The sequence below is a fragment of the Porphyromonas sp. COT-052 OH4946 genome, assembly GCF_000765965.1.
In the GTDB taxonomy this organism is placed as follows: domain Bacteria; phylum Bacteroidota; class Bacteroidia; order Bacteroidales; family Porphyromonadaceae; genus Porphyromonas; species Porphyromonas gulae.
The window spans coordinates 1-115,343 of record NZ_JQZY01000015.1 but is presented as its reverse complement, the minus strand read 5'-3'; the positions used below and the strand labels follow the sequence as shown (position 1 = coordinate 115,343).

The window sequence follows — 115,343 nt, the reverse complement described above, 5'->3', positions numbered from 1 at the left end:
AGGAGTGGTACAATAGGCCACAGAGGGTATGGAGTGGATGAAGTCGGAGTACATGTCTATTATCATTTAGTCGTTTATTGATAGGTATTTACAGCCTGAAGAAGGATTTTCTTCGCCGACAAATGTAAGAAAAAAGCCGAACTCGGATGAATCGTAGATCGGTATTGGATACCCGAAAACAATTCCTCCTTTTACCTTTTACAAAAACTTTTGGGAAACTATCGAAAAGGGGGCTGTTTTTCTCAGCTGCGACGTCTCCATTCGGAGCACAAAATAGCTGTGGCAATAGCTACATTGAGCGATTCGGTATGCCCCTCGACCAATGAACCGAAAGCCGGTATCGTAAGTCTGTCGGTGATCTCTGCCGCAACTTCGGGACTGATACCGCGCCCCTCACTGCCCAAGATGAGTATGGCAGGCTCGGTGAAGTTCGGTAAGGTGGCTTCGTACAGGCTTTGTCCATCCAGAAAAGCTCCGTAAACGGGTACTCCCTGCCGACGAAAAGAAGCCAGTGTATCGACCGTATTCTTTAGGGGTGTCGGCTGTACTCGTGCCAATGCTCCCATAGAGGCCTGTACGACCTTCGGAGAAAAGACGTCGGCAGAACCTGCCCCCAGCCACACATGACGGATACCGAACCAGTCGGCTGTTCGTAGGATAGTCCCCACATTGCCCGGATCTTGCACCCCATCCAAGAGCAGCGTCAGCCCTTCCACTGCCGGCTCCGGCTCTGCAGGCAGATCGAATACAGCCATTAGTGGCTGCGGAGTGGTCTGCGTACTGATGCGCTTGAAGTCGAAAGATTCGGGTAGCTCCACCGCTTCGACATCATGCGGTACGCTTACGGCTCTTAGCATGGCAGCCGTGCCGACCAGCATACGACAGCGATAGAAAGGCAGCATCTCGCCGACGAGCTTAGGCCCTTCCACTGCGAAAGCCTGCTCTCGCAAACGGTATTTTCGTTCGCGCAGGCTTCGCAAGAATTTTATCTGATTGGTAGAAAGCATGATGAAATTCATCTAATCCTCAAGAATCGGCACATGAAAAGCTGTTCGGAGTGGGCAGCATCGAGAGATCCGACAGCAGCGAAGCTTCAATCCCGATTCTCCGGCAGCACCTCGATCCAATAGCCATCCGGATCGTTCACGAAGTAGAGTCCCATCTGCTCATTCTCATAGCAGATACAGCCCATGGCGCGGTGATATTCGCGTACGGCATCGTAGTCGCCCGTAGTCCGGACACAGAGATGCACCTCATTCTCTCCCAGATTGTAAGGCTCTTTCCTGTCCCTGAGCCAAGTCAGTTCCAAAAGAAAATGTCCGCTCTCATCGCCCAGATAAACGAGGATGAACGAGCCATCGGCCGCTTCTTTACGCTTCACCTCACGAAAACCGAAAGCGCGGTCGTAGAAGGCCAGACTACGCTCGAGGTCGAGGACGTTGTAGTTATAATGATCGAAACGCGTTGTAAAAGGTCTTTTTTGATTGTCCATGCCTAAAAATCATATTGAATACTTGTCCGAATCGTCCCTGAAAGAAGAAGAAATCAGGAAAACGGACGTGCTAAGGTGACAAAAACATTCCATCCTCCCAAATAATAGCCCTGTTGGAAAGGGCTATCAGCGAACAAAAGAGGTAAATCGCATCATGGCCACGCCATACGGAAACGAGTGCGGCCGTCGGCATCGGTGGTCAAGGAGAAGGACCAGCCGTGGCGGGTCAGTACTTCGCGAATAACGACCAAGCCTATCCCCTGACCATTCGGCTTGGTGCTGAAGAATGGTGTAAAGAGACGGGCGGCGACGTCATCGCTGATAGGCTGTCCGTTATCCTCTACGAGCAGATTGTGACCATCCAGACAGAGCAGAACCGTCTTTGCCTCCGAGGCTGCCATATTTTCATACCCTGCAAAGCTCTCTACCGCATTGCGTAGCAGATTGATCACTACTTGCTCTATCTGCTCGGAATCGCAATGGACAAAGCAGGAATTTTGCTCTTTGCACATCTTCATTTCCACACCCATTTCGGCAGCTAAAGGCTGCATCAGCAGCATGCACCGCTCGCATAGAGATACCAAGTCTACGGAAGATAGGGTAGGATCGGGTAGCTTGACCACTTCGGCAAATCGTGTGATAAAGCGACTCATGGCCATACACCGATCGCGGCAGAGTGCAATGGCCTCTGATACTTCCCCTTCGGGTGTATGAGGCGTGTCGTCGAAAGCATCCCCCACGGCATTCAGCACACCGATTATACCGGCAGTGCTGTTATTGACCTCATGGGCTATCAGCCTGATCAGTTTTTCATAGGCTTCTTTCTCGGCCGAACGCAACTCCTCGGTCAGAGTTTCGATACTGAAAAAGAGACGGCTGAACGATCGATCGTAGAATCTCATCCGCGTAATCCGCCTCACCTCGGCCGTAGGCAATCGCCATGTACGGGACTCTCCTTCGCCCAGCTCGTCCGGATGGAAAGGGATCTTTGCACATACTTCCTCCAATGGTCTTTTGATAGGGATATAATCATCGGGCAAGTCCAACAGTCTGCGAGCGGCAGGATTGACGGACACAACTCGCATGTCGAAATCCAAAACGACGAAACCCACGGGCGAAACATCCATCACGAGCGAAAGGAAATTGTCTCGTTCCTCCAGTCTAAGTCTTTCCCTCTTGAGGCTGTGCATCAGCGCATTGTAAAGCTCTACCACCCGGTCTGCATCCGGCTGACCGACAGGAGCAAGGGTAGTGGCATAGTCCTGCGAACGGAGCATATCCATTCCATCGCCTACGGCTCGTATCGGCAATACCACCTTATTATATAGAAAACCGAGAAAGAAGAGGAGAGCGACCTCTATGGCCAGTATGATGAATAGCCCACTCCTCTCCACCGGAGGGTATAGGAGAGTCATCGCTATGAGCATCAAGGTGAGCGATACTCCTGTCAGGAGCAAAACGCGTAGGGATATTCTGCCCAATCGTTTCATCGTGCCGATTCTGTTTTACACGCCATCATAGTCCGTATTTCTCCATTCGCCGGTAGAGAGCTGCCCGACTCAAACCCAAGGCTCGTGCAGCACGACTGACGTTGCCGTTGTATTTAGTCAGCGTCTCTCGGATGGCAGCCTTTTCCATGTCGGTCAAAGCCCGTTCGTCGGAGCAGTCTGTTGCTGTTGCCTGCAGACCGAAGTCAGCCACATCCCGGGCACTGATTTCTCTCGCTCCCGAGAGCAATAGTGTACGCTCCACTACGTTTTTCAATTCGCGCACATTGCCCGGCAGGGGCATGGCGCAGATACGTCGTATAGCTTCTGCACTCCAACAGACAGGGGACAATCCGCCCGATTGGGCAAAAGCATTGCTGAAGGCTTCCACCAGCAGTGGTATATCCTCCTGACGCTCGCGCAGCGGAGGCAGATGCAGATGTATCAGGTTGATTCGATAATAGAGATCCTCTCGGAAACGTCCCTCGGCTACCATCTGCTCCAAGGAAGCATTCGTAGCCGATACCACACGGACGTCCACTCGGTGGGAGACGCTCTCGCCCAGCGGCTCGAATGTTTGTTCCTGTAACACTCTCAGCAGCTTCACTTGGTTACCGACAGGCAGTTCGCCTATTTCGTCCAGAAAGATAGTGCCGCCATCGGCCAGCTCGAACCGTCCTTTTCTGTCGGAAAAAGCATTGGTAAAAGCTCCTTTCTTATGTCCGAACAGCTCGCTTTCGAACAAACTATCGGGAATCCCACCCAAATTGACCTTGACGAATGGAGCTGAGGCACGTTTGCTCCCACGGTGCAAGGCCTCGGCTATCAATTCTTTGCCCGTACCACTCTCGCCCGTGATCAGCACAGAGGCATGCGTGGGAGCTATGCGGCGTATCTGTTCTTTGATCCTACAGATGGCATCGCTCCGGCCTATGATATGAGCACAGGGGTCATTCCCCTTGATCACCGTTTTCGGCTGACGGGCTGTATCTCTGTTAGACTGTTCCGATGGATCCGCCATAGCTGAGGGAGCAGCCAGATGCAAGGCTGTATCTATGGCACGAAGGAGTCGATCGTTGTCCCATGGCTTGCCGATGAAGTCGAAAGCCCCAAGCCTCATTCCCTCCACAGCCAGTGGAATCGAAGCCCAAGCCGTCATCAGTATGACCGGGCAGGAAGTGAATATCCGCATCTTCTCCAGCAGCTCCAATCCCTCCCTGCCGGAGGTCGAAAGGGAGAAATTCATGTCCATCAGGATCACAGCCGGCTCACGGCCGCCATCAGGATTCCGCACTATGGACAAAGCTTCGTCCGGGCTGTTAGCTAAGACGGGATTATAGCCGGCTCGCTTGAGCACCAGACGCAGTGCGGCACAGACAGCCACATCATCGTCCACGACCAAAATATCGATCAGTTTTTCCATTACACGGTAAAAGTACAAATTGGCATCGAAGCATGGCCTTCTTTGCTAAAGAACTCGATCGGGAAAACAGTTCTTTCCTGCATCGAACTCCACTGATATGGTGCTCTTCCGTTCCTCTCTAGATGCAGATGTCGCCTTTGCCTGGAACTTGTATTGCTTATCTGTGGAATGTGTACCCTGTGCATCCATGTGCTTCGGCAACTGTTTTATCGGAAAGTCGTTATCTTCGTTCGTCAAAGAGATGCCTGTGTATCTCTTCAATACGGTATTTATCATCGTTATGCCCATATCGAAAAGTTATCTTGGCAGACAGCTCCTATGTCTGCTCGGTCTTGCCGCCTCCATCCTTGTGGGTGTCTTGTTGCAGAGTTGCCGAGGCCGTGTGTCCGAAGGGGGGAAAGCCGATAGCATTCCATGCGACTCTTCTGTCGTGTCGGGGCTGCGCTCTGCGGATACACTGCGCGTAGCTACACTCTCGTCATCGACCACCTACTTCGTGTACAAAGATGAAGAAATGGGCTACGAGTACGAACTGGCGAAGCTCCTTGCCGACTCTCTGGGCTTGACTCTAGTCGTAGAGGTAGTGCCCAATGATGAGGCACTCTATGCTGCAGTCGATACCGGTCTGGTCGATATGGCAATTACGCCTCAGGCCGCGACCTTCAAGGGTAAGCAGAAGTATCTCTTCGTCGGCCCCGAAGAAATATCGGGACAAGTATTGGTACAGCGCACCGACGGCAATCCGCGCATAACGAACGTAACAGACCTTATTGGCAAGCCCGTCACGGTCATGGCACATACTCGCTATGCCGATCGGCTCCGGCACCTGAATGAAGAAGTGGGAGGAGGTATCGATTCGCTGATCCTCAGTGGAGATACGCTCACGACGGAGGATCTGATCACGCAGGTAGCCAAAGGGGAAATAGACTACACCTTTGCCGATGAACAGTTGGCACGACTGGCACGAACCTACTACCGCAATATAGACATCAGCATGAGAGTAGGCTTTGGCCAGAGGTTGCAATGGATCGTCCGCAAGGACAATCATTGTCTGGCACGATGGGTGAATCGGTGGGGAGAGTCCATCCCCGACAAGGAATCGTACCGAGCCATACAGAAGCGATACTTCGAGATGAGCAAGAGCAACGATGAGATCGAAGAGGAGCAGTCCGCCCCCCGACCTCGCATCAAGCTGACAAAAGGGAGTATATCACAGTACGATACCATTTTCAAGCACTATGCCGAGGAGCTTCGGCTCGGCTGGTCCTGGCATCTGCTCGCATCCATCGCCTACCACGAATCGCGCTTCAATGCCGGTATCGTAGGTTGGTCGGGTGCCAGAGGACTGATGGGCATCATGCCGAGGACAGGCCGGCGCTTCGGGGCCGACAAACAGGAGCTTTTGGATCCGGAAGTTTCGGTGCGCGTCTCCATCCGATGCCTGTTGGCGTTCAAGAACGAATTTCCCGATGTGACGGATCCGGAAGAAAGGCTCAAGTTTACGCTCGCTGCCTACAATGCCGGTTCGGGTCACGTGGCGGATGCAAGGCGTTTGGCAGCGAAGTACGGGGGCAACCCCAACGTATGGGACAATAACGTGGAAGCATACATCCGCCTCAAGAAGGATCCTAACTACTATAACGATCCTGTCTGTCGCTCCGGCTATCTGCGAGGTACGGAAACGATCAACTACGTACGCAGCGTAATGGCTCGTTATCACGCATACAAACAGAAGGATTGACACTACTGCACCTAAAAACAGCATGTTTCAAGCACAGCACTTGACCAAAAGCTTCGGCGATTTGGTTCTCTTCGAAGACCTCTCTTTCAGTATCGAACGGGGCGAAAAGGTCGGACTTATCGCACGCAACGGCAACGGGAAAACGACCCTGATGAATATCCTCACGGGAATCGACTCACCCGACTCCGGAGAAGTGATTTACCAAAACGGTATCCGCCGCGCATACCTGCCGCAGCTCCCCCAAGTACTTCCGGGCAGTACCGTACTGGAGACCTGCTTCGGACACAACGATGAGATGACCTCCCTGATAGCGCGATGGGAGGAGGCTTCGGCTCGGGGCGATGGCAAACGCATGGAGGAGTTGCTCCCCGAAATGGATGCCCTCGGTGCATGGGAGTACGAGCAGCGCGCACGGGAAATCCTTACTCGTCTGCATCTGAACGATCTGCATCGTGCCACGGACAATCTCTCCGGTGGGGAGCTTAAGCGCATCGCTCTGGCAGGCACGCTCATCGGCAATCCGGAACTGCTGTTTCTGGACGAACCGACCAATCATCTCGATCTGGATGTGATCGAATGGCTGGAGGGCTACCTCTCGCATCAGCAGATCGGACTGCTTCTGGTCACCCATGACCGCTACTTTCTGGATCGCGTATGCAACCGCATACTGGAGCTGGACAACAAACAGCTGTATGCCTACAAGGGCAACTACGAATACTACCTGAACAAACGGGAAGAGCGGCTGGAAGCTGCCGAACGCGAAACGAGCCGTGCTGCCAACCTCCTGCGCCGCGAAGCGGAATGGATGCATCGCAGACCGCAGGCACGGGGTACGAAAGCGAAGAGCCGCATCGATGCCTTCTACGAACTCAAGGAAAAAGCCCAGCCTCGCCACCGGGACGAAACGCTCCACCTCTCGGAGCAGGGCAGATACATAGGCAATAAGATATTCGAAGCTCACAAAGTCTGTAAAGCTTTCGGCGAACGCATTATCCTGAGCGACTTCGACTACACTTTCAGCCGATACGACAAGGTGGGCATCGTAGGGCCCAACGGCGTGGGCAAGACCACTTTCCTCCGGCTGCTGCTCGGCGAAGAAGAGCCGGACTCAGGGTATTTCGATGTAGGGGAGACGGTTTGCTTCGGCTACTACAGTCAGAAGGGTATGCAGTTCGACGAAAATAAACGCGTCATCGAAGCCGTGCAGGACATCGCCGAAGTGATTCGGAACGAAAAGGACGGTACCATCCTGTCGGCATCGGCCTTGCTGACGCAGTTTCTTTTTCCGCCCGAAAAGCAATATACGCCGATTCACAAGTTGAGCGGTGGCGAACAACGCAGGCTCTACCTCTGTACCGTACTGATGAAGAACCCCAATTTCCTGATTCTCGACGAACCTACGAACGACCTCGACATCCTCACGCTGAACGTACTGGAGAACTACCTGAGCGAATTCAAAGGATGCGTGCTCGTCGTCTCGCACGACCGCTTCTTCATGGACAAGGTGGTGAATCACCTCTTTACGTTCGAAGGGAACGGCATCGTGAAGGATTTCCCCGGCAACTACACGCAGTATCGCGAATACAAGCAGCAGGAAGAGGCCGAAAGACAGGCCGTCGAATCTTCCTCCACGACACGCAAGGCGGAAAATGGAAAGCCCCGAACCGACACTGCCGAGCGTCCGCGGAAGCTGACTTTCAAGGAGAAGCAAGAGCTGGAACAGCTCGAAGCCGAACTGCCAAAACTGGAAAAGGAGAAAGCCGAACTGGAATCCCGCATGAGCAGCGGCACGATGTCCACGGACGAACTCCTCACCGCCGGCGACCGCATCGCCGCCCTGATCGAAGAGATCGACAGCAAGGGGATGCGCTGGCTGGAGCTGAGCGACATCTGAACAGAGACGGCATACAGTATAAAACATCAACGATAACGATATGAAACGAACCTTATTTATCTTACTTGTATTCGTGGCCTGCTGTGCGGCTGCGGCACAAACCGGCGAAGTACGCCGCCGCGTCCTGATCGAAACATCGCGGGGCAAAATGACGGTAGAGCTTTTCAACGAGACGCCGATCCATCGCGACAACTTCATCACCCTCGTCCGCAGTGGAGCTTACCGCGGCGTGCTCTTCCACCGTGTCATCGACCAGTTCATGGTACAGTCGGGCAACCTCCTGAGCAAAAACGCCAAGCCACTCGAAGACCTCGGCAACGATACCACGACGCGTACCCTGCCGGCGGAGATCGATCCGTCCAAACACTTCCACCGACGAGGTGCACTCTGCGCGGCGCGACAAGGCGACGACGTCAATCCCGAAAAACGCTCATCGGCCACCCAATTCTACATCGTTACGGGGCGATTCTTCACCGACTTCGACCTCGAACGCATGGCAGAGGAGAAGAAATGCACCTTTTCGGAAGAGCAGAAGAAAGCCTATATGCTCCAAGGCGGCGCACCCCATCTCGATGGCGACTACACCGTCTTCGGCCAACTGATCGAAGGCGAGAAGACCCTCTCCAAGATCGAACGCCAGCATACGGACGAGCGCAATCGTCCCCTGAAAGACGTCGTAATCCTCGATATGACGCTGCTGGACTAAGCCCACTGCCAAACCCGTACAGACGAAGAGGGGGAGCCGACCACGTGCCGGCTCCCCCCTTCTTTTCTCTCTACGTTCAGTGTACCGATCGGTAGAGAGATCATGCCGTTGGGACTGAAAAAATCGCAAGAAAGCCCACTGCCCAAACCTCCAACTGTTCCAAAAGTTACACGACAGACCATTTGGGTCAGGAAAATGCAATTGTTCGTCGGGAAATCTGCATTTCGGCTCCGCAATGCAGTTTGTCCGGCGTGCAAACCTGCAAATCAGACACGAAATTCACCGCTCCAACTTGGAGGAAGACAAATCCGCACCGAAATGCCTTCCTCCAAGTTGGAGCAACCTTTTTCGACTCCACAGTGCAGTTTGTCCGGCGTGCAAACCTGCAAATCGGGCACGAAATTCGCTTCCGCAAATTGCGGGAAAGCATTTCCGAACGAAAAAACCTCGCCGCAAGTTGCGGAACGACAAATTCGCACTGAAAAAGGCCGCCGCAACTTGCGAGAAGCTTTTTCGGGTCAAAGATGTCGTCCCGCAGCTTGCGGCGACCTTTTTCGGCCATGCAATGCAGATTCCCCGTCGAACATTCCCCCTTTTGCCCAAAGCACCCCTAATCCTCTTTTCTCACTGTGAAATGTGGAAAACAATGCTACCCTCCCCGTAAGAGGGGCAGTATCCGAATTATTCTTCCTGTACAACTATCGACTTGTTCTTGAAATACTCGAAACCCAATAATCGGGTTAGCCATTCGGGAAAGTCGGCAGTCGAATATGTTTTACCGATAAGGGCCTGTATTTGTTCGCTCCAATCGGGTCGCAACCGCTTCATTTCAGGGCTTAAGTAAATCATGAAAGGAACACGGCTACGATCCGCCTCATCGATCGGTGTCCCGTCATACGGATGCGTATCGCCCTGTACTCCAAGATTGCCCATATAGATGACAATGGAAGGTGTACTGCTATAGAAATCGATGATTTTTCCAAGTATATGGTCGTGATACAGCAAGAGATTGTGGTATTGGGCTAAAACGTCTCTATCATCAGGCTGTATGTTGTCGAAGACTGTGAAATGACGACGATCAAAAGTCCAAAAGTCCCTGTTGACACGAGACCAAATACTCCCTTCTCCACCTTGTAAATGAATAACACTGAACACGGATTGGCTCCCCTGCCGATAATCGGTCAAATGTTCGAGCACAGCCTCGTCGAGAGGCGAATTGCCGTTCCAGCATTCCTCCGAGGCACGCAGATTGACATGATAGGAAGAGTCGCAATCGGCAGCAAGCTGGGGTACTACATCCAGCCAGGGAGTTGCTTTGGGCGTATTGTCGAGCCAAAAAGTTCGATAACCGGCCAGTCGCATGACTCCGGGCAAAGTGGGATAGACATCCCAGCTGCTTTCGTCTCCGGGGTCGTAATAGGACAGTGCTTGCGCCATGGCAAAGTGGGGCGTATTGTCCGCGGTGTAAGCCTTGTCTAAAATGAACAACTCCTGAGAAGCTATCAGAGAATCGATAGTCGGCGTATTCTTTATATAATGTCCATAGCAGTGCATCAGGTGCGGATAAATAAGCCGGTCATAGACTACGATCACATTGTGAGGAGTGTCGATCGTTCGCTCTCTGTGCAAGTGATTCTCATGAGGGGCTTGGGGATGGTAGTAAATATTGGACAGGGAGATCTCCTTTTGGGCCATCCTATTGCTTAGCCAAAGTCGTTCGGGTAATGACATCGCATTGTAACGAATCCAATTGCTCCGGTAGGCTGCATATATATATTTGGCATGCCATACTCCGAGAAAAATCATCAGTAAAACAAGAACGATCAGCCCCCAACGTCCTCGATGGAAACCCCTGACGGAAGTCGGCATCTTGCCCATCAATATCAATAGCAAAGAGAATCCCTTTCTGACAGACCAAGGCAGCAATCGGGCTATGACAAAAGCGACTAAGAGCAAAAGTAGTCCACGACCAAAAAGCATCGCGTTTCCACCGGACCGGAAGAACCCGATAGCCTCGGATGGATTGGTTGCCAGTATAGGCTGCGCCATGGCTCCGGAAAAAGGAAGGCGGTAAATGTTGATCAGGTAGAAATCCGTGAGGAAAGAAACACAGATATAGACCAGTTCTATACCGATTACAATATTACGTATGATTCTATTAGGGATGAAAGCCGGTACAAGGTAGCCCACCAGAGACCATGCCAGCAATGCCCTCAGCATTCTCATCTGCCCCTGGCTATCGACTCCCATAGCTTGTAGCTCAAGGAGGTTGAAAAATTGGACAAGGAAAAGAAAAATCAGCAGCCAGATCAGTTGATAGAGACGCCTGTCCAATCCTAAAAAGAATGCGCCCATTTGTTTTCGTTCCATTTTCGTCTTATTTGCTTTGATATTCAGGATGCTTGGGTGTAAACTCCGTTAAGGCATCCCAGCCTGTGATAATTCTTTTTCGAGAATAGTCATACTCGTCGCTCCAGAGCTCCAGCAGAGGATTGCTGTAGCTGTTCTTGATGCCCATAAGGGCAGCAAGGGAATTGGGCAGGAGGTCTGTCATGAACGGTTTCCTGTGCGCTGTTTTCACCTTATCGCTTATATCGGGGTTTTCGGCCATAAAGCGAGGACTCATATATACCATAAAGGGGATTTGTAGAGCAGTGGGAGCATTGGCATGCACAATGGCCTGCGAATGTTTGGGATCATCGTAGCGCACCAAACCGTGATCGGAGAGATAGATAACGATGGCAGAAGAGTTCTCATACCGTTTGATGATCTCACCGAGCACATAATCGCTATAGTAGACGGAGTTCATATACTGAGCAGAAAGCTCGTTTTCTTCCAAGGCATGCGATTCGGGGATATCTTTTCCCGAGAATTTGGCATAATCGGCGGGATACCGATCCTCGAATAAGGCATGGCTCCCCATGAGATGAATGATCTGCAGCAGATTTGTGCCACATTGTTCATGGCTCTGAAGCAGTGGTAGTATGGCTTCGTCGTAGGAGTTGTTTTGCTTTCCCCACATCCATGTCGTAGTAGAATAGTGTGTGGTGTAGAAAGTGCTATCGCAAGTTTGGGCGATGGCTGCTACCATTTCGACAAAGAAGCCGCTCTTTTCCTGATTGCTGCTCCAATGTGTGCGGTACCCGGCCGAGCTGAAAGCCCGCGAAAGGGTAGGATAGTCCAGCCAGTCGGTCTCCTGCTCGGTGTTCGTTTGGTGGTATGTAAGCACCGACTTGAGAGATGAGTTGGTATTTGCGGCACAGGTGACCACATCGTCGTAAAGAACCATATGGCCCATAGCGCAGAGAGAGTCTATAACCGGCGTATTAGGCAAAGGATAGCCATAGCAATGCATATCCAGCCTACGAAGAGATTCGCCCATGACCAATACGACGGTATGCGGCTTGCGTTGCGGAGAGATGGAAACATCCCCGAAGGAATGAGAAGTGAGCGATTCCACCATACTGCTCATCGAAGCATTATCCTGTATGGCATGCATCGTGCCCAGTACGAAGCGTTCGCTCAGAGCCAATCGATTGTATGGGGTGGATTCATCCAGCTTGTAAAACTCTTTGCGCGAAGCGACAACGGAAATGATAAAAACGACCGAAAACAAAACAACATATGCACCACGTCCAAATAAATATCGGATGCGACACAGTAGACGGAAAATCAGTCTTCTGCCAATGGATATTGCAGCTAGCAAGAGAAGGATGGCTCCTCCTTTCGCCCACGAAGCAAAGGTGATACCACCCAGGAAATAGCCCGGATTGGCTTCGGATGGATTGTTCGTGTGGAAATGTATCAGAACGCTATCCGTGATAGGTGTGTCCCAGAGCGTCAATAAATGGTATTCGTATATAAACAGGACGGAAAACGGGACAACGATCAAGGCGGTGAGTATATGCCTCAACCATTTGTTAACTGCAAGAGAGGGCAAGATCCAGATGAACGCTGTCAGGGGCAAAGCTCCGGTAAGAAAAGGCAGGAGCCAATCGGTCTTGATCGTCGTTTGATGGTAGAAAAAGGCTGCATTAACGACCTGCAACAATAATAAATAACAGAGTAAAGAGACCGAAGAGTAACTCAAGAGTTTGTTTCTTAAGGCTCGTATATATAGAGAAGATGTTCCGCTACTTTCTGTATGATAAAGTTCCGAATCCTTTTCAGTTTTCATCGTTGTTAAAGTTGGTTGTCGTGCAATACAAAAGTAGATAAAAAAGAAGTTTTATCGGACTTCCTTATCTGATATAGATGGGGCTATTTCGATTCCCTGAGAATGATCGATCTTCTTATCTTTGCCGCCGGTAAAGCTAAGGATAGCAAGCAGATTGCTCTATCCTACACTCTTTACCCGCTCAATACCAATACATTAGATAAACTGCTAATTGCTACCCGACATGTACACCGACTTCTCACATCTCCTCCATCTGCCGATATGGATGCTACGGTCGCATCCATTTCCTCCGTATTCGATGAACACCTTGGGGAATAAAGACTATATGGCTCATCCTGTATAAGGACGAAATACCCTTTCGATACTCCTCCTAAGGGACCGGGCACCTACTGAGTTTGCTGTTAAACTCGGTGGGTGCCTTTGTTTTATCACCTCCCGAATCAGCCTTTTTCAGCCTGCGATTTATATATAAATCATTTACGATCTATATATTTATTGAAATCGTTTTATATATAAATCGAAAACGATCTGTATATAAATAGAAAATGCTTTATATATAAATCGTTATTTGAACTCGTCAAAATCGAAAATCGACCTGTGAAAGTTCGTTTTCTTGTCTTTTTTACCTCGCTTGCCTTTCTTTTTCGGGTGCTTATTTAGAATCATTCCAAACTCCGCTTCGTTGTTGAAAACTTTTTTGGTGTGTAATTTTCGCGAGCAAGCAGCCTTTGTTCACGATGGCTCATATTCGAGTCGTAGTGCCTTTTTTCACCGTTGCCAGAGTCTGGTAACTTGCTTCTTTCAACGCATTTCTTTTCTTATTAGGATATATAACTGTAGGGTGTGACCTTTTTGTTACCTTTGTTTGATATAATTCAGACAGACAGAACAATGATACAAATAGGAGACCGCATTCCGGAGATTCTTGGGATGGATCAAGACGGGAACGAAATCAAAAGAGACGATTATCGCGGCCGAAAGATCGCGCTCTATTTCTATCCCAAAGACAATACTTCGGGATGTACGGCACAGGCATGCAGCTTGCGCGACAGTCATAGCGCACTTCGCGCCGCCGGCTACGAGATTATCGGTGTGAGTCGTGATTCAGCCAAGAGCCATCGCAATTTCCGAGAGAAATACGAGCTCCCTTTTCCGCTGATCGTGGATGAGGAAGTGCGTCTCAACGAACTTTTCGGTGTTTGGGTGGAAAAAAGTATGTACGGACGCAAATACATGGGGACCGAACGAACGACTTTTCTCACGGATGAGGAGGGCGTAGTCACACGCATCATCAGAGGCAAAGAGGTGAAGACCAAAGACCACGCCGGCCAGATACTAAACGGATAATACAGAACAAGAAAAGACATATGGCAGAAGAAAAGATACCCACGGTGCAAGACGAGAAGAAACTGCAAGCCCTGCGAATGGCCACGGAAAAGATAGAGAAGACATTCGGAAAAGGTGCTATCATGAATATGGGAGCCAATACGGTGGAGGATGTAAGTGTTATCCCCTCCGGCTCCATCGGTTTGGATTTGGCTCTCGGTGTGGGCGGTTATCCTCGCGGACGTATTATCGAGATATACGGACCGGAATCTTCGGGTAAGACCACTCTGGCCATCCATGCCATTGCCGAAGCGCAGAAAGCTGGTGGCTTGGCGGCCATCATCGATGCCGAGCATGCTTTCGACCGCACCTATGCCGAAAAGCTGGGCGTCAATGTGGATAATCTCTGGATAGCACAGCCGGACAACGGCGAACAGGCTTTGGAAATCGCCGAGCAACTGATTCGCTCTTCTGCTGTCGATATCATAGTCATCGACTCCGTCGCAGCCCTGACGCCCAAAGCGGAGATAGAGGGAGAAATGGGGGACAACAAGGTCGGTCTGCATGCTCGCCTGATGTCGCAAGCACTGCGTAAGATGACCGGAGCCATCAGCAAATCCAATACGACCTGTATCTTCATCAACCAGCTACGAGAGAAGATCGGTGTTTTGTTCGGCAATCCGGAGACTACCACAGGAGGGAACGCACTGAAATTCTATGCATCCATCCGCATCGACATTCGCAAGAGCACACCGATCAAGGATGGGGAAGAGATCATGGGACACCTGACCAAGGTGAAAGTGTTGAAAAACAAGGTGGCTCCTCCGTTCCGCAAAGCAGAGTTCGATATCGTATTCGGAGAAGGCATTTCGCGTTCCGGCGAGATCATCGATTTGGGTGTAGAGCTGGATATTATCAAGAAGAGCGGATCGTGGTTCAGCTATGGCGATACGAAGCTGGGACAGGGCCGTGAGGCTGCCAAGGAAATGATTCGGGACAATGAGGAATTGGCCGAAGAACTGACTGAAAAAATACGCGAAGCCATTCGCAACAAACATTCATAAAGCAATCTTGGATGAGGAGGCCGAAGGCGTTTGAGCATATCGGAGGCTTTTCGGTCTCTTCCCTTGGATAGTGATGAAGCAACGCTATCGGGAGCTATGCTGGCAAGGAGTGCTCATTCCTCTATACCTGCAGGATTGGTGGCTGGACGCTGTATGCGGTGTCGGCGAATGGATGGCTTTCGTCCTTGAGGAGGAAGGGACGGCTTCAGGCGTGATGCCATGTTATATGCCGGTACCCGGTCATATCAGCATGCCGCCCTTCACCCAGTTTTTGGGATCTTACAGTCTCATAGGCAAAAATGAAGACGGCACAACCTCCTTTCGTACCCAGCGCAGGGTACACGATATGCTGCGCTCCATGCTTCCGCCTCATAAGTCCTTTATGGTACAATACTCCAAGGATTTTACCGATTGGCTCCCCTATTACTGGCAGGGTTACTCTCAGACTACGCGATATACATACAGACTAGATCTAAGCCCGGGGATCGATGTTGTACGGACAGCTATTCGCCCCGACGCCATGAAGAAGATACGTAAGGGGGAAAGAGACGGACTCCGCTACACGTCGGCCACGGTGGACGACCTGCTGCGCCTCTGTCGTATATCCATGTCCCGACAGGAAGCAAAAGGATTTGCATCGCAGACATTGCAACGGGTGGCGGAAGTCACCATCGAAAGACAAGCAGGTGAAATAGTCGGCTGTGAAGATAGCGAAGGGCATCTGCTGGCTGCCGTCTTCCTCGTCCATGATCATGACACAGCTTATACGATTGCTTCCGGCCAGATTCGTGAAGGACAGGGGCGCAATGCCGGAGCTTTTGTCCTGTATGAGGCCATTCGGAGGGCTTGTGAGATGGAAGGCATTCATACATTTGACTTCGAAGGTTCCATGCTGGAGGGGGTAGAAGGATTCTTCCGCTCGTTCGGAGGCGTGCAAACGCCCTATTTCCGACTGTCCAAAGGTCGGATTGGCTTATGTGGCCGACTAAGACGTAAATGGCGGGCCTTTCATGATGCCGGTCAGCAAAAACAGGTATGAATACTGAAGTAATCCACTACATCATTCGCTTTCTGATCGGAGATGAAAGCGGAAGCGATCAGCTCCTCAGCCGCATCGGTTATACCTCGAAGCAGAGCGAGATGTCCCGATACAGCATTGTCATCCGTGCTTCAAACTTCTTCGATTCGGATATTTACGGTACCGATAAGGCTTTTCCCTCGTTACCACTGAAAGAATGGGAGGGCGTACCGCTCCTATTCGGAGAGCCGACCGAAGAGCTGTTGGAAGAGAGCGACACGCTGGTGCTGAATGCCGACATTGTCGCCTCTACATATTTTCTGATCTCTCGCTACGAGGAGATGTACCGGCGTAAACTTCGAGATATACACGGACGATTTCCGGGAAGAGAGTCCTTGCCTTTCAAGGCAGGATTCCTGCAGCGTCCTGTCGTAGATGAATACGGGGCCATCCTGCGTACTAAAATTCGTCAGATGGGCTGGCCGATAAAAGACCCTGTCCCCCATTTTTCCATGGTGAATCTGACGCATGACGTAGACGAACCGTTCGAGTACAGAGGATGGAGAAGCTTTGCCCGAGCATTGATCAAGGAACGCAAATCTCCCTTCAAGGCTTTCCGTCTGGCTTATGCCAATCCGGCAAGTGATCGTTTCTTCACTTTTCCCCGTTTTGTGGATTGGGACAAAACATTGCGCAGCAAAATGCAGGATCGCTGTCGGATTATCTTTTTCTTCAAAACACCCGGAAAAGCCCCACAAGATGCGCCGAACTATTCGCTGAGAAAACCGCTCTATCAACCGCTCCGATCTTTGGTCGAAAACAATGGAATAGTGATAGGACTCCACAGCAACTACTCCGCCGGACTGAACCCCGAGCTGATCGGAAAGCAGCGCAAGCGACTCATCAGTGATACGGGTGCCGCGGTGGACTGCAACAGGCATCATTACCTTGCAGCTCGTGAGCCGGAAGATATGCAAGCTCTGATATCGGCAGGTATCAGACACGATTATTCCATGGGATATGCCGATGTTGCAGGTTTCCGCCTCGGCACATCTCGTCCCGTTCGCTTCATCATGCCTTCCACAAGACGGCTGAGCGAACTGATCCTGCACCCACTTACGCTGATGGACTGTACGCTGGACAGGCGGGAATATATGGGCTTGGATGAAGCTGCAGCCACGAAGTTGTGCGAGGTGCTGCTGAAGCATACTTTCACCCACGGAGGAGAAGCCACACTTCTCTGGCACAACGAATACCTCTCTCGTGACATCCATCCTTGGCATGCCCGTTTGTATCGCGAGGTGTTGCGACTGATAGAAACCATGGAGGAAAAACAGGAGAACGAATCTCCTGACTACGAAACGGCCACCGATCAATGAAACGGGTACTCATCTTCGCTGACATCTTCCCACCGGCTTTCGCTCCGAGAGCAGCCTATCTGACCAAATACCTGCTTCGCTTCGGTTGGGAACCTTACGTAATAACGGAAAAGATGCCTGCTCCGGCATCCCAGTCACATGGCGATGTATTCGGCGGATTCTGCACCGATATTCCGGTAACGGCAATCGATCTCTCTTCACCTTCTTATGCGATCCGTTCAGCTCGTCTGTTCGGCGAATTGCTTTGGGAGCAGAAAGAAAAGCGGTTCTACGAAGAAGCGGTGAAAGCTTTTCCCGACGTCAGATTCGATGCCGTACTGTGTCTTACGTATCGTAAGTTTCCTCTTGCTGCGGCTTGTCGTTATGCACGAGCACATCGATTGCCTTGGGTGGCGGATTGCCGTGATGTGGTCGAACAGTACAGCCGTTACGATTTTCTTCCTCGTGGCAAGCGGCTGCCAAGTCTGCTGATGAGGTGGCTTCGAAGCCGCTATATTTCCCTCCGAAACCGTTATCTCCGCGAAGCCGATCATATAGTTTCGGTATCTCCCTGGCACTGCAATCTGCTAGCAGAAGTTAATCCTCGTACAGAATTGATCTACAACGGCTATGATCCCGAACTTTTTTCTCGAGGATCGCTTCCCTGTGACAAATTCATCCTCTCCTATACAGGACGATTGCTGACTTCGGAAATGCACGACCCTACCCTTTTGTTCGAGGCTTTGGCTTCTGAAGCCCTTCGGGATGTGCGCAAGGAGGGACGAATAGAACTGCACTGGTACGTGGACGATCATTCCCATTCTATCCTGCAACCGCTGATTCGGCAGTATGGCCTGACCGATATGTGCCGCTTTTTCCCGATGGTTCCGGCCCTTCAGGTACCTGAAATATTGCGTCGCAGCAGTATCCTGCTCCAGTTGGGTAATACAGAGAAGCCCGGAGGTCCTCATGGCATAGTATCGACCAAGTTATTCGAGTCGTTGGCCATGGAAAAACCCATCCTGATGGTAAGGAGCGATGAAGCTATCGTGGCAGATATTATATCGAAGGCCGAGGCCGGATTGGCTGCTCGGACGACAGAAGAGGTAGCTACGTTCCTGAACGATCAATATACGCGCTGGAAGGCAGAAGGGGATACATCCCTTCCTAATTCGAACAGAGATTTCATTTCCACTTTTTCACGAAAGGAGCAGGCAGGACAATATGCTCGTCTGCTCGAAACTATTGTCGCTAACTAATTCAGCATTGCATCATGAAGTACCGTGATTTTGCACCGTTGCTTCTTCCCTTGGAGCCTAATACGACAGTTATTGCCGGCCCTTGCAGTGCCGAAAGCGAGGAACAGATAATGACTACAGCTCGTGCACTTAGGAACGAGGCCGGCATTCGTATCTTTCGTGCCGGTCTGTGGAAACCTCGTACTCTTCCCGGTTGCTTCGAAGGAGTGGGAGAAGTCGGGCTGCCTTGGTTAGTGCGTGTACAGGACGAATTGGGTATGCTTGTGGCCACGGAAGTGGCTACTCGCGAGCATGTAGAGCAAGCCATGCAAGCCGGTATCCGAATACTTTGGTTGGGCGCACGAACTACATCCAATCCCTTTGCCGTACAGGAAATTGCCGATACGATAGGAAAGGACGAATCGGTGATTGTCCTTGTCAAGAATCCGATCAGTCCCGATTTGGATCTGTGGACCGGAGCTCTGGAGCGGCTTCGGCAGTCCGGAGTACAACGGATAGGTGCCATCCACAGAGGATTCAGCACCTATGCGACTAAGGCATTTCGCAATCCTCCCCATTGGCAGATCCCTTTCGATCTGAAAAGACGTTTCCCTTCGCTTACCATCCTTTGCGATCCCAGCCATATTACGGGACAGAGGGAGCGGATCGAATCCGTCAGCCAGCAAGCTATGGAAATGAATTTCGATGGACTGATCATCGAATCGCATTGCTCTCCTGACAAGGCTCTAAGCGATGCAGGCCAGCAGATAACGCCCGCCGTTCTTGCTCAAATACTCCGGCACCTGCGTATCCCATGCCGCCAATCCGAGAAACAGGACGAAGAGCTGATCTCTTGGCGCATGCAGATCGATCAGATAGATGAGAATATCGTGGAATTGCTTGCTCGGCGGATGCAAGTAGCATACGAGATAGGTATGTTCAAAAAAGAGCACAATCTGGCTGTCGTTCAGAACCTGCGTTACGAACAGCTCCAACGCAATTGCGCACGCACTGCTGCCCTCTTGGGTTTGGACGAAGCATTCGTATCGGAGCTCTTCAGTCGTATCCATGAGGAATCTGTCCGTCTGCAAACCCTTGCTCCCCAAAAGCCGCACACTGACGACTGCACATCATGAATACTCACCACATCGTTATCAGCATAGGCAGCAACTATGCCGCAGAGATCAATATTCCTGCGGCTATGCGTCTGCTGCGGGGGTCATATCCGACGATCTGCTTCTCCGAGCCCATCGAGAATGATCCCATTGACTTTCCATACCCGTCCGGTCGCTTTACCAACCTGACCGCCCATTTTTATTCGACGGAGGACAGGGAAGAAGTCGGGCGAAAGCTGAAAGGAATAGAATTGCAGTTGGGCAGAACGTATACCAAACCCTTCGATGGCCGCGTAGCCATCGACATCGACCTGATTGCATGGAACAATACAATACTGAAGCATGTTGATTATTCGAGGCCCTATATTCAATCCGGCCTCCAAGAACTGCGTATCAATATCCAAACACAACCCGATATGACGAAAGAATCCAGATCGGAAACATTTTTCCACAGCAAACCGAACAATTGGAACTGCGCACAAGCTGTTCAAAAAGGATTTCAAGATTTGACCGGCATGACCGACGAAGCGATCGAAGAAGAATACCGCCCCAAGGGAGGCGGAAGAGCCGAAGGGGGACTCTGCGGTGCACTCTATTCAGCCAATAGAATCCTCGAGGCTAAAGGGCTGCAACCGGTCAGTCAGGAGTTTCAAGCCCATGCCGGTGGTATTACCTGCCGCGAGCTGAAGGGGGAACTAAAATACCCCTGTAACAACTGTGTCCGTTTAGCCGAAGAGCTTGTCGAACAAAGACTATCCGAATCTCAACCACATGACTGAGTATGAGGATGCGTAAAATCAGCTCCGAGTCAGCTTTTACCTCCATCTTCATCCTTTAAGATTCGTAATTAGTCGTCCCTTAAAATTCTTTTTAATCTCTGATATTCAGCAAATTAGTTTGCGAATATCTTTGCTAAATCTGCAAGTTTTCTTATCTTCATANTCTTCTGAATTGGTACACTTTCGCAAGCGCATTGGTGAAAAGGGGATAGAGCTCATTTTTCAGGAAAGCATTCGTGTCAATAACGAAGATGATGATGACGAGCATCATGACACTGCTTTTATTGATTCGACCGTTCAAGAGAAGAATATCACCTACCCTACAGATGCCAAGTTGCATAAAAAGATTGTCCGTAAGGTTCTGAACATCGTCCACAAATTAGAGTTGCCACTTCGCCAAAGCTATACCTTTGTTCTCAAGCGCATTTATCGCGACCAACGTTTTCGCCATCATTCCAAGAATCGCCAAAAGGCACTCAGAGCGGATAGGAAATTGCGAACCATAGCCGGCCGATTAGTCCGAGAGCTCAAGCGTAATCCGGGAGAGCATTCTAGTACGAATTCGGCAATAAAGTCTGCATCATCCGCTCGGCTACGGGGCTTATTCTTGGTGCCCAATCATTTCGTAATGAGTATGATGGACACACGATAGAAGCCTCGTTGGCACAAGTGGAACGCCTCACACGGAGAAAGATCAAGATACTGGCAGGCGACAGGGGCTATCGGGGTAAGAAAGAGGTTAATGGCACTCAGATTTTAATACCGGATGTTCCCAANTTACAACTTCAAAAGAGCCATGAAGGCTCTTTTGCACCTGCTCAAAATAATAAGCGAAAAGCTAAGCGAGAGACCATCGATGAATGACTTCTCACTTGTAAATGCTTTTTAAGGGATGACTAATTAGTCGTCTCTTAAAAGTCCTTTTATCCACTGATACTCTCTGGCTAAAAGGTTTTTAAGGGACGACTAAATAAGATAAAATAACGGATTTCGACAGCCTCCTCCTTTTTCGTTTATTCATCGGCAAGGCGGGCTTCTTCGAACTTCGCTTTCATCGTGGGATTACCCCGCGTCAGCTTCTTGATGGTGAGGGCTTCGGCTTTGTCGTTCGCTAGGCGGAGGTTATACTCGCTTCCGACCAGGGCATCCTTGATTTTATTCAGGTGCTGTATGGACTTGTCGATCTCATCGATAGCCGTTTTGAATCGTTCGCTGGCAAGACGATAGTTTTTGCCGAATCTCTCCCGAAAATCTTCGAGCTGACTCTCGAAATTCGAAACGTCGATGGATTGTTTCTGTGCGATGGCAAGCTGCTGTCTGTACCCCAGACTCTTTTTAGACGTCTGCACAAGGAGGGTTATCATCGGAATGAAGAACTGCGGACGAATCACATACATCTTGTCGTATCTGTAGGACATATCCACAATACCGCCGTTATACAATTCGTTGTCCGGCTCCAGCAGAGAGACGAGTACGGCAAATTCACAACCTTTGGCCCGGCGGTCGGCATCCAGCTTCTTGAGGAAGTCTTCGTTTTTATGCTTCGTAGCAGTCTCATCGGCTTCGTTCTTCATCTCGAACATGATGGATACGTATTCGGTACCATCTTCGCCGAAATCACGAAAGATAAAGTCTCCCTTCGTGCCTCCTGATGCATCATTATCTTTTTCGAAATAGGCGTTGGGCATAACGGGGCGGAGCATCTGATTGAACTGAGTGGAGCAATGAATCTCTAAGGTCTCCCCTATCATCTTCGTGGACATACGAGCTTTCAGATCTTTGTAATAGTCCACTTCTTCCTGCTTCAACTTCAGCCGAGCTTCATACCGGTCTTTGAGTGCATTCTCCTGAATGGTCGCGTTTTGCTTGTCCAGCTCTGCTGAAGCTTTCAGTAGGGCTATCTCCGCCTCTTTAGATTTGATATCCTCTTGTGCTTTCTGTTGTTCTTTGAGAACGGCGATCTCCAAGGCACTGTCTTTGTCTCTGATTGCAGATTGCAAGTCACTGATTTCTTTCTCTTTTCCTGCTAAGGCAAGGCTTAGATCGGACTGCTTTTTCTGTTCGACGACGTTCAGTTCTGCCTGTAGGCGAACCAGCTCGGCATCTTTCTGTGCAATGGTCGCCTGCCAGTCCTTCTCCATCCGAATCTGCTCCTCGGATTTTTTGTTCAGCTCCTGTTGATACTTGTTCAGGGCATTTGCCTCTATCACCTGTTGCTCGATCTGATGTTGCTTGTGGAGATCAGCGATCCGATGTTCCATTTCGGCTTCGAATTCTGCATTTCGCACTTGACTGACGATAGAAGCATAGTCGGCTTCGTCTACGGTAAAGAAACTACCGCAATGGGGGCATTTCAGTTCTTTCATGGCTCTATCACCATTTCAGTATCAAATCTTTATATCGGTCGCTAAAGTTTTATGCCTTTGCATGTCGGGAGGATGCCAAAGCCAAGATCAGTCCGAGAGCGATGGACAAGAGCGCAGCCACAAAGACGCGGTACTCGGACGGGAGTAAGAAGGTGACCGTATGTGCCGGTATCCAGAAAAAGGGAATGGTCTTGCCAACGACAAAGGTCATAAAACGATTCCAATCCACCCGTTCAACGGCTAAGCGAATGCTTCCTCCCAGGCCTTTGGCTTTGTTCTCCAGATACGTGTCGCTGATGCGGTGAGCAGCCATGAAAGCCGGCCCGAATGTGAGATTCATGGCCGAAGAAATAAGGAAGGCTGTATAGACCGAACTGTCGATGTAGGGGAGTAGTCCTCTTGCGATGATACCGCGTATGCCGGCTTCATACAACCCAAAATTGAAGACGATGAGTATGCCGACGATGCCCCATATAGCAATACGCGCCCAGAGATAAGAGGGACAGGTATATCGTTTGGCTTTGATCCGTCCGGCCACTACTTCACCGATGGTAGCCAAGATGGCAAACTTCAGGAAACCGATATAATAAGGATAATGGCGGCTGAGGGAATTGAATGTTTCCGATGTCCAAGGGGAAAGCATAAGCCCCAGCATCAGGATAATGATCAGAAGGATGAGTAGATCTCCTTTTTTCATTGTAGCAGTTTAGTATTTGGCTTAGGGATGAAAAGAAAGAGGCTGTGCTTTCGTTTGGCTTTGGGACCTGAAAGCACAGCCTCATCTATTGCTGTATTACATGAGACCGCGGGCACGGAGCAAATCCTTGATATCAGGTTTTTGCAGACCGGTGAATGCGGTGAAGATCGTATTGAAATCCTGCGTATTGCCACGCGAAAGAATCATATCGCGAAGGCGTTGTCCATTTTGGGAAGTCATGCCACCGTTTTGTAGCATCCATTGGTAAACGTTGTTATCCAGCACTTCACTCCACAGATAAGCATAGTAACCGGAGGCATAGCCGTTGCTCCAGATATGGCGGAAATAAGAGGAGCGATAGCGAGGAGGTATCTGCAGATTGTAGAGACCGACCTTGCGCAGAGCTTCTTCTTCAAACTTGGCTACATCGGTAATGGCTTCCGCCTCTTCGACCGTGAGCGTATGCCATGCCTGATCGAGGCTTACGGCTGCAAGATTCTCTCCCAGAGAATAAGCTTGATTGAAGTCGCTCGCATCCTGAATCTTCTTCACCAGTTCGGCCGACATCGGCTCTTGCGTCTTCCAATGCTTGGCGTAGTTGGCAAAGACATCCGGATCCATAGCCCAATGCTCGTTGAGCTGAGAGGGCATCTCTACGAAGTCACGCGCGACATTCGTGCCGGAGAGCAAAGGGTACTGCTGAGCAGCAAACATACCGTGCAGGGCATGGCCGAATTCGTGGAAGAGAGTGGTCACCTCATCATAGTTGATGAAAGAGGGCTGACCGTCAACGCCCTTGGCATAGTTGCAAACGTTGTAAATCACGGGCTTTTGGTTCAGCAGGTAGCTCTGGTCTACCCAATTGCTCATCCATGCACCTCCGCTCTTGGTCGAACGACGATAGAGGTCGGTGTAGAAGAGTGCAAGCTGGTTGCCGTCGCGATCGATAACGTCGTATACACGCACGTCTTCAGCATAGACGGGCAGGTCGGTACGCTCTTTGAATGTGAGACCGTAGAGTTTGTTGGCGGCAAAGAATACTCCATTCTTGAGGACACTGTCCGTCACAAAGTACTGCTTCACTTCGTTCTCGTCAAGACCGAATTTTTCCTTGCGGAGCTTGTCGGCATAGTAGTTCCAGTCAGCAGCCGTGAGGTCTCCTTCAAAACCCTTGGAGCGGGCGTAAGCCTGGAGTTCAGCAGCGTCCTTCTGCGCTTGTGGAGCATAGGGCGTAGCTATCGACCTGACAAAAGCGAGCACCGTCTCGGGATTTTTGGCCATTTGATCCTGAAGCTTCCACGCAGCATAATTAGGGAAGCCGAGAAGGCGAGCCTTTTGTGCACGAAGCTTAGCCAGACGAAGTACGATGGACTGCGTGTCATGGGCACCGCCTTTGTCCGTACGATGGATGGAAGCCTCCAAGACGCGCTGGCGAATAGTACGATCGTTCAGCACAGAGAGATAATCCTGCTGTGTGGTATTGGTGATATTCAGCAGATATTTGCCTTCGTGTCCGGCAGCCTTAGCATCGTTTGCAGCCTTCGCTATCTCGGTCTCGCTGAGGCCATCGAGAGAGTCCTTGCTACCTACGACTACAGCTGCGGCATTGGTGGCAGCGATCAGCTTATTGCCGAATTCGGTAGTCAGCGAGGCCTCTTCCTTGTTCAGCTCCATGAGCTTGGCCTTGTCCTCGGCACTCAGGTTGGCTCCGGCACGAACAAAGGCGTCGTAATACTCTTGGATCAGCTTTTGTCCTTCGGGTTCGATGGCCGATTTGTCACTTTCGTAGACGGCTTTTACCCGTTGGAAAAGTTTGTTGTTAAGATAGATGGCATCCCTGTGTGCAGCAAAAAGAGGCGACACTTTCTCTTCGATTTTCTGCAGTTCGTCGTTCGTATTCGCACCCGTGAGACCAAAGAAGACGTTGGAAACGCGCCTAAGCGTCTGTCCCGAACGCTCCATGGCGACAAGCGTATTCTCGAAAGTGGGAGCTTCGGAGTTGTTCACGATCGAATCGATCTCGGCCAACTGTTGCTCCATACCGGCTTCGAAAGCAGGCATGAAGTGTTCTGTTTTGATTTTGTCGAATTCGGGTGCTTCCATGAAGAGAGCACTGGTCTGCAGCAGAGGATTGTCGGAGAGATTGGCATCTCCTTTACGGCTGCCACTACATGCTGTGAGCATTGCCATAATACTGATTGCAAAAACGATTTTTTTAGTCATTGATTGGGGGTTTGTGAGATGAAACATTAGTAATTCCGTTAGTTCGGGTGTAGCCTCAGTACTTCCGGAATAAGCCTGATAACTGTGTCCTCGATACCGGCCTTTAGAAGAACTGGTATGTCCGTTGTATAGGCTGCGAGAAATTCATCTTTCCCGCCCGGAGTGAGCTTCAATCCCGCAAGATAGTGGTCGATCGCATCAGGGATCCGCCCCATGGCCAGAACTGTATGCCCAGCATTGAGCCGATCTGTGAAAGTCGAGAGAGGGTCGGACTCCAATAATGTACGGTAATAATCAGCCGCGCGTTCATACTGGCCGGTGAGGAAGAGACACCAAGCGATGGGACGGCCAGCCTTCGACGCATCGTCCACGCTGAACTCATATCGGAAGAAGCATTGGAGAGCTTCGTCGTACCGGCTGCCCTCTACGAGTGCATTCCCGCGCTGTAGGAGCAAAGTCGCTTCGTGAGGATTGCGCTCGAATAGGCGTGCATATATTTCGGCTGCTTGGGCCGGACGACGTAGCTGTCGGTAGCAGTGCGCCATGCGCTTGAGTAGCCATTCGTTCTCTGTATCGATCAGTTCGGCACGCGAATATGCAGCCAGAGCTTGGGAGAAAAGCCCCTGCTGCTGGAGGGAGAAACCGAGCTTTTGGTGCAGGGTGGTATCTGTGGCTCCCTCTTCTCCTTGGGCCAAATCTGCCAACAGCTTTGCCGCTCGATCATAATGCTTGCGGCGGAAGAGAAATTCGGCCGTATGCAAAAGTGTATCACGTTTATAGAGATAGCGATCAAGCAGAGGTAGATCCGGTGCAATGGATGAGAGGAAAATATCATCGAATTCGTTCTTCCGTTCACACACCTTATAGAATCTGTACAAATCCTGTAGATAGCCCTTGATGGCTGCATCCAATTTGCCGGTCTTGCCAGTCGGCACATCCTGCTTCATCTGCTCTTTGAGTGCATCCAGCTCACCTCCTACAGCTCCCATGGCCGAACCACGAAGAGCGGCGGGGATGCTTTCCATAGAAACGATGAAAGAATAGCGGTCGGAGTTGCAGAGTTGGGGACCTATCGTCTCCACCAGCTGCTTAAGAACAGCATTTTCTTCGAGTAGCGGGGCTATCCGACTATGGGCAGCATCAAAAGGCAGAAACCAATTATGCATCTCGCGGAAAAAGCTGCTTCCCTTCAAGTTCATAAATGAGGAGTGCATGACATCTGCTCCTTCGAGCTGCAATTCGGAGAACTCTCTGATCTTATCTCCCAGACCGCTCTTCTCCAGTTCCTCCATCCACTCCGGATTACCGGTCTCCTGTATGGACTCGGTATCACCCATGCCAAATTTGCGCAGATCGGGGGCTATCTTCTGCATATCGCTGAAAAGCTCGGTCTGCAAATGCTTGGTGATGGACTCGGTTTCGCAGGCAAATAGGAAACGAATCGAAAGCATCTCAAGGGCCGACTCCAAAGGGATTTGTTCATTGACAGCCTCCAATCGAGAGGCGATCTCATTATAATAGAGTCGAGCATGGTGGGGATACGAACGGATGGTGAGGACGACTCCAACGAGCAAGCGAGCGCGATAGTCGGCCGTGATATCGGGACGTGCCAGCTCTTCGAGCAAGAAGTAGAGCTTCTTCGAGTGCCATTGCTGTTGCAGTGCCATTGTCAAGGCCGAGACAGAGACAAGGCGAATATATTCGTCTGCATGTGAAAGGGCTGCCGTCTCTTCATCCGTAAGTGCATCGGCTGTCCACAGGCTATCGAATATGAGCCGCACCAATTCATCGAACTGCTTGCGAACGGTGCTTGCCTCTGCCTGTTCCAATAGGGTGACAAGGCTTTCGAATCCGATACTGCGACGGTAACGAAGACGATCGTAGAAAAGTCCGGTACCCTGCGCCACCACGGATTCGCGATGCACTTCGGCGGCCAGGCCCATGAGCTTGCGTTTGAGATAGAGAAGCATCTCGGCCTGCTTTTCGTCCTTGACACCTTGGGCAAAGTAGGACAAGAGCTGCCGATAGACGTTCTCCAGATCGTCAATGCGTGTGAGGAAATGCGATTGCTGCGGGGATACCGATGCACGAACGAGGCCGAATGCCTCGGTCAGCAGTCCGTCCCCGACAGCCTGATATATTTTTTGTATTTGTAATTGCTGAGTCACTGTTGTTTTGTTGGGTCTATTGTTTTTGGCTCATCCGCTATCGGACAAATGTACGAATAACTCCTATGCGACAAATTTCTCGCGCCAAAACCTCTTCCCCTCTTCGATACAACAAGCCCGCAAGTTCGTTTGTTGAACCGGCCCAACCACCTGTTCAGGCCTAAATCATCTCAAATCCTTTGATTAATGCGTTCTTCTTTAAACAAATCAAGTAGGAGTTGCTGTTTGAAGAAAATGCAAAACACAGGTAACGCTCATCTCGAATCTATTGTCGATGGTATACAGAAGCTGCGGGAGCTTGTCGATTTCGAGCATAATCCTGAGCATAATGTTCATCTAAAAACTACATCGACTATATACGCCAGCGTAATTCTCCTATGAGGATGTCTTTTCTCATACAAAAGGTTTATCTGACTAATAAACGACAAAGAAAAATTGATAGCCGATTTTTCGTTACAGCAAACAAGATAATAAGGTCACTTGGGGGCGGGATGGTCATTCTCATATTGGCATAGACAGATTATATACAACAAATATGCCCTTACACATCACATATATACTTTGTTAGAAAAAAGAAAGCCGGGCTCCAGGTATTTCCTTACAGCCCGACTCTTACTTATAGAATGGCTCAGATATCTCCACGGGTCCAAGTTTGGACACAAGCAGACAGTGATATCCAATTTTTTTTATTTCACAACAACTTTCTTAATGATCTTGCCCGTATTAGCTTCGATAGAAACTACGTAGGTACCTGCTTGAAGGTTCTTGCCGGCATGCATACGACCCTGCATATCAAATACGCGGAAAGATTGGTATTCACCTTCGATAAGAATATCGCCATTGACGGCATATACCTTCATGTTCTGATCCAAGACGTCGGAAATAGTAGACGCTACAGGGAAAGGATACTCACGACTACGATAGACCGAAGGATCTGCCGTATTCGTTTTTGCATGGTGAGCAAACACGATCACTTTCATTTTGTCCGTCTTCCAATCGTTAGGAATATCATACTCCCACTCATAGGTAGCAGCAGAAGGCTCAACCTTTTGTCCATTTGCACCACCCAGCAAGCGACGAAGCACGTGGTTGTGGATGTAGTTTGATCCGGCACCTGCTTGGTTCTGTGCTTTGATATTGTCTTCTGTGAGTGCTACGTTCAGATAGAGGTCGTTGCCACCTGTGAATTCGGATGTTGTCGGAGCATTGACTTTGATCTTGAACTTACGTGTGTCTTTATCATATGAGATTTCAGATTCGATCTCAATGCCGGAAGCCAAATGCTCTTTTGCAAAATTTATCAAATTCTTTACGTTGGCAGCAGAAACACCATGTACCACCTTTCCGTTGACCTTATTCCGATTGACCATAAAGGCCGGAGCGAAAGTTCCTTGGCCTCCTCCGATTGAATACAGAGAGAGCAACTGAGTGCTTTCCGGAACGGTCAAGAAGTCTGTATAGAAGCCTGCGTGATGAGAAACCCAACTAACCTTAACTTCCTCGATCATACTGGTGATGACGTTATTAATCGTCGTAGCTCCTCCGGGGCAATAACCACACTTCTCTGTCGTAAACTGCTCCAACATCACTTCTTTCAAGGCCGGCTGAGGCTGTGGTTCCGGTTCGGGCTCCGGTTCGGGTTCTGGCTGACCAGCCACCATGTCTTTCTGCATAGCATTGATGATGCCTTTCTTGGTGCTATTTGCAAAATGCAAAATAACTACTACATGGGAGTAATCCGTGTTATAAGGAGCGAAATTAGGAGTAAAAGCTTTGGTCATACTGAATTTACCATCTGCATCCGGAGTAACTTTTTCTCCTTGGGCCGAAGTCAGCGGCTGCAAAATGGTATGGTCATGCTTAAAGTTTTTCCAAAAAGCTTGATATTCTGCAAATAATGCAGGATCTCCACCCACTTGAGAGGGAGAGGTTACATAATTGCTCTGGCTTTTCTTTGGAATGCTATCGCGAATCAAGTATGAACTAATATAAACGTCTTGACCTGCAAGAGAAGAAGCCAATTCACCCTTGATATTCATTGTGAATTCGTCCCCATTCTTCGTCAAGGTAAAATCCACCGTACCTGGAGCTTCTTGAGCCAAACGTTCTCTAATAGCTTTCAGGAGTTTCTCATCCCCATGATTAGGATTGAATGCTACAGAGTTGAATGTGGTCGTTTTTGTCCTGTCAATTACCGCATTAGGAAATCCGGTCACACCAAAAGCATTAGCCAAGGATCCTCCATATGAACCAACAAGAGGGAACTGTTGAGTAATGAAGTCACCATCGTGGACATAGCTGATAACCACACGGGCTTGTTCCTCGGGAGAAAGCTGTTTGTAAGCTTTTTCCACAAAGAATTTGCCAAGTGGACACCAACCACACCATTCGCCGGTGAAAACCTCCATAACAGCAGTACGAGGATACGCATCGGCACGTTTGCTCTGTGCTTTCTGCGCAAATGCGCTCAGCCCCAGAAACGATAATCCTACGGCGATAAGCGCTAAACGAGAAAAGATTTTCATGTTCGTATATCTTTTATTAGTGAAACAATTTGTTTGATTTTCTCTATTTCGGGCACCAAAATACGACAGATGGATGAGATATGCAAATACTTTGCTGCCATTATCTCCCTTGGCGTTTACGTTCTGTCTCGTCGAGGATGATTTTCCGCATGCGCATGCTCTTCGGCGTCACCTCCACATACTCATCATACTTGATATACTCCAAAGCATCTTCAAGGCTGAATACCACGGGCGGAGCCAATGACACCTTATCATCGCTGCCGGAAGCACGCATATTGGTGAGTTTTTTGCTCTTGCAGACATTGACGCAGAGATCGCCCTCCTTCGTGTGCTCACCCACGACCTGACCGGCATAGACTTCCTCCTGCGGAGAAATGAAGAAGCGTCCGCGGCTTTGGAGGTTATTCAGGGCATAGGCATAGGCCGTTCCGCTTTCGAGTGCAATGATCGATCCGTTGTTACGTCGCTCGATCTCTCCTTTCCACGGTTGGAATTCCAAGAAACGGTGCGCGATTACGGCCTCTCCTGCCGATGCCGTCAGTACGGCATTATTGAGCCCGATGATCCCTCGCGAAGGGATATGGAAGTCGAGGAATACCCGATCGTTCTTGTTGTCCATCATCACCATCTCCCCCTTGCGACGGGTCACGATGTCTATGATACGGCTGGAGGACTCTTCCGGCAGATTGATCGAAAGAAGCTCTATCGGTTCGCACCGCTCGCCGTCTATCTCCTTGATGATTACCTGAGGCTGCCCCACTTGAAGTTCGTATCCCTCGCGGCGCATGGTCTCGATAAGAACGGAAAGATGCAGCACACCGCGCCCGAATACGAGCCAACTGTCGGCGTTATCGGTGGTCTCTACCCGAAGAGCCAGATTCTTGTCCAATTCTCGCATCAGACGGTCGTGAATATGCCGGCTGGTGACGTACTTGCCCTCCTTGCCGTAGAACGGTGAGTTGTTGATGGTGAAGAGCATACTCATCGTCGGCTCGTCGATCGCAATCGCTTGAAGAGCTTCGGGAGCGTTGGCATCGGCAATGGTCTCCCCGATCTCGAAACTTTCCAAACCGATGATAGCGCATATATCTCCTGCATCCACATGGTCGGCCTTGGCTCGTCCCAAGCCTTCGAAGGTATTCAGCTCCTTGATTCGCTGCTTCTGCATCGTGCCATCACGTTTGCAGAGCATGATGTCCTGCCCTTCGCGGAGTGTGCCGCGATGTACTCGTCCGACGGCAATGCGCCCTACATAGGAAGTATAGTCAAGCGATGTAATGAGCATCTGCGTAGCACCCTCCGGCTGTTCGGGAGTGGGGATGTGTCGGATGATGGCATCGAGTAGCGGAGCAATGTCCTGTGTGGGATGTTTGTAATCGGTACTCATCCAACCCTGCTTGGCCGAGCCGTATATGGTGGGGAAATCAAGCTGATCCTCCGACGCATCGAGGCTGCACATGAGGTCGAACACCATATCCTGTACTTCGCTTGGGCGACAGTTGAGTTTGTCTACTTTGTTGATGACAACAATGGGCTTGAGTCCCATTTCGATGGCTTTTTGCAGCACAAACCGAGTCTGCGGCATCGGCCCCTCGAAGGCATCCACCAGCAGGAGGCATCCATCGGCCATATTGAGTACGCGCTCCACTTCACCGCCGAAGTCGGCGTGTCCCGGGGTGTCGATGATATTGATTTTACAACCCTTATAGCGAATACTGACGTTTTTGGAAAGAATGGTGATACCGCGTTCGCGTTCCAAGTCGTTGCTATCGAGGAAAGTATCCACTTCGGCAGCCTTGTCATCCCTGAAAAGCTTGCCGGCTAAGAGCATCTTGTCCACGAGCGTAGTTTTACCATGGTCCACGTGGGCAATGATGGCAATGTTCCTGATGTCCTGCATTTTCTTTTTCTAAATAATTGGGGGCAAAGGTAGTAAAACAGGCTGTTTTTCGGAACGGATGTAAAAGCTAAGACACTATAATACCACCAATAAAAAGGAGGCTGCGTCGAAAAAGAACTCGACACAGCCTCTTCTTAATAGTAGTTGTGAATAATACGAGGGCCTCCCGATCGGGATCAGCCACGTATGCGATCCTCGAAAGCTGAGAGGGCTGCTTTCGCTCCTTCGCCCATGGCAATGACGATCTGTTTGTAGGGCACAGTAGTACAGTCACCTGCAGCATATATACCGGGCGTATTGGTGCGGCAAGAAGTATCGATGAGCACTTCGCCTCGGCTGTTTGTTTCTACCAAATCCTTCACAAGGGCTGTATTGGCGGCAAGACCGATCTGTACGAATACGCCACTGAGTGCGATTTGCTTTTCCTCACCCGTATTGCGATCGGTAAGCAGTATTCCCTCCACTTTCTGTCCGTTGCCCATGATTTCTTTGGTAGCAGTACTGAGGAGGATGTCGATATTGGCCGTTTCACGTGCTTTCTTTTGAAGCACTTCATCAGCCTTGAGTACATCCAGAAACTCCACTACGGTCACATGTTCGCATATGCCGGCCAAATCGATGGCAGCTTCCAGACCGGAGTTCCCTCCACCGACCACGGCCACGCGTTTGCCTTTGAAGAAAGGCCCATCGCAGTGAGCGCAGTAAGCTACACCATTACCCGTATATTCTTTCTCCCCGGGCACACCGAGCTTGCGCCATGAAGCACCCGTAGCCATGATAAGAGCCGGAGCCGTGAAGACTTCTCCGGAAGTCACTTCCACACGGGATATACCTTCTTCTTGTGTGATGGACGACACGGTTCGCGCCTCGAAGAGGGAGATCGTATTGGCCTTGATATGAGAATTGAGGTTAGATGCGAGTTCCGATCCTGTGGTGTAAGGCACGGAAATCAGATTCTCGATTCCTACCGTTTCGTTTACTTGTCCGCCTACCCGTTCGGCTACTATGGCTACCTTCAGCCCCTTACGAGCAGAATAGATGGCTGCAGCCGATCCGGCCGGGCCACCGCCCACGACAAGGAGGTCGAAAGGCCGTGGTCTCTTATCTCCCGACTCGGCCGTGACAGAGCCATATTTGGCTTCTATCTTGTTAAGCAGGGCGGCCATGTCGCCACGCCCCACATGGATCACTTCATCTCCGGCCATAACCGTCGGAACGGAAGCGATACCCAGCGACTCCACTTCGTCTGGGAAGAAAGAACCATCGACCATGGTATGACTGATGGCCGGATTGAGAATGGCAATCATATTGAGGGTCTGCACCACATCAGGACAATTCGTGCAGGAGAGGGAGACATAGGTTTTCAGCTCTATCGGCCCATTGATACGGCGGATTCTATCCTGTACTCCTTCATCGGGGATATTCCTTCCGATACAATCATTGTTCAGAATCGCAAGAAGCAATGAGGTAAATTCATGGCCTCCCGGAATACCACGAAAGCCGATGCCGCTATCTGCTCCGTCTACGAGCAGATCGATACGAAAACCATCTGCAGCAATGTATTCCGCACGAACGTGATCCGAAACGGATGCAAGCCCATCGAGCATTTCCTTCGCCTCGTTGTAGGAAGGATGGGACGCATGAGCGTTGAGTCGTAATGTATAGGACTTTTTCAGTTGGGCAAAATAAGAACCCACTTGGGCAAGAGTATCTTTATCAAGCATAGTCGTTAGGATAATGATTAAAAAGGGATTTTTGTCAAGAGTTCCGATTCTCTCACTGTATTCAGAGGAAGAGCATAGAGAACTCTCTCGTACCTTAAAGAAAGAGGGTGTGTTGTGATCGCCTCGTTTCGCGATTCCGACACACCCTCTCTCCTCGGTTTACTGCTTAGATCTTACCAACGAGATCAATGCTCGGCTTCAGTGTCTGCTGACCTTCACGCCACTTGGCCGGACATACCTGGCCATCGTGAGCAGCTACGTACTGTGCAGCCTTGATCTTGCGGAGGATCTCTTCTGCATCACGGCCTACGCTGTTGTCGTTCAGCTCTACGATTTTGATAATGCCTTCGGGGTTGATCACGAAAGAGCCACGGTAAGCCATGTGAACATCATCGATCAGGATACCCAGATCGCGAGTGAGTGCACCGGAGGGATCGGCCAACATGGGATACTGTACCTTCTTGATCGCAGGAGAAGCATCGGCCCATGCCTTGTGTACGAAATGGGTATCGCAGCTGCAAGAGTAAACCTCTACTCCGAGTTGCTTGAATTCTTCATATTTATTGGCCAAGTCTTCCAATTCCGTCGGACACACAAATGTAAAATCGCCGGGGTAGAAAACGACCAATGACCATTTGCCTTTCAGGTCTTCGTTGGTAATTACTTTGAATTCGCCATTGTGATAGGCATTGAGTTTGAACTCGGGGAAAACTGTGTTCAGGATAGGAGTCATAATGCTTTTGTTTTTAGTTTGTTTAGTATGAATGTTTGTTTCTGGTGCAAAGCTATGTGTACTATCCTTTGTCCGCAACAGCCTCGATATATCGGATCATTGACCACATCTATATAGGCACAGTCAAAAGCAAAAAAGTCGCCTTTTTACCGGCGACTTTTTCCGTCTGCATATGATGCCCAACGCGATAAAGAGAGGGAGCGGAGTATCACTCTCCACTGCTATCGTAATAAGGTGACAGTCAAAAAGGAGATACCTCCAAAAGGAAAAATTCTGTTTTGGGGACAATTTATACGGCTCCGCGGAAAGCGGGGATACTGATATGGTATTTCACCGAGACGAATCGCACTGCCACGACAATAAAGGCTGCTATGAACTGAATGATTTCGATCGGGAGAGTCGTGTACATGAGTCCCACATAGACCGCCCCTCCGATCAGGCATGCCATGGCATATATATCCTTGCGGAAGATAAGCGGTGTCTGATTGATCAGAATATCCCGAATCATACCACCGAACGACCCTGTGATCGTACCCATCGCAATGGCCAGCCACCACGCATATCCGCATTCGAAAGTTTTGGCCACACCCACTATGGTGAACAGGCCTATCCCGACAGTATCGAAAATGAAAACCGTATGATTCAGCCGTACTACATACTTCCGAAATACAATCGTGAAGATGAGAGCGAGCATAGAGATGAAAAGGTAAGAAGGCTGGAGCATCCAAAACGGTGGGACGTTAAGCAAAATGTCGCGCACCGTACCCCCACCGACAGCCGTAACCACACCGACCACATAGGCTCCGAACCAATCGAAGCGTAGGGCTGCGGCCAAACGAATACCACTGATGGCGAATGCAAAGGTACCGAGGTAATCGCACCATGTGATAAATTCGGTAAGCCCTTCTTCTATTCCATGCATAGTCGATCACTGATAATTGTGGAGAAAACGTAAGATCCAAGGGAAGCAGGATCAGTACTGCTCGTCCTTATTGGGGAAATCCATGCTCTTCACATCGGCGATATAATGCTTGAGTGCCCGATCTATCTCGTTGGCCAGATTGGCATAACGGCGCAGAAAACGGGGACTGAACCCCTCTGTGATACCGAGCATGTCGTGCATCACCAGCACCTGACCGTCCACACCGCCTCCGGCACCGATACCGATAACCGGAATGCTCAGCTCCGAAGCCACACGTGTAGCCAGTTCGGCCGGTATTTTTTCGAGGACGAGAGCGAAGCATCCGAGTTCTTCCAAGAGGTGAGCATCCTGAAGCAACTTCTCGGCTTCGGCCTCTTCCTTAGCGCGGACATTGTAGGTGCCAAACTTATTGATGCTCTGAGGCATCAGCCCGAGGTGCCCCATGATCGGAATACCGGCCGACAGGATTCGCACAATGGACTCGCGCACTTCTTCTCCCCCTTCGAGTTTGATACAGTCGGCATGTGTCTCTTTCATCACACGGATGGCCGAGCACAAGGCTTCTTTGGAGTTGCCCTGATAGGATCCGAAAGGAAGATCTACGACCACAAGAGCACGCTTGACGGCTTTGACCACAGATTTGCCGTGGTAGATCATCTGATCGAGAGTGATAGGTAGGGTGGTGACATTGCCGGCCATAACGTTCGAAGCCGAATCACCTACAAGAATGACATCCATACCGGCCTCATCGACCAGCTTAGCCATAGAGTAGTCATAGGCTGTGAGCATGGAGATTTTCTCCCCACGGCTCTTCATCTCGATGAGGCGATGTGTAGTTACCTTACGAGTATCTTCCGGTTGGTACGTGGACATGAAAGCAGTTTTTATAATAGTGAATAGGATCGGTGGTCACTGTACAGATTTGTGTACGGGCACTGACATTATTATTCCCATTCGATCGTGCTGGGGGGTTTGGAGGAGATGTCGTAGACTACGCGGTTTACGCCACGCACTTTGTTGATTATTTCGTTCGACACCTTGGCCAGAAAATCATACGGCAAATGCACCCAATCGGCACTCATGGCATCCGTAGAAGTCACGGCACGCAGTGCCACGGTGTATTCGTAGGTACGCTCGTCGCCCATTACGCCCACGGATCGTATCGGTAGCAGGATAGCTCCGGCCTGCCATACCTGATCATACAGCCCCCACTCGTGCATAAGGCTCATATAGATGTCATCGGCGTTCTGCAAGATGGCGGCTTTCTCTTCCGTGATCTCTCCGAGAATACGGATGCCAAGACCGGGACCGGGGAAAGGATGGCGATGGATCAGGTGCGGCATCATGCCAAGCTCGAGACCCACGCGACGCACTTCGTCCTTGAAGAGGGTACGGAGCGGTTCCACGAGGCGGAGATTCATCCGCTCGGGCAGTCCTCCCACATTGTGGTGGCTCTTGATCACCATACCGGTGATACTCAGACTTTCAATGACATCGGGATAGATCGTGCCCTGAGCAAGCCATTTAATATCTTTCAGCTTTCGGGCTTCTTCGTCGAACACTTCGATGAAGGCACGACCGATAATCTTCCGTTTTTGCTCGGGATCGGTAACGCCTTTAAGGGCTGCGAAGAATTTTTCTTTTGCATTCACCCCGATTACATTGAGACCCAAGTGCTCGTAGTCCTGAAGTACGCGCTCGAATTCGCCCTTACGCAGCAAGCCGTGATCGACGAATATGCAAGTCAGGTTGCGGCCGATGGCTTTGTTCAGAAGCACTGCCACCACCGAACTGTCCACGCCTCCGGAGAGTGCCAGGATCACCTTGTCATCACCTAAGCGTTCGCGAAGGTCCTGCACAGTCGCCTCGATGAAAGAAGCCGGAGTCCAGTCGCGCTTCACGCCGCATATATCGAGGAAGTTGCCAAGCAGTTTGGTACCTTCCTCCGAGTGGTAGATCTCGGGGTGGAACTGTACGCCCCACGTTTTCTCCCCTCGGATGCGGAATGCAGCATTAGGCACATCCTCTGTACCTGCTATGACCTCGAATCCTTCAGGCAATGACGTAATCGTATCGCCGTGGGACATCCACACCGTAGTGCCGGATTGCAGGCCAGTCAGCAGTGCATCATCAGGCTGCCGGAGGGTCAGATGTGTTCGCCCGTATTCGCGACTATCGCACGGCTCTACTTTGCCACCGGCTTGATGGACAAGGCTCTGTGCTCCGTAGCAGATACCCAAGAGAGGCAATTTGCCTCGCAATTCGCTCAGTTCGACACGGAAGGCTTTGCTGTCATACACGGAATAAGGACTCCCCGACAGGATGATGCCTCGCACTCCTGAGAGGTCTTCCGGCAGTTTGTTGTAGGGATAAACCTCGCAGTAGGTGTTCAGCTCGCGAATTCGTCTGGCGATGAGCTGTGTAGTTTGAGAACCGAAGTCCAGAATAATGAGCTTTTCCAACATGGAGAAAACAGTCTTTATAATTGCATTGCAGCGCAAAGGTATATGAAACACCTTAAACCCGCCAACGACTGCTTCGAATAATTCTCATAAGACAGGCCGAAACGAGACAGATCACCCCCTCTTCGAGAAGGAGCAAACCGATCCGATCCACTCCCCTATATATTATAGGTATATGACCGAGGACTGCAACTTCATCTCCTCAATCCTCCTGACAGAAGGTTTCTGTCCAAGATTTTTTGTCTAAAAGGGAGCCTTGGGACTTTCATTGGCGAATAGAGATAGGAAACGAGACCGAAGTAAAACTTCGATTCGCCCCGTTTACGTTCGTAAAATTTTTTGTTTCATGCTCCTAAAAACGTGGCGTGAGAATTTTTTCATTTTGGCGCGGGAACAAAAAAATTCTCGAACCGCAAGGAAATAATCTACGCGCCACTTTTTAGAAATTCTCGCGCCGCAATTACAACGATCGCGGTTCGCAAAATCCGACGCACGATTCATCGGCATACACGAGTATGCCTCCCCTCCTGCTTATATCGGAAGTATGAATGTCCGACATGAATGATCGAACTCATTTTTGACTCGGCCTAACTCAAGGCAGCCGCATCGAATCTTGAGCAGCTTTTTGAGATAGTCTATGCTCAGAGCAGCTTTGAATAATCTATTTCGTAAGAATAGCCTGTCTTTGTATTCCGATACAATGGCTAAAACAAACTTTCTCAGTTATTTAGGTCGGTTACTGAATAATCCTTCCATGCTCGACAAGCATCTTCCCTAAAAGTTACATCGAGATGCCAATGCAAGTGATTCTCAGACCTTTACTATAAATTTCAAGACAAGCATAGAGAGATTCAGACTCGATGCGTTGTAGAACCCTCTCGGAGGTGTCTACACTCAGACAGGCTTTAGGGAATTCAACTACAGGACGAAGCGAAGCTCCTCACTCCAAACAAGGCTCATGAATAGACTCATAGTCCTCTCCTCCAAACAGATAACTAGCTCAAGCAATCACCAATATATCGCTTAACTTATGCTTACAACGACCCACGACGCGAAAATCTTTTACTTCAGAAAAATAATCTTTCACATGCATAACCTCAATGATACTCCCATTTTGATGCGGTTGCCTTGTCAGAAAAGTTGCTTTATATAGAAACTTTTGTTACCTTAGCAACATGAAAAGGAAGATAAAGGTCTATAAGGAATACTTTTTTGACTTCATTGAAAAGTTGAATGATGGTGAACGAAGAAAGGTGGACTACGGACTACAGCTACTAAAAACGCAGGAGCATATTTCCTCGAAATTCGTGAAATTCATTCGTGATGGTTTGTTCGAGTTGCGAACAGAATGCAATGGAAATATCTATCGTGTGTTCTTTATCTTTGACGAGGGGCAAGTTGTTGTTTTGTTCAATGGGTTCCAGAAAAAAACGCAGAAGACCCCGAACAATGAAATAGAAAAGGCTTTAAGAATAAAGGAGGAATACTATGCAGAAAAATAATCATCTTACGGATTACGATGAGGTGCTGGATGCTCGCTACGGCAAAGAGGGTAGTCCGGAACGGCAAGCATTTGAGGAGGAAGCCAAAGCGTTCTATGCCGCCCAACTACTCTTGCGAGCACGCAAAGAAGCTAAGGTTACTCAAAGTGAACTTGCCAAGCGAGTCGGTACTTCAAAGTCCTATATCTCAAAGATTGAAAACGGAGTGATAGAGCCCGGTGTTGGGCTGTTCTTCCGACTAATCACAGCCCTTGACTTACGCATTGATATCAGCAATCCGATAGGTATCTAACCGATGGTGAGTCGATGGCAGTAAGTTTGTAAGGCTGATGCATATAACAACGAAGAGAGGGGCTGTGTCAAAATTCGATTTTGGTGCAGCCCTTTTTGTTGTTGTGGATTGCCGACAGTGGTAGTAAAGTTCTTTTTTTATCTTCAAGGGATTATGGAATCTGCAGAATCTACACCTTGGCCAGCTGCTTGCCAAGTAAAATAATATCCCTACCTTTGCCGTCCGGAAATCTCTATCCAATTATAAACGAACGGTTACCAACGCAGAGTGCGTCAATAACGAACGAAAACAAGAACAAAACTAAATAGACAGCAATGAAAAAAGGTATTCATCCCGAAAATTATCGTCCGGTAGTGTTTAAGGATATGTCCAACGAAGACATCTTTATCACACGCTCTACGATGGAGGCAAAGGAGACGATCGAGATCGACGGCGTTACTTACCCCTTGATCAAAGTGGAAATCTCCAATACGTCGCATCCGTTCTTCACAGGCAAGGCCAAACTTGTCGATACGGCTGGTCGTGTGGATAAGTTCATGAGCCGTTACGGCGACCGCAACAAGAAGAAGTAAGTATTTCTTTCGCCTTTTTTGAATACTCATTCGCATCGAAAGCTCTACAGAGCCTCAAGGATGCGGAGAGGATTAGTTTGACACCCGCTCAAAGCTATTTTGCTGAGCGGGTGTTGCGCTTTCTGCTTGCAGCCCAATAAACCTGACGCCCTTACCGACGTCTATCTAAGCATAAACAACAAAACACATTAGTCAAACTTTAAGAGAACATTGTATGAACAAAGTGTGGAAATACGTGACGGGAGCCTTTGGCGTAGCAGCCGTCAGCGCAGTGGCATCGGTGGCAACAGTGGCAGCTTTGGGACATTACCGAGGCGAATCTTTCATAACCGATGGTACGGAAAACGAATTCGGATTCAAGCAGACATCTTACACAATGACATCCGGAGCCTCCGCCGCTCTGCCCAATTTGGTCGAAGCTGCAGAAGCATCGGTACACGCCGTAGTACACATCAAAGTGGAGTCCGAGCAGCGAATGGACTCACAGCAGTACTTCGATCCGTTCGAATTCTTCTTCGGAGGCGAATCCAGGAACTTCCAACGTCCCCAAACACGGCAGATAGTAGGCTACGGTTCGGGGGTAATCATCAGTACAGACGGATATATCATCACGAATAATCATGTGGTAAAGGGAGCGAAAGAAATGACGGTAACGCTCAATGACAATCGCACCTTCAAGGCCAAACTGATCGGGAGCGATGCCACGACCGACATAGCCTTGCTGAAAGTAGATGCCAAGGGACTGCCGACGATGCCTTTCGGCGATTCGGACAAGCTCCGCGTCGGGGAATGGGTATTGGCAGTGGGCAACCCCTTTAATCTCACCTCTACGGTAACAGCCGGTATCGTCAGCGCGAAGGGGCGTTCCACACAGCAAGCAGCCAGAGGTGGTTCGCTCCAGATCGAATCCTTTATCCAGACCGATGCTGCCGTCAATTCGGGCAATAGCGGTGGAGCTTTAGTAAACGATCGCGGTGAGTTGATCGGCATCAATACGATGATCTACAGCCAGACGGGCAACTATGCCGGTTATTCATTTGCCGTACCCATTTCCATAGCGGCAAAAGTGGTAGCGGACATCAAGCAGTATGGCACCGTACAGCGTGCAGTGCTGGGTATTGCCGGTGGAGATATATCGGACGAAGCCGTCAAAAAATACGATCTGAAGGTACGCGAGGGTGCTCTTGTGGCAGACTTTGCCGAGGTCAGCGCAGCCGTTTCTGCCGGTATGCAGAAAGGCGATGTGATCACTGCCGTAGAAGGCAAACAGATAAAGAGCTTCCCACAACTGCAAGAGGCCATCAGCCGCTACAGACCGGGGGACAAGGTAAGGCTGACCGTCAACCGCAAGGGGACGACCAAAGAGCTGACCGTGACCCTGAAGAACAATGAAGGAAGCACCTCAGTGATCACCGGCGAATCCTCAGAAAGCATACTCGGAGCATCGTTCAAAGATCTGAGTACTGAACAAATGCGGTCCTATGGTGTTTCTTATGGTGTAGAGGTAGCCTCTGTAAGCTCAGGAAAATTCAAGGAAGCAGGTATCAAGAAAGGATTCATCGTTCTTTCGATCAACCGCCAACCAGTAAGCTCAGGCTCGGATGTCAGCGAGATTGTCCGTGAGGCAAGACAAAACCGATCAGGTCGCTTGATTATCGTACGCGGGTTCTATCCGGACGGCAACATACGGACCTTCGAAGTAGAACTATAAGGACAGGGAATACAAGACCTTGATGTAAGTCGCGCGCACCCGACTGGGATTATTCCCGCTGCAGTCGCTCTTCTCTCTACCTTCTTCTCATACCCAGAGGAAAGATCGAGAGAGGAGCGATTGTATTTTTCCGATTACTAAGGATATTTACTACTTTTGCAGTTCAATTTAATAGTGTAAGGAGCAAGAATGAGGCAACTTAAAATTTCCAAGTCGATCACAAACCGTGAAAGCGCGTCTCTGGACAAGTATCTGCAAGAGATCGGTCGCGAGGACTTGATTTCGGTCGAAGAAGAAGTGGAGTTGGCGCAAGCCATCAAACGTGGCGATCGCAAAGCCCTTGAAAAGCTTACTCGTGCCAATCTTCGTTTCGTAGTATCCGTAGCCAAACAATACCAGAATCAGGGACTTAGCTTGCCGGACTTGATCAATGAAGGTAACCTTGGATTGATCAAGGCAGCAGAGAAATTCGACGAAACGCGCGGTTTTAAGTTTATCTCATATGCCGTATGGTGGATTCGTCAGTCCATCCTGCAAGCATTGGCCGAACAGTCCCGTATCGTCCGCCTGCCCCTGAATCAGGTGGGTACGCTTAACAAGATCATCAAGGCTCAGCAGAAATTCGAGCAGGAGAACGAGCGTCGTCCCTCATCGGCAGAGCTGGCCAAGGAGTTGGACATCGCGGAAGACAAAATCGCCGATACGATGAAGGTATCCGGACGACATATCTCCGTAGATGCTCCTTTCGTGGAGGGCGAAGACAACAGCTTGTTGGATGTACTCGTCAATGAGGACACCCCTAATACGGACAAGTCGCTGATCAATGAATCGTTGGCCGTTGAGATCGAAAGGGCTTTGTCCACACTGACGGAGCGTGAAGCAGAGATCGTGAAGCTGTTCTTCGGCATTGCCGGCTGTCAAGAGATGACACTGGAGGAAATCGGCGACAAGTTCGGTCTCACTCGCGAACGTGTCCGCCAGATAAAAGAGAAGGCTATTCGCCGTTTGCGACAGAGCAACAAGTGTAAGAATCTGAAGGGTTATCTCGGCTAACGCCCAATAACTACAAAATATTCGGGTTGCGTATTTGCACGAATGTGCGTACCTTCGCGGCCGAAATTATCGAATAATTCACTTAAAGGTTTAACAATGAACAACTACGAAACCGTTTTCATTTTGACTCCCGTTTTGTCTGATGCTCAGATGAAGGAAGCGGTAGACAAGTTCACCGGTCTCCTCAAACAGGAAGGAGCTGTGATCGTGAACGAAGAAAACTGGGGCTTGCGCAAGCTCGCCTATCCGATCCAAAAGAAATCGACCGGCTTCTATCAGCTCGTCGAGTTTCAAGCCAATCCCGATGTAATCGCCAAGTTGGAGACGAACTTCCGTCGTGACGAACGCGTGATCCGCTTCTTGACTTTCCGTCAGGATAAGTTCGCAGCAGAGTATGCAGCAAAGAGAAGAAGTCTGAAAGCAAAAACAGAAGAAGTAAAGGAGGCGTAAATCATGGCAGCTAACAATCAAGGAGAAATTCGTTACCTGACTCCGTTGTCGGTAGACACAAAGAAGAAGAAATACTGTCGGTTCAAAAAGAGCGGTATCCGCTATATCGACTATAAGGATCCCGAATTCCTGAAAAAGTTCTTGAACGAGCAAGGCAAGATCCTGCCGCGTCGCATCACCGGTACTTCGTTGAAATTCCAACGTCGTGTCGCTCAGGCTGTGAAGCGTGCTCGCCACTTGGCACTGTTGCCCTACGTAACCGATATGATGAAATAATAAAACAAGACGAGGAGACAGAATATGCAAGTTATTTTGAAAGAAGATGTAGTCAACCTTGGCTACAAAGACGATATCGTGACAGTCAAGGACGGTTACGGTCGCAACTTTCTAATCCCGCAGGGCAAAGCAGTGATCGCATCGGAATCAGCCAAGAAAGTATTGGCTGAAAACCTGAGACAACGCGCTCACAAAATCGCTCAGATCAAGAAAGAAGCTGAAGAAAAAGCTGCATCGATGCAGGGCATCAGCCTGACGATCAAAGCCAAGACAAGCAGTACGGGTACGATCTTCGGATCTGTAACGAATATCCAGATCGCTGAAGAACTGGCGAAAAAAGGTGTGGAAGTGGATCGTAAGATCATCGTCCTCAAGCCTGCCGTCAAGGAAGTAGGCAACTATACGGCCATAGTACGTCTGCACAAGGAAGTTACGGTGGAAATACCCTTCGAAGTGGTTTCTGAAAATGAAACTATCGTAGAAGCAAAGCCCCAAGAAACGCCCGCTCCCGTAGCGGAAGCACCGGCTACCGAGGCAGAACAAGCAGAAGCTGCAGCTGAATAAGCTCGCTGTGATCGTTCCTTTTGAGCCTGCCCGCCGTCGCTTGGACGGACATGGATAAGGAATAACAGCATTGTCGGCATTCAGAATAAAACGATATGAGAGGGTGGACCAAAACGCATAGTTTTGGCTCACCCTCTTCGGTTGTCTGGAACAATCGACAAATACAATCTCCGAAACAGAAGAAAAGAAGTACGAAGACGTTCCTCCCTGCTCATAGCTCAAGCACCTTTTTCTTACTTTTGTAGGAACTAACAAGGAAGCTCAACCCGCCAAGATGAAAAAACTACCGGTGAAGAGGCTCTACCTTTTCATGCTACAGACTTTTCTGCCACTCCTGCTGATGACTTTTGCCATCTGTTGGTTTGTGGTTTTGATGCAGTTTCTGTGGAAATATGTGGACGACATGGTCGGCAAAGGACTGAGTGCCATCATCTTGTCCAAGATGCTTTTCTATGCAGCCATGACCTTGGTTCCCATGGCACTCCCACTGGGTGTCCTATTGGCCTCATTGATGACCTTCGGTAATTTGGGCGAACGCTTGGAATTGCTCGCCATGAAGTCGGCCGGAGTACCGCTCTACCGCATCATGAAACCTCTTTTCTTCTCTGTGGTAGCCATTGCTTGCGGGCTTTTCATCTTTCAGAACGATCTGATGATCCAGTCCCAAGTGAAATTCTATACGATCCTATTCTCTGCGAGAAGAGCGACTCCGGAACTGGAAATTCCCGAAGGTTCTTTTTACAATGGTATTCGTGGTTACAATCTCTTTGTAGCCAAGAAAGATCGTCGCACGGGAATGCTCCATGACATGATGATCTATGACCACTCTCAAGGGTTTGCCGATGCCCGCATTATCGTGGCCGACAGCGGTAAGCTGAAGATGGATGAGGGCAAAACATTCCTTACCCTCATGCTCCACTCCGGCGAAACGTTCCAAAATCTCCGCTCGCAACAGACGGAAAGCAATGCCCCCACGCCGTACATGCGCGAACGCTTCCGTACAAAAGAGATCGTCATCCCCTTCGATGCCAACTTCAGTCTGATGGACGAAGGAGCTATGCGTGGAGAATATGTGGGCAAAAACCTGATCCAGTTGCAACGATTCATAGACACCGTTACTCTCCGTGTCGATAGTGCTTCGTTCCGAAATGCGAACAATCTATACATCCAAACCTACAATGCCCGCTATGCGACATCGCCACTTTCTCCGCTCGATACATCGGCAACTTCGATTGCCTACAAGACTAAAATAGAGCAGGCAGCCAAAGCAATCCCGACAACGCTGGACAGCATAGAGAGCAGATCGACCCTTTCGCAGCGTTTGGAAGCCCGATCCGTAATGATCAACCGATTCGACACCTACATCGGCGAATGCATGATCATGAAAGAATCCACCGCATTCGAAAGGGATAGACGCATCTCTCATATGAGGGAGTGGCATACGAAGTTTACCTATCCGGTGGCCTGCCTGATCTTTTTCTTTATCGGCGCACCGCTGGGTGCTATCATACGGAAAGGAGGACTCGGCACACCTATTGTCGCATCGGTGCTTTTCTTTGTTCTCTATTATATGGTGGATACCTTTGGAGTTAAGATGGCCAAGACCGAAGAGTGGCCTGTCTGGTTGGGGATGTGGCTGAGCACTTTTGTACTGGTGCCATTCGGTTTCTTCCTGACTTATAAAGCTACCCGGGACTCCTCTACGCTGAATGTGGACACATACGTAAACTGGATTAAACGTGTTTTCAGGCCTCAACGTCTGCGTCTGCTGGAGAGGAAAGAGCTTGTAGTGGAGGAGGCAAACTACGAATACGCATTGACCGAAATAGCCGAGGTCCGCTCCGATGCACAACGGCTGCTCGCCTCTCGGATCATGAGCCGTCCCCTCCCCCTCATCTGGCTGTTTGGCAGTGATCTATCCTTACAAAAGGAACTCAGTGCTCGCGTAGATGATATGGTAGAATACCTCCATAATACTACCGACAATCTCATTTTTGCCAAGCTGATGGATGTACCTCCGCTGCCCACTACCCTTTCGCACTGGTTGCCCAAGGACAAGCGGCACGGCATCGCTTTGGGACTGCTCTTGCCAACCTCCCTCCCGATGTTGATCTATCTGGGAAGTCGGCGCAAACTATTGAAAGAAGAACTGCATACGTTGATCAAGACGTGTGACGAATTGGAAGAAATAATCAACAAGAAAAATACAAACCAAATCATATAAAGTAATGATGGAAGAAATCAAGCTGAATACTATTGAAGAAGCCCTGGAAGACTTCAAGGAAGGTAAGTTCCTGATCGTCGTGGATGATGAAGATCGCGAAAATGAAGGCGACTTTATCATCGCAGCAGAGAAGGTGACACCGGAGAAGATAAACTTCATGATGCACCATGGTCGCGGTGTCCTCTGCGCTCCCATATCCGAAGAGCGTGCTCGCGAACTGGAACTGGAGATGCAGGTGCCGGACAATACCTCGATACACGAGACTCCCTTTACCGTTACGGTAGACCGTCTCGGCAACGGCTGTACCACAGGTGTCTCCATGTACGACCGTGCACAGACGATTCTGGCACTGGCCGACCCCAACACACGTCCGTCGGATTTGGGACGTCCGGGTCATATCTGCCCGCTACGTGCGCGTAGCCGTGGCGTTCTGCGTCGAGCTGGGCATACAGAAGCAGCAGTGGATTTGGCACGTCTATGCGGCATGCAACCGGCTGCAGCCCTCATAGAGATTATCAATGAAGACGGTACCATGGCACGTTTGCCACAGCTATGGGAGGTCTCCAAGCGTTTTGGGCTGAAGATCATCGCCATCAAAGATCTGATAGCCTACCGTCTCAAACAAGAGTCCATCGTAGAAAAGGGTGTAGAAGTGGATATGCCTACCGAATACGGACACTTCCGTCTCATACCTTTCCGCCAAAAATCCAATGGGTTAGAGCACATAGCCCTCTTCAAGGGAACATGGGAGGAAAATGAACCGATACTCGTTCGTATGCACTCATCCTGTGCCACGGGCGACATATTCGGCTCTATGCGCTGTGACTGTGGCGGCCAATTGCTCCAAGCGATGGAGAAGATCGAAAAGGAAGGCAAGGGAGCCGTTATCTATCTAAATCAGGAAGGCCGTGGCATCGGTCTGATGGAAAAGATGAAGGCATACAAGCTGCAGGAACAGGGTATGGATACGATAGAGGCTAACCTCTGTCTCGGACACAAAGCCGACGAGCGAGACTACGGTGTAGGCGCTCAGATTCTCCGCCTCTTGGGTGTGAAGAAAATGCGTTTGATGACAAACAACCCGGTAAAACGTATCGGTCTGGAAGCTTTCGGCTTGGAGATCGTAGAAAATATCCCACTAGAAACTGCCCCCAATCGCTACAACGAGTTCTACCTGCGCACCAAGAAAGAACGGATGGGACACGAGTTGCGCAATATCAAATAAGAAGCTATTCCGCCTCTTAACAGGTTCTTAAAAAGGCCGTCGGACGTTTGTCATACGTTCCGACGGCCTTTTCCTTTGACCGGCAAAAGGCGATGTACATACGGTTTCCTCTGCTTTATCCGTTATATATCCAATGATGGAAAAATGTATCTTTGTTCACTATCCACATAACCTTGTGTTCATGATTCGCAAGCATTTCGGTATCATTTTGGGATTTCTCTCTCTTGTGTTTTCGGCAGGTGCCCAACAAGAGAAGCAGGTGTTTCATTTTCTGAACCTTCCGGCCACTGCACAGGCTTTGGCTGCAGGAGGAAAAGCCATCACCATCGTAGACGACAATCCCGGACTGGCTTTTGAGAATCCGGCTCTGCTCGGATATGAATCCGGGGGCCGAGCCTTTCTTTCCTATTTATATTATATGAGTGGTTCGCATATGGGCAATGCCTGTTATGCCTCGTCCGTCGGAGAGCGCGGCATGTGGGGTGTCGGCACACGTTTCCTGAACTACGGATCTATGCAAGGATACGACCCGAATGCGATTGCCACCGGCTCTTTTAGTGCCTCGGATATAGCTGTACAGGGGTTTTACAGTCATGAGCTAAGCAATCACTTCCGCGGCGGGGTCAGCCTGAAAGCACTGTATTCTTCTATCGAGACCTATAGTTCGTTGGGGCTCGGTGTAGATGTCGGTATCAGTTATTACGACGATGACAAAGGATATTCGGCTTCTGCTCTGTTCAAGAACGTAGGAGCACAACTGAAAGGCTATAACGACGAACGGGAACCGCTCGATTGGGATTTCCAGCTTGGCTTTTCCCGCAGCTTTATCAACGCTCCGTTTCGTTTGCATATCACGCTGTTCAACCTCAATCCGCATTACTTCAAACGCCTTGCTCCACGCGATTTGACCAAGATGCAAAAGTTCCTGCGGCACTTCTCGCTGGGAGCAGAATTCACTCCTTCGGAGAAGTTTTGGGTCGGACTGGGATATACGCCGCAGATCGCACAGGACTTCGAAGTGGAAGGCGGCAACAAATGGGGAGGCCTTTCGGCCGGCGTTGGTTTCACTTCAGGTTTAGTGCGTGTAGGCGTATCTGCTGCCACCTATCATCCTGCAGCTCTTTCGTTCATGTGTTCGGTAGGTATCCGTTTGGACGATAAGAGCATCTTCTAATACACCATCAACCATCAGCTTACTTTCTTATGACTAATCCGATCATTATTGCCATCGATGGGCATAGCTCATGTGGGAAAAGTACCATGGCCAAGGATTTGGCTCGTGCCATCGGTTATATATACGTGGATACCGGTGCCATGTACCGTGCCGTAACATTGTACTCTATCCGCAGGGGGCTGTGGAAAGACGGAGTTCTCGATGCAGAGACTCTGCGAAGCGAAATGTCCGATGTACGGATTACGTTCCGGTTAAATACGGAGACAGGATTGCCGGAGACTTATTTGAACGGAGAAAATGTAGAGCAGGATATTCGCAGCATGGAAGTCTCTGCCAAAGTCAGCCCGATCGCCACGCTTGATTTCGTACGCGAGGCAATGGTGCGTGAGCAGCAGGCAATGGGAAAGAGCAAAGGCATAGTGATGGATGGCCGTGACATAGGCACTACGGTCTTCCCCGAAGCGGAAATGAAGGTATTCGTGACGGCTTTGCCGCATGTGCGAGCACAACGCCGCTTGGACGAATTGCGTGCCAAGGGCGATGTTGCCATTACTTTCGATGACGTACTGGCCAACATAGAAGAGCGCGACAGGATCGACTCCACGCGTGCCGTTTCACCTTTGAGGCAGGCTGAGGATGCCTTAGTGCTGGACAATTCTCATATGACCATCCCACAGCAGAAGGCATGGTTGCTGGAGCGTTTTCAGGAAGTGACCGGTTCATGATTCCGATAGAAATAGACAGCGGATCGGGATTTTGCTTCGGTGTGGTCAATGCTATTCGTCATGCCGAGAATCAATTGGAGAAAAGCTCCGATAAGCTGTACTGCCTGGGCGACATCGTACACAATACGCTGGAAGTCGAACGGTTAGGGAAGAAAGGATTGGAGACGATCGATTACGATGCTTTTTCCCGGCTCCGTGGGGCAAAAGTGCTGTTGCGAGCCCACGGCGAACCGCCCAAAATCTATCGGATGGCAGGAGAAAATGGGGTAACGATTATAGATGCCACCTGTCCCGTGGTACTCCGCTTGCAAAACAAAATCAAATCACGATACGAAGCTACGCGCAGCCTCGGCGCACAAGTCGTCATCTACGGCAAAAGGGGGCATGCGGAAGTAAACGGTCTGGTCGGGCAGACCGAAGGAACGGCTATTGTCATCGAGAGCGAAGAGGAGCTGGACAAAATAGACTACACACGTCCCGTCATCCTCTTTTCACAAACGACCAAGAGTCTGGAGGGATTCGGACAGATCATTGACAGCATCAGCGCACGTATGCAGCCGGGTGTAACATTCGAGCATCACGATACCATCTGCCGTCAGGTGGCCAATCGGATCCCGCATATCGGAGCTTTCGCAGCTGCACACGAATTGGTGTTCTTCGTGGCCGGAGAGAAAAGCTCCAATGGAAAAGTACTCTTCGCACATTGTCTGGCAGCCAATCCCCGCAGTATATTTATTTCCTCTCCGGAGCTTATCGTGCCGGATATGCTCGTGCCACTGCCGACCAGCATAGGCATCTGCGGAGCCACCTCCACGCCCCGATGGCAGATGGAAGAGGTGGCATCGCGTATCAAGGCTCTGTTGTAAACTCGGCCATCACGGGCAAGTGGTCGCTATACCCTCCTTTATAATGCATCCCCTGATAAGTACGGTTGGGCGCGATACGCGCTACATTGTACGGAGCGGAGTGTACCAAATAAGGCAGGACTACGTTCTTGACCGATCCGGCTCGGTAGCTGATCCGTGAATCTGACTTCAGCAAATTACCGGACACGATGATGTGATCCAACTGTTCCCACTTACCTTTATACAGAGTCGTTCCGGGAGGAATTTGAGAGAGAGGACGCCCTGAGAGGTTGTACAACTCTCCGGCTCCTACTTTGTCGGCATCGGGTAGAACGGTATACGCTCGCAGGGTTTCAGTCAGAGGTGATTCGTTCGGATTGCTGTTGAGGTCTCCCATGATCAGGATAAAAGGATTGTCCCGACGGTTTACTATTTCATCACATTTTGCCCTTAGGAGCGTGGCGGCATCGTGCCGATAAGAATCCGTCTTACGCACACCTCCCCTACGGGAAGGGAAATGACAAACGAATACATCCAGCGTGTCTCCACCGGCCAACCGTCCCTGAGCATGTAGGATATTCCTCGTTCGTCTGTCCCTCTCGCCTCGAAAGCGTACTCTATACTCTTCTTTGTGATCCAGACTGAACAGCTCCGGCCGATAGAGCAGAGCTACGTCTATTCCGCGCTTGTCCGGGCTGTTAGTCATCACATAGCGGTAGCCCTGTTCTCCGAGAGGGGTACGGCTCAGCAGATTGTTCATGACCGTATCATTTTCCACCTCTACGAGAGCCACCAGTGCCGGCCAATCGGGACCACCCACAGCTTTGATCACCGAAGCCACCTGTTTGAGCTTGCGGTTGTAACGGTTCGGCGTCCACTTCAACTCTCCTTCTGGGAGAAATTCTCTGTCGTCCTTGCCAACATCGTCATAACAGTCGAAAAGGTTCTCGACATTATAGGTCATCACACGGAAGGAAACAGGCTTCGGATGAGGGGCAAGACCTCCTGAAACGACTGCTATTCCGATGGAAGGAATGATGGTCTTTATGATCTTTTTCATCGGCCCAAAGGTAGTCACTCCCATCCATTTATCCGGCAGGTTTGGCAATGTATTGGAGCGGCTCCTGAGAGCTAAGTGTTTGATAGATTGGCTAAAACGCTTATCTTTGTCGCCGTGGTTGCTTCTACAAGCCCTTAGCGAAGGGTGGGCTGCCACCTCGAAACCCTCCGAAACACGGGGGCTCAAGCCTGCCGGATCCGTCGATCTGACGGGCGGTTGCTTGGGGATGTCTAACTATAACGGAATAGTATGAAATTAAAGAGGATACTTTCCGGCTCATTGGTCGCGGCAGCCTTGCTTTTGTCAGGCAGCTCGGCCTCCTCTCCGTCCGAAGCCATAGATGGCTTGGCAGTAGGGGCAGTGGTGCCGGAGGTAAAGTCTTTGGTCGTACAGTCGGATGGCGGCACAGAGGCTGCTTCGTACACGCTAGTCCACTTCTGGGCGGCATACGACGGAGAGAGCAGAGCCGGTAATGTCCGATGGTCTCGTTATTTTGCCAAAAGGCCCGATAGTCGGGTACGGTATGTAGGTGTTTCGATGGATAAGAACCTATCGGTATTCACGAACACCTTGGCTTTCGACCAAATAGACTTGTCTGCCCAGCGACTGGTGGAAAATAGTAAACGCGATCAAATGCTCAACGTATATGGCTTGAAGATCCGTTTCCACAGCTATCTGGTAGACGCACAAGGGATTATACGGGCAGTAGATCCGAATCCCGAACAACTGGAAACAATACTCTAAGCCGGATGAGTCCGGCCTGTGCGAACGAGGGTGCACCCGCAAGGGAGCACCCTCGTTCCATTTCCAGACGAATATATCAGAATCTCCTGCCCTGCTTACCACTGTTGCCACCTTCTCCGGAGGCATCCACAGCGAAGCCATCGGCCATCTCTCCTCGAAAAACATCTTGAAAACACTTTCGGGAATTCAAAGAGAGCACAAAAGGATAACCCCAAAAACAATAAACCGCTCAAAAATCATGCGCCAAAAAAGTTTTCAACAACGAAGACGAGTTTGGAATGATTCCAAATAAGCATCTCCGGAGACAATAAAACCGAGGCAAAAGCAGCGAGGAGATGAACTTTCACAGACTGAAAAACGAATTAAAACAAGTCGGACAACGATCTGTATATAAAACATTTTTGATTTATATATAAATCGTTTTCGTTTTGTATATAAATCGTTTTCAATAAATATATAAATCGTAAATGATTTATATATAAATCGCAGGATCAAAAAAGCCTTTTCAGCAGCTGATATAAAAGAAGCACCCGTCGAGTTCTCCGTAGAACTCCGACGGGTGCAGCCCGGATATGTATGTGGTGGGGCCTATGCCAAGATGCTATCCTTCTACATGTGATCTGAAGTGGATGTACGAATTTCCTCTGTGCAATCTCGGATCGGATCGTGGTTTGTTGCTGAGGCGAAATGCCCGAACAGGAGCTTATTCGGGCTTGATGTCAGGTGATGGGGCGTAGCTGGTATTCACAGATGTGTGGCATTTTCTTCTATAAATATTCTCTTTTTCAATTTATTGCTCGTTTCCAATACACGGGGAATCCACAGTTCGGAGCAATGCTTTTCGGCAAGACAAAATTAGCCAAATCTTTTTTTCCCACCAACGGCTATTGCCCTTCAGGGTATAATCTGCATGACACAATTTTTGAGGAAAATATTTGCACAATTTAATTTCATTTTATACATTGTAGCCGAAAATCAACTGTAGAGACACTTACTTATGAAAAACGACGATAATCCACCAAGCACAGTGGCGGCAGACTTGTAAATACTAAAGTCATGCCACACCCTCCGTGAGAAATAATCAATCAAATTCATTTGAAGACAATACGAAAATGAGAAAAACAATAATTTTCTGCTTGCTGCTCGCCCTGTTTAGCTTTTCTTGGGCACAAGAAAGAGTCGATGAAAAAGTATTCTCCGCAGGAACAAGTATTTTTAGGGGCATCCTTGAAAAGGTGAAAGCACCGCTTATGTATGGAGATCGTGAGGTATGGGGTATGGCTCGTGCGAGCGAGGATTTCTTTTTTATACTTCCCGTTACGGATGACCTCACTCCCGTGCTTTTCTATAACCGTCTTACAAACGAACCCTGCTTTGTGTCAAACCAAGGAATAACTGAGTTTTTCAAATTCGCTCAAGAAGGTGATTACATTGAAGTAGAAGGAAGCTCTGTATTCATGGGGAATCTTTTGTACTATCGTTTTTTCCCGACAAGAATTACCTCCTATAATGCTTCCATTGAAGGCGTTGTGAGCATGACGGGGAATCCTGCTTTTACAATTCCGATACTCCCCGGGGCTTCTGATTGCATAGAAATCTCAAACAACCGCAAAGTCTTTCTGACAAATCAATTAGGGGTTGTAAACATCACTGACGGGATGGAACCTCCGATTATTGCCGGAGTCTCTGCTTCCTTTGGGTCTTCTGTTCGGGTGTATGGTCATGTCTCACAGCGGTGGGACATCATAGGCCGCTGCTATTTGGATATTTATCCGACCAATTGCTACCCGCTCAGCATGAAACCCGTTGCAGGAGACGATGAGGTTTTTGTCAAACAACAAGGCAGGCAAATAGAGATCGATAGCAACAGCCCCATAGTCCAAGTGGTCGTATACGATCTTGAGGGGAAAAGTGTTTTTCGCAAAAGAATGACCGAAAACGCTTATACCCTATCCTTCAGGGCACCTATGCTCGGCTTTATGACTATCATGATCGAAACACAAAATTCGATTATCAATAAAAAACTTAATGTTACTCAGCTATGAGGCGAATAATTTTATTATTCAGTGCTCTCTGCTTCTTCGTGTCACCTTATGTACAAGCGCAGAATGAAGGTTCAGATACTTATTATCGACAAATGTTTGAGCTAATCCGCTCCGACTTCGAACGGGATATGCTCTTACCTCAAGTGACCTCCGTAATGCTTCCTTCCGTACCACTCGCTGTGGTCAAAAATTTTTATACAATTCCGGCTCTTAACTAAAAGTTTATGATTAAAAAAGCATTTGTTTTCGTACTACTGGTTTGCCTATTCTCCTCGTTCAGCAGTTTTGCCCAAACAGCTACGAACGGCAGCCGGAGTTATTTTACAGGACGAATCGAGAAGGTGAGTTTGAACTTAGGGGTCCCACCCGTAAGCACGGAGATTTGGGGAATAACCCATGATGCGAATGGTCTCCCTTTCGAAATACCTATCTCTTTCAGTCGTTTCAACAGCCTGGGAGATATAGCTACCACCTATTACATAGCGAATAGCGAGGCAACTTTGAATGAATGGTGCGACTATGCACACCCGGGCGACATCGTGACGATAGAAGGTCGTTTTATGAAAATGACTTACAACATACCAACCTACAATGCTGTCTGCACTCGGATCACATTTGAGAATTAAGAAATAGAAGGAGCGATCGTCTTGATACCCAAACCCAAAGTCTCGCTGCCTCATGTATCGGAATCGGTACCCTGTATCCGAACCGAAACAGGGAGGAAATTTATCCACGCAAAAAAATCAGGAATTTGTATCTTTCAGATAATCAATAAAATATGAATTGGATATATGGTAATTGTTATAAAAAGATGTTCCTCTTCTTTTTATTGTGTACTGTGCAGGTTTGCTACGGGCAAGGTTTTTCAATCAAAGGAACTCTTAAGGATGCCTCTACTCTTAAGCCTGTAGAAGCAGCACAAGTGGTATTATTGGCAGACAGCACTGCAATGACCAAGTATCATACATTAAGCAACCTTGACGGGAAGTTCTCCCTCAATAATATTCCCGCTTCATCATATCGCATGCAGATTTCTTGCATGGGCTATAAACAGACACACATATCTATTATAGAGCTGACAAAAAATATTGATTTAGGTGAAGTGTTTTTAGAAGAAAAGTCCATAGAACTCAGTGAGGTTACTATTTCTGCAACTGTACAATCCAAAGCAGACCGTTGGATATATTATCCTTCAGATGTTATCAAAAAACAGAGTGTCGATGCTTACGATATTCTCCAACGCATGAATTTACCCGATCTCCGATTTGATTTGATTAATCACTCCTTCTCTTCATTAAAGCAAGGCACATTACAAATCCGTATCAATGGCGTACTCTCTCAGCAATCCGATTTGATTGCCTTACAACCTCAAGATATAACCAAGATAGAGTATGTGGATAATCCCGGAATTGCTTATGGTGAAGGAGTAAGTGCCGTGATTTTAATTAAAACGAAACAACAGTACGAGGGGATTCAGGGTGGAACCAGGCTATTAAGTGCAGTTACAACGAATATGGGTAGTGCCTATGCTTACTTTAAATGGATACGGAAATCCGATTTTTTGAGCGTTAAAATTAATGGACAATATCAAAATGTCGGAGGTATTTATGCCAATAGCATTCAAAAATTCAATTATCCAACATCTGTCATGACGCTCAACTCCGTTGGAGAAGAAGGACGAAGCAAGCGTTGGAATGGAGACATACAGATGGACTACAACCGTCTTATTGACAGCCGTAATTCCTTTTTCAATACAACCGCAAAGTATAGCGGATTATGGCAACCAAAGAATAGCTCTGTTAGCAATGTTTTGAAAAATGACATCCCGACTTTCACAGAGATATTGAGTAGAAAGAATAAGACCCACAACATAATGCTTGAATTCTATATTGATAAATCGTTCTCAAATAGATCTAATCTGTTGGCAAGTTTGACAGGAACTCATATTACCAGCGATTATAACAGATGGTACAATAAAGAATATACCAATAATTCTTCGGCGAAATATGAGAGTGCATACGATGTGAACGGAAAGCACCGTTCGATTATTGGAGAAGTCATTTACAAGTATCCTTTGACAGAACGTCATTGGCTAACCGTTGGCACTTATGAGCGTTATTCTCACACAGACAATATCTATACGATGACAGAAGGTGTAAATCCAATTTCTCTCCAAAATTTCAATAGTTACAATTATTTGGAGTTCAGCGGTGCATTTGGAAAATTCTCTTACTCTTTGGGGGGAGGTTATTCTTTCTATCGAATTAAGAACGATGGTGTTCTTTTGCAATACCATTTTTTTCGCCCTTCTCTGTCTTTGTCTGTTCCTTTGGCAAAAAAAATTCGCTTGCAATACCATTTGAACATCAATCCCCAAGAGCCAACATTGGCTATGCGTTCGGATTTCAGTCAAACCATCTCAGAATATGAAATAAGTAAGGGAAACCCTCATCTCAAACCCTATCAATCATACAGCAATCAGGTGTCTCTGAGTTTTCGCAAGGCAGACTCCTTCCTGAGTTTAACGGCTTATTTACAGTACAACAAGCATCCTTTCACGAATGATCCGCCATATTACGATCCAGAGACAGATAAATTTGTATACACAATATCAAACCAAAATAGTTTTACACATGCTCAGATTCGCATGTATGCAAGTCAAAAGTTGTTCTCACAGGCATTCAACCTATCGGGCTATCTTACGCTTAATCGTTATATCAATGACGGATTGAAGTTTTCAACCTCATATACAGGTTTATTGGGAGGATTAACTATCAGCTATGATCAACCCAAATGGGGTATCCAAGCCAATTACAGAACAGCCATCAGTTACATGTTCAATGAAACCAAAACCTGCATGGCTCCAAATCTTCAATTGAGTGCTTACTATAATATTCGCAGAATACGTTGCGCTATAAGCATCAACAATCCTTTTATGAATGCTGTTAACACCACAGAAATCAACAGCAAAGCTATACAAGGACAAACATATAAATACCAAAAATACAATAACAACTTGGTAACGATTGCATTCAGCTACAATTTCAGAATTGGAAAAACTCGTAATCTGCAAAAACAAATAAACAATACAGATACTGATGCGGGGGTTATTAGGTGAGTATGAACAAAAATGCCATAAGAGAGACTTGTCATCTCAGATTACAAAGCCCAATATCTCCGAAATATTCATTATATACAAAGCCGACACGCACTAAATGGCATAAGTACTAACTAATAAATAAAGAAGGAAATGAAAAATGACAATCTAAAACTTTCACTTCTTAGTGAAATTTCTTTAACTGATGACGAATTATTGGTCGTACAAGGTGGTGACCAACAGTTGGAACCTATTAATTGTGGAGAAGGTTGCGGATTGGGTTGTGGTCGTGGATGTGGAGCAGGATGCTCCAGTTGTTCAGAGCCAATAGAAGAGCCAGACCCTTATATTCCAACATTGGAAATCTGATCCAAGACTAGTGTGATTAAAACTTCTGCATTAGCAAAAGTTTAAAAAGTAAATCAAGGTGAGGGCTTAGAAGTAGAGTACACCTAAGTCCTCACTCTTTATAAGGAATCATTAAAATCGTTCGATATGAAAGAAAGTAATTATAATATCTTCATAAAAGATTCGGGAAAAGTTCTTTGCTATAATAGTTATTCTGATAGCTATATGATAATTTCGAATAATAGTTATGCGGCTATGAAAGATTACGGTCTCTCAAAAATGAGTGAACTTTATCCTAATACATATAAGAAGATGGTTTCAAATGGATTTTTGATAGAAGATTCCACTGACGAATTAGCAATAATACGTACACAAAATAAGCGAGAAGCTTTTGCTCCAGAAATCTATTACTTAATGATATATCCGACACAAGATTGTAATCTAAAATGTTGGTACTGTTATGAAAGCCATGTTCCTCACAGTAAAATGTCAGAAAAAACATTGGCTTCTGTCAAATTGCATATTACAAACATCTGTCAATCAGGGAAATTCAAAAGGCTTCGCATTACCTTTTTTGGAGGAGAACCTTTATTATATTTCCATTCTATAGTACTCCCTCTGCTAGCACATGGGTTAAACGAGACACGATGCAAAGAAATGGAATTTACTCCTTTTTTTGTGACAAATGCAAGTCTTTTAAAAGATTCTGTTATAGATGCCATGAGGATCTATAAGCCGTTATTTCAAATTACATTAGATGGTGCTCGAGAAAAACATGATAAAGTGCGAATATGGAAGAATAAAAAAAAGAAAGGCACTTATCAACAAATCATTAATGCATTGCATTCTATATCTACCAAATGCAATTACAAACATGCCAATGTATTAAATGTTGCAACAATCCGAATAAATTATGACAACTATACATTAGATGATATAGTAGAAATCTTGAATGATTTGCAAGATTTAGATAAACCTAAATTTTTCATCCATTTGGAAAGAGTATGGCAGACGTCGGGATTAAGCTCTTCAAATGATCAATTTATGAAATTAAAGAAAGCTTTGATGTTAATTAATCAGGCGGGATTTAATGTCGGTTTTGGTATTTTTGGGAATAAGCGTGTTTCTTGTCCTGCCGAAATAGAACATTATGCTATTATAAATTGGGATGGCAATGTATATAAATGCAATGGTAGGACATTAATACCAAAAGATAGTGTTGGAATTTTGTCTGATACGGGGGAAATTATTTGGGATGAAAATAAACAAGCTCAAAGAATCGCTTCCGCAACTTTCGAAAATGCAATGTGTATTAATTGCAAGATGTTACCTAAATGTATGGGACCTTGCAGCCAAAAGCAAATTGAATTATCACAAGAAAATCTAAAAAAAGGATGTTCCCTTTCATCTATTGATATGAATTTAGATGATTATCTAAAAATCAACTTTGAGCTCCTATTATCTAATAATCAGTAATGAATATACTTATCAAACAACAAGATGCCATGGATTGCGGTCCTTCCTGTCTAGCAATGATAGCTAAACAAGAAGGACGGCAAGTTGATCGAGATCGATTACGGAAAATCTGCTCCTTAGGCAAAGATGGAGTGTCTCTTCTTGGTATCAGCAAAGCAGCAGAAACCATCGGTTTCAAGACGATTGGAGGACGTTTGAGTTTTGAAATGCTATCCCAAGAGGCTCCGATGCCTTGTATTGTCCATTGGAATCAGAACCATTTTGTTGTTGTATATAAGATAAAAAAGCACAATAAAGGAAAATATACCGTATATGTGGCAGATCCGGGCAAAGGACTTGTCTCCTATACCAAAGAGGAGTTCTGCGAACATTGGATAAGCACTAAAATCAACGGCGAGGAGAAAGGTATAGCCCTGCTCCTTGAGCCTACGGAACAGTTTTATACACAAAAGGATGCGAAAATCGTTCCCTCTCAAAACCGAGTGAAATTCCTCTGGAGCTATCTCAAGAAATACAAGCGTTTCTTTACGCAGTTGATACTCGGCTTGTTGCTCGGCTCGCTCCTGCAACTCGTCTTCCCTTTCCTCACCCAAGCCATTGTAGATACGGGTATCGGTGGAAAGGATATCGGTTTCGTATGGCTGGTTTTGTTAGCTCAGATGATGCTCCTTTTCAGCCGTACCGCCATCGACTTCATCCGGTCAAAAATACTCCTGCACATTTCCACCCGTATCAACATCTCGCTCATCTCGGACTTTTTCATCAAGCTGATGAAACTGCCGATGAAGTTCTTCGACACCAAACTGATGGGTGACCTCTTGCAGCGTATTGAAGACCACAGACGTGTGGAGCAGTTCCTCACATCGAGCAGTCTGAGCCTGCTGTTCTCGTTCTTTACTTTCCTTGTCTTTGGTGCCGTCCTTGCAGTCTATAATCTCGGCATCTTCCTTGTCTTCCTCTTGGGAACATCGCTTTATGCAGGCTGGATAATCCTCTTCCTCAAAAAGCGCAGGCAGCTTGACTATAAATACTTTGAGCAGGCAGGACGCAACCGCAACGTCACATACCAACTCATTGGCGGTATGCAAGAAATCAAGTTGCAGGGATGCGAGCAGCGCAAACGCTGGGAATGGGAGGACGTGCAAGCCGACCTCTTCAAGGTCAATCTGCAATCACTTAACCTCCAACAGGTACAGCAGGCAGGAAGCATCACCATCAACGAGGTAAAGAACATCCTGATTACCGTACTTGCAGCCACAGCCGTAATACACGGGAACATGACTCTCGGTATGATGCTGGCGGTGCAGTACATCATCGGACAGCTCAACAGCCCTGTGGAGCAGCTTATACGATTCATTTACTCTTGGCAGGACGTGAGCATCAGCCTTGACCGCATGAACGAAATCCACACCGAGACCAACGAAGAGAATGTCGAACGGACAAGTACCGCCTATACGGACGAGACCGCCGAAGGACATTCCCTCATGATAAAAGACTTATCCTTCAAATACGACATCTACAGTCCGAAAGATATTCTCTCTAACATCAACCTTTCCATTCCCAACGGCAAGGTAACGGCAATCGTGGGGGCAAGCGGAAGCGGAAAGACAACGCTCGTAAAACTCCTGTTGGGATTCTACGAGCCATTGAATGGAAGCATAGAAATAGGCAATACCAACCTGAATGAATATAACCTCGGTTGGTGGCGAAGCCAATGCGGTGCGGTGATGCAGGAGGGGTATCTGTTCTCCGATACCATTGCAAGAAATATCGCCATTTCGGACGACGAACCCGACATCGAACGTATCCGCCATGCTGCCCGTGTGGCAAACATCGCCGACTACATCGAAGCCCTGCCTTTGGCTTACAACACGATGATAGGACAGGACGGACAGGGCATCAGTCAGGGACAACGGCAACGCATTTTGATTGCAAGGGTAGTCTATAAGAATCCGATGTTCGTCTTCTTGGACGAAGCCACCAACGCCCTTGACGCCAACAACGAGCGAGCCATCACCGAAAACCTTTCGGATTTCTACAAGGGGAAAACGGTTGTCGTGGTGGCGCACCGCCTTTCCACTGTTCGCGATGCCGATCAAATCGTTGTCTTGGATGAGGGTAAAATCGCAGAGGTTGGCACACACGAGGAACTGACCGCCAAACGTGGCAAATACTTCGCCTTAGTAAAGAACCAATTAGAACTCGGCAACTGATATGGACAAACAGGAAAATAAACAGGAACGGAGTTTTGAGCTTCGCAGCGAAAAAGTACGCAGCATCGTGGGACAGATACCCTCCGTACTTATCCGCTATGGTATCACTGCCATAGGAGCGGTATTGCTTTGCCTTTTGGCTGTAGCCTATTTCCTGCCCTATAAGCAGGTGTATTCGGGAACGGCTACCATACACAAAACGGCAACCACACCAGTCACACCAGCGGACAGCACGAATATAACCATCTTGCTTAAGTTTGAGAACAAACGTCCTGACAAGACGAAGGGACAAATGATTTATCTGCAATCTCCCTATGGAACGTTTGCAGGACAGATACGAGACCTGTCTCCCGTCCGTGACACTTTGGAGCGTCAGAAAGCCATTTGCCGTTTCAAGGCAACAGAGATAAAATCTGTAGAAAACCAAACGGTGGATTTCCAAATAACACGAACATCGGGCAATCTGCTGCAAAAAATGCTTGGGGGAATCTAATTCCATCGCACATTCCTTATCTCTCCCGATAGTCAATGGTTAAACTCACCGTCTTCTCTTGCAAGGCGGTGAGTTCTTTTGTCTGCCGGATAAGTTCCTGTAACAATGCTTTTACACTTTTCTCAGCCGTATAAAGGTGCATCAGCCGTACTACTTGAGACCTTTGAAAAATGAGGTAGTTATTAATTCATCCCTATTCAGAGTCATTTTCTCATGGGTAGGAGAGTAACAGTCGAGAATGATAAAGCCCCCCTTACCCCCGGTTGGGCCTCAAATCCGAGCCCGACCGGGGAAAACTTTGCTTATTTGACACATTTGGATATAATGAGCCCCGGTGTTCGATATAGGTTAAAGGCTATGCTTTCGAGTATGTTCTGCGTATGCGTTTTGGCAAGTCCTCGATATCGGCAACGTCCGCCATTGAACCACCGGCGGATGCTGCCAAAGGTACGTTCTATGACACTGCGAACAGGACTTATGGTGCGGTTAAAGAGGTGTTGTGATGGGCTCAACGGACGGTTACGATACGCCTTGTGCATAATGCAATCCCGTAAATGATGCTTGGATAAAAAAGCACGGTTCTCTTCCGTAGAATAGCCTTTATCGGCATAGACAGCTGTGCCGGCTGGGAGTTCCTCTTGGCTCAACAGGGGGATCAATTCCTTGAGATCATTTTGATTGGCCGGGGTGGTGATGACTTTCCGGATGATCCCCTCTGTATTTGTCTTCACATGTTTCTTATAACCATATCGATAGGTCTTCTTCTTTACCTGGCGGGCTTCGCTGTCTGTCCCCTTGCGTTCCTGTAAAAGGAACTTATGGTAGGCCTCCTCTTCATTCTTTTCCTCGTCACTGCGTGTGTCCTGGCGATCATCTGCCACTGTGATGCGCAACGTCCCATCAGGGCTGTGCGGGCTATCGACAATGCTTGCATCGATCAGAACGTAGTAGCTCAATAGTAGTCTTATCAGCCATCTCTAGCTATCGACAATGCTTGCATCTATCAGAACGCCTTGCTTGATTGAAATATGATGGGCACTCAATTGCTTGTTGAATGCTTTCAGCAACTTATCCATGAGCCCCGACTCCGTCAGGGCTGTGCGAAAACGGCTGATCGTGCTGTGATCCGGAGAGACGGACTCCATACCGAGACCTAAAAATCGGGAAAAGGTCACTCTGAGTCGTTGACACGCTCTTCCAAGGCACAGTCACTCAACCCATACCATGTCTGCAAGAGAAGCATCTTGAAGAGCAGGATCACATCATAGGCCGGAGCACCTGCCGCATTTTGCCGCTTGGTGTACTTCTTATTGATCAGTGTCCGAATCGGGTGCCAATCGATAAGCCTATCGACTTGATTCAAAAATACATTCTGTGTCCTCCTGTATCTCTTCTCTAACATGACGTCTGCAAATGAGACCTCTTCGTTGGATGATTTCCCTTGTCTTGCCATGGTTTTGTGTTATTTTACACTACTAATATACGAAATAATCACTTGATACACAACAGAATAATGAACAAAAAAGTCTGTTTTATTGTGCAAAGGTCTCTATGTATATATGCAACGCTACTGCAGATGGGATGTGCAGTGGAGTTATTTTATTATTATTCTGCATTTTATCGTCCCTTTTGTGTACTTTTGCCCACGATACTAAAGAGTTATAGATTAGAAATAAAAAAGACTTATGCTTAACGTTGTAAGTAAGACTATCGATCTGGGGGACGGCCGTTCCATTAAGATCGAAACCGGCAAATTGGCCAAGCAAGCCGATGGTGCCGTGACAGTCACCATGGGCAATACGGTATTGCTCGCTACAGTTTGTGCAGCCAAAAACGCTAACCCCGGCTGCGACTTCATGCCTCTTCAGGTGGAATACAAGGAGAAATACTCCGCCATCGGACGCTTCCCCGGAGGATTCACTCGCCGTGAAGGCAAGGCTTCGGATTATGAGATCCTGACTTGCCGCCTTGTGGACCGCGCCCTTCGTCCGCTTTTCCCGGACAACTATCATGCAGAGGTATTCGTCAATGTGATCCTCTTTTCAGCCGACGGCGAGGATATGCCCGATGCCTTGGCCGGTTTGGCTGCTTCGGCAGCTCTCGCCGTCTCCGATATACCGTTCAACGGCCCTATCAGCGAAGTACGGGTAGCGCGTGTGGACGGCCGTTTTATCATCAATCCCACTTTCGAGCAGCTTGAGCGCGCCGACATAGACCTGATGGTCGGAGCCACGATGGACAACATCATGATGGTCGAAGGTGAAATGGACGAAGTACAGGAATCCGAAATGCTCGAAGGCATTCGCGTAGCACACGAAGCCATCAAGGTACAGTGCAAGGCACAGCTCGAACTGTCGGAAGCAGTAGGAAAGCTCCAAAAGCGCGAGTACTGCCACGAAGTGAACGATGAAGACCTGCGCAAGAAGGTACACGACGAATGCTACGCTCGCGCCTATGAGGTGGCGACCAGTGGCACCGGCAAACATGAACGCGGCGAAGCTTTTGAAAAGATCGTAGAAGAATTCAAAGCTCAGTATACAGAAGAAGAGCTCACTGAGAAGGGCGAAATGATAGCTCGCTACTACCATGATGTAGAAAAGGAAGCAATGCGTCGTGCCATCCTTGACGAAGGCAAACGTCTGGACGGACGCAAGACCACAGAGATCCGTCCCATATGGATCGAAACAGATTGCCTGCCCGGCCCGCATGGTTCAGCTATTTTCACTCGTGGTGAGACGCAGTCCCTCACGACCGTTACTCTCGGAACAAAGAGCGACGAAAAGCTCGTGGACGACGTACTCAACTATACGAAGGAACGCTTCCTGCTGCACTACAACTTCCCTCCTTTCTCCACCGGTGAAGCTCGCCCCCAGCGTGGTGTAGGCCGCCGCGAGATCGGTCATGGCAATTTGGCTCACCGTGCCCTCAAGCGCATGATACCGGCAGATTACCCTTACGTGGTACGCGTGATCAGCGATATATTAGAATCCAATGGTTCGTCCTCAATGGCTACTGTCTGCGCGGGAACTTTGGCTCTGCGCGATGCCGGCGTACAGATCCGCAAACCCGTATCCGGTATTGCCATGGGCTTGATCTCCGAAAATCAGGGTAAGAACTACGCCATCCTCTCGGATATACTCGGCGACGAAGACCACCTCGGCGATATGGACTTCAAGGTAACGGGTACGAAAGACGGTATCACGGCCACGCAAATGGACATCAAGGTAGACGGTCTCAGCTACGAGATTTTGGAGAATGCTCTGGAGCAAGCGAAGCAAGGACGCCTACACATCCTCGGTAAGATTATGGAAGCTCAACCCGAGACGAGAGACGACCTCAAGCCCCACGCCCCACGTATCGAGAAGATGCGCATCGGCAAGGAGTTTATCGGAGCCGTGATAGGCCCGGGCGGAAAGATCATTCAAGGTATACAAGAGAAGAGCGGCGCCACGGTGAACATCGAAGAAGTGGATGGCATGGGCGTTATCGAAATCAGCGGTACGAACAAGTCCTGCATCGATGCCGCGATCGGCATGATCAAGGGTATTGTGGCTATGCCGGAAGTTGGAGAAACCTATCCGGGCAAGATCACAAGTGTGATGCCCTATGGCTGCTTCGTCGAATTCCTCCCCGGTAAGGAAGGACTCCTGCACATCTCGGAAGTGGATTGGAAACGATTCGAGACCATCGAGGACACCAACCTGAAGGAAGGCGAATCCATCGACGTGAAGCTGCTCGACATAGATCCGAAGACCGGCAAATTCAAACTCAGCCGCAAGGTACTATTGGAAAAACCGGAAGGCTACGTGGAGCCTCAGCCGAGAGAGCGACGTGAGCGTCGCGAAGGCGGACGCGAGGGAGGTCGCAATTTCGAGCCTCGTGGAGGCGATCGTGAACATCGCGAGCCCCGCGGCTAAAACGCATCAAGTGAGACAAGCCACTGCTTCCGCAGCGTAATACGCCCCATCAGGAAAAGGGCTTATAGTCCTTAGGACAGTAATACTTTCTTATCCATCAGCGAGGCATCCCGCTTTGCTGATGGATTTGCTTTTATAAGGCATAGCCATTTCTACCTCTTGCGATGGATATACTCAGACTTCTTGTATTCGCCCAAAGCAGTATGGCCTAAGTGATGTATGTAAGTAGGAATCCAAAGCCGGATTAACGGCTGCGAGCCTCAACTCTTTTTAGTACACATTGGCAAGATCTTGGAGCTTATATCCATTTAGCCATATGGTTAGGTAGCGTATAGAATAATTTTACTTATTAATCGGTATTGCGGAGATGCATGGCTGACTATACCTTTGCCAATGTAATAGTAACACATTTGTTTAACCAAAGCCATTTGGTCTTAATGATGTAACCATTATAAAAGTGATAAATCGATCGCAGTCGGTAGGACTTCATAGAAATACCGAAAAAGAGCACTTCTCCGGGAGGAGAGGTGCTTTTTTGTTTTATATCCGCACAGAGAGAGGTGAGAATAGGAAAAGGTCAAAAATCGAAATCTATTTTCAGCGGCTCATCTCCTCCCAAAATAGAATCGGAGGACTCCGCCAAGCCCTCCACCTCTGTAGCCATATCGGAAAGTCTCTGCTCCATATCGGGCAAGCCAATGGCTTGTTCGCATCCGGGCACCTCACTCTTCTCTTCGAAAGACTTTAGCACGTCCAAAAAGGCTTCTGTGAATTTGGCAAAATCTTCACGATACAGGAAAACCTTATGCCGCGTCATTGCAGCACCTTCTTCGGCACTGTTGCTTTCGGTTATCACCAGATAGTCATTTCCTTTGGAATCGCGTTTGGCATCAATGTAGTAGAAGCGTTTGCCGGCTTTGACGCAGCGCGAATAAAGAGCGAAAGGCAATTTGTCTGTCATCGATCGATTGATTATGAAGCTGTTATACTATCTAACAATACCGTTTGTATACAGAAGGGGAATACATCGTCCGATTATATCGAGCGGCTCCACGGTTTACTCCGGACTATTATTCTACCGGAATCTTGAATATGGCGTGCATATCATCGAAACGGCGCAGACTGTCAGCCCCATAGGAGAGCATACTGCGTCTGACTGCTTCAAGTTTCTTCACACGGTGGAGTTTCGTTTTGGAAAAAAACTTATCGGCATAGCAAACGATCTTCTCCTCAATACTCATGGGGGTGTAAATACCCTCTGGGAGTGCAATCTGTCTGGCTGCAATATCCTCCGGAGTCAATCCGGACCCCGTATGGCGTTCGCAAACCAGTGCATGGCGCGGATAGCCCTCTTTGCGCAGAATATTGGCACCCAGATATCCATGCAGGATATAAGGTTCTTTCCCAAAACAGGCAATGCTCTCGGCATCGGTCAAGAATATACCGATATCATGCAGCATGGCAGCCTCTTCGACGAAGAGACGATCCGCCTGAAGTTCGGGATGGCTATCGACGACACGAAGAGCCATGACCGCCACATCGCGACTATGCTCTACTAAGATATGATATTGGTTGGTTCCCTCTGTGTAGTACTTATTGATGATACTGATCGGATTCATCATTTAGGGAAAGAGATTTAGACGGGAAGTGCCCGGAGCCGGGATCGAACCGGCACGAATTTGCATTCATTGGTGTTTGAGACCAACGCGTCTACCAATTCCGCCATCCGGGCAATTGTCTTTTCGAATACGGCGCAAAGGTAGAAAAATAATTCAATCCACAATGATTTCGCAGATAAAACCCAGGGCTTGGGAATTACAGAAATTACAGGAAGCCCGTTTGAATCTGTACGTGATCGCAAAGAAAGGCATAACTTTGCGAGCATCGAATCAACAAAAAATAAACCCGATACTATCTTATGCAACCTATCGTATCTCCATCTTTGCTGTCGGCCGACTTCCTGCATCTGGCCGACGATGTCGAAATGATCAATCGCAGCGAGGCCGACTGGCTGCATATCGACGTCATGGATGGCGTATTCGTCCCCAATCTTTCGTTCGGTTTTCCCATTCTCGAGGCTATCCGACTGATTTGTAAGAAGCCGCTCGATGTTCACCTGATGATCGTGGAGCCGATGAAGTTCGTGGACAGGCTCGCCGAACTGGGCGTTTATATGATGAACGTCCACTATGAAGCCAGTCCGCACCTGCATCGCTCACTGGCGGCGATTCGCAAGGCCGGCATGAAATCGGGCGTCACGCTCAATCCGCATACTCCCGTGGAGGTGCTGACCGACGTGCTGGAAGAGGCCGATATGGTGCTTCTGATGAGCGTAAACCCCGGATTCGGAGGACAGAAATTCATCGAAAGGACGATAGACAAGACGCAACGCCTGCGCCGAATGATCGATAGCCAAGGTCTGGATACGATTGTTCAGATCGACGGCGGTGTCAATGCCGCCACGGGAAAACGCCTGATCGAAGCAGGAGCCGATTCGCTCGTGGCCGGCAGCTATGTGTTCGGAGCAGAGAAGCCGGAAGAGGCCATCAGTCTGCTGAAGAGTTATAGCCGTTAGGCAGTTGGTATGCCGGTCTGCCCGAAGCCGTACTTTCGCCCCGGACCGTTTCTGTGGGTATTGCTTTTCCTGTCGATAGGCATAGGCCTGACGGAATACTTTCGCTCTCCTGTCGTTGCGCTTGGTGCGCTGACGACAGGATTTTTTCTTTATATCCTCAGTTTCTTTTTCCGTCCGGCTGTTGGAAAAAGGACTATTGCAGCTCTTCGTTTCGCCCCGATCGGCTTGCTTCTCGTTGCTGCGGGAGCTTTCTCTACACAGCTGACACGAGAGCGGCTGACAGCGTCTTCACGCTACAAGCTGTCTTCGTCCGACACCTTTCGGGTCATCGGGAATCCGGAGCCATGCGAAGGCAAGCTGCGGATGCAAGTGCAACTGTCCGAAGCCTCCTCCCCATCTTATATCCTGTACATCCGACACGAAGGAGAATACGAGCCGATCGTTCGTGGCGATATGCTCAAGCTCAGGAAATTCTATGCCCGATCGGCCGAAGAATGGGAGCAGCAAGCTCCTGCGATGGGGCGGTATATGGCCGGCAAGGGACTGTCCGGCAGTCTGCATGCCAAGACCGGAGATGTAGAAATCTTGCCGGCAGCCGAACGACCGTTCTCCCTCAGGCAAAAGGCTTTGGATCTGTCGGATCGCTTGGCTGCCACATTGTACGAACTCTCCCCTTGGCTACTGTCCGAATCGCAGCGTGCGATGCTCGAGACCATGTGTCTGGGGCGTGGGGGCGAAGCTCCTGATGTTCGCCGTAAGTTCGTCGCGGCAGGCGTGGCACATATCCTTGCGGTGAGTGGTTTTCACGTGGGTATCGTATTGGCTGCCCTCGGTTTTCTTATGCGCATTCTGCCGATACCGCAGCGATGGCGTCGGGCAGAGTGGTTGCTTCCGCTTGCAGGGGGATGGATATACGCATTCGTTTGCGGGCTGGGTGCTCCCGTAGTCCGAGCCATGCTGATGGCTACCTTATATATAGTCGGCAAATGCTTGGGCAGACCGGCGGATGGATTGAATATCTGGGCTGCGGCAGCTTGTATCACACTCGTGGTCGATCCTCTATCTTTCTATGATGTAGGATTTGTGCTCAGCTATGCTGCGGTAGCTTCTATCCTGATCTTCTTCAGACCGCTGGCGTCCTTGCTCCCCGATGTGCGGCAGCCTCTTCTCCGTCTGTGTCGTGATACCATGGCACTATGCCTCGCAGCACAGGCTTTCACCCTGCCGTTGGCGGCTCATTATTTCGGACATATCGGCATTATTTTCCTTTGGGCCAATCTTCCGCTTACCCTGCTGGTCGTTTTTCTGATTCCCCTTAGCCTTATCTATATGGTATTGGCAGCTGTCGGATTCCCTTTGGTGTTGCTGTCTCGAGTAGTCGGTATTTGTGCCGATGGGGCGGAGAGATTGGTCACTGCGGCAGCTGCTGTGTCGCCGAACGTGGAATACGCCTGGCAGCCTTCCTTGCCGGTCGCACTATGTATTATGGCTGTATTGCTTGCGGCAGGTATCCTTTGGCACGCAAATCGGCGACAATACGAGTGACAAGTCGCCTCTCATCCTCTTCGTCCACCAGCTTCTCTGCATTTACAATCACCTTTGCACGGCGATATATATCGCCTCGGAAAGCCATTTCTTCACGGATGTGGGAGAGCAGTTCTTCGCCGGTCTTGTCTTTCACCTTCGGCCTTGTCCGCTTGCATAACTCCAGACGAACGGCAAGAACCTCGTCCGAAACTTCCAAATATAGCGTCAGGCCGGCTTCGTTCATCAGCTCCATATTATCCGAATGACAGGACAATCCGCCCCCTGTGGCAATAATGGTATCCTCCATCCCCGATAGTTCCTCGATGACGACACGCTCTCGCCTGCGAAAAACCGCCTCGCCCTCGTCACGGAATATATCCGCCACGCACTTGCGAAATCGGTTCTCGATGAAGAAATCCGTATCAATAAAACGCCAGCCGAGCAGATCGGCCATCTTGCGCCCTACCGTACTCTTGCCGGAACCCATATAGCCAACGATAAAAATCGGAGCGTGCATCTTACCTCATCTTCTTATTGCCACCGATAGCAAAGCACCTGAAACGATCAGATGGCCCCTTGTGTCTCTTCGGTGGTGCTCTCACCTTCCGGAGCTTTCTTCTTCAACTCCGGATAGGTGATGCGTGAATGGTACATGATCTTGATCTTCTCGAAGAAAACTTCCTTGCAGATACGAATATCCTTGAATGTAAGAGGTGTATCCACGAGTAAACCGTCCTGTAAGATGCCATCGACTATCTTGTCGATAAGCTGCTTGATACCTTCTTCGGTATGGCGGCTGAGGCTTCGACTCGATGCTTCGATGGCATCTGCCATCATCAGTATACCGGTCTCCTTGCTGAATGGATTCGGCCCAGGATAGGTGAACGACTCCGGATCCACCTCTTTGTCGGGGTACTGATTGCAGTAGGAATTATAGAAGTATTTGGTCTTGCCCCGTCCGTGATGCGTCCGGATAAAGTCGATAACGGAGTCCGGCAGGCGGTGTTTCTGCGCCAAGGCAATACCGTCGGTCACATGACGAATGATAATGCGAGCACTCTCATCGAAAGGCAATTTGGAGTGCGGATTCTCTGCCCCCTGATTCTCTGTGAAATAGGATGGGTTCTTCATTTTTCCTATATCATGATAGAGAGCACCGGTGCGTACAAGCTGCACGTCTGCTCCGATCTTGGTGGCTGCCTCCGTAGCGAGGATGGACACTTGGATCGAATGCTGAAAGGTGCCCGGTGCAACCTCCGAGAGCTGACTGAGCAGTGGCGTATTGACGTCGCTCAGCTCTACCAAACTGATATTGGAAACGTAGCCGAAAGCACGCTCCATCAGATAGACGAGCAGGTAGCTGAACATGAGGAAGATCAGATTCACACCGAAATAGAGAATGTTCAGCCCGTCTTCCATCTCCACCCGACCGTCCTGCATCAGTGAGAACGAAAGCTGTACGATGGAATAAGTGAGGAAAACCAAAAAGGTCGTCCGAACCAACTGCAGGCGTGATGTCAGACGGCGCATACTGGTCACCGATACGATACCGGCCAGTACTTGCAAGAGGATAAACTCGTAAATGTCCGGTACGAACATGGCAACGATCAGGACATTGATCACATGGGCAAAAAATGCCGTGCGCGAATCATGAAACGTACGCACCAGAATGGGCAGAATGATAAAAGGAATGATATAGATATTGAACCATCCGAAGCTGATAGCCAACTCTGTAATCAGATTGATCACCAGAATCAGTGAGAGCACAAAGAAGGAATTGTGCAGCCGATCGAAAAAGGCAGGGCGGAACGAGAGCATATAAGTCCAAAGAGCCAGCAGCAGGAAGAAGATAATCAGAAAGATGCCGAGATTGCGTGTAAATCTGAGGGTCGTACCTCCCGAACGCTCTTCATAGGTCTTCTTGAACGACTGAAGGACATTATAAGTATAGGTGTCTACAATCTCGCCCGTACCGATTATACGTTCGCCGGCCTGTATCATTCCGGTCGATACCGATAGATTCTGTAGCTCTTCCTGTACCACCTGTCTGTGCATTTCGGGGCTTTCGGTGAGATTCACTCGCAAGTAGTTGGTCAGGTTCAGTCCGCGAAGAACTTCCCGATCCAACCCGGACGGAGCCTCTTCCACGAACATCTCATAAGCCTCCTTGAGCGTGTAGAAACGCGTAAGGGGTTCGCGATTCGAGTTTCGATTGGCTTGTAAGAGGTTGATCTCCATCACGTCATCGTCATGGAGAGCTTTGCTATCTTCATTGCTGATGAGGCCCTGTCTGTATATATTGCGCAGGAAGCCCACTACGTACTGGTCGTACATGGGCGACAATCTGCCCTTGTGATTTTTGTCATAGTCGCTGCGCCAAGCCAGTTGCATCTTCGCCCCGATCGTATCGTCCATCGTAAAATACGGCTTGATGGTATTGCGCAGACTGTCGCGCTCGGCATCGAGTATCACTTGAGGCTTGTATATCAGGAAATCATAAGGAGCCGTGAGCAGTTCATATTGCCATGGTTTGCCACGATAGAACTGGTATTTGAACTTCAGTTCCTGTGGGGCGAAAAGCGTGAGCATCATTGCCGTCAGGAAAAAGAAGATCAGCGATTTGTACTGAATTTTCATCTTCGTCTTCATTGCGAGAAAGTTAAATTATAGCTCTTGGTGTAGGGCGATACGAACGCTACCGGCATGCAACACGTTCGCTCACAGACTATAATTTGATTACCGCCAGTCCCACAAAGATAAAAGCAAAAAGGGTAAGTCCATGTGAGAGACTGAGCCATGTAAATAAAACGAGACCGCTCCAATGCGATATTGAAACGGTCTCTCGGAATGATTGGGGTGGACGATGGGACTCGAACCCACGACAGACGGAACCACAATCCGTTGCTCTACCACTGAACTACGCCCACCATCATAAATGGATGCTCCTGCGAGCAGCGGTGCAAAGGTACACATATCTTTCAATTGTGCAAGCCTCTTACCTGCCAATTCTACTCAATTATCCATCGGCTACGGCTGCCGAATCGGATTTCCGAGTTCCATTGCATGCAATTCATGCTACTTTTTGAGGCGATTCGACAGGATCGGTCTCGGATTTTTGGAGCCGAAAATGATGAAATTGCCGTCCATAAAAGCGAGAAAAAGCGCGCGAGATTTTTTTCGTTCCGGCGCGTAAAATTTTTACTTCCCGCGCCAATACAAAAATTTTCGCGAACCACGTTTTTGGGTGCCATACACAAAGAAAATCCCGAGCATAAAATAATATCGGCGGAATGAACACCGGATATTGAAAAACCATCTATCCAAGCCAGATTGCAACCACTGACAGAGCAGAAATCCCGGAGGTGTCAATAAGACGGTGTTCCTCTTGGTTCTTACTTTGAGTATAAGCATCGAACAGGCGTCTTATATATTGACGATTTTGGCTATTTTTGGTGCCCTAAGACCGCTTCAATGTTGATTTTCACGGGTTTTGCCACACCGAAGCGGGATCGTAGTCACGAAAATCCGGATATAGAAAAAAAACTTATGTCTAAGAAAGTTACATCATTTGCGCTCATGGCGGCATTGTCATTATTTGCTGCCACAGAGACATCGGCCCAGCTGACGGGCAGAACTATTTCGGCAGCATCGCAGACTGCCGGAAAGGTCAAGGTGGCCACTCCTCAGAAGCCGAGCTTCAGCCAAGGCAAAGTACAGGTATCGGTTATGCCGAGAAAGCAAAAAAAAGCGAACGATTATGGCACAGAGGTTAGCATTTTGAAAGAAGACTTTGCCGGCTTTACCGCCGGTTCTATAGGTGCACCGGATCTGAATACGGTACTGACCTATGCTTTCCCCGGCGAATGTGAATATCCTTGGATCAACTTCAAGCCCGGCTACACCCACCAAGAGGGTTGGGGTGCTGCTAATGTGTGGCAGGCCGGTGGCACCGTCTGCCTCAATGCAGATGGAGAGAATTTCTCCCACTTGAATACCCCCATGCTCAATGCTTCCGGCTATCAGAACATCGTTCTTGTACGCTTCGATGCCCGTACGGCAGATGATATCGCCAATCAGATCATGATAGAAGCGGCCGAAACGTTCAATATGAGCCCTACATGGGACATCCTCGGTGCTTATATCTTGCCTCCCGTTACTCCGGACTGGCAGACTTATGAGGTGATCTTCTACGGAGCGGGTTCATATTCGATATTCAATATCGTAGTCAACGATCATCCCGTCTATATCGACAACTTGGAGGTTTACCAGATCGACCAGCATGTGGGCACACCCAAAGCATTGCCCCACAGCAATTACAAGGGTACCAGCTTCAATGCCAACTGGAACAAGGTAGCAGGAGCCGAGGGCTATCTGTTGGATGTTTTCTCCGGTGGCAACGGGATGGATCCCGAATATTTGTTGCAAGGACAGGCTGTGAATGATACTACCTTCAACGTAACGAACGCCGAATCGGGCAAAACCTATTACTATCAGGTTCGTTCTCGCAAGGGAACTCACACCTCCATCGTATCCAAACCCATGGAAGTGTTTGACCTTGAAGCACCTAAGATGAATCCGGTGAACAATCTCGCTGCTTCCGCAGAAGAGGTAACCTATACTGCTTCATGGAACGCCGTACCTTCGGCCGAACGCTACAATTATTTCGCTCGCTTCAAGCGCACGGCTGCCGCTGATGGCGTATTCTTTGTTACCAACGAAAACTTCGATGGCATCAAGACTCCTACCGGAGAACTGACCGGCTGGACGATCGAAAATCCCTCTACCTATACGTACGATGAAGTCTACCTGGGCGATCTGGTACAGGCCGGTTGGAAAGGAACCAACTATGCTCCTTACACGGACTATATCTGCTTGGATGCATGGCAGTACATTTTCAATAAGAAAGATGCAGGTCTGATTTCACCGGAGTTGGATCTTTCCAAAAATGGTGGCAAGATAGACCTGAGCGTGAAGCTCTATGCTACGAAATACGTCGGTGACGATGGTCAGGGCAATGAGGTACAAGGTTATACGCGTGCTGCGATCGCTCTCTTCCAATATGATGAGACTCTCGGCGACTATGTTCAGTCCGAGCTGGTATATCTGAAAGAATCGGATGGACTGGTGGATCAGTGGAAGGTATTCAACGTTTCTCTGACGAAGGGAACGGCGCGTTCGGTAATCGGTATATACGCTGTGTATGCACCGGAGAACCTCTACGTAGACGACCTCAAGATCTCTCAGCAGTATAAAGCCGGCGAGAGTCTGATGGATCCGTTCCTCTTCAAGAGATATGTGGATGGCCAATCTGTTGATGTGATTGTGCCCCAGCAGGTATTCAATAACGAAATGTTCCACCAGGTGGCTGCCGTGAAGCATGGAGGCCAAGGTGTACAATACCAAGGCTATAAAATATCTGCTTACAGTCAGCTCGAATCTTTCGGCATCAGTCCTTCTCCCACGAGCCTGACTCCTTCCGTGAGCATGGCTAAGGCTATGGTGAAAGTCGTAGAGGACAATATCCATATCGACAATGTTCATGGCGAAGCCGTAAGCATCTACGACCTCAACGGCCGTTTGGTTTATAGCAACAACTCCGGCAACAAGTCTATCGTAGCGGATTTGGGCCAGGGCGGAACTTTCGTCGTTAAGGTGGGCAATCACTCCGTGAAGTTGTCTTACTAAAAAAACAGCTTATCCCCCCTCAGCGGGGACTTACAGGGTGTGTCGGAGCATGCGAGTGGCTTCGACACACCTTTTTTCTATGGGTACATTCAATATCATTTCTTGGCGCCGATGCCCACATCGGAAAAACGGTGGACCCCACGCAGACTTTAAGCAGACGAAATAAATCCGTTTCCTAGTTTTCATCAGGTCAAAATCTTAAATTTGTACGCTTATCCCTCTAAAATTATGAGAAGAATTGCTGCCATTACCTTCCTTTTGTTTTCTGCTTATCTGCTATCGGCACAAGATGCGAGCACGCTGGTGCGGCTCGTACGTATGCCACTCAAGAGTATTACCACGGAATACCCCAATAAGACGGGGCAGGTGATCAATGACGAAGCCGATGCCCGACTGACGCCCTCTCAGTTGCATCCAGTGTTCTACGGATCGTTCGACTGGCACAGCAGCGTACACAGCCATTGGATGCTGGTACATACGCTGCGAATTGTACCCGATATAGCCCTTCGGGATAGCATCGTTGCAGCTCTGGACCATTCATTTACGGCTGAGAAGCTTGCAGCGGAGGCCGCCTATTTCGACAGACCCGGAGGGGCGACGTTCGAGCGCACTTACGGTTGGGCTTGGCTTTTGAAGCTGGACGAGGAGTTGCTTCGGATGTCTCAGGATCCAGCCATGCCTCAGCACTTGGCAAGCCGCGCAGCCGAATGGCATCGGCATATGGCTCCCCTCTCACAAACCATCGTAGCCCGATGGAAAGCTTATCTTCCCAAGATGACCTACGCCGATCGAATCGGCACGCACTCCAACTCGGCTTTCGGTATGGCCTTTGCCTACGACTGGGCTGTAGCTGTAGGTGACAGTAGGTTTCAGGAAGCACTACGCCAAAAAGCGTTGGACGTCTTTGCTAATGACCGAGCCATACCGGCCGAATGGGAACCTAATGCCACGGACTTCTTCTCTCCCTCCTTGCAGGAAGCGGATCTGATGAGACGAGTCATGCCTGCCGATACTTATCGGCAATGGCTCAAGCATTTTTTTACGGCCGAGGGATTGGAACGCCTGTGTACGCCTCCCATCGTATCGGATCTGAACGATTATCACATAGTCCACTTGGTGGGACTTTCTTTCTCTCGGGCATGGTGTATGGGAGCCATAGCGAGGACTCTGCCGACGAACGACAGCATGGGCAAACGGCTGCGACAAGCAGCCAAGCTGCATTACGAAGAGGGCATGAAGCAGATATTCAACAGCAATTACGGTGGCGATCATTGGCTGGGTAGCTTTGCCACCTACGCCTATGAGGAGATAAAGTGGCTGACCGATCGGCCATAACGGAATGAGATATTCGTAAGAACGATGGAGATAGTTTTTTCGATCAAGTATCGAGCCGATTGGGGACAACGCCTCTGTATATCGGGTTCTTCGGCTGAATTGGGAAATTGGGACGAAGCACTTGCCTTGGAGCTGACAGCCACGGGCGAGGACAGATGGGTGGGACGTGTGATCATAGACGGCCGCCGCAAGGATATACAGTACTACTATCTGGTACGGGATGCTGACGGACACTCCGTTCGCAAGGAATGGAAGCGCATGCACCATCTGGTGTTGGATCATGGTTACAAACGGGTGTTGATGGACGATTACTGGATCGATCGACCGAAAAATGCACCTTTTTTCAGTTCTGCTTTTTACGATGTTTTCTTCCGCCATGAGGAGAAGCTGGAACGCGCCCCGAAACCAACGAAAGAGGGCGTCAAAGTCGTCATGCAGCTATATGCTCCATGCGTTCACCCTGACCAAAAGATTTATATGACGGGCAATAGCCCTGCTCTTGGCAACTGGTCTGTGCAGCAAGCCCGTGCCATGCACCATTTGGGAAAGGGCGAATGGTCTATCACGCTGGAGAAGGAGGAATTGCCCCCACTTTTGGAATATAAGTTTTTCATCGCCGGACAAGACGACTGCTCCGACATCCGTTGGGAAGAGGGCGAAAACAGATCTTACCGATTCGAAGAAACGGATGCCTACGGTGCCGTCTATTTGGCCGGTCTCTGTTTCCGCGAGGGTGACTATATGCCACGCTATGCCGGCACCGTCATCCCACTGTTCGGACTGCGTAGCCGCAAGGATTGGGGCATAGGAGACTTCGGCGCACTCCGCCGTATGGTGGATTGGGCGGCAATGACCGGCCAACGCATCATACAGCTCCTGCCCATCAACGACACCACTTACACACGCTCTTATCGCGACTCCTATCCGTATAATATAGTATCCGTCATTGCCATCCATCCTATCTATGCCGATTTGGATGCGCTACCACGACTGAAGGATAGTGCTCTGATGGCAAAAATGGAGAAGCAGGCCGAAGCACTGAGGGTGCTCGAGCAAACGGATTATCCGGCCGTGTTGGCTCTGAAGGAGGAATTTCTGCATGCCTTGTATCGACAGGAGGGGGCGAATGTGATGCGCAAGAAAGCTTTCCGCCAATTCGTCTCAGCAGCGGCCGATTGGTTGGATCCATATGCAGCTTTCTGCCATCTGCGTGATAAGTACGAGGGACTGCCGCTCCACCTGTGGCCTGAATATACGTGGGGAAAAAACCGAATCGAACGAATGGCGGTATCTCCCGAACTGAAAACGGAGACTAATTACTACCGCTTCGTACAGTTTTTACTCCACGAGCAGCTGCATGCCGTATCGGCCTATGCCGAAGAGAAAGGGATCCTGCTCAAAGGTGACATACCGATCGGAGTCAGCCCCAACAGTGTGGAGGTGTGGATGGAGCCGTCCCTGTTCGATACGGAACATGCAGCCGGATCTCCTCCGGATCAGTTCTCCGAGAATGGACAAAACTGGGGTTTCCCCATCTACCGATGGGACGTAATGAGCCAAAACGGCTTTGCCTGGTGGCGCAAGCGTTTCGAGAGCATGTCCGACTACTTCAAGGCTTTTCGCATAGACCATATATTGGGCTTTTTCCGAATATGGGAAATCCCTGTCAAGCATATTTCGGGCTTGCTGGGACATTTTAATCCGGCTATAGCCATGACCGAAAAGGAGATAAAGGAGTACGGCTTCCCGTTCGATGCCCGATTCTGCTCCCTTCCGCTCATTCATACGGATGACCTCAAGCCGATTTTCGGACGCTATGCAAGCGAAGTATGCTGTCGATACCTTCGTCCGTTCGATTCGGATTATTATACGCTGACGACGAAGAATTTCTATCAGACCGATATAGCGGCGTTAGACCCTGCAGCCGTTGTCGGAGGAGAGGACACGATCAGGGGTTTGATGCGTGTAGCCACGGAAGTATGCTTCGTTATCGACTCCGATAAGCCGGCAGCCTTTCACCCACGCATCCATTTCGAAAGATCCCTTCGCTATGCCCATCTGAGCTTGGAAGAAAAGAAAGCCTGGCAGCGTCTGTCGGACGACTATTTCTATAAGCGAAACGATGAACTGTGGAAGCAAGAGGCACTATCACGGCTGATACCGCTACTTTCCTCGACGGATATGCTCGTCTGTGTGGAGGATCTGGGGATGATCCCTGCTGCGGTGCCCACCGTAATGGAGCAGTTGCAACTGCTGTCCCTCGTTTTGGAAAGAATATCCAAGGAGCCGGGGCAGGACTTTGCCGATATGAGCCGACAGCCCTATTGCTCGGTATGTACCACGTCCACGCACGACATGGCACCCCTACGCCTTTGGTGGCAGGAGAACGAACCCCTTCGTCGGCATTACTATTCCATGATCCTCGGGGAAAAGGGTAGTGCGCCCGAGGCATGTACGCCGGAGACGGCTCACCGAATCCTTGGGCAGCACCTCCGCTCCTCATCCATGCTGGCCATTCTTCCGCTGGCCGACTGGCTGGCACTCTCCGGAGACTTGCAAGGAGCCGTCACACCCGAGGCCGAGCAGATCAACAAGCCGGAGATTTCCGACCACTACTGGCGTTATCGGATGCCCATTCCGATCGAAAGCCTTTCCGAAGACTATCGCGAGTTGAACGAATCGATAGCCTCCCTCATCCGCACTGCGGGGAGGGGATAATCGTCTGCCCATTGCTTTTGAGACCGGAAGCCACAGCCTTTGGGTATGAACATTGTACGACCTCGGTATGGAGCGAATTGGCTACTTTTGGGGGTGTCAAAAAGAAAGCATTAAGCAGATGAAACGGAAGACTCTCAACCTTGGCGGCCGGCTTTTCAGTCTGGAAAAACCCGTCGTAATGGGCATCATGAATATCACCCCCGATTCTTTTTACTCCGGCAGCCGCCTCTCAGGCGTGGACAGCGTACGGAGTCGGGCTCGCGAAATCGTGGAAGAAGGAGGGGCCCTGATCGACGTCGGCGCCTATTCCTCGCGCCCTAATGCCGATCACATATCGACTCAGGAGGAAATGGAGCGGCTGCGCCCGGCGCTGAAAATTTTGCGGGATGAGTTTTCGGACGTGCCCGTATCGGTGGATACCTTCCGTGCCGATGTGGCGAAGATGTGCGTAGAAGAGTACGGGGTGGCCATCGTCAATGACATTTCCGGCGGACAGCTCGACGGCGACATGTTCCGCACGGTGGCGGCTTTGCAAGTGCCCTATATCCTGATGCATATGCGGGGCACACCGGCTACGATGCAGAGCCTCACGGACTACGAGGACATTGCGGTGGATATACTGGATTACTTCGTGGAGCGCGTCGGGGAGCTGCGCGGATTGGGTCTGCACGACATTATCCTCGATCCGGGCTATGGCTTCAGCAAGACGCTGGAGCAGAATTACGAATTGCTATCGCGGCAGGAGGAGGCTTTCAGCGAGCTGGAGCTTCCCATTCTGGTCGGGATTTCGCGCAAGAGTATGATCTACAAACTGTTCGGCACCACTCCGGAGGAAGCGCTCAACGGTACCACGGCGCTCAATATGTACGGCGTCATGCATGGGGCGGACATCCTTCGGGTGCACGACGTACGGGAAGCGGTGGAAGTGTGCCGTATAGCGGATAAACTCGGCATCGTCAAATAGGAGCACTCTCTTTCTTGGAAACAAAAATTTTCACCACACACAAAAAAACATCTCGATCTCATGTTTCTCCAGTTTACCATCAAGGATATAATAGACATTCTGCTCGTGGCTTTATTCATCTATGCCATTTATACCACTTTCAAGCACTCGGGCAGTAAGGCTCTCTTCTCGGGGATTCTCACCTTCTTCGTCATCTGGATCATCGTATCGCAGATATTCCAGCTGCGTCTGATGGGAGCCATCCTCAATCAGTTCGTCAGCTTGGGGTTCTTCGTGCTGGTCATTCTTTTTCAGGGAGAGCTGCGCAAGATGCTCACGGCGATAGGCTCCACACGCCGATGGCGTTCGCTCAGGCGCCTTCTCAATAAGGAAAGGCGCGAGCAGGACTTGCAGGACGAACGCCGCATCATAGCCCCCCTGATGCTTGCCTGTATGAATATGGCTCGCAAGAAGACCGGTGCTCTCATCGCCATCCAGCAGGGAATAGACCTCACTCCGTTTGCCCATACGGGCGAGGTGTTCCGGGCAGAAGTAAATGCCCGACTGATCGAAAATATTTTCTTCAAGAACAGTCCGCTGCACGACGGTGCCATGGTCATTGCGGACAATAGCATCATTGCAGCCGGCTGTATCTTGCCGGTTGCATACAATACGGATCTGAACAAGGATTTGGGATTGCGGCACCGATCGGCTCTCGGCCTCTCGCAGGAGACGGATGCCAAGATCATCATTATCAGCGAAGAGAGAGGGCGGATTTCGTTTGCCTACCGCGGAGAGATTCATCAGGACATCACCACGGACGAGCTACAGCTCCTGCTCGAGGATTGATGAAGAGGAATCCCCTCAGAAGTGCAGGAAGACGTAGTACTGCAGTATCTCCATCAGCTGGCGGGACATACACAGCATGGCAAAGACAAAGCCGATAAGGCTAAGGGTCCAAAGCCGAATGGAATCGCCGGTATAGACTGCCGAGGGGTGGGCAGGGCATGAGGCTCCCAACCGACGGGAACGGGCATAGAGATAGACTCTATAGACAAAGTGCCCGACGATAAGTCCGACAGCGATACCCGGGATAATATCGGTAATGAAGTGTACTCCGATATAAATACGGCTATAGATGACGAGTGCGACGACGCCCCAGATCGTCCACGTGTAGAATTTATTCCGAAAAATGCGGCTCGTCAGCACTGCCAGCGATATATAATTCGTCGTATGCCCTGAGATAAATCCGTATTTTCCTCCTCGATAGCCGTAGACCGTCTTCACATAGTCGATAAAATCAGGGTGGTGCGAAGGGCGGAATCGTGCAAAGAAAGGCTTGAAAAAAGAAGAGGAGAGTTGGTCGCAGATGAGTACGCTCAGCAAGACTGCTCCTACGATGAAGAGGGCTTCTTTCGTCGGTTTCTTATAAAAAAGGAAGAACAGAAACACGATGGACATTACCACCCAAGTCCATTTAGCCGAGATCAAATAGAAGAAGCCGTCCAACAAAGGATGCTGTACTCCGTTCAGAGCCAAAAAGAGGTTTCTTTCTACTTCGAGAATGTATTCCAAAAACATATATGTAAGAGAGGTAAGTATCAGTCCACGGGAGAGACATGAATACGAGTGAGGACGGTCTGAGGAAGCCAGCCTTCCTTGCCATCAGCCAGTTCTATCGGGTACCAGCCGTCGATAGCCTCCCCTGTAATTCTAACACGCACGCCCTCATGAAGTTCAAAAAGGGTGGTGCCATCTTCGTCCGGAGAGCTCTTGACGTTGGCCACGGATGCCATCATGATGCAATAGCTATCGTCATGGAAATCAGCCTTGCGGCGGAAAGCGGCCAAATTGAGCAGGATACAAAAGAACAAACTGACCCAAGCAGCATAGAATCCCCCTCGCCGCAACTTCCGGCTTCCCCCTAACAGAAAAAGCAAAATACTACCGAGAAAAACAATAAAGCAGATAATCCCCGCTACTACGATTACACCCGACGAGACAGAATAGCAAAGACGTCGCCAGAGCTTGGCAGCGATACTCTCACTATCCGGTATCTTATCAAAGGCTTTGAGTCTGGCCATTTCCAGATTGACGCGTATATCCTTGTCATTCGGAGCCAGTCGGTAAGCGCGCTCGAACATGAGGATGGAAAGAGCCACCTCGCCACTCTTGTAATAGCAGCAACCGAGGTTGTAAAGCAACGACGCATCGGGCCGGTCTGTCTCGCGCAGGATTCGTTCGTATGCAGCAGCTGCTCGCCCATATTGCTTGGCATCGAACAAGCGGCGGATCTCCTCGGCGGATAAAATCTTTTCTACTGTCGAAGAATTGGCAGCCGATACCGTCTCGTCTTCCGACACAGCGATCGAGGAAGAATCCACAGGCAAGAATACCGATCGGCGAACGGAGGTGTCCGGATCTTGTGCCTGTAAGGACAGCATGGAGCCGATCGACACAAAAAGGATCAAGGATAAAACCGCAATATGGCGTAGTACAGGCGTTCTCATCTTTTCAAGGTTTTAGTGCTGTCAATCTGCTCGATTATACTGCAAACCCGTTCATATACGGAGTCCATCGCTGCGTGCTCATTGCTCTCGGGAGCATATCGGGCAAATTCGCAAGTCTCGATCAGCTGCATAAGCTCCCCGATAAGAGCTTCGGACACATGACCGGCTTGCGCAAGCCGGTCGGCTACATTATCCTTATTCAATTCCGACACGGCTATTCCCAGCTTATCACCCCAATAGCCCCAAATGGCTCTGAGCACTTCTTCGTAGAAGAGATCGCCCCGTCCGCTCTGTTTATATTCGGCTGCTTGTCGCAGACGTTTGACGGCAACTTTGTTAGCCTTGCGCCATCGCATACCGGCTTCGTCGGCTATCATCTTCATCCTTCGACGATAGAGGAAAAGCAGCACTAACGCAGCCACAAGCAAGAATAGATAGATACTCCAATAAGCAGCCGAAAAAGCAAAGAAAGAAGGCGAAGAAGAAGTTGTAAGGGGCTTCAAGTAACGAATATCCTGCCCCAACATCTTGACCGCATCAGATCCTGAGCCACTCATCGTAGCACTCTCACCTTTTCCCTTCGCTACCTGTATGGTGAATTCCTGCGTGGAAGCCGTTTTGTAAGAACGGGATACAGGGTCGAAATAAGGTATGCTTATGGCCGGTATGGTAAACTTCCCCGTCTGACGAGGTACCACATAATACTCGATCGTACGCTGTCCATCGGCTCCCGATGCACTTACGCGAAGGCTGCTCTCAGCCTTGGAGTCGTATTGCTCGAAGCTGTCGGGGAATCTCACTTTAGGATCTCCCATCAGCTTGATATTGCCGCTTCCGTTAATGACGAGCTTGAGTGTAAGGGCTTCGTTTGTTTTGGCCTGACGGTTATTGAAAGAAGCTGAGATCCGATAATTACCGACGGCACCATCGAATCCTTGGGGTTTCGGTTCCGGCAAGGGAGCGACATCTATTGTGACCGGATTGGTGGTCAGAGTCCTCCGCACATTCTCATACGGCTGGAGAACAAAGAAGTCATCTATGTCGTCTATCTCCCGTCGTACCGCTACCACGACACGGAAGTTACCCGATGGGATAATCAGCTTGCCGCTTTTTTGAGGGAAGAGCAGCGACTGCTTGAGAACGGCTGTCTGATAGTTCCGCCCTTCATAGCTTTCAAGGCTGTATTGCTTCTCTGCATTGTCCTCCACATCCTGTGATATAAACCCTTCGTATTCGGGGAATTTGACCTGCTCGAACTGCAAATTGGGATGGAGAGTGTAGAGCTTATAAGTGACGAGGATGGCTTCCTGTTCGTACACTTTGGTCTTATTGATGATGGTTCGGACAAACAAACTACCGGCATCGACCCGTGAGGAAGAAGAGGACTTAGTATTTTTCGATGATTTCTTGTCGGCCGGAAGTACCTTGATGGATACCTGCTTGGTCTTATAATCTCGGTCATTGGCACGGATGGAAGCCGGCCCGATCTGAAAGGTGCCGACCGACTTGGGCATCAGCGTGTACGTATAAGTGATGCTTCGAGACGAAGTGGTCTTGCCATTGGAAATGGAACTGAATGAGCTTCTAGCGGTAGCCGGGCCAAAAAGGACTTCGAAGTCGCTCATGGCAGGAGCTTTGAACTCCGCTCCATTAGCATCTTTGAGGGTAAAACTCACTCTGAATTGCTCCCCCATCGCCACACTTGCAGGGGCCTGAACCGTGAAAGACACCTGTGCATGGGTCCACCAAGAGAGACACAAGAAAAGGCTTGCCAGTATATATCGCACCTTAATCATCGTATAGTCCGTGATTATTGAGATCTGTTTTCTTTCTTAATGCCGGCATTATAAAAACTATCAGAAGGTTTCAACCGGTAGCTATTTTGTTTTCAGCAGGTTGCTAAAATACATATTCCTTTCGGGAGCTGTGGGAATAATAGCATCGAAACGACCAACGAGACAAAGAAACGGGCTACCACTGCTTGGTGGAATTACCCTTTTGCTGCTTCATGCGCTGCTTACGCATCTGCTCTACTTTTTCGCGCGTTTTCTCCTCATCCTGCTCGTAGGCTTTCAATATCTTTTCAGCACTTTCACGACTCATCTCGTTCTGCCGTGACTGCTGATCCTTTTGCGTATTGTCCTGCTTGGACGGTTGAGGTTGCTGCTGTCCGCCTTGGTTATTGTTATTCGGATTGTTCTGCGGCTGGTTTTTGTCTTGATTATTCTCCTTATTCTGATCCTGATTGTCCCCGCCCCCTTGCTGTCGTTGCTGCTCGAGCAGCTTCATAGCCAAAGCCAGATTGTAGCGAGTCTCCTCATCGGTCGGATTCATTCGGAGCGAATGCTTATAAGCCTCTACACTCTGGCGATAGTCTTTCTTCTTCATAAAGGAGTTGCCGAGATTGTGCATCAGTTCGGCCCTGCGCTTAGGCGTCAATGTCGGATCTTGCACAAGAGCAGCATAGTTTTGGAGTGCTTCGTCCGTGCGACCTTGTGCATACTGCGTACCGGCTAACCCGAATCGTGCCTCGGTGAAAGTGCTATCCTTGGAGAGAGCTTTGCGATATGCAACTTCCGCATTGGCATATTGACGGTTTCGATATACCTGTCGAGCCCGACGTACTTCTTCTCGCATGTTCTGCGCCAAGAGGCTCGACGAAGCAAGAAGTATGAAGAGAGTTATGAAGGCGGCGTATGCCCATGAATGTCTCATCTGTCAAACAATTTGATCCTACTGAAGAACCTGCTCTTCCGTTCTTGAATCAGGAACTCCAACAATAAACATATCAAAGCTGCAAATCCGAACCATCCGTACACTTCGCGATAGCCCGATGAAGACGAAGAAGAGAGGACAGCTTTGGGGAGCTTGTCCAACTGACTCTCTACAGCCCGTACCAGGGCAGAGGCACTCTGCCCGGAAAAGAAAGTACCATCTCCTGCGGAAGCAATGTCACGGCACATCTTTTCGTCGAATTTGGTAACGACAGGATTGCCCGTTTCGTCTTTGAGGTATCCCCCGTCAATAGGTATAGGCGCACCCAAGGCTGTTCCAAGACCGATAACATTGACCCGGATGCCTGCTTCACGAGCTTGCTGTGCTGCTTCGATGGCATTTCCCTCGTGATTTTCTCCATCCGTCAAGATGATGATCGTCTTGCCGATCTCTTTATTATCGGAAAAAGATTTTGAGGCAAGTTCGATAGCCGCTCCGATAGCCGTTCCCTGAGCTGTAACCATGTTGGGACTTATGTCCGCAAGAAACTGTCTGGCAGCAGACAAATCCGTAGTAATCGGTATTTGCGTATAAGCATTACCTGCGAAAACAACCAATCCGACCTTGTCGTTCTGCATACCATCAAAGAGTTTTCCCAATACTTGCTTGGCAAAACTCAAACGATCGGGCTTGACATCCTCGCAGAGCATGGAGTTGGAAATATCCAAGCAAATCATAGCCTCGATGCCTTTCTCCTCTTTAGGCACATCCACACGAATACTTATTTGGGGGCGAGCAAGCATCCCGATCAAGAAAACGATGGCAAGAAGAAGAAATCCGTTGCGCCAGATCCGCCGTTTGGTACTTGCCTCCGGTTTGAGGGCCTTCAGCAACGGAAGTTCGGCAAACCGTCTTTCTTGTGCCCGTCTCTTGCGATAAGCATAGAAGCCTACCCCCACAAGCAATGGAAGCAGCAACAGCAAGTATAAGTATTCCGGCGAATAAAATCTGAACATGGGAATCTCTTTACGGGTTGGAACGAAGAAGCGTATTGCGAAGTAAAAACTCTGTCAGCAGCAAAAGAAAAGCAATGAGGGCATAGACGAAATATTTTTCCTCATAAGCCTTGAAGCTCTTGGTCATAAGTCTCGTCTTCTCGAGCTTATCGATTTCCTTGTAAATTTCATCCAACGTCTTATTATCGACTGCCCTGAAATATTTTCCACCCGACACCTCGGCAATTCCGTCCAATGTCGGCTCATCGATATCCACAGGTACATTCTGAATCCGAACTCCGAATTCCGTCTGAATGGGGAAAGGAGCCTCTCCTCGTGTGCCTACACCGACTGTGTACACACGAATACCGAACGTTTTGGCAATATCGGCTGCCATACGGGGAGTGATATCACCCATATTGTTCGATCCGTCCGTCAGCAGAATAACTACACGACTCTTGGCTTTGCTGTCCTTCAGTCGATTGACGGCCGTAGCCAGTCCCATGCCGATAGCCGTACCATCATCCAGAACACCCATCTGCAAGTCCTGTACCATATTGAGCAGTACGGCATGGTCGGTAGTCAATGGACATTGAGTAAAGCTCTCTCCGGCGAATGTAACCATCCCGATATTGTCGTTCGGACGATTGTTGATAAAGGAAATCGCTACATCTTTGGCTGCCTCCAAGCGATTCGGCTTGAAGTCCATGGCCTGCATACTACCCGAGACATCCATGGCCAACATAATATCTATTCCCTCGATCGAATCTTTCTGCCAGCTATTGGTATTCTGTGGGCGAGCCAGAGCAATAATGAGAAAGCCTACTGAAAGAACTCTCAATATCGGCAACGAATGGCGCAAATAGACCCTTAATCCTCGGCGACCTCCTTCGAAAGGCTTCAATGAAGATATGGTCATCGTTGCCGAAGTCTTACGAGCTTGCAGAATATACCAGGCCGCCATCAAAGGCAACAGGATCAGTAGCCAAAGCAGTTCAGGATATGCAAACGTCATGACTCCCAGATATTATGCACTTCATCGAGGAAGGCGCGAGCATCTCGAATAGCTTCCGCATCCTCTCCATGCATCGGCTTATACTTGGCAAACTTGGCCAGGTCGGCCGTTTGCAATATTCCACGTAGCAGCAGTCTTTCTTTTTCAGGAAGTTCGATCCGCTGGAGGGCTTGTAATATCTCACTGCTGGTCATCTCCCTGGCATCTATTCCGCGAGTTTCGGCAATATAGCTCCGAAGCAAATCTGTCAATTCCGTAAAGTATTCCTTATACAAACCGGCCTCCACCAGTTTTTTTGCACGCAATGTTTCCAAGGCTGCAATAGCTCGGTCATAAGCAGGAATAGCCGGAGTATCAGGAATCACCACAGGACGGCGAGCTTGGTGCTCCTTGTATCTCTTATAAAAGAGGTAAGACAATACAGCCAAAAAGGCTGCAAGTATGATCCACGTAAGGGGATGGCGAAGCATGATATTGAAAATATCGCTCCACGTATAAGGCACGCCCCACGGCTCCTTGATGTCATAAATAGAATCCGGTTGGGAAAGATCGACCTCCGGCATTGTAACTTTCAGGAAAAGACTTTTGGACATAACCTGGTCCCGACCATCCGTGACAATAAAAGGAGGAATCTCCAGCAGGGTTGAATCGAATGAGGTAATCACCATCTTGGCTTTTATCTCCACGACCGGGTCTTTCACTACAACCGTGTCAGTAATACCGAATGCCAAAATTTCGATCCGGCTCATAGTCGAATCAGTCGGTATTTGCAGATGTGTACTTGCCAAGTCGGCTGTGCGGATAGTAATATCTATGACTGCCTGCTCACCTATTTGCATCTCTGCACGATCCAGTTTGCCGGTGATAGAAAGCTCTTGCGCTTTCAGCAGGGAAGAGGCAAAGAGCATGCAAAAAGCAGAAAGGACAAAGCGGCGAATGGCAAGAGAGTGTCTCATGAGCGTTTTTTTAATAAGATGAGAAGCTGCTGCACGAAATCCTGCCCCGTACGTATCTCGGTAGCATCTACACCACACCGTTTGAGCAAAACGGCAAGTGCTGCTTGCCTCTGCTCATAGGCATACGCATACGCTTTCCGAACGGAGCCATCAGCAGTATCTACCCAATGAGTCTGCCCTGTCTCTGCATCGCGAAAGCGCATCAACCCTACATTCGGCAGATCGGCCTCTCGCCGATCGAATATCCTGATGGCTACAATATCATGCTTACGAGCAGACATCAGCAAGGTCTTTTCATAGGAATCCTCCTCTGACTGAAAATCGGAAATCAGGAATGCCGTACACCGCTTCTTCACCAAGCGAGTCAGATAAGAGAGTGGAACCGAAAGATCCGTGGCTCTGCTCTGCGGACGAAACTCCAATAGCTCCCTGATTATATACAGGATATGCTTCTTTCCTTTGGCGGGTGGCACATACTTTTCGATCCTGTCCGTAAAGAAAAGGACTCCGATCTTGTCATTATTTTGGATAGCGGAAAAGGCCAATGTAGCTGCCACTTCAGCCGTCAGCTCTCGCTTAGTCTCTACCTCCGTACCGAAAGACAACGAACCGGACATATCGACCATTAGCATGACCGTTAGCTCACGCTCCTCCTCGAAGACTTTCACATAGGGACGTGCATAACGTGCCGTCACATTCCAGTCGATGTCGCGCACATCATCCCCTACGGCATACTCGCGCACCTCGCTGAACGCCATACCGCGTCCTCTGAATGCGGAATGATACTGTCCGGCAAAGATTTGTCGCGAAAGGCCTCGTGCTTTGATTTCGATCCGTCGAACTTTCTTAAGTAGGTCGCTTGTCTGCACTTATCTCTGATTAAGGGACTTCTACTTTGTTCAGAATTTCATTGACGACAGCGTCCGGAGTCAGGCTATTGGCCTCTGCCTCATAGCTCAGCCCTATACGGTGACGCATCACGTCGTGACATACGGCACGTACATCCTCCGGAATCACATAACCTCTATGCTTGATAAAAGCGTATGCACGTGCAGCCAACGCCAAATTGATCGAAGCTCGGGGCGAAGCTCCGAAGCTGATCATATCTTTCAAATCGTTCAACCCGAATTGTTCGGGATAGCGTGTGGCAAAAACTATATCGACAATGTAGTGTTCGATCTTTTCATCCAGATACACCTGCCTTACTACTCGGCGTGCTTCCAATATTTCCTCCGTAGAGATCACGGGACGAATTTCAGCTGACCGGCCACCGATATTCTGACGAATGATCTGCATTTCCTCCTTCTTTTGGGGATAGTCTATCAGTACCTTCATCATGAATCGGTCTACCTGTGCTTCCGGCAGTTGATAAGTACCCTCCTGCTCGATAGGATTCTGGGTAGCCATTACGAGGAAAGGCTCTGGGAGCTTGAAGGTCGTTTCACCAATGGTAACCTGTCTCTCCTGCATCGCTTCGAGCAGAGCACTCTGCACTTTGGCCGGAGCACGGTTGATCTCATCGGCCAAAATAAAGTTTGCAAAAATAGGACCTTGCTTTACTTGAAACTCCTCCCGCTTCTGGCTGTAAATCATGGTACCTACCACGTCAGCAGGCAAGAGGTCCGGCGTAAACTGTATACGGTTGTATTTGGCACTGATCAGTCCGGCCAGAGTTTTGATAGCCAAAGTCTTGGCCAATCCCGGAACACCCTCAAGCAGGATATGTCCATCGGCCAACAGCCCGATCAAAAGCGACTCCACCAAATGGTTCTGCCCGACGATATTCTGCGCCATACCGCGCGTGATGAGATTCACAAATGAGCTTTTCTGCTCAATAAGCTCTGTAAGAGCCTTGATGTCAATGGTTTCACTCATTGGTTTTCTATATCTTTTCTTGCTAAATTCTAATGAAGACTATGCACGTCATCTCATGTTGGGATAGACACATAGTATCCGGCAGGGTTTAAGTTCGAAGTTCAGCCTACGGCCAGCATTCGCTCGATCGAGAGCAAAGCCTTCTCTCTGATTTCGGCAGGCACTTTCACCTCATAACGGTTGTGGCGGAGAGCTTCCAACACCTCCCACAAACCTGTTTGTTTCATATGGAAACAGCGGTTGTCGGGTTGAATGGCAATAAACGTTTTACCCGGATTTTCTTTCCGCAACACGTGCAGCGTCTCCGGCTCCGTAGCAATAACAAACATTTTTTTGTCAGACACCCGAGCATGATTAAGAATACCGGCCGTGGAATACATAAAGCAGCGACTGCTACTCAGCACTCGTGGCGAATGAGAACCCTCGCTCTCCGGATGAATGAGAATATCAGCATCGGGATACAGCTCCAAAGCCTCTAAGATGGATTCTTCCGTAATCCGCTCATGCACGAAACACGAAGCATCCCAAAGCTCCATCTCCCGTCCTGTCTTCCGCGAGATATAAGCTCCCAGATTTCGATCCGGTCCAAAGAGAATTTTTCTGTCTCGAGGCAAGCTCTCCACCACCTTGAGTGCATTGCTGCTTGTACAGCAGTAGTCCGTCCATGCCTTTACCTCGGCAGTCGTATTGACATAGCTGACAATGAGTCCATCCGGGTTCTGCTCCTTCCAGCGGCGCAAGCCTTCGGCAGAGGCACCTTCGGCCAAAGAACAACCGGCATATTTCGTGGGAGTGAGGATAGTCTTCTGTGGCGAAATAATCGAAGCTGTTTCGGCCATGAAGTGGACTCCGCAAAAGAGTATCGTATCCGCCTCCGTATCGGCAGCCTGACGGGACAGACCAAGAGAATCCCCGATATAATCGGCAATGTCCTGCACCTCAGGGCGCGCATAGTAGTGTGCCAAAATAATGGCATTCCGTTCTTTCTTGAGAAGCTCTATCTCTTTAAGAATATCCTTTGTTTGCATACAAAAACCAACTTAAAGCTTACTGAGTAAGGAGGAAATTCATGCTGATGTCCATGGCCGTAACGCTATGGGTCAAAGCACCTACGCTGATGTAATCCACACCCGTTTCTGCCACACTTCTCAGCCGTTCGAGTGTCATATTGCCGCTGGCTTCTGTCCTGGCACGTCCGGCAATCAGCCCCACCGCTTCACGCATGGTATCATTGTCCATATTGTCCAGCATGATTATGTCTGCACCATAGCGTACTGCTTCTTCGACCTCAGCCAGGTTGGATGTCTCCACTTCCAACTTGATAGAAAGCGGGAGTGCTCTTCTGGCTGCTTCGATGGCTTGGGGTATTCCTCCGGCGACCTTGATGTGATTGTCCTTGAGCATAATCATATCATAGAGGCCCATGCGATGGTTATGTCCACCGCCATGGCGAACGGCCATCTTATCCGTTATTCGCATACCGGGTGCCGTCTTGCGAGTATCCAAAAGCCTTACGGCCGTACCTTTCAATGCCTCGGCATAGCGAGCGGTCATAGTGGCAATACCACTCATTCTTTGCAAAAAATTAAGCGCCAATCGTTCGGCTTGTAACAAAGCCCGGTAACTGCCTTCCACACGCAGGATTACTTGACCGCGCTTTACGGGATCGCCATCCGACACATATGGAGTCCATGTCAGGGCTTCGAATCGCTCGAAGACACGGCGGGCAACTTCCATTCCGGATATGATGCCATCGGCCTTCATTACCATTGTGGCTGCAGCACCTTCCGATTGAGGGATAATGGCATTGGAAGAAATATCTCCATCGGCAATGTCCTCTGCTATTGCCAGATCGATCAATTTCTCCAAAAGCATTTCTTCATGAGTCATAACTTAAAAGTGATGAGGGTATTACGCATTTTTATTTGATATGTCTTGCTCTGCCGGCAAGGATGTAGGAGGAGTGCTTGCGATAGGCCTCGCTCGTATCGGGATAGTCTTCCCGATAATGCCCTCCTCTACTTTCTCGGCGAGCTATCGCCCCCCGAACGATAAGCTGACCCACTGACAGCAGCTGCTCGGCAAAACAAGCATAAAGATCTTCTGTTCCGAGTAGTTTCCACCTAAGTTCTTCTATCTTCCGATCCACGGACAGAAGACCTTCTTCGTTGCGAATGATACCGACATAATCGGTCATCAGGCGGGACAACTGCTCTTTTACCTTATGATAGAGCGATGCATCTTTCGGCTCAGGATAGACAGCCATGCTCGACACCATTGTCGAATGGCCGATCGAATCCGAGGCAATCGTATCAGCCACGACACGATGACCGAACACAAGGCATTCGATCAGAGAATTGGAGGCCAACCTGTTTGCCCCCATTATTCCGGTAGAAGCCACCTCTCCCACGGCATATAGATGAGGTACGGCCGTACAGCCATTCAGATCCGTACTAACCCCTCCCACCGTGTAGTGTGCCGCCGGAGCCACAGGGATACGGTCAGTAAGATCAAGCCCCAACTCTGCACAGCGAGCACATATCGTGGGGAAACGTTTGCGAATATGATCCGGATCCAGATGTCGCAGATCGAGATAGACGTATTCGTCTCCCAAACGTCGCATCTCCAAGAAGATCCGCCGTGCCACTACATCACGAGGTGCCAATTCGGCCAATTCGTGGACGCCTTGCATGAAGCGTTCATCCCTACTATTATATAGATGCGCCCCTTCTCCCCGTACGGCCTCACTGATTAGGAAGGCTTCTCCTTTCGGATTGTACAGAGCTGTGGGATGAAATTGGACAAACTCCATGTCGCGCACCTCGCAGCCGGCATGATAGCAGAGGGCAATCCCATCTCCGAGGGTACCCTGCGGATTGGTAGATCTTCGATAGATGGCAGCCGATCCCCCGGTGGCCATCACCGTATGCTTGCCATAGAAAACGACTTCACGCCCATCTTCCCAATCCCATGTACGTACGCCACGGCAACCGAGGTCGTCTATCAGCAATTCGACCGCTTGGTGATTGACAAATATCTCTATCGCAGAAGTTTGCAGCACACTATCGATCATAAAGCTCGTGAGCATCCTACCGGTGGAATCACCTCCTGCATGCAGAATCCGCTTGTGGTGGTGTCCACCTTCAAGCCCCAAAGCCAATAGGCCATCGGCTTCCGTATCGAAACGCATCCCCCAACGGATCAACTCGTCGATCCGCTCCGGAGCCTCTTCGGCAAGCACCCTTACGGCATCGTCCTCACAAAGCCCCCGACCGGCTTCGACCGTATCGTTATAGTGGTTGTCCGGTGCATCGTCAGCAGCCGTAACCGCTGCGACTCCCCCTTGTGCAAAGTACGAATTACTCTCATGGATGTCAGCTTTGGTTATCAGAGCTACCCGACCATGCTTCGAAGCCTTGAAAGCCTTTTCAAATGATTGCATTTCGGAGATTATACTCAAAGATAAAGAATGCACTCAAAACTATGATTGATAATCAGGCACTTACATTTTGATGCGGTTGCCTTGACTGAGAGTAAGCTAAAGGTCCAAAGGTGGAAGCGATTAATACAATTACGAATAAAAAAAGAAGAAGCTCCCCGAATTATTTTCGGGGAGCCTGTTCTTAATGTTTTCACAACGGAATAAAATCCTTGTTGGGAAATGCTTCAAATTTAGTTATGCAAACTTAGTGCAAATAATTGACTTGACAAAATGTGATCCAAACCATAGTTTTATTTATTTTTGTGTGAAAAACTTTTTCATGGTTTTTTATTCCAACATTACAAAGAAACATTAAAAGGTCTGTAAACACCTATATCACAATGAAAAAAATTCTTGGATTAGACCTCGGGACGACATCTATCGGATCGGCTTACGTATTAGAAGCAGAAAAATCTGCGGAGCAAACGAAAATAGTCTATCTGGGCACACGAATCATCCTTTCATCGGCAGATGCTGAAAATTTCAGCAAAGGATTATCTTGCTCACCAACAACAGACCGCACATTCAAACGCTCCATGCGCCGAAGACTTCAACGGTATAAACAGCGTCGTTCAAGTTTGATACAGCAATTCAAAAAAATCGGGATAATAACAAATACCGAGCAGATAATTCGGGAGCCCATCTCAGAGACCCACGAGCTTCTGAGAATACGTTCCAAAGCGGTATCGGAGCGGGTTTCACTTGAAGAGTTTGCCCGTATTCTCTTGACGATTAATAAACGCAGAGGGTACAAAAGCAATAGAAAAACAAGTAAGAGTACAGAAGAAGATGGTAAGCTTGTCGATGCTATGGCTGTAACTAAAGAGCTTATAAAGCTCAAGAAGACTCCCGGACAGTATATGTTCGAACGATTTAAGCGGGGCAAATATGCTGAAATAGACTTTTATCCTTTCGATCTTATCAATGAGCTAAAGCAAATCTGGGAAGTACAAGGACAAAAATATCCGGACGTCCTTACAGAAGACCTACTAAGCTCACTGTTAAAGCAAAAGACGGGAAAGGCAAAAGAACTCATATACTCCAAATCAGACCTTAATCCGGCTGAAGTACCAATCGATTATCAGAAAGGGAAAAAACTACGCAAAACCATTCTCAACAAATATTTTGCATACGAAAGTCGAAGCCTTGCTGCCACAAATATCATTCCTGTAGAGCAAGTAATAACCGCGATAGTAGCCATCTGCAAACAAATCAACAATAGCAGTGGCTATTTAGGAGCCATTGGGGATCGTAGTCGGGTATTGTATGCGAATAACCAGACTATTGGACAGTATTTATATGAAAGAATAAAAGCTAACCCGCATGACAGGATCAGGGGAGAAGTTTTTTATCGGCAAGACTATCTTGATGAATTCGATCGTATATGGGAATGCCAACAAAACTATTATCCGACAATATTGACCAACGATCGCAAACAGTTTATACGCAATCGAATCATTTTTTATCAAAGACCGCTCAAATCGAAAAAGTCGGAATTGGCATTCTGTGAATTCGAATTACGGGAAGTAGAACACAATGGCAAGAAATATACTGAAGGATTGCATGTCGCACCGAAGTCTTCTCCTGTTTTCCAGCACTTCAGATTATGGCAAAGATTGGGACAGATAGAAGTGTCCCCTCTTAGAAAATGGAACAAACAGAGTAACGAGTTATTTGAACAACAAAATGATACAGACCAAGAGAGAATACTCAACACAGAAGCTAAACAAAAATTATTCAGCTACCTGAATCTTCTGGATCACCTTACAGATAATGAGATTCTGAATATCCTCGGCTATAGTCCGGATAAGTGGAAAATCAATTTCCGTGAGATCATCGGTAATAGGACGAATAATTCGATGATGAAAGCTTTCTTCAACATGAAAGAAATGACTGATGGAGAACAAATCGATTGGGAAAAAAATCTGACAAAGATCACCAATGGACAGAGCTTGATATCTCCGGAACAAATCGTAGACATTATTCGCCAATTCTTTGAACGTGAAGGAATAACGACTTCGCTTTTATATTTCGACCCCACAACTGATAACTTCCGTGAGCAATCCCACCATAGTTTATGGCATTTACTCTACTCTTATGAAGACGACAACTCTCCGACAGGAACCACATCTCTTTGTAAGACTTTAGCTAAGCGCTATGGTATTCCTCATGAGTTATGTCCACTCTTAGCATCTTTGACTTTCGAGCCACAGTATGGATCTCTCAGCACCAAAGCTATGCGCAAGATACTCCCTTTCATGCAAGAAAATGGATATGACAAAGCATGCGAATTGGCCGGCTATAGACATAGTGCATGGACGACAAAGGAGGAGAATACTGAACGTACGCTGAAAAACAGCCTACCCCTCCTTCGCAAGGGCTCTCTTCGCAATCCTGTTGTTGAGAAAATCCTCAACCAAATGACACACGTCATCAATACGCATATTTCTGAATACGGCAATCCGGATGAAATTCGCATTGAAATGGCTCGCGACATGCAAGCCAATAGCAAACAGCGAAAAGCGATGACTACAGCCATCGCTGAGGCAACCAAAAGGAATACACAATTTATTGAAGAAATACAGAAAGAATTTGGATTCAATCCTTCTAAAAATGACCTGATCAAGTACAAGCTATGGAAAGAGTTAGCACCATTGGGAAGTAAGACTCTCTATTCGAATACATATATCCCCAAAGAGGAACTATTTACCGCCAAATTCGAAATAGAGCACATTATCCCGAGAGCGCTTTTCTATGACGACAGCTTCTCCAACAAAACGTTGGAGTTGAATTCTGTTAATAAGCTAAAAGGGAATAAAACGGCTCTGGATTATATGGATACGCTTAGCCAAGAACAGGCCAATGACTATGTAATACGGGTAGAAGAATTAAAAAAGATCGGAGCCATCACGCAAGCCAAGTATAAAAAACTCCTTATACGAGAAAAGGATTTGGGGGATGATTTTACCAATAGAGATCTTACTAACACTCGCTACATCATCCGACATGCTGCCGACATGCTTCTGCAGGTCACTCCTTCGATTGTACACACCAATGGCAGTATCACTGCCATACTTCGTAGGGATTGGGGGTTGCTCGATATTTTGAAAGAGCTGAATCTGCCGACATACGAGTCTATTGATCGCAAGATTTCTGATCCGAAAGAAAAACTGACTGAAAGTGTCGAGCGAAAAGACGGACAAGCCATTAAAATGATCAAAGATTGGAGCAAACGCGATGACCATCGACATCATGCTATGGACGCCCTCATCACGGCATTGACCACCAGAAAGCATGTACAGTATCTAAACGGGAATAGTGGTGCAGAGGAGACTGATAAACAGCAAAAGCTCACACAATTAAAAGCCCTTAGAAAACAATTAATTGGATCGGACGGTCATTTCATCCCTCCCATGCACGACATCCGAGTACAGGCTAAAGAAGCCCTATCACGAGTAATTATTTCCACAAAAGCCAAAGGAAAAGTTACAACGCCTAATACCAATATTATCTGCAGTCGAGACAAAACAACGGGACGCAAAATCCATGTCAGACAAATAACCCTAACCCCTCGTGGAGCCTTACATTTGGAGACTAAATACGGTAGCAATCGCTATTATCAAGAGAGAGAGATTCCTATCGGCTCAAAACTCACAGAGGAGGAAATCCGCTTAGTTAGTTCTCCAAAGATTAGATCCATGCTGTCGGAAAGATTACAGGTATTCGACAATGACCCCAAATCTGCCTTTACCGGTCGTAATTCCTTAGATAAAAAGCCTCTTGAAGACAAGAATAAGAAGCTCCTATACGCAGAAAAAAAAGTAAAACAAACAATTTTAGAAAATCGATATGTAACACGTAAGCAGATCGACAAAGACCTGAAACTAGATAAAGTAATAGATGTGGGGATCAAACGCATCTTGGAACAAAGACTCCTACAATATGGGGGGAAACCGGAAAAAGCATTCTCTGACTTAGAAAATAATCCGATCTGGCTGAATGAAAAAAAGGGTATCGCAATCAAATCCGTCCGCATCAGAGGGAAAAATAATGCCATTCCGATCCACCAAACTGATACCTGTCCGATTGACTACGTAGCCAATGACAATAACCACCATTTGGCTGTATATGTACTGCCCGATGGCTCTATAGAAGACGATATCGTCACCTTCTTCGATGCGGTAGAGCGGTCTCGCCAAGGACTTCCTATCGTTGATAAAAATAAGAACCAGTCTCTGGGTTGGAAGTTTCTTTTCAGTATCAAACAGAACGAATACTTTCTATTACCTCAGCAAGCAGAGAAAATAGATATCGATACAGGTGAAATATCCATGCAGACAACCTTTTCCCCTAAAGATCTTAGCCCTGAATATATTATGAATCCGGATAATTATGCTGAGCTTGCCACCCACATTTTTAGAGTTCAAGCCATTTCTAAAACTCGGCAAAAATCTGGAGATGTACGAATATATTTATTCAAACAACAATACATCTCAGGGAGTCAAAAGGATTCATTACATCTCAAAGGGATAACCTATCGTCAAATTAGTTCAGCCAAAGACTTGGCAGAATTGGTTAAAATTCGCGTAAATCATTTAGGGCGAATCGTTGCTGTAGGAGAAAAGTAAAAGATTTTGGCAATGATCAAACGAACGCTTTATTTTGGCTCACCAGCCTATCTCAGCCTAAAGCTCGGGCAACTTGAGATAAGACTACCGGAGGTTGAACTGACCGACAGTCTGCCTGCGCATATCAAAAAAGCCGGTCGCCAATCAATTCCGATAGAAGACTTGGGCATCGTTGTATTGGATCATAAACAGATCACCATAACCCAAGCCTTATTGTCTGCTCTGATCCAAAACGGCTGTGCCATCATTAGTTGCGATGACTCCCACCATCCTACAGGGATGCTGCTGTCCTTTCTCGGACACTCGGAATTAGGCGAACGTGTACATGATCAGATAGGAGCCTCCCTGCCTTTAAAGAAGCAAATGTGGCAACAAACTATTCGAGCTAAGATTGCCAATCAGGCTGTTGCTCTCAGCCACACCACCAAGCAGCCCCATCCAAATATGCATGCTTGGATAGATCTGGTAAAATCCGGAGATGCTAATAATATCGAGGCGCGTGCAGCCGCATATTACTGGACTAATATTTTCCCAGAACTCCCTTCTTTCAAAAGAGACAGAGAGGGTGATTGGACAAATAAGCTGCTCAACTACGGATATGCCATCGTCAGGGCTATGGCTGCAAGAGCGATTACAGCTGCAGGACTATTACCTTCTGTCGGGATTTTTCATCACAACAAATACAATCACTTCTGTTTAGCGGATGACCTGATGGAGCCTTACCGTCCCTATGTGGATATTTTGGTTTATCGGTTAATTCAAAAAGACATAAAAAATCCACCACTCAGTTTGTCGTCCGAGCATAAAAGAGAGCTTCTGAGTTTACCTGTTATGGATACCATCATCGATGGCAGAACTCATCCCATGAGCATCGCCATGCACCATAGTGCTACATCCCTATATCTATGCTTCGCCGGCAAAGAGCGAAGAATACTCTATCCTCATATGTGATGAGTCAATACATATCCAGATATTCAGCCTATAGAAGTATGTGGGTAATGGTATTCTTCGATCTACCTACGGATACTGCAGCCGACAGGAAACGTGCAGCAACCTTTCGCAAAAACCTGATTAAAGATGGTTTCGAGATGTTCCAATTTTCTATCTATATTAGGCACTGTGCAAGTAGAGAGAATGCAGAAACACATTGCCGACGAGTCCGTTCTGCTATTCCTGAAAAGGGCAAAATAGGTTTGATGACAATCACAGACAAACAATTTTCGGCCATGGAGATCATTTGTGGGAAAGGAAGAGAATATTATCAGCCGCCCCTCCAACTTGAGCTTTTTTGAATATATCCTAGCATCTTTTGCGGAATTAACCCTTTTTATCTGGGGTATAGAAATTAAAAAGCCGAGAGAAATCTCGGCTTTTCGGTTACACACAGATGTTTTTTTCTTTCTCTCAATCCCTCTCTATATCCTCTATTACAGGTGATTACGGGGATTCTGCTGTGCGTTGCAACAAAATTACTAAATCTGAAAGCTATTCCCAGTCAGTGTTATTGTAAATTGATATACTTTTGAGCTGTGCGTTGCAACAAAATTACTAAATCTGAAAGCTATTCCCAGTGGGATGGGGTATGAATATCCAGTATTAGTGCTGTGCGTTGCAACAAAATTACTAAATCTGAAAGCTATTCCCAGTAAGACCAGTATACATGGCTGCCATACGAATGCTGTGCGTTGCAACAAAATTACTAAATCTGAAAGCTATTCCCAGTAACCATGACAGAATATCTATAGAGAAATACGCTGTGCGTTGCAACAAAATTACTAAATCTGAAAGCTATTCCCAGTCGGCAATGTTACTGCAAACGGTTGGTGCAGGCTGTGCGTTGCAACAAAATTACTAAATCTGAAAGCTATTCCCAGTAACGAAATGATATTATAACTTGCAACGAGAGCTGTGCGTTGCAACAAAATTACTAAATCTGAAAGCTATTCCCAGTAAGCTTTTGAAATCGTGAATGATAACAGTTGCTGTGCGTTGCAACAAAATTACTAAATCTGAAAGCTATTCCCAGTTCCTTTTGTCCTGTCACTACGATATAATAGGCTGTGCGTTGCAACAAAATTACTAAATCTGAAAGCTATTCCCAGTCGTCAATGCTATTACAAACAGTTGGAGCAGGCTGTGCGTTGCAACAAAATTACTAAATCTGAAAGCTATTCCCAGTATGCAATGGAATGTTTTACTTGAGGCAAACGCTGTGCGTTGCAACAAAATTACTAAATCTGAAAGCTATTCCCAGTACAAAGTTCTCTTACCGACAAATCTATCGGGCTGTGCGTTGCAACAAAATTACTAAATCTGAAAGCTATTCCCAGTGCATACAGTCTTCCGCGAACACGGCGATCTGCTGTGCGTTGCAACAAAATTACTAAATCTGAAAGCTATTCCCAGTTGTCGGGACTTACCGCTTTCGCGACAAAACGCTGTGCGTTGCAACAAAATTACTAAATCTGAAAGCTATTCCCAGTATGGCAGAGACCAGATTTGTAATAAACGACGCTGTGCGTTGCAACAAAATTACTAAATCTGAAAGCTATTCCCAGTACAGCTGATAAACGCGACTCTTTTTTGACGGCTGTGCGTTGCAACAAAATTACTAAATCTGAAAGCTATTCCCAGTATCTCCCTCGACGAGTACTATGAGGGTAACGCTGTGCGTTGCAACAAAATTACTAAATCTGAAAGCTATTCCCAGTACTAAAAAATGAAAGAAATTATCAAGGAAAGCTGTGCGTTGCAACAAAATTACTAAATCTGAAAGCTATTCCCAGTTAGCGTTGTGGTTTATCGTACAGCGTCATAGCTGTGCGTTGCAACAAAATTACTAAATCTGAAAGCTATTCCCAGTAAAAGGCGGCCAAATGGCTGTGCTCCGACAGCTGTGCGTTGCAACAAAATTACTAAATCTGAAAGCTATTCCCAGTATATCTATACTGCTATCTTCTACTATTGTTGCTGTGCGTTGCAACAAAATTACTAAATCTGAAAGCTATTCCCAGCGAAAAAATGGAAAGCACAAAATCCTGAAAATAATAATCTACTCAAAAATCATGCACCAAAAAAGTTTTCAACAACGAAGATGAGTTTGGAATGATTCCAAATAAGCATCTGCGGAGAAAAGAAAAACGAGGCAAAAGTAGCGAGGAAATGGACTTTCACGGACTAAAATACGAATTAAAACAAGCCGGACAACAATCTGTATATAAAGCGTTTTCAATTTGTATATAAATCGTTTTCAATAAATATATAGATCGTAAGTGATTTATATATAAATCGCAGACCCCAAAAAGCCTTTTCCGAAGTCGGAATAAAAGAAGCACCCGCCGAATTCTACGGAGAACTCCGACGGGTGCAGTCCGGATATGTATGTGGTGGGGCCTATGCCAAGATGCTATCCTTTTGCATGTGATTCAATGTAGCTGCACGATTCCGCTCTGCGATCTCGGATCGGATCGAGGGCTGTCGCTGTACCGAGGTATCCGAATAGGAGCCTATTCGGGTTTGATGTCAGGTGATGGGGCGTAGACGGTAGTTTGTCGATGTGTGGCATACTGTATAATAGTCTCTTTTTCAATTTATTGCTCGCCTCCAATACACGGGAAATTCACGGTTCGGAGCAATGCTTTTCGGGAAGACAAAATTAGCCAAATCTTTTTTCTCCCGCCAACGGCCGGTATGCTTGCTCTTGGCTGCAGGTGTGTGAGCAACTGATTACAGATTCGCATAAAGCCAAAAAGTCCGATAAAAAAGATTACCTTTGCACCCGAATAAAGATGGTCAGGTAGCTCAGCTGGATAGAGCAATAGCCTTCTAAGCTATCGGTCCTGGGTTCGAATCCCAGCCTGATCACAGAAAGAAAAAGGGATGCGATAAGCATCCCTTTTTCTTTCTGTGATCGGGCAATAGAGATTCTTCCTTATCTTAGCGCGACTTAAAAAGAGGACAATAGCCTGTCATAGCTTTGTCGTTGCTGCATCGAACAAGAAACACAACACAATGATGAAACGTTTTTTCCTGGCCTTAGGGCTATTACTTCTGTTCGTCCCCATGCTGCAAGCAGGACCGGTGACGCGATCCAAAGCCGAACAAACGGCCAAGAACTTTTTTGCCAAACGGCAATACACAGCCTCTTCATCGGCTCCAAGTATCCGAATGGATTTCGTATATAAGGCTGCTGAAAGAGGGGAGGCTTTATTTTTCATCTTCAATCGAGGAGAAAAAGACGGCTTTGTCCTCGTCTCAGCAGACGACCGTTTTCCCGAAGTAATAGGATATGCCTTCAAAGGGCATTTCGATGCTGCCCGTATGCCGGACAACCTCAGGGGATGGCTCAAAGGTTATGAACGTGAAATGCTTGCCGTAATGGACGGCAAGGCTGATCCGATAGATCCTATCCGTGAAGCCAAGCCCACACGGGACCTGCCATCATCTGTTACCCCTATTTTGGAAACGGGTGAACATGAATCGGATCCGATCTTGTGGGATCAGAGCTATCCATTTAATACCTTGCATCCCCTACTCCCTTCGGGACAACAGGCTTATACCGGTTGTGTCGCCACCGCGATGGGACAAATCATGCGTCATTACAAGTGGCCGGAGAAGGCTTCCGGAGGATATGACTACTACGATGATATGACGGGGACGCATACCCACTACTCCGGCACATTCGGCGATACTTACGACTGGAGCAACATGCCCGGTAGCGTTTCCGTTGATGTCAGCCCCGAAGAGGTCAAAGCACTGAGTACTTTCATGCGCGATGTAAGTTTTTCAGTCAATATGCAATTTGCAAGTTTCGGCAGTGGCACCTATTCTCTGTTCGTCGAGCGTGCTTTGCGTGAGAATTTTCATTACAAGAAATCGCTTCGCTACGTCTATCGTTTCAACACTCCGAGTCCGGAGTGGAAAGCTATCATCCGTAAGGAACTGGCAGAAAACAGGCCTGTGTATTATGCCGGTGCAGACGGATCGATGGGACATGCTTTCGTCTGCGATGGATACGAACCGGACGGAACGTTCCACTTCAACTGGGGATGGGGCGGTATGAGCAACGGTAATTTCTACCTCAACCTACTCAATCCGGGTTCGCTTGGGACAGGTGCAGGCAATGGTGGCTACTCCACTGACCAAGAGGTTATCATAGGAATAGAGCCTGCCAATGATGGCGATCCCGGCATCGTACCGGATCCGACCATCACGCTCTATGGGTTGCAACACAAGATGTCCGAAGAAGCACTTGAGCTGAATGTGAAAATCAAGAACTATTCCACTTATGCCGGGGATGTAAAATTGGCTTACCGCTTGACGCTTCCCGATGGAACGGAAACGATCAACTCAGCCGTCACCGTCCCCATCATCTGGGAAGACATTATCGGAGAAAGCACAGGCAACATAACCATACCACGCAGTCGATTTGCCGAGGGGAAAAATATCATCTCCATACTCTATCGAACAGATGGTATGGCGGATTGGAAAGAACTCAAGCATATACTTATGGGGCTTGTCAATAAGATAGAAGTGACTATGCCTGCCGGAGATGTAGCTTACTCCGTTGCCGATGCCAGGATCGTTCTCAAAGACGGTTCTCTTTCGCACAACCTGAAAGCCTACTCCGACTGTAAGCTCGGTGCCACAGTCTACAACCCGGGTACGGAAGAATTTCGCAGTCGCGTCACCTTTGCCCTCCGCAATACAGAGGAACGGCTCTATTTCCTTGGCAGACGTTTAGTCGAATTGCTCCCGGGAGATGAAGACGGCGAAAAAGTTTCGCTGACAATAACGGGACTCAAAGCTCGTGCAGGACAATACATGCTTGTCTGTACAGGTGATATGGAATCGCTTATGGAAGATGCCTCATGGATCGAGCTGGCTTCCATAGAAGTAGCAGAGAATACGAGTACCCATTCATCGTTGCTGGTGGCCTCCAATCCACAGATCGATCTTCTCACAGTTCATCGGGCCAATCCCGAGACATTGCCGACTTTCAGCATCACGAATGAAGGTGGTGCTACTTTCTCCGGAGAAATCGAAATAGTGGCTATAAAGGCTCATTCGGAAGCTTTCTTCCAAGCGAAAAAAGAACACATGAGTCTTGCCAAAGGAGAAACCCAAGTATTGTCTCCGGAACTGACTGCGGCCTCTTCTCTCTATACAAATGCCGATCTCTTTCCCGATGGTATCTATTACATTGTCATCAGAGAGCAGGGATTTTGGGATCCGATCGATTTGTTTGGGGACTATTACTATCGTATTCGTCTCGTTACGGACCTATCCTCTTCGGACATTGCAGGCAAGGACGCTTCTACTATAGTACTCTATCCCAATCCTGCTCGTGATTATGTCCATGTAGCCATTCCTCCTACATATGCAGGAAGCACACTTCGCATGTTCGATATTCAAGGGCGAATGCAGCTCTCCACGAAGATCGAATCTGCCGATATGCGCCTCGACATCGGACATCTCCCGAAGGGTACCTATATCGTTGTGGTAGAAGACATGGTCGGGAAGCTCTTCATTCGCTGATTTAGTCTGTCAGCAGCAATAACCGACAAGGGCAATACCGGAAGGGAGATCCCCTCAGGCATTGCCCTTGCATCGTTTGTTAGGATACACCAAAGAAAGGAGATAAAGAGTTCGGTTTGCTTCATACTGATGGGATCCTCAATAGCATTTCCGCTTCTTCGCCGATGGCGATATTATATCACGAAGGCTTTTTCTTGTGCAACTCCAGTATTCCCAATACCGTTTATTTAGTATAAATCCGACTTCAAATACCTACAAGTTGGGATTGTTCGTTTTTTGTGAACGTCTCAACTTTGCAGCCGGATAGAACCTAATAACGTAAGATCAGATAATTATGAAAAAAATCATTTTCTCCGCACTCTGTGCATTGCCTTTGATTGTCTCTCTCACTTCTTGTGGAAAAAAGAAAGATGAGCCGAACCAACCCTCCACGCCCGAAGCAGTAACCAAAACCGTAACTATCGATGCTTCGAAATACGAAACGTGGCAGTATTTCTCTTTCTCTAAGGGTGAAGTCGTTAATGTTGCCGACTATAAGAACGATTTGAATTGGGACATGGCCCTCCACCGATATGACGTTCGTCTCAATTGTGGTGAAAGTGGCAAGGGAAAAGGTGGTGCCGTATTCTCCGGTGTGACAGAGATGGATCAGGTCACTACCGTTCCTGCAGAAGGTTATATGGTAGACGTTCTTGGTCGTATTACAGTCAAGTATTCGATGGGACCTGATGGCCATGTGATGGAGCATGAAGATCAGGGCTTCAGTGAAGTGATTAGCGGTAAGAAGAATGCGCAAGGATTTGCTTCTGGTGGCTGGTTGGAATTCTCTCACGGCCCTGCCGGTCCCACTTACAAGCTGAGCAAAAAAGTTTTCTTCGTTCGTGGTGCTGATGGAAATGTTGCCAAGGTGCAGTTCACTGACTATCAGGATGCAGAACTGAAAAAAGGAGTCATCACTTTCACTTATACGTACCCCGTTAAATAAGTTAAGAGGGAAATATGAAAAGTGTAGTAACAAAGCAGGCCCTCATCGGCCTGCTTTTCTTTAGTATAAGTATATACTCCCATGCGGCCAACCCTCCGGCCCAACCCATAGATACCACCGTATGCCGCAACATCGCTCTTGACGATGTGGTTGTAACCGGTAGCCGTACAGTCCGTCTGCTTAAAGATGTGCCTGTCCCCACAAAGGTGTTCAAGGCTAAAGATATAAAAGCTATCGCCCCTTCTTCTTTTATTGACGTACTGCAGTATATCCTTCCCGGGATCGAATTTACCAAGCATGGTTCCAGAGATCAGCTCAATGCTCAGGGCTTTGACGAAAGCTCTATTCTCTTCCTCGTCGATGGCGAATTGATTTCAACGGGATCTACCAGTGGGATAGATTTCGAACGAATCAATCCGGACGACATCGAGCGAATCGAGGTGCTCCGCGGAGCTTCCTCTGCGTTGTACGGATCCAATGCTATCGGAGGTGTTATCAATATCATCACCCGTACAGCCAAGGATCCTTTTCGCGTATCTGCTTCGGCTCGATACGATAGTCGCGACGGACAGAAATACGATGTAGCGGCAGGGGTGAAACGTGGGATCTTCTCCAGTCAAACCGGTGTACAATATAGAGCGGACAAAAGCTATATTTTGGCCGATCAGTTCGAGCAGGAACTGAATGTCGCAGGCAATACGACATGGAATATAAATCAGAAGTTTACAATCACTCCGAAAGAAAACTTATCCTTCAACCTTGCTGGACTGGTGAATCTGCGTAAGCAGCACTGGACGGATAAGATCGACTTTCTGTACAACTCCTACGATGTCAAAGCCGGTGCCAACTGGCGTATCAGCGAGACTTCGGATCTGGACATTTCTTATCACTACGACAAATACAGCCGTGATACCTGTCTGATCAAAACTGAGAACCAAAAGAAACTCCCCATTTTCGATGAGGATATGCACCATTTACGAGCACAATACAATCTCAATCTTGCTGAAGTCCACTTTTTCAATGTGGGTTTGGAGTATATCCATGATAATGTAGCATCGCCCCGTCTTTCCTCTCCGAGCAACCCGGGGGAAAAGTCTGTGAACAACAAAATCCTATACGGACAGTACATATATAAAGTAACCCCCAAACTCGTATTGAGCTATGGAGGACGCTTGGACAAGCACTCCGGATTCGGCTTGCACTATACATCGCGCCTGTCTGCCATGTACAAGTGCAGCCATGTCACCAATCGCTTGTCTTATGCGGAAGGGTATCGTGCCCCTTCTTTGCAGGAAATGTACTTTTTCTTCAATCATGGTGCCTTCTTTATTTACGGCAATCCGAATTTGAAACCGGAGAAGAGCCGCATGCTCTCATACTCGGCAGAAGCTCACTGGAATAAGCTTACACTGATGGGGAACGTCTTCTTCAACCATGTTCGCAATCGGATCGATTTCACCTACAAAGGCACAGATTTGATCTACACCAACGTATCGAAAGAAATGAGAATATTCGGCTTTGAAGGACAAGCCAACGTAGTATTGCCTTACGGCTTTGGTTTTCGAGCTTCGTATTCCTACACTTATGATCGATGGAAGGCGACCGATAAGGCCGGAACTGAGATGAAACTCTCAAACACTCGCCCTCATGCAGCTACTGCCACTCTCTCTTACGGACACAATTTCTCGAAGAATTACAGACTTGCCTCCAACTTCTCCGCGCGCTTCCTTTCCGATCTGAAAACAGGGCGCATGAACTCCGACGAGTTGTTTGAGGAAATAACGTATCCGGGTTACACCATCTGTCGTTTGGATATAGAGAATCATTTCTATCGGAACTATACGCTCCATATCGGTGCGGAGAACCTGTTCGATTATAAACCCAAAGCATTGGCATTCAATTCCCCGACATCACCCGGGCGTATCATATACGGGTTGGTTCGGATCACTTTCTAATACGACTTATTTGCAACAGAAATATAATTCGTTACGATGAAGAAAAAAATAATTTATCTGTTGGTAGCCATCTTATTGGTGGCTATCGGCTTTGCATTTTGGATGTTCCGTCCACAACCCTCGCGTGTGGCATTGGTGAACTTCCCCCAGTTTATGGTGGCACGAATGAGTCTTTCTTCCGATGCACGAAATGTGACAGTAAACGTTGAGGACGACCTCAGCAAACTGAAGAAGTACGATGCGGTACTATGCTTCGGCATGGGTGCAAAATGGAACGAAGACGATCGTGCCCAGATCAAGAGTTTGGAAGAAAAGCAGATCCCCTATATCGTGATGTCTGCCACCAATCCGGAGAACAACCTCTGCTCTATCGATAGCACAAAGGCGGAAGTACTCTCCAAATACTTCAGCTATGGAGGTGGCAAGAACTATAGATCGGGATTCAACTACCTGCGTCAGGAGATTCTGGGAAAATCTCTTCGGGAAGGTAAGATCGAGGCACCGATCGAGTATGCCGGCAACCTCTTCTTCGGCAAGACCGATGAGGATATTTTCGAATCCATGGATACTTATATGCAGTACTATCGTACGCATGGTTATCGCGAGGGTGCTCCGCGCGTAGCACTGCTGATAGGCTTCGGCAATCCCTTCAACTCGAACCGCGAGCATATAGACGAGCTTGTAGCCTCTTTGGAAAAAAGCGGACTCAATGTCTTCCCGTTTTCAGCAGGCAATAAGCGTCTCGAATTCTTGGAACTCATCAATCCCGACCTTCTGATTTATATGCCTCACGGACGTTTGGCAGCAGGCCATTCCACTGAAGCGGAAGCATGGCTGCGCAAGCAAAATGTTCCTATTCTGGCACCTCTTACAATCGGCAATCTTCGAGAGACTTGGTTGGAAGACAAGCAAGGTATGGTAGGCGGCTTCTTGGCACAGAGCGTATCGACTCCCGAGTTGGACGGTGCCATGGTTCCCTTTGCATTGGTTGCTCTCGAAAAAGATGCCAAGACAGGATTACAACTCTTCAGAACCATCCCCGGACGACTGGAGGTATTCACCAGTCTGGTGAACAAATACATCGTCCTAAAGAACAAACCCAACAAGGAGAAGCGCGTTGCCATCTACTATTTCAAGGGACCGGGACAAAACAGCCTCGTAGCACAAGGAATAGAGACCCTGCCTTCTATCTATAATGTATTGCGCAAGATGCAGAGCGAAGGCTATGACCTCACCGGATTGCCCACCGATGAAGCTGCTTTCGAAAAGATTATCATGACGCAAGGAGCTATTTTCAATAGCTATGCCGAGGGCAATCTGGCACGCTTTACCGAAAGCGGCTATCCGGCATTCGTACCCACAAGTGATTTGAAGCAATGGATGCAAGAAGTCCTTACATCGAATCAAATCCAGCTTCTGCAAGAACGCTACGGAGAAGCTCCCGGAGAATACTATTCGATGGAGCAAAACGGAGTGGGCGGCATCGGTGTAACCCGTGTACAGTTTGGCAATGTCGTTCTTTTGCCTCAGCCCGTACAAGGTGGAGGAGCCAATGACTTCAAAGCCGTACACGGCTCTAATCCGGTACCTCCTTACGCCTATGTAGCCTCATATCTGTGGACACAGAAAGCATTCAAAGCAGATGTGATGATGCACTTCGGTACGCATGGCAGCCTTGAGTTTATCCCCGGCAAGCAGATTGCTCTCTCTTCTGAGGATTGGACAGACCGCCTCGTCAATGACCTGCCCCATATCTACTACTACACCATCGCCAATATCGGTGAAGGAATGATCGCCAAGCGCAGAAGCTATGCCGGTACGGTATCTTATTTGGCTCCTCCTTTCATCGAAACGCGCATGAGGGGTCAAGTAAGCGAGTTCCTCAGCTTGACCGATAAATATCTGGAGCAGGACAACGATGATAAAGCCCTGTCTCTCCGCATCAAGGCCTTGGCCGTGAAGAACGGCTACCATCGCGATCTGAAGCTCGACTCCATCCTCGACAAACCTTATACACGTGAGCAAATCGTCTCTCTTTCCGACTTTGCCGAAGAACTTGCTGTCAGCAAGATCCCGGGTGGTATGTACAAGACAGGCGTTATGTTCCCGGAAGAAAAGATCCGTTCTTCCGTGAAGCATATTGCTACGGATCCTATTGCTTATGCTTTGGCTGCTATCGACCGTCAGCGTGGACGCTACACGCAGGAGCAGCAGGATAGCGAACGATTCTTCACCAACCATTATCGTCGTCCTGCCGAGGCTCTGGTGGAGCGTTACCTGGGACGCGAGACGGTGGATGTGAATGCAGCATTGACTACGCTGGGTGTACTGTCCAGTGAAATTGCCCAATCCGAAGCCGTAGTCCGCTCTGCAGAGGATAAAGCATCTTCCATGCGCGAGCAAATGATGGCTGCATCCGGCGGCCGTATGCCTACATCGGCCGAGATGGCGATGATGAGGAAGATGGGCGAGCAGATGAGAGCAAACGGAGGTTCCGGACCCGACTCGGCACAGATAGCTGCCATGAAAGCCATGGCTGCTAAGATGAAAGCAAATGGAGGAAAGGAACCCGACTCGGCTCAAATCGCTGCCATGAAAGCGATGGCCGCTAAGATGAAGAGCGATGGAGCACAGCACGCTATGCCTTCTCACGGCAAGGATTCTATGCAAGCGGCACATTCGGAAAAGGCAAAAGCCATGATGCCCGATAAGTCGAAAGCCAAGCAACCGGCCATGGCGAATCAGCCGTCACGAGAACTTACGGCCAAAGATAAAGCCATGGCAGCAAGCATCAGCGAACTCAAGCATGCCATTGCCCAAATACCTTTCTACTATAAGGCACTCAAAAACAGCCCACAGCTGGAGCTGACCTCTATGATGAACGCCCTCGCCGGCGGTTATACGGCACCCTCGCCGGGTGGCGACTATATCGCCAATCCGGAGACACTTCCTACCGGAAGAAACCTTTTCTCCATCAATGCCGAAGCCACGCCATCAGCAGCTGCATGGGAAAAAGGAAAGAAGATGGCAGAGGACATGCTGGCCGACTATGCTCGCCGTCACAATGGCGAACTTCCTACGAAAGTCAGCTTTACGCTATGGAGCAGTAGCTTCATCGAAAGCGAAGGTGCTACCATAGCCGAAATACTCTATCTGCTCGGAACGGAGCCCGTACGCGATCCGATGGGACGTGTGCAGGACATCCGACTGATACCGATCGAAAAGCTCGGCCGCAAACGCATCGACGTGGTAGTACAAACATCCGGACAGCTTCGCGATTTGGCAGCTTCTCGCCTGTTCCTTATCCAAAAGGCTGTGGATCTGGCTGCTGCCCAAAAGTCCGAGAGCGACAACGAAGTTGCTCGCGGTGCAGTGGACGCGGAGAAAGTATTGCTCGGCAAGGGCCTTTCTCCGGCTGATGCACGTATGCTGGCTACGCAGCGTGTATTCGGTGGCGTGAACGGCAACTACGGTACCGGCATCCAATCCATGGTCGAAAGCGGTGATCGCTGGGAAACCGAAAAAGAGATTGCAGATGTTTACCTCAACAACATGGGCGCAATCTACGGTATGCAAGGTCGCTGGGGAGATTTCCAGCAAGGTATGTTCGAAGCAGCTTTGCAGAATGTGGATGCCGTGGTACAACCTCGCCAGAGCAATACGTGGGGAGCCTTGAGCCTCGACCACGTCTATGAATTCATGGGTGGCCTCACGCTCTCTGTCCGCCAAGTGACGGGCAAAGATCCGGAAGCATACTTCAACGACCTGCGCAATCGTCACAAGACGCGCGTGCAAGAACTGAAACAAGCCATCGGCGTCGAAGCCAGAACCACGATCCTCAATCCTACCTATATCCAAGAGCAGCTCAAAGAGGGACAGAATGCCGCCAACGGAATTGCCGAAACGATCCGCAATACCTATGGCTGGAATGTCATGAAGCCTTCGGCCATCGACAAAGAATTGTGGGATGACATCTACGCTACTTATGTGAAAGATGAGAAGAATCTGGGCGTCCACGAATTTTTCCGCGAAAACAACCCTGCCGCTTTGCAGGAGTTCACTGCCGTAATGATGGAGACCGCACGCAAGGGGATGTGGAAAGCTACACCCGAACAGCTGAAAGCTATTGCCGAATTGCATGCCAAATCCGTGGCTGAATTCGGAGCCGGCTGTAGCGGATTCGTTTGCGACAATGCCAAGCTGCGCAGCTTCATCGGCGAACGCCTCGATGCAAGTGACAAGAAAGCCTACGAAGAGAAGGTAGCCGATGCTCGCGAAGTATCGATCAAGGATGCCAAGAAGGGACAGCGACTCAAGAAAGAGACTCGCTCAAGTGAGGATACCTCCAGCCCTGTCACCTCTTACCTGCTGCCTGCAGGAGTAGCCCTCGTGGTGATAATCCTGATACTCTTCCTCATTGCCAAGCGCAGAAAAGGAAAAGAATGAGAGAAGTCCTGCTGACCATAGCCTTATTGGCTACGCTCAAGTATCTGTTCGAGGAGGGAGTACATAGTTCCCTCCTCGTCCGATGCTTGCATGCGGCGACCTACGCGGCTTTCATCGCACTCGTACACGGACTGACGCAACACGTCAGCCGGATGGAGGTCGAAACCCTCCTGTACTCGCCCGAAGCCCTGCGCAATGTCTCTCTGGCCGTCATGGTGGATCTACTGTATGTCGTATATATATGTACGCACCGTCCCTCCTCCTTCCGCCTGTACCGAACGTGGGTGCGCCATCTGCCTCCGCTCCTGTTCTTCCCCACCCTCTTCTATCTGCGTCTGAGTCTGTTCTATGTCCTGCCGGGCTATTCGTTCGTTGGAGTTTCCATCGTGATGGCCCTCATCGTGGCAGCTCTGAGCATAACGGCTCCCTATCTGTGGAGAGCACTCGGACTCAAACGGGAGGCCTTGCGGGAACCGCTTGTTCTGCTTTCGCTCTGCACCTTTGTCTTCGTCATTGCTGCCGGAGTGTTGCACCCCGACTCCGCAGTGCGAACAGCCGGTATCACTACCGACTGGTGGCAGGCACTCTATCTCTTCCTGATCGTCTTGGCCGGAGCCTCAATCGGCTATTTGGCCCCTCGCCTGTGGGCTGTAATCAGAAGAAAAAACAACCGAAAAAAATAATCATCGAATCGGACCGGATCCTCATCCCACGCCGAACCACTCACTAACAATACTTTCCCAATGAACTTCTTGTCCAACGTCATGTTTTGGGTCTCCAACGGCCTGTTGGTACCGGTAGTCGCCGGACTCATCTATCTTTTCATCAAATCTCTTCTCCTCCTCGGCACCCTCTTCGGCACATGGCAGAGCTACCGCCGCCGGCAGGAGACCTTCGCCCGCATCATCGAAAACAAAGCCGGCCTCGACACCGAAGCCCTCAGAGCCGAAGCAGCCAAACGCCCCCACGCCCCGTTCGAAAATGTGCTGGCCGAAGTCCTCGATGCAGATCCCGCCCGTCGCAATCTGCTCATCGGCCGGTACGAACTCTCTCGTGAGCAGCGTCTGAGTTCGGCCAAAGTACTCACCAAGTTCGGCCCCATACTCGGTCTGATGGGAACGCTTATCCCGATGGGTCCGGCCCTTGTCGGACTCTCCACGGGCGACATCGGACAGATGGCCTACAATATGCAAGTAGCCTTTGCCACCACGGTCATCGGTATGTTTGCCTCGGCTGTAGGGTACATAGCCCTGCACATCGTGCGCACTTACAACCGGAACGACCTCGTTTGGCTCGATTACATCAACGAAAAACTCTCCTGATCGCCATGTCCAGAAGACGCTTCCACGAAGAAGACACGGATCCCTCCTCACTCGTATCCAACCTCTTCGACGTAGCCATGGTCTTTGCCGTGGCTCTGATGGTTGCCCTCGTCACCAAATTCAACATGACCGAAGTCTTCAGCAAGGAAGACTACACGATCGTTAAGAATCCCGGCAAGGACAACATGGAAATCCTGATCAAGAAAGGCGATAAGGTGGAGAAGTACACCCCGTCCGACGAATCCTCCGATGGAGCCGGCAGCAAAGGCAAGCGCGTAGGTGTAGCTTACCAGCTGGAAAGCGGCGAAATCATCTACGTGCCGGAAGACTAAGACGGAGAAACCGGCTATTATCATCCGACCTCAAGCCCAAAAGCTCTTTTTTCTATTTCCTCCGGCCCTGCGAAAGCACTTTTTGCAGGGCCGGTTTTTTATATCAAACGCCGTAGACAAAATAACTAGTCGTCCCTTAAAATTCTTTTTAATCTCTGATATTCACCAAATTAGTTTGCGAATATCTTTGCTAAATCTGCAAGTTTTCTTATCTTCATAGCAGAAAACTTGCAGATTTTATGATTAAAAAGCCCTATAATACCC

Annotated in this window: 88 protein-coding genes, 3 tRNA genes, 3 pseudogenes and 1 CRISPR repeat array; of the genes and pseudogenes, 54 read left to right on the top strand and 40 right to left on the bottom strand. The window is 48.7% G+C overall.

What is annotated here, in order from left to right; translation table 11 throughout:
* Positions 1–242 precede the first annotated feature (242 nt).
* The 4 genes from HQ50_RS07025 to HQ50_RS07010 all read right to left on the bottom strand — a co-directional run bounded on the left by HQ50_RS07025 (position 243) and on the right by HQ50_RS07010 (position 4,402).
* Positions 243–1,007 carry an RNA methyltransferase gene (locus HQ50_RS07025; protein ID WP_039429341.1) on the bottom strand — a complete coding sequence of 255 codons (765 nt, stop codon included), beginning with the start codon at positions 1,005–1,007 and terminating at the stop codon, positions 243–245.
* Positions 1,008–1,093: 86 nt separating this feature from the next.
* Positions 1,094–1,492, bottom strand: a complete 399-nt coding sequence (locus HQ50_RS07020; protein ID WP_039429299.1) for a VOC family protein — start codon at positions 1,490–1,492, stop codon at positions 1,094–1,096.
* A gap of 152 nt (positions 1,493–1,644) precedes the next feature.
* A complete protein-coding gene (locus HQ50_RS07015) occupies positions 1,645–2,982 on the bottom strand; it encodes a PAS domain-containing sensor histidine kinase (protein ID WP_039429298.1) in 1,338 nt (445 codons plus the stop codon).
* 25 nt (positions 2,983–3,007) lie between these two features.
* Positions 3,008–4,402, bottom strand: a complete 1,395-nt coding sequence (locus HQ50_RS07010; RefSeq protein ID WP_039429295.1) for a sigma-54 dependent transcriptional regulator — start codon at positions 4,400–4,402, stop codon at positions 3,008–3,010.
* A gap of 241 nt (positions 4,403–4,643) precedes the next feature.
* Here HQ50_RS07010 and HQ50_RS07005 point away from each other — a divergent pair, with 241 nt between their 5' ends.
* The 3 genes from HQ50_RS07005 to HQ50_RS06995 are packed head-to-tail and all read left to right on the top strand — an operon-like array spanning position 4,644 to position 8,743.
* The gene (locus tag HQ50_RS07005) at positions 4,644–6,143 is read left to right on the top strand and encodes a transporter substrate-binding domain-containing protein (protein WP_235317952.1); all 1,500 of its coding nucleotides are present in this window, start codon (positions 4,644–4,646) and stop codon (positions 6,141–6,143) included.
* A gap of 22 nt (positions 6,144–6,165) precedes the next feature.
* Entirely contained in the window at positions 6,166–8,037 is a 1,872-nt protein-coding gene (locus HQ50_RS07000; protein ID WP_039429292.1) for an ABC-F family ATP-binding cassette domain-containing protein, read from the top strand.
* Between the two features lie 40 nt (positions 8,038–8,077).
* A complete protein-coding gene (locus tag HQ50_RS06995) occupies positions 8,078–8,743 on the top strand; it encodes a peptidylprolyl isomerase (RefSeq protein WP_039429291.1) in 666 nt (221 codons plus the stop codon).
* A 681-nt stretch (positions 8,744–9,424) separates the two neighbouring features.
* Here HQ50_RS06995 and HQ50_RS06985 read toward each other — a convergent pair.
* Positions 9,425–11,113 carry a sulfatase-like hydrolase/transferase gene (locus HQ50_RS06985; RefSeq protein WP_018965621.1) on the bottom strand — a complete coding sequence of 563 codons (1,689 nt, stop codon included), beginning with the start codon at positions 11,111–11,113 and terminating at the stop codon, positions 9,425–9,427.
* A 7-nt stretch (positions 11,114–11,120) separates the two neighbouring features.
* Entirely contained in the window at positions 11,121–12,920 is a 1,800-nt protein-coding gene (locus HQ50_RS06980) for a phosphoethanolamine transferase (protein ID WP_081960062.1), read from the bottom strand.
* Between the two features lie 102 nt (positions 12,921–13,022).
* On the opposite strand from HQ50_RS06980, the gene HQ50_RS06975 reads away from it, so the two are divergent.
* The 9 genes and pseudogenes from HQ50_RS06975 to HQ50_RS06935 all read left to right on the top strand — a co-directional run.
* Positions 13,023–13,238, top strand: coding sequence for a hypothetical protein (locus HQ50_RS06975; protein WP_039429285.1), 216 nt, complete (start codon positions 13,023–13,025; stop codon positions 13,236–13,238).
* 573 nt (positions 13,239–13,811) lie between these two features.
* On the top strand, positions 13,812–14,267 hold the full coding sequence (gene bcp, locus HQ50_RS06970; RefSeq protein WP_039429284.1) for a thioredoxin-dependent thiol peroxidase: 456 nt from the start codon (positions 13,812–13,814) through the stop codon (positions 14,265–14,267).
* Between the two features lie 20 nt (positions 14,268–14,287).
* Positions 14,288–15,310 (top strand): recombinase RecA, encoded by a 1,023-nt coding sequence (gene recA, locus HQ50_RS06965; protein WP_004584116.1) that lies wholly within the window; start codon positions 14,288–14,290, stop codon positions 15,308–15,310.
* Between the two features lie 73 nt (positions 15,311–15,383).
* The gene (locus tag HQ50_RS06960; protein ID WP_039429282.1) at positions 15,384–16,349 is read left to right on the top strand and encodes a GNAT family N-acetyltransferase; all 966 of its coding nucleotides are present in this window, start codon (positions 15,384–15,386) and stop codon (positions 16,347–16,349) included.
* Positions 16,346–17,707: a polysaccharide deacetylase family protein gene (locus HQ50_RS06955; protein ID WP_039429280.1), complete on the top strand. Its 1,362-nt coding sequence runs from the start codon at positions 16,346–16,348 to the stop codon at positions 17,705–17,707. The genes HQ50_RS06960 and HQ50_RS06955 overlap by 4 nt, the downstream gene beginning before the upstream one ends.
* Positions 17,704–18,945, top strand: coding sequence for a glycosyltransferase (locus tag HQ50_RS06950; RefSeq protein ID WP_039429279.1), 1,242 nt, complete (start codon positions 17,704–17,706; stop codon positions 18,943–18,945). The genes HQ50_RS06955 and HQ50_RS06950 overlap by 4 nt, the downstream gene beginning before the upstream one ends.
* Positions 18,946–18,959: 14 nt before the next feature.
* Positions 18,960–20,060, top strand: coding sequence for a chorismate mutase (locus HQ50_RS06945; protein WP_039420806.1), 1,101 nt, complete (start codon positions 18,960–18,962; stop codon positions 20,058–20,060).
* Entirely contained in the window at positions 20,057–20,818 is a 762-nt protein-coding gene (locus HQ50_RS06940) for a C-GCAxxG-C-C family (seleno)protein (protein ID WP_039429278.1), read from the top strand. Before HQ50_RS06945 ends, HQ50_RS06940 begins: the two co-directional genes overlap by 4 nt.
* A gap of 163 nt (positions 20,819–20,981) precedes the next feature.
* Positions 20,982–21,592 (top strand): annotated as a pseudogene (locus HQ50_RS06935) (IS5/IS1182 family transposase); the annotation flags it as partial.
* Between the two features lie 239 nt (positions 21,593–21,831).
* Here the strand turns inward: HQ50_RS06935 and HQ50_RS06930 are convergent.
* From HQ50_RS06930 to HQ50_RS10775, 13 genes and pseudogenes are all read right to left on the bottom strand, one after another.
* Positions 21,832–23,184, bottom strand: coding sequence for a DUF2130 domain-containing protein (locus tag HQ50_RS06930; protein ID WP_039429277.1), 1,353 nt, complete (start codon positions 23,182–23,184; stop codon positions 21,832–21,834).
* 49 nt (positions 23,185–23,233) lie between these two features.
* On the bottom strand, positions 23,234–23,881 hold the full coding sequence (locus tag HQ50_RS06925) for a hypothetical protein (RefSeq protein WP_039429276.1): 648 nt from the start codon (positions 23,879–23,881) through the stop codon (positions 23,234–23,236).
* Between the two features lie 96 nt (positions 23,882–23,977).
* Entirely contained in the window at positions 23,978–26,104 is a 2,127-nt protein-coding gene (locus HQ50_RS06920) for a M3 family metallopeptidase (protein ID WP_369794174.1), read from the bottom strand.
* A gap of 38 nt (positions 26,105–26,142) precedes the next feature.
* Positions 26,143–28,272 (bottom strand): lipopolysaccharide assembly protein LapB, encoded by a 2,130-nt coding sequence (locus HQ50_RS06915; RefSeq protein ID WP_039429274.1) that lies wholly within the window; start codon positions 28,270–28,272, stop codon positions 26,143–26,145.
* 686 nt (positions 28,273–28,958) lie between these two features.
* Entirely contained in the window at positions 28,959–30,797 is a 1,839-nt protein-coding gene (locus HQ50_RS06910; protein ID WP_039429273.1) for an Omp28-related outer membrane protein, read from the bottom strand.
* A gap of 100 nt (positions 30,798–30,897) precedes the next feature.
* The gene (gene typA, locus HQ50_RS06905) at positions 30,898–32,697 is read right to left on the bottom strand and encodes a translational GTPase TypA (RefSeq protein WP_039429272.1); all 1,800 of its coding nucleotides are present in this window, start codon (positions 32,695–32,697) and stop codon (positions 30,898–30,900) included.
* Between the two features lie 176 nt (positions 32,698–32,873).
* On the bottom strand, positions 32,874–34,421 hold the full coding sequence (gene ahpF / locus HQ50_RS06900) for an alkyl hydroperoxide reductase subunit F (protein ID WP_039429271.1): 1,548 nt from the start codon (positions 34,419–34,421) through the stop codon (positions 32,874–32,876).
* A gap of 166 nt (positions 34,422–34,587) precedes the next feature.
* On the bottom strand, positions 34,588–35,154 hold the full coding sequence (ahpC, locus tag HQ50_RS06895) for an alkyl hydroperoxide reductase subunit C (protein WP_004585168.1): 567 nt from the start codon (positions 35,152–35,154) through the stop codon (positions 34,588–34,590).
* 289 nt (positions 35,155–35,443) lie between these two features.
* Positions 35,444–36,076, bottom strand: a complete 633-nt coding sequence (locus HQ50_RS06890) for a trimeric intracellular cation channel family protein (RefSeq protein ID WP_039426016.1) — start codon at positions 36,074–36,076, stop codon at positions 35,444–35,446.
* Positions 36,077–36,127: 51 nt separating this feature from the next.
* Entirely contained in the window at positions 36,128–36,949 is an 822-nt protein-coding gene (panB, locus tag HQ50_RS06885; RefSeq protein ID WP_004585127.1) for a 3-methyl-2-oxobutanoate hydroxymethyltransferase, read from the bottom strand.
* A gap of 71 nt (positions 36,950–37,020) precedes the next feature.
* The gene (guaA, locus tag HQ50_RS06880; RefSeq protein WP_039429270.1) at positions 37,021–38,541 is read right to left on the bottom strand and encodes a glutamine-hydrolyzing GMP synthase; all 1,521 of its coding nucleotides are present in this window, start codon (positions 38,539–38,541) and stop codon (positions 37,021–37,023) included.
* 318 nt (positions 38,542–38,859) lie between these two features.
* Positions 38,860–38,919, bottom strand: a complete 60-nt coding sequence (locus HQ50_RS12165; protein WP_235317953.1) for a hypothetical protein — start codon at positions 38,917–38,919, stop codon at positions 38,860–38,862.
* Positions 38,920–39,147: 228 nt separating this feature from the next.
* A pseudogene (locus HQ50_RS10775) lies at positions 39,148–39,631 on the bottom strand (transposase family protein); the annotation flags it as partial.
* 82 nt (positions 39,632–39,713) lie between these two features.
* Here HQ50_RS10775 and HQ50_RS06875 point away from each other — a divergent pair.
* The 13 genes from HQ50_RS06875 to HQ50_RS06815 all read left to right on the top strand — a co-directional run bounded on the left by HQ50_RS06875 (position 39,714) and on the right by HQ50_RS06815 (position 51,172).
* Positions 39,714–40,040, top strand: a complete 327-nt coding sequence (locus HQ50_RS06875) for a type II toxin-antitoxin system RelE/ParE family toxin (protein ID WP_039429269.1) — start codon at positions 39,714–39,716, stop codon at positions 40,038–40,040.
* On the top strand, positions 40,027–40,332 hold the full coding sequence (locus tag HQ50_RS06870) for a helix-turn-helix domain-containing protein (RefSeq protein WP_039429268.1): 306 nt from the start codon (positions 40,027–40,029) through the stop codon (positions 40,330–40,332). The genes HQ50_RS06875 and HQ50_RS06870 overlap by 14 nt, the downstream gene beginning before the upstream one ends.
* A gap of 314 nt (positions 40,333–40,646) precedes the next feature.
* Complete coding sequence (locus tag HQ50_RS06865; RefSeq protein WP_004585129.1) at positions 40,647–40,904, top strand: type B 50S ribosomal protein L31; 258 nt, start codon at positions 40,647–40,649, stop codon at positions 40,902–40,904.
* A 214-nt stretch (positions 40,905–41,118) separates the two neighbouring features.
* The gene (locus HQ50_RS06860) at positions 41,119–42,615 is read left to right on the top strand and encodes a DegQ family serine endoprotease (protein ID WP_039421517.1); all 1,497 of its coding nucleotides are present in this window, start codon (positions 41,119–41,121) and stop codon (positions 42,613–42,615) included.
* A 189-nt stretch (positions 42,616–42,804) separates the two neighbouring features.
* Complete coding sequence (locus tag HQ50_RS06855) at positions 42,805–43,668, top strand: RNA polymerase sigma factor RpoD/SigA (RefSeq protein WP_004585131.1); 864 nt, start codon at positions 42,805–42,807, stop codon at positions 43,666–43,668.
* 96 nt (positions 43,669–43,764) lie between these two features.
* On the top strand, positions 43,765–44,118 hold the full coding sequence (rpsF, locus tag HQ50_RS06850; RefSeq protein WP_004585132.1) for a 30S ribosomal protein S6: 354 nt from the start codon (positions 43,765–43,767) through the stop codon (positions 44,116–44,118).
* Between the two features lie 3 nt (positions 44,119–44,121).
* The gene (gene rpsR / locus HQ50_RS06845) at positions 44,122–44,394 is read left to right on the top strand and encodes a 30S ribosomal protein S18 (protein WP_004585133.1); all 273 of its coding nucleotides are present in this window, start codon (positions 44,122–44,124) and stop codon (positions 44,392–44,394) included.
* A gap of 24 nt (positions 44,395–44,418) precedes the next feature.
* Entirely contained in the window at positions 44,419–44,958 is a 540-nt protein-coding gene (gene rplI / locus HQ50_RS06840; protein ID WP_039429267.1) for a 50S ribosomal protein L9, read from the top strand.
* A gap of 274 nt (positions 44,959–45,232) precedes the next feature.
* Positions 45,233–47,182 carry an LptF/LptG family permease gene (locus HQ50_RS06835; RefSeq protein WP_052074910.1) on the top strand — a complete coding sequence of 650 codons (1,950 nt, stop codon included), beginning with the start codon at positions 45,233–45,235 and terminating at the stop codon, positions 47,180–47,182.
* 7 nt (positions 47,183–47,189) lie between these two features.
* A complete protein-coding gene (locus HQ50_RS06830; protein ID WP_039429333.1) occupies positions 47,190–48,407 on the top strand; it encodes a bifunctional 3,4-dihydroxy-2-butanone-4-phosphate synthase/GTP cyclohydrolase II in 1,218 nt (405 codons plus the stop codon).
* A gap of 181 nt (positions 48,408–48,588) precedes the next feature.
* Positions 48,589–49,581, top strand: a complete 993-nt coding sequence (gene porQ, locus HQ50_RS06825; protein WP_039429266.1) for a type IX secretion system protein PorQ — start codon at positions 48,589–48,591, stop codon at positions 49,579–49,581.
* Positions 49,582–49,610: 29 nt separating this feature from the next.
* A complete protein-coding gene (gene cmk / locus HQ50_RS06820; RefSeq protein WP_039418259.1) occupies positions 49,611–50,306 on the top strand; it encodes a (d)CMP kinase in 696 nt (231 codons plus the stop codon).
* Positions 50,303–51,172: a 4-hydroxy-3-methylbut-2-enyl diphosphate reductase gene (locus HQ50_RS06815; protein WP_018965173.1), complete on the top strand. Its 870-nt coding sequence runs from the start codon at positions 50,303–50,305 to the stop codon at positions 51,170–51,172. The genes cmk and HQ50_RS06815 overlap by 4 nt, the downstream gene beginning before the upstream one ends.
* On the opposite strand, the gene HQ50_RS06810 is transcribed toward HQ50_RS06815, so the two are convergent.
* Positions 51,156–52,211 (bottom strand): endonuclease/exonuclease/phosphatase family protein, encoded by a 1,056-nt coding sequence (locus HQ50_RS06810; protein WP_018965174.1) that lies wholly within the window; start codon positions 52,209–52,211, stop codon positions 51,156–51,158. The genes HQ50_RS06815 and HQ50_RS06810 overlap by 17 nt on opposite strands.
* On the opposite strand from HQ50_RS06810, the gene HQ50_RS11375 reads away from it, so the two are divergent.
* From HQ50_RS11375 to HQ50_RS06775, 9 genes are all read left to right on the top strand, one after another.
* Entirely contained in the window at positions 52,198–52,464 is a 267-nt protein-coding gene (locus HQ50_RS11375; protein WP_039431572.1) for a hypothetical protein, read from the top strand. The genes HQ50_RS06810 and HQ50_RS11375 overlap by 14 nt on opposite strands.
* Entirely contained in the window at positions 52,461–52,955 is a 495-nt protein-coding gene (locus HQ50_RS06805) for a hypothetical protein (RefSeq protein ID WP_039418262.1), read from the top strand. The genes HQ50_RS11375 and HQ50_RS06805 overlap by 4 nt, the downstream gene beginning before the upstream one ends.
* A gap of 1,112 nt (positions 52,956–54,067) precedes the next feature.
* Positions 54,068–55,000, top strand: a complete 933-nt coding sequence (locus HQ50_RS06800; protein ID WP_018965178.1) for a hypothetical protein — start codon at positions 54,068–54,070, stop codon at positions 54,998–55,000.
* A gap of 224 nt (positions 55,001–55,224) precedes the next feature.
* Positions 55,225–55,626: a hypothetical protein gene (locus tag HQ50_RS06795; protein ID WP_235317951.1), complete on the top strand. Its 402-nt coding sequence runs from the start codon at positions 55,225–55,227 to the stop codon at positions 55,624–55,626.
* Between the two features lie 152 nt (positions 55,627–55,778).
* A complete protein-coding gene (locus HQ50_RS06790; protein WP_052074908.1) occupies positions 55,779–58,118 on the top strand; it encodes a TonB-dependent receptor in 2,340 nt (779 codons plus the stop codon).
* Between the two features lie 132 nt (positions 58,119–58,250).
* The gene (locus HQ50_RS11370; protein WP_152566900.1) at positions 58,251–58,466 is read left to right on the top strand and encodes a hypothetical protein; all 216 of its coding nucleotides are present in this window, start codon (positions 58,251–58,253) and stop codon (positions 58,464–58,466) included.
* Positions 58,467–58,592: 126 nt separating this feature from the next.
* On the top strand, positions 58,593–59,921 hold the full coding sequence (locus HQ50_RS06785; protein ID WP_081960060.1) for a radical SAM protein: 1,329 nt from the start codon (positions 58,593–58,595) through the stop codon (positions 59,919–59,921).
* Positions 59,921–62,134, top strand: a complete 2,214-nt coding sequence (locus tag HQ50_RS06780) for a peptidase domain-containing ABC transporter (protein WP_039429264.1) — start codon at positions 59,921–59,923, stop codon at positions 62,132–62,134. The genes HQ50_RS06785 and HQ50_RS06780 overlap by 1 nt, the downstream gene beginning before the upstream one ends.
* A gap of 1 nt (position 62,135) precedes the next feature.
* Entirely contained in the window at positions 62,136–62,627 is a 492-nt protein-coding gene (locus HQ50_RS06775) for a hypothetical protein (RefSeq protein WP_039429263.1), read from the top strand.
* A 302-nt stretch (positions 62,628–62,929) separates the two neighbouring features.
* Here the strand turns inward: HQ50_RS06775 and HQ50_RS06770 are convergent.
* Positions 62,930–64,080 (bottom strand): annotated as a pseudogene (locus HQ50_RS06770) (transposase).
* Positions 64,081–64,312: 232 nt separating this feature from the next.
* Here HQ50_RS06770 and HQ50_RS06765 point away from each other — a divergent pair.
* Positions 64,313–66,544 (top strand): polyribonucleotide nucleotidyltransferase, encoded by a 2,232-nt coding sequence (locus tag HQ50_RS06765; protein ID WP_018965182.1) that lies wholly within the window; start codon positions 64,313–64,315, stop codon positions 66,542–66,544.
* Positions 66,545–67,121: 577 nt separating this feature from the next.
* Here the strand turns inward: HQ50_RS06765 and HQ50_RS06760 are convergent.
* From HQ50_RS06760 to HQ50_RS06750, 3 genes are all read right to left on the bottom strand, one after another.
* Positions 67,122–67,505, bottom strand: a complete 384-nt coding sequence (locus tag HQ50_RS06760; protein WP_039418266.1) for a DUF3276 family protein — start codon at positions 67,503–67,505, stop codon at positions 67,122–67,124.
* A gap of 109 nt (positions 67,506–67,614) precedes the next feature.
* Positions 67,615–68,166: an HD domain-containing protein gene (locus tag HQ50_RS06755; RefSeq protein ID WP_039429262.1), complete on the bottom strand. Its 552-nt coding sequence runs from the start codon at positions 68,164–68,166 to the stop codon at positions 67,615–67,617.
* A 26-nt stretch (positions 68,167–68,192) separates the two neighbouring features.
* Positions 68,193–68,276 (bottom strand) — tRNA-Leu (locus HQ50_RS06750).
* 186 nt (positions 68,277–68,462) lie between these two features.
* Between HQ50_RS06750 and rpe the strand changes: the two genes are divergently transcribed.
* Together rpe and HQ50_RS06740 are read left to right on the top strand one after the other, a co-directional pair.
* Complete coding sequence (gene rpe, locus HQ50_RS06745; RefSeq protein WP_039429261.1) at positions 68,463–69,119, top strand: ribulose-phosphate 3-epimerase; 657 nt, start codon at positions 68,463–68,465, stop codon at positions 69,117–69,119.
* 9 nt (positions 69,120–69,128) lie between these two features.
* Positions 69,129–70,664 (top strand): ComEC/Rec2 family competence protein, encoded by a 1,536-nt coding sequence (locus HQ50_RS06740; protein WP_039429260.1) that lies wholly within the window; start codon positions 69,129–69,131, stop codon positions 70,662–70,664.
* Here the strand turns inward: HQ50_RS06740 and HQ50_RS06735 are convergent.
* The 4 genes from HQ50_RS06735 to HQ50_RS12610 all read right to left on the bottom strand — a co-directional run bounded on the left by HQ50_RS06735 (position 70,603) and on the right by HQ50_RS12610 (position 73,860).
* The gene (locus HQ50_RS06735; RefSeq protein WP_018965187.1) at positions 70,603–71,163 is read right to left on the bottom strand and encodes a shikimate kinase; all 561 of its coding nucleotides are present in this window, start codon (positions 71,161–71,163) and stop codon (positions 70,603–70,605) included. The genes HQ50_RS06740 and HQ50_RS06735 overlap by 62 nt on opposite strands.
* 47 nt (positions 71,164–71,210) lie before the next feature.
* Positions 71,211–73,295, bottom strand: a complete 2,085-nt coding sequence (locus HQ50_RS06730; RefSeq protein ID WP_039429259.1) for an HD family phosphohydrolase — start codon at positions 73,293–73,295, stop codon at positions 71,211–71,213.
* A 203-nt stretch (positions 73,296–73,498) separates the two neighbouring features.
* Positions 73,499–73,573, bottom strand: a tRNA-His gene (locus HQ50_RS06725).
* Between the two features lie 143 nt (positions 73,574–73,716).
* On the bottom strand, positions 73,717–73,860 hold the full coding sequence (locus tag HQ50_RS12610; RefSeq protein ID WP_230587216.1) for a DUF1661 domain-containing protein: 144 nt from the start codon (positions 73,858–73,860) through the stop codon (positions 73,717–73,719).
* Between HQ50_RS12610 and HQ50_RS12605 the strand changes: the two genes are divergently transcribed.
* The 6 genes from HQ50_RS12605 (at position 73,817) to cdaA (ending at position 82,176) form a co-directional block, all read left to right on the top strand.
* Positions 73,817–73,921 carry a DUF1661 domain-containing protein gene (locus HQ50_RS12605; protein ID WP_152566903.1) on the top strand — a complete coding sequence of 35 codons (105 nt, stop codon included), beginning with the start codon at positions 73,817–73,819 and terminating at the stop codon, positions 73,919–73,921. The two genes, HQ50_RS12610 and HQ50_RS12605, sit on opposite strands and share 44 nt — an antisense overlap.
* Positions 73,922–74,192: 271 nt before the next feature.
* A complete protein-coding gene (locus HQ50_RS06715; RefSeq protein ID WP_026292217.1) occupies positions 74,193–76,331 on the top strand; it encodes a hypothetical protein in 2,139 nt (712 codons plus the stop codon).
* A 228-nt stretch (positions 76,332–76,559) separates the two neighbouring features.
* On the top strand, positions 76,560–77,666 hold the full coding sequence (locus tag HQ50_RS06710; RefSeq protein WP_039421487.1) for a DUF2891 domain-containing protein: 1,107 nt from the start codon (positions 76,560–76,562) through the stop codon (positions 77,664–77,666).
* Positions 77,667–77,690: 24 nt separating this feature from the next.
* Complete coding sequence (malQ, locus tag HQ50_RS06705) at positions 77,691–80,384, top strand: 4-alpha-glucanotransferase (protein WP_039429257.1); 2,694 nt, start codon at positions 77,691–77,693, stop codon at positions 80,382–80,384.
* A gap of 118 nt (positions 80,385–80,502) precedes the next feature.
* The gene (folP, locus tag HQ50_RS06700; RefSeq protein WP_039429256.1) at positions 80,503–81,348 is read left to right on the top strand and encodes a dihydropteroate synthase; all 846 of its coding nucleotides are present in this window, start codon (positions 80,503–80,505) and stop codon (positions 81,346–81,348) included.
* A gap of 60 nt (positions 81,349–81,408) precedes the next feature.
* Entirely contained in the window at positions 81,409–82,176 is a 768-nt protein-coding gene (gene cdaA / locus HQ50_RS06695; RefSeq protein WP_018965194.1) for a diadenylate cyclase CdaA, read from the top strand.
* Positions 82,177–82,191: 15 nt separating this feature from the next.
* Here cdaA and lpxF read toward each other — a convergent pair whose 3' ends face one another.
* The 12 genes from lpxF to nadB form a co-directional block, all read right to left on the bottom strand.
* Positions 82,192–82,908, bottom strand: coding sequence for a lipid A C4-phosphatase (gene lpxF / locus HQ50_RS06690; RefSeq protein ID WP_039429255.1), 717 nt, complete (start codon positions 82,906–82,908; stop codon positions 82,192–82,194).
* 20 nt (positions 82,909–82,928) lie between these two features.
* Positions 82,929–83,837, bottom strand: a complete 909-nt coding sequence (locus HQ50_RS06685) for an SH3 domain-containing protein (RefSeq protein WP_039429254.1) — start codon at positions 83,835–83,837, stop codon at positions 82,929–82,931.
* Positions 83,834–85,633 (bottom strand): BatD family protein, encoded by a 1,800-nt coding sequence (locus HQ50_RS06680; RefSeq protein WP_039429253.1) that lies wholly within the window; start codon positions 85,631–85,633, stop codon positions 83,834–83,836. Before HQ50_RS06680 ends, HQ50_RS06685 begins: the two co-directional genes overlap by 4 nt.
* Positions 85,634–85,808: 175 nt before the next feature.
* Entirely contained in the window at positions 85,809–86,552 is a 744-nt protein-coding gene (locus HQ50_RS06675) for a tetratricopeptide repeat protein (RefSeq protein ID WP_039429252.1), read from the bottom strand.
* The gene (locus HQ50_RS06670; RefSeq protein ID WP_018965199.1) at positions 86,549–87,568 is read right to left on the bottom strand and encodes a VWA domain-containing protein; all 1,020 of its coding nucleotides are present in this window, start codon (positions 87,566–87,568) and stop codon (positions 86,549–86,551) included. The genes HQ50_RS06675 and HQ50_RS06670 overlap by 4 nt, the downstream gene beginning before the upstream one ends.
* Before the next feature lie 10 nt (positions 87,569–87,578).
* Positions 87,579–88,562 (bottom strand): VWA domain-containing protein, encoded by a 984-nt coding sequence (locus HQ50_RS06665; RefSeq protein ID WP_018965200.1) that lies wholly within the window; start codon positions 88,560–88,562, stop codon positions 87,579–87,581.
* Positions 88,559–89,518, bottom strand: coding sequence for a hypothetical protein (locus HQ50_RS06660; protein WP_039418286.1), 960 nt, complete (start codon positions 89,516–89,518; stop codon positions 88,559–88,561). Before HQ50_RS06660 ends, HQ50_RS06665 begins: the two co-directional genes overlap by 4 nt.
* Positions 89,515–90,387 carry a DUF58 domain-containing protein gene (locus tag HQ50_RS06655; protein ID WP_039429251.1) on the bottom strand — a complete coding sequence of 291 codons (873 nt, stop codon included), beginning with the start codon at positions 90,385–90,387 and terminating at the stop codon, positions 89,515–89,517. Before HQ50_RS06655 ends, HQ50_RS06660 begins: the two co-directional genes overlap by 4 nt.
* 10 nt (positions 90,388–90,397) lie before the next feature.
* Positions 90,398–91,393, bottom strand: coding sequence for a MoxR family ATPase (locus tag HQ50_RS06650; RefSeq protein ID WP_039418288.1), 996 nt, complete (start codon positions 91,391–91,393; stop codon positions 90,398–90,400).
* A 101-nt stretch (positions 91,394–91,494) separates the two neighbouring features.
* Positions 91,495–92,421 (bottom strand): quinolinate synthase NadA, encoded by a 927-nt coding sequence (gene nadA, locus HQ50_RS06645; RefSeq protein WP_018965204.1) that lies wholly within the window; start codon positions 92,419–92,421, stop codon positions 91,495–91,497.
* 19 nt (positions 92,422–92,440) lie between these two features.
* Positions 92,441–93,283, bottom strand: coding sequence for a carboxylating nicotinate-nucleotide diphosphorylase (gene nadC, locus HQ50_RS06640; protein ID WP_018965205.1), 843 nt, complete (start codon positions 93,281–93,283; stop codon positions 92,441–92,443).
* A 31-nt stretch (positions 93,284–93,314) separates the two neighbouring features.
* Positions 93,315–94,835, bottom strand: a complete 1,521-nt coding sequence (gene nadB / locus HQ50_RS06635; protein WP_052074906.1) for an L-aspartate oxidase — start codon at positions 94,833–94,835, stop codon at positions 93,315–93,317.
* Positions 94,836–95,215: 380 nt separating this feature from the next.
* On the opposite strand from nadB, the gene cas9 reads away from it, so the two are divergent.
* The 11 genes from cas9 (at position 95,216) to HQ50_RS06580 (ending at position 115,079) form a co-directional block, all read left to right on the top strand.
* Positions 95,216–99,502 carry a type II CRISPR RNA-guided endonuclease Cas9 gene (gene cas9 / locus HQ50_RS06630; RefSeq protein ID WP_039429249.1) on the top strand — a complete coding sequence of 1,429 codons (4,287 nt, stop codon included), beginning with the start codon at positions 95,216–95,218 and terminating at the stop codon, positions 99,500–99,502.
* A 12-nt stretch (positions 99,503–99,514) separates the two neighbouring features.
* Complete coding sequence (cas1, locus tag HQ50_RS06625; RefSeq protein WP_039418294.1) at positions 99,515–100,453, top strand: type II CRISPR-associated endonuclease Cas1; 939 nt, start codon at positions 99,515–99,517, stop codon at positions 100,451–100,453.
* Between the two features lie 11 nt (positions 100,454–100,464).
* Positions 100,465–100,794 carry a CRISPR-associated endonuclease Cas2 gene (gene cas2 / locus HQ50_RS06620; protein WP_200879156.1) on the top strand — a complete coding sequence of 110 codons (330 nt, stop codon included), beginning with the start codon at positions 100,465–100,467 and terminating at the stop codon, positions 100,792–100,794.
* A gap of 158 nt (positions 100,795–100,952) precedes the next feature.
* Positions 100,953–102,516: a CRISPR direct-repeat array (repeat unit 46 nt; unit sequence GCTGTGCGTTGCAACAAAATTACTAAATCTGAAAGCTATTCCCAGT).
* A 776-nt stretch (positions 102,517–103,292) separates the two neighbouring features.
* Positions 103,293–103,366, top strand: a tRNA-Arg gene (locus HQ50_RS06615).
* 147 nt (positions 103,367–103,513) lie between these two features.
* Positions 103,514–106,039, top strand: a complete 2,526-nt coding sequence (locus HQ50_RS06610; protein WP_235317950.1) for a C10 family peptidase — start codon at positions 103,514–103,516, stop codon at positions 106,037–106,039.
* A 334-nt stretch (positions 106,040–106,373) separates the two neighbouring features.
* Positions 106,374–107,024: an HmuY family protein gene (locus HQ50_RS06605; protein ID WP_039418298.1), complete on the top strand. Its 651-nt coding sequence runs from the start codon at positions 106,374–106,376 to the stop codon at positions 107,022–107,024.
* 14 nt (positions 107,025–107,038) lie between these two features.
* Positions 107,039–108,979, top strand: a complete 1,941-nt coding sequence (locus HQ50_RS06600) for a TonB-dependent receptor (RefSeq protein WP_039429248.1) — start codon at positions 107,039–107,041, stop codon at positions 108,977–108,979.
* A gap of 36 nt (positions 108,980–109,015) precedes the next feature.
* Positions 109,016–113,425 (top strand): cobaltochelatase subunit CobN, encoded by a 4,410-nt coding sequence (locus HQ50_RS06595; RefSeq protein WP_039429247.1) that lies wholly within the window; start codon positions 109,016–109,018, stop codon positions 113,423–113,425.
* A complete protein-coding gene (locus tag HQ50_RS06590) occupies positions 113,422–114,108 on the top strand; it encodes a hypothetical protein (protein WP_039429246.1) in 687 nt (228 codons plus the stop codon). The genes HQ50_RS06595 and HQ50_RS06590 overlap by 4 nt, the downstream gene beginning before the upstream one ends.
* A 60-nt stretch (positions 114,109–114,168) precedes the next feature.
* The gene (locus HQ50_RS06585) at positions 114,169–114,747 is read left to right on the top strand and encodes a MotA/TolQ/ExbB proton channel family protein (RefSeq protein ID WP_039429245.1); all 579 of its coding nucleotides are present in this window, start codon (positions 114,169–114,171) and stop codon (positions 114,745–114,747) included.
* Positions 114,748–114,752: 5 nt separating this feature from the next.
* Complete coding sequence (locus HQ50_RS06580) at positions 114,753–115,079, top strand: DUF2149 domain-containing protein (RefSeq protein WP_004585349.1); 327 nt, start codon at positions 114,753–114,755, stop codon at positions 115,077–115,079.
* Positions 115,080–115,343: the final 264 nt, after the last annotated feature.

What these genes read in the sequence shown, in the direction of transcription:
- HQ50_RS06650 (WP_039418288.1), bottom strand. Translation starts at nt 91,393, where the DNA reads ATGAGTGAAACCATTGACATCAAGGCTCTTACAGAGCTTATTGAGCAG.
- HQ50_RS06605 (WP_039418298.1), top strand. Translation starts at nt 106,374, where the DNA reads ATGAAAAAAATCATTTTCTCCGCACTCTGTGCATTGCCTTTGATTGTC.
- HQ50_RS07000 (WP_039429292.1), top strand. Translation starts at nt 6,166, where the DNA reads ATGTTTCAAGCACAGCACTTGACCAAAAGCTTCGGCGATTTGGTTCTC.
- HQ50_RS06815 (WP_018965173.1), top strand. Translation starts at nt 50,303, where the DNA reads ATGATTCCGATAGAAATAGACAGCGGATCGGGATTTTGCTTCGGTGTG.
- HQ50_RS06865 (WP_004585129.1), top strand. Translation starts at nt 40,647, where the DNA reads ATGAAAAAAGGTATTCATCCCGAAAATTATCGTCCGGTAGTGTTTAAG.
- HQ50_RS06890 (WP_039426016.1), bottom strand. Translation starts at nt 36,076, where the DNA reads ATGCATGGAATAGAAGAAGGGCTTACCGAATTTATCACATGGTGCGAT.
- HQ50_RS06870 (WP_039429268.1), top strand. Translation starts at nt 40,027, where the DNA reads ATGCAGAAAAATAATCATCTTACGGATTACGATGAGGTGCTGGATGCT.
- HQ50_RS06755 (WP_039429262.1), bottom strand. Translation starts at nt 68,166, where the DNA reads ATGATGAATCCGATCAGTATCATCAATAAGTACTACACAGAGGGAACC.
- HQ50_RS06955 (WP_039429280.1), top strand. Translation starts at nt 16,346, where the DNA reads ATGAATACTGAAGTAATCCACTACATCATTCGCTTTCTGATCGGAGAT.
- HQ50_RS06670 (WP_018965199.1), bottom strand. Translation starts at nt 87,568, where the DNA reads ATGTTCAGATTTTATTCGCCGGAATACTTATACTTGCTGTTGCTGCTT.
- nadA (WP_018965204.1), bottom strand. Translation starts at nt 92,421, where the DNA reads ATGCAAACAAAGGATATTCTTAAAGAGATAGAGCTTCTCAAGAAAGAA.
- HQ50_RS06760 (WP_039418266.1), bottom strand. Translation starts at nt 67,505, where the DNA reads ATGACAGACAAATTGCCTTTCGCTCTTTATTCGCGCTGCGTCAAAGCC.
- HQ50_RS06945 (WP_039420806.1), top strand. Translation starts at nt 18,960, where the DNA reads ATGAAGTACCGTGATTTTGCACCGTTGCTTCTTCCCTTGGAGCCTAAT.
- porQ (WP_039429266.1), top strand. Translation starts at nt 48,589, where the DNA reads ATGATTCGCAAGCATTTCGGTATCATTTTGGGATTTCTCTCTCTTGTG.
- ahpC (WP_004585168.1), bottom strand. Translation starts at nt 35,154, where the DNA reads ATGACTCCTATCCTGAACACAGTTTTCCCCGAGTTCAAACTCAATGCC.
- recA (WP_004584116.1), top strand. Translation starts at nt 14,288, where the DNA reads ATGGCAGAAGAAAAGATACCCACGGTGCAAGACGAGAAGAAACTGCAA.
- guaA (WP_039429270.1), bottom strand. Translation starts at nt 38,541, where the DNA reads ATGTTGGAAAAGCTCATTATTCTGGACTTCGGTTCTCAAACTACACAG.
- cas1 (WP_039418294.1), top strand. Translation starts at nt 99,515, where the DNA reads ATGATCAAACGAACGCTTTATTTTGGCTCACCAGCCTATCTCAGCCTA.
- HQ50_RS11375 (WP_039431572.1), top strand. Translation starts at nt 52,198, where the DNA reads ATGATCTTTTTCATCGGCCCAAAGGTAGTCACTCCCATCCATTTATCC.
- HQ50_RS06860 (WP_039421517.1), top strand. Translation starts at nt 41,119, where the DNA reads ATGAACAAAGTGTGGAAATACGTGACGGGAGCCTTTGGCGTAGCAGCC.
- HQ50_RS07005 (WP_235317952.1), top strand. Translation starts at nt 4,644, where the DNA reads ATGCCTGTGTATCTCTTCAATACGGTATTTATCATCGTTATGCCCATA.
- HQ50_RS06855 (WP_004585131.1), top strand. Translation starts at nt 42,805, where the DNA reads ATGAGGCAACTTAAAATTTCCAAGTCGATCACAAACCGTGAAAGCGCG.
- rpsF (WP_004585132.1), top strand. Translation starts at nt 43,765, where the DNA reads ATGAACAACTACGAAACCGTTTTCATTTTGACTCCCGTTTTGTCTGAT.
- HQ50_RS06675 (WP_039429252.1), bottom strand. Translation starts at nt 86,552, where the DNA reads ATGAGACATTCATGGGCATACGCCGCCTTCATAACTCTCTTCATACTT.
- HQ50_RS06730 (WP_039429259.1), bottom strand. Translation starts at nt 73,295, where the DNA reads ATGAAGACGAAGATGAAAATTCAGTACAAATCGCTGATCTTCTTTTTC.
- HQ50_RS06790 (WP_052074908.1), top strand. Translation starts at nt 55,779, where the DNA reads ATGAATTGGATATATGGTAATTGTTATAAAAAGATGTTCCTCTTCTTT.
- HQ50_RS06910 (WP_039429273.1), bottom strand. Translation starts at nt 30,797, where the DNA reads ATGAAAATCTTTTCTCGTTTAGCGCTTATCGCCGTAGGATTATCGTTT.
- bcp (WP_039429284.1), top strand. Translation starts at nt 13,812, where the DNA reads ATGATACAAATAGGAGACCGCATTCCGGAGATTCTTGGGATGGATCAA.
- HQ50_RS06660 (WP_039418286.1), bottom strand. Translation starts at nt 89,518, where the DNA reads ATGAGACACTCTCTTGCCATTCGCCGCTTTGTCCTTTCTGCTTTTTGC.
- rpe (WP_039429261.1), top strand. Translation starts at nt 68,463, where the DNA reads ATGCAACCTATCGTATCTCCATCTTTGCTGTCGGCCGACTTCCTGCAT.
- HQ50_RS06785 (WP_081960060.1), top strand. Translation starts at nt 58,593, where the DNA reads ATGAAAGAAAGTAATTATAATATCTTCATAAAAGATTCGGGAAAAGTT.
- HQ50_RS06835 (WP_052074910.1), top strand. Translation starts at nt 45,233, where the DNA reads ATGAAAAAACTACCGGTGAAGAGGCTCTACCTTTTCATGCTACAGACT.
- HQ50_RS06875 (WP_039429269.1), top strand. Translation starts at nt 39,714, where the DNA reads ATGAAAAGGAAGATAAAGGTCTATAAGGAATACTTTTTTGACTTCATT.
- panB (WP_004585127.1), bottom strand. Translation starts at nt 36,949, where the DNA reads ATGTCCACGTACCAACCGGAAGATACTCGTAAGGTAACTACACATCGC.
- cas9 (WP_039429249.1), top strand. Translation starts at nt 95,216, where the DNA reads ATGAAAAAAATTCTTGGATTAGACCTCGGGACGACATCTATCGGATCG.
- HQ50_RS06985 (WP_018965621.1), bottom strand. Translation starts at nt 11,113, where the DNA reads ATGGAACGAAAACAAATGGGCGCATTCTTTTTAGGATTGGACAGGCGT.
- HQ50_RS07025 (WP_039429341.1), bottom strand. Translation starts at nt 1,007, where the DNA reads ATGCTTTCTACCAATCAGATAAAATTCTTGCGAAGCCTGCGCGAACGA.
- HQ50_RS06665 (WP_018965200.1), bottom strand. Translation starts at nt 88,562, where the DNA reads ATGACGTTTGCATATCCTGAACTGCTTTGGCTACTGATCCTGTTGCCT.
- HQ50_RS06940 (WP_039429278.1), top strand. Translation starts at nt 20,057, where the DNA reads ATGAATACTCACCACATCGTTATCAGCATAGGCAGCAACTATGCCGCA.
- HQ50_RS06975 (WP_039429285.1), top strand. Translation starts at nt 13,023, where the DNA reads ATGATCGATCTTCTTATCTTTGCCGCCGGTAAAGCTAAGGATAGCAAG.
- lpxF (WP_039429255.1), bottom strand. Translation starts at nt 82,908, where the DNA reads ATGTTTTTGGAATACATTCTCGAAGTAGAAAGAAACCTCTTTTTGGCT.
- HQ50_RS06715 (WP_026292217.1), top strand. Translation starts at nt 74,193, where the DNA reads ATGTCTAAGAAAGTTACATCATTTGCGCTCATGGCGGCATTGTCATTA.
- HQ50_RS07020 (WP_039429299.1), bottom strand. Translation starts at nt 1,492, where the DNA reads ATGGACAATCAAAAAAGACCTTTTACAACGCGTTTCGATCATTATAAC.
- HQ50_RS06580 (WP_004585349.1), top strand. Translation starts at nt 114,753, where the DNA reads ATGTCCAGAAGACGCTTCCACGAAGAAGACACGGATCCCTCCTCACTC.
- HQ50_RS06800 (WP_018965178.1), top strand. Translation starts at nt 54,068, where the DNA reads ATGAGAAAAACAATAATTTTCTGCTTGCTGCTCGCCCTGTTTAGCTTT.
- HQ50_RS06735 (WP_018965187.1), bottom strand. Translation starts at nt 71,163, where the DNA reads ATGCACGCTCCGATTTTTATCGTTGGCTATATGGGTTCCGGCAAGAGT.
- cmk (WP_039418259.1), top strand. Translation starts at nt 49,611, where the DNA reads ATGACTAATCCGATCATTATTGCCATCGATGGGCATAGCTCATGTGGG.
- rpsR (WP_004585133.1), top strand. Translation starts at nt 44,122, where the DNA reads ATGGCAGCTAACAATCAAGGAGAAATTCGTTACCTGACTCCGTTGTCG.
- HQ50_RS06740 (WP_039429260.1), top strand. Translation starts at nt 69,129, where the DNA reads ATGCCGGTCTGCCCGAAGCCGTACTTTCGCCCCGGACCGTTTCTGTGG.
- HQ50_RS06830 (WP_039429333.1), top strand. Translation starts at nt 47,190, where the DNA reads ATGGAAGAAATCAAGCTGAATACTATTGAAGAAGCCCTGGAAGACTTC.
- nadC (WP_018965205.1), bottom strand. Translation starts at nt 93,283, where the DNA reads ATGACTCATGAAGAAATGCTTTTGGAGAAATTGATCGATCTGGCAATA.
- HQ50_RS06795 (WP_235317951.1), top strand. Translation starts at nt 55,225, where the DNA reads ATGATTAAAAAAGCATTTGTTTTCGTACTACTGGTTTGCCTATTCTCC.
- typA (WP_039429272.1), bottom strand. Translation starts at nt 32,697, where the DNA reads ATGCAGGACATCAGGAACATTGCCATCATTGCCCACGTGGACCATGGT.
- HQ50_RS06995 (WP_039429291.1), top strand. Translation starts at nt 8,078, where the DNA reads ATGAAACGAACCTTATTTATCTTACTTGTATTCGTGGCCTGCTGTGCG.
- HQ50_RS06960 (WP_039429282.1), top strand. Translation starts at nt 15,384, where the DNA reads ATGAAGCAACGCTATCGGGAGCTATGCTGGCAAGGAGTGCTCATTCCT.
- HQ50_RS06600 (WP_039429248.1), top strand. Translation starts at nt 107,039, where the DNA reads ATGAAAAGTGTAGTAACAAAGCAGGCCCTCATCGGCCTGCTTTTCTTT.
- HQ50_RS06775 (WP_039429263.1), top strand. Translation starts at nt 62,136, where the DNA reads ATGGACAAACAGGAAAATAAACAGGAACGGAGTTTTGAGCTTCGCAGC.
- folP (WP_039429256.1), top strand. Translation starts at nt 80,503, where the DNA reads ATGAAACGGAAGACTCTCAACCTTGGCGGCCGGCTTTTCAGTCTGGAA.
- HQ50_RS06950 (WP_039429279.1), top strand. Translation starts at nt 17,704, where the DNA reads ATGAAACGGGTACTCATCTTCGCTGACATCTTCCCACCGGCTTTCGCT.
- rplI (WP_039429267.1), top strand. Translation starts at nt 44,419, where the DNA reads ATGCAAGTTATTTTGAAAGAAGATGTAGTCAACCTTGGCTACAAAGAC.
- HQ50_RS06590 (WP_039429246.1), top strand. Translation starts at nt 113,422, where the DNA reads ATGAGAGAAGTCCTGCTGACCATAGCCTTATTGGCTACGCTCAAGTAT.
- HQ50_RS06610 (WP_235317950.1), top strand. Translation starts at nt 103,514, where the DNA reads ATGATGAAACGTTTTTTCCTGGCCTTAGGGCTATTACTTCTGTTCGTC.
- malQ (WP_039429257.1), top strand. Translation starts at nt 77,691, where the DNA reads ATGGAGATAGTTTTTTCGATCAAGTATCGAGCCGATTGGGGACAACGC.
- HQ50_RS06585 (WP_039429245.1), top strand. Translation starts at nt 114,169, where the DNA reads ATGAACTTCTTGTCCAACGTCATGTTTTGGGTCTCCAACGGCCTGTTG.
- HQ50_RS06805 (WP_039418262.1), top strand. Translation starts at nt 52,461, where the DNA reads ATGAAATTAAAGAGGATACTTTCCGGCTCATTGGTCGCGGCAGCCTTG.
- HQ50_RS06810 (WP_018965174.1), bottom strand. Translation starts at nt 52,211, where the DNA reads ATGAAAAAGATCATAAAGACCATCATTCCTTCCATCGGAATAGCAGTC.
- nadB (WP_052074906.1), bottom strand. Translation starts at nt 94,835, where the DNA reads ATGCAATCATTTGAAAAGGCTTTCAAGGCTTCGAAGCATGGTCGGGTA.
- cdaA (WP_018965194.1), top strand. Translation starts at nt 81,409, where the DNA reads ATGTTTCTCCAGTTTACCATCAAGGATATAATAGACATTCTGCTCGTG.
- HQ50_RS06680 (WP_039429253.1), bottom strand. Translation starts at nt 85,633, where the DNA reads ATGATTAAGGTGCGATATATACTGGCAAGCCTTTTCTTGTGTCTCTCT.
- HQ50_RS06710 (WP_039421487.1), top strand. Translation starts at nt 76,560, where the DNA reads ATGAGAAGAATTGCTGCCATTACCTTCCTTTTGTTTTCTGCTTATCTG.
- HQ50_RS06685 (WP_039429254.1), bottom strand. Translation starts at nt 83,837, where the DNA reads ATGAGAACGCCTGTACTACGCCATATTGCGGTTTTATCCTTGATCCTT.
- HQ50_RS07010 (WP_039429295.1), bottom strand. Translation starts at nt 4,402, where the DNA reads ATGGAAAAACTGATCGATATTTTGGTCGTGGACGATGATGTGGCTGTC.
- HQ50_RS06765 (WP_018965182.1), top strand. Translation starts at nt 64,313, where the DNA reads ATGCTTAACGTTGTAAGTAAGACTATCGATCTGGGGGACGGCCGTTCC.
- ahpF (WP_039429271.1), bottom strand. Translation starts at nt 34,421, where the DNA reads ATGCTTGATAAAGATACTCTTGCCCAAGTGGGTTCTTATTTTGCCCAA.
- HQ50_RS06780 (WP_039429264.1), top strand. Translation starts at nt 59,921, where the DNA reads ATGAATATACTTATCAAACAACAAGATGCCATGGATTGCGGTCCTTCC.
- HQ50_RS06595 (WP_039429247.1), top strand. Translation starts at nt 109,016, where the DNA reads ATGAAGAAAAAAATAATTTATCTGTTGGTAGCCATCTTATTGGTGGCT.
- HQ50_RS06920 (WP_369794174.1), bottom strand. Translation starts at nt 26,104, where the DNA reads ATGACTAAAAAAATCGTTTTTGCAATCAGTATTATGGCAATGCTCACA.
- HQ50_RS06925 (WP_039429276.1), bottom strand. Translation starts at nt 23,881, where the DNA reads ATGAAAAAAGGAGATCTACTCATCCTTCTGATCATTATCCTGATGCTG.
- HQ50_RS06980 (WP_081960062.1), bottom strand. Translation starts at nt 12,920, where the DNA reads ATGAAAACTGAAAAGGATTCGGAACTTTATCATACAGAAAGTAGCGGA.
- HQ50_RS11370 (WP_152566900.1), top strand. Translation starts at nt 58,251, where the DNA reads ATGAAAAATGACAATCTAAAACTTTCACTTCTTAGTGAAATTTCTTTA.
- HQ50_RS06930 (WP_039429277.1), bottom strand. Translation starts at nt 23,184, where the DNA reads ATGAAAGAACTGAAATGCCCCCATTGCGGTAGTTTCTTTACCGTAGAC.
- HQ50_RS07015 (WP_039429298.1), bottom strand. Translation starts at nt 2,982, where the DNA reads ATGAAACGATTGGGCAGAATATCCCTACGCGTTTTGCTCCTGACAGGA.